The sequence below is a fragment of the Achromobacter sp. SLBN-14 genome (assembly GCF_006715415.1).
GTDB classification, from domain to species: Bacteria; Pseudomonadota; Gammaproteobacteria; order Burkholderiales; family Burkholderiaceae_B; genus Achromobacter; species Achromobacter mucicolens.
Map to the genome: position 1 here is coordinate 2113697 of NZ_VFNE01000001.1, position 115343 is coordinate 2229039.

The 115343-nt window shown below is 65.4% G+C and carries 101 protein-coding genes (2 of these 101 running past the window's edge); 48 read left to right on the forward strand and 53 right to left on the reverse strand.

The features are described from left to right. A protein-coding gene (locus FBY20_RS09625; protein ID WP_142051735.1) for an alkaline phytoceramidase crosses the window boundary here: on the forward strand, window positions 1-666 show its 3' portion. 147 nt of this gene lie to the left of the window's left edge; 666 of the gene's 813 nt are visible here — the last part of the coding sequence; its start codon lies beyond the left edge, outside the window; the stop codon is at window positions 664-666. Between the two features lie 19 nt (window positions 667-685). Here the strand turns inward: FBY20_RS09625 and FBY20_RS09630 are convergent, their stop codons facing one another. Genes FBY20_RS09630 through FBY20_RS09660 form a run of 7 tightly spaced genes read right to left on the reverse strand, consistent with a single transcriptional unit; the run spans window position 686 to window position 7628 of the window. After that, the gene (locus tag FBY20_RS09630; protein ID WP_142051737.1) at window positions 686-2245 is read right to left on the reverse strand and encodes a 3-hydroxyacyl-CoA dehydrogenase; all 1560 of its coding nucleotides are present in this window, start codon (window positions 2243-2245) and stop codon (window positions 686-688) included. Between the two features lie 10 nt (window positions 2246-2255). Beyond that, window positions 2256-3236, reverse strand: a complete 981-nt coding sequence (locus FBY20_RS09635) for a tripartite tricarboxylate transporter substrate binding protein (RefSeq protein ID WP_142051739.1) — start codon at window positions 3234-3236, stop codon at window positions 2256-2258. Window positions 3237-3275: 39 nt separating this feature from the next. Further along, window positions 3276-3947, reverse strand: coding sequence for a 3-oxoacid CoA-transferase subunit B (locus FBY20_RS09640; RefSeq protein WP_142051741.1), 672 nt, complete (start codon window positions 3945-3947; stop codon window positions 3276-3278). After that, complete coding sequence (locus tag FBY20_RS09645) at window positions 3937-4614, reverse strand: 3-oxoacid CoA-transferase subunit A (protein ID WP_142051743.1); 678 nt, start codon at window positions 4612-4614, stop codon at window positions 3937-3939. The genes FBY20_RS09640 and FBY20_RS09645 overlap by 11 nt, the downstream gene beginning before the upstream one ends. A 55-nt stretch (window positions 4615-4669) precedes the next feature. After that, window positions 4670-5839 (reverse strand): acetyl-CoA acetyltransferase, encoded by a 1170-nt coding sequence (locus tag FBY20_RS09650; protein ID WP_142051745.1) that lies wholly within the window; start codon window positions 5837-5839, stop codon window positions 4670-4672. After that, entirely contained in the window at window positions 5836-6234 is a 399-nt protein-coding gene (locus FBY20_RS09655; RefSeq protein WP_174245399.1) for a Zn-ribbon domain-containing OB-fold protein, read from the reverse strand. Before FBY20_RS09655 ends, FBY20_RS09650 begins: the two co-directional genes overlap by 4 nt. Next, the gene (locus FBY20_RS09660) at window positions 6231-7628 is read right to left on the reverse strand and encodes an adenylosuccinate lyase family protein (protein WP_142051747.1); all 1398 of its coding nucleotides are present in this window, start codon (window positions 7626-7628) and stop codon (window positions 6231-6233) included. Before FBY20_RS09660 ends, FBY20_RS09655 begins: the two co-directional genes overlap by 4 nt. 124 nt (window positions 7629-7752) lie before the next feature. Between FBY20_RS09660 and FBY20_RS09665 the strand changes: the two genes are divergently transcribed. Then, window positions 7753-8484, forward strand: a complete 732-nt coding sequence (locus FBY20_RS09665; RefSeq protein WP_142051749.1) for a GntR family transcriptional regulator — start codon at window positions 7753-7755, stop codon at window positions 8482-8484. A 127-nt stretch (window positions 8485-8611) separates the two neighbouring features. Here the strand turns inward: FBY20_RS09665 and FBY20_RS09670 are convergent, their stop codons facing one another. Next, window positions 8612-9067 (reverse strand): fasciclin domain-containing protein, encoded by a 456-nt coding sequence (locus FBY20_RS09670; RefSeq protein WP_056319456.1) that lies wholly within the window; start codon window positions 9065-9067, stop codon window positions 8612-8614. 172 nt (window positions 9068-9239) lie between these two features. On the opposite strand from FBY20_RS09670, the gene FBY20_RS09675 reads away from it, so the two are divergent. Next, window positions 9240-10220, forward strand: coding sequence for a MerR family transcriptional regulator (locus FBY20_RS09675; protein ID WP_142051751.1), 981 nt, complete (start codon window positions 9240-9242; stop codon window positions 10218-10220). A gap of 100 nt (window positions 10221-10320) precedes the next feature. Here FBY20_RS09675 and FBY20_RS09680 read toward each other — a convergent pair whose 3' ends face one another. The 5 genes from FBY20_RS09680 to FBY20_RS09700 all read right to left on the reverse strand — a co-directional run bounded on the left by FBY20_RS09680 (window position 10321) and on the right by FBY20_RS09700 (window position 18714). Beyond that, entirely contained in the window at window positions 10321-13299 is a 2979-nt protein-coding gene (locus FBY20_RS09680; RefSeq protein WP_142051755.1) for an autotransporter outer membrane beta-barrel domain-containing protein, read from the reverse strand. A gap of 394 nt (window positions 13300-13693) precedes the next feature. Beyond that, window positions 13694-15070: a sensor histidine kinase KdpD gene (locus tag FBY20_RS09685; RefSeq protein WP_142051757.1), complete on the reverse strand. Its 1377-nt coding sequence runs from the start codon at window positions 15068-15070 to the stop codon at window positions 13694-13696. Then, on the reverse strand, window positions 15070-15723 hold the full coding sequence (locus FBY20_RS09690; RefSeq protein WP_254595379.1) for a response regulator transcription factor: 654 nt from the start codon (window positions 15721-15723) through the stop codon (window positions 15070-15072). Before FBY20_RS09690 ends, FBY20_RS09685 begins: the two co-directional genes overlap by 1 nt. 103 nt (window positions 15724-15826) lie before the next feature. Beyond that, window positions 15827-17449 carry a methyl-accepting chemotaxis protein gene (locus FBY20_RS09695; protein ID WP_056319494.1) on the reverse strand — a complete coding sequence of 541 codons (1623 nt, stop codon included), beginning with the start codon at window positions 17447-17449 and terminating at the stop codon, window positions 15827-15829. Between the two features lie 155 nt (window positions 17450-17604). Then, window positions 17605-18714: a porin gene (locus FBY20_RS09700; protein ID WP_142051763.1), complete on the reverse strand. Its 1110-nt coding sequence runs from the start codon at window positions 18712-18714 to the stop codon at window positions 17605-17607. 283 nt (window positions 18715-18997) lie between these two features. Here FBY20_RS09700 and FBY20_RS09705 point away from each other — a divergent pair, with 283 nt between their 5' ends. From FBY20_RS09705 to FBY20_RS09730, 6 genes are all read left to right on the forward strand, one after another. Further along, window positions 18998-20887: an amidohydrolase gene (locus FBY20_RS09705; protein WP_056319496.1), complete on the forward strand. Its 1890-nt coding sequence runs from the start codon at window positions 18998-19000 to the stop codon at window positions 20885-20887. A gap of 12 nt (window positions 20888-20899) precedes the next feature. Next, window positions 20900-21328, forward strand: a complete 429-nt coding sequence (locus FBY20_RS09710) for a DoxX family protein (protein WP_056319472.1) — start codon at window positions 20900-20902, stop codon at window positions 21326-21328. Window positions 21329-21419: 91 nt separating this feature from the next. Beyond that, window positions 21420-22112 carry a YoaK family protein gene (locus FBY20_RS09715; RefSeq protein ID WP_142051766.1) on the forward strand — a complete coding sequence of 231 codons (693 nt, stop codon included), beginning with the start codon at window positions 21420-21422 and terminating at the stop codon, window positions 22110-22112. 100 nt (window positions 22113-22212) lie between these two features. After that, window positions 22213-22911: a hydrolase gene (locus tag FBY20_RS09720; RefSeq protein ID WP_056319499.1), complete on the forward strand. Its 699-nt coding sequence runs from the start codon at window positions 22213-22215 to the stop codon at window positions 22909-22911. Between the two features lie 72 nt (window positions 22912-22983). Continuing rightward, window positions 22984-24591 (forward strand): MFS transporter, encoded by a 1608-nt coding sequence (locus FBY20_RS09725; protein ID WP_142051769.1) that lies wholly within the window; start codon window positions 22984-22986, stop codon window positions 24589-24591. Window positions 24592-24715: 124 nt separating this feature from the next. Next, a complete protein-coding gene (locus FBY20_RS09730) occupies window positions 24716-30175 on the forward strand; it encodes an AAA family ATPase (RefSeq protein ID WP_142051772.1) in 5460 nt (1819 codons plus the stop codon). A gap of 10 nt (window positions 30176-30185) precedes the next feature. Here FBY20_RS09730 and FBY20_RS09735 read toward each other — a convergent pair whose 3' ends face one another. Together FBY20_RS09735 and FBY20_RS09740 are read right to left on the reverse strand one after the other, a co-directional pair. Beyond that, the gene (locus FBY20_RS09735; RefSeq protein ID WP_255452307.1) at window positions 30186-30866 is read right to left on the reverse strand and encodes a response regulator transcription factor; all 681 of its coding nucleotides are present in this window, start codon (window positions 30864-30866) and stop codon (window positions 30186-30188) included. Between the two features lie 114 nt (window positions 30867-30980). Next, window positions 30981-31859 (reverse strand): LysR family transcriptional regulator, encoded by an 879-nt coding sequence (locus FBY20_RS09740; RefSeq protein ID WP_056320681.1) that lies wholly within the window; start codon window positions 31857-31859, stop codon window positions 30981-30983. A gap of 173 nt (window positions 31860-32032) precedes the next feature. On the opposite strand from FBY20_RS09740, the gene msuE reads away from it, so the two are divergent. From msuE to FBY20_RS09755, 3 genes are all read left to right on the forward strand, one after another. Continuing rightward, window positions 32033-32614, forward strand: coding sequence for an FMN reductase (gene msuE / locus FBY20_RS09745; protein ID WP_142051774.1), 582 nt, complete (start codon window positions 32033-32035; stop codon window positions 32612-32614). 106 nt (window positions 32615-32720) lie between these two features. Further along, window positions 32721-33701: a DUF1852 domain-containing protein gene (locus tag FBY20_RS09750; protein WP_142051776.1), complete on the forward strand. Its 981-nt coding sequence runs from the start codon at window positions 32721-32723 to the stop codon at window positions 33699-33701. Window positions 33702-33727: 26 nt separating this feature from the next. Continuing rightward, window positions 33728-34756 carry a methionine synthase gene (locus FBY20_RS09755; protein WP_142051778.1) on the forward strand — a complete coding sequence of 343 codons (1029 nt, stop codon included), beginning with the start codon at window positions 33728-33730 and terminating at the stop codon, window positions 34754-34756. Between the two features lie 99 nt (window positions 34757-34855). Here FBY20_RS09755 and FBY20_RS09760 read toward each other — a convergent pair whose 3' ends face one another. Continuing rightward, on the reverse strand, window positions 34856-35737 hold the full coding sequence (locus tag FBY20_RS09760) for a DMT family transporter (RefSeq protein ID WP_142051780.1): 882 nt from the start codon (window positions 35735-35737) through the stop codon (window positions 34856-34858). A 21-nt stretch (window positions 35738-35758) separates the two neighbouring features. Then, window positions 35759-36715, reverse strand: a complete 957-nt coding sequence (locus FBY20_RS09765; RefSeq protein WP_142051782.1) for a helix-turn-helix domain-containing GNAT family N-acetyltransferase — start codon at window positions 36713-36715, stop codon at window positions 35759-35761. Between the two features lie 240 nt (window positions 36716-36955). On the opposite strand from FBY20_RS09765, the gene FBY20_RS09770 reads away from it, so the two are divergent. Then, window positions 36956-37954, forward strand: a complete 999-nt coding sequence (locus FBY20_RS09770; protein WP_255452309.1) for a tripartite tricarboxylate transporter substrate binding protein — start codon at window positions 36956-36958, stop codon at window positions 37952-37954. 69 nt (window positions 37955-38023) lie between these two features. Here FBY20_RS09770 and FBY20_RS09775 read toward each other — a convergent pair whose 3' ends face one another. Then, on the reverse strand, window positions 38024-38956 hold the full coding sequence (locus FBY20_RS09775) for a LysR family transcriptional regulator (protein ID WP_056320668.1): 933 nt from the start codon (window positions 38954-38956) through the stop codon (window positions 38024-38026). A gap of 116 nt (window positions 38957-39072) precedes the next feature. Between FBY20_RS09775 and FBY20_RS09780 the strand changes: the two genes are divergently transcribed. The 5 genes from FBY20_RS09780 to FBY20_RS09800 are packed head-to-tail and all read left to right on the forward strand — an operon-like array spanning window position 39073 to window position 44170. Next, a complete protein-coding gene (locus FBY20_RS09780) occupies window positions 39073-39756 on the forward strand; it encodes an RraA family protein (RefSeq protein WP_142051788.1) in 684 nt (227 codons plus the stop codon). Further along, window positions 39753-41135: an amidase gene (locus FBY20_RS09785; RefSeq protein WP_142051791.1), complete on the forward strand. Its 1383-nt coding sequence runs from the start codon at window positions 39753-39755 to the stop codon at window positions 41133-41135. The genes FBY20_RS09780 and FBY20_RS09785 overlap by 4 nt, the downstream gene beginning before the upstream one ends. Before the next feature lie 58 nt (window positions 41136-41193). Then, window positions 41194-42252, forward strand: coding sequence for a TRAP transporter substrate-binding protein (locus FBY20_RS09790; RefSeq protein WP_142051795.1), 1059 nt, complete (start codon window positions 41194-41196; stop codon window positions 42250-42252). Window positions 42253-42268: 16 nt separating this feature from the next. Beyond that, entirely contained in the window at window positions 42269-42877 is a 609-nt protein-coding gene (locus FBY20_RS09795) for a TRAP transporter small permease subunit (protein WP_142051798.1), read from the forward strand. 3 nt (window positions 42878-42880) lie between these two features. Further along, on the forward strand, window positions 42881-44170 hold the full coding sequence (locus tag FBY20_RS09800; RefSeq protein WP_142051803.1) for a TRAP transporter large permease: 1290 nt from the start codon (window positions 42881-42883) through the stop codon (window positions 44168-44170). Window positions 44171-44217: 47 nt separating this feature from the next. Here the strand turns inward: FBY20_RS09800 and FBY20_RS09805 are convergent, their stop codons facing one another. The 7 genes from FBY20_RS09805 to urtA are packed head-to-tail and all read right to left on the reverse strand — an operon-like array spanning window position 44218 to window position 50632. After that, a complete protein-coding gene (locus tag FBY20_RS09805) occupies window positions 44218-44550 on the reverse strand; it encodes a zinc ribbon domain-containing protein (protein WP_142051806.1) in 333 nt (110 codons plus the stop codon). A gap of 9 nt (window positions 44551-44559) precedes the next feature. Next, window positions 44560-45789, reverse strand: a complete 1230-nt coding sequence (gene fmdA / locus FBY20_RS09810; RefSeq protein WP_056320650.1) for a formamidase — start codon at window positions 45787-45789, stop codon at window positions 44560-44562. A gap of 29 nt (window positions 45790-45818) precedes the next feature. Then, window positions 45819-46511: an urea ABC transporter ATP-binding subunit UrtE gene (urtE, locus tag FBY20_RS09815; protein ID WP_056320648.1), complete on the reverse strand. Its 693-nt coding sequence runs from the start codon at window positions 46509-46511 to the stop codon at window positions 45819-45821. 14 nt (window positions 46512-46525) lie between these two features. After that, the gene (gene urtD, locus FBY20_RS09820; RefSeq protein ID WP_056320646.1) at window positions 46526-47269 is read right to left on the reverse strand and encodes an urea ABC transporter ATP-binding protein UrtD; all 744 of its coding nucleotides are present in this window, start codon (window positions 47267-47269) and stop codon (window positions 46526-46528) included. Continuing rightward, window positions 47266-48387, reverse strand: a complete 1122-nt coding sequence (gene urtC / locus FBY20_RS09825; RefSeq protein WP_142051809.1) for an urea ABC transporter permease subunit UrtC — start codon at window positions 48385-48387, stop codon at window positions 47266-47268. Before urtC ends, urtD begins: the two co-directional genes overlap by 4 nt. 10 nt (window positions 48388-48397) lie before the next feature. Beyond that, complete coding sequence (gene urtB / locus FBY20_RS09830) at window positions 48398-49315, reverse strand: urea ABC transporter permease subunit UrtB (protein ID WP_142051812.1); 918 nt, start codon at window positions 49313-49315, stop codon at window positions 48398-48400. Window positions 49316-49369: 54 nt separating this feature from the next. Then, window positions 49370-50632, reverse strand: coding sequence for an urea ABC transporter substrate-binding protein (gene urtA, locus FBY20_RS09835; protein WP_056320636.1), 1263 nt, complete (start codon window positions 50630-50632; stop codon window positions 49370-49372). Between the two features lie 196 nt (window positions 50633-50828). Between urtA and FBY20_RS09840 the strand changes: the two genes are divergently transcribed. After that, complete coding sequence (locus tag FBY20_RS09840) at window positions 50829-54221, forward strand: ATP-binding protein (protein WP_142051815.1); 3393 nt, start codon at window positions 50829-50831, stop codon at window positions 54219-54221. Then, window positions 54205-55098: a response regulator gene (locus FBY20_RS09845; protein ID WP_255452310.1), complete on the forward strand. Its 894-nt coding sequence runs from the start codon at window positions 54205-54207 to the stop codon at window positions 55096-55098. Before FBY20_RS09840 ends, FBY20_RS09845 begins: the two co-directional genes overlap by 17 nt. Window positions 55099-55165: 67 nt before the next feature. On the opposite strand, the gene FBY20_RS09850 is transcribed toward FBY20_RS09845, so the two are convergent. Continuing rightward, window positions 55166-56572 (reverse strand): PLP-dependent aminotransferase family protein, encoded by a 1407-nt coding sequence (locus FBY20_RS09850; protein ID WP_142051821.1) that lies wholly within the window; start codon window positions 56570-56572, stop codon window positions 55166-55168. 201 nt (window positions 56573-56773) lie between these two features. Here FBY20_RS09850 and FBY20_RS27705 point away from each other — a divergent pair, with 201 nt between their 5' ends. Continuing rightward, window positions 56774-56941 carry a hypothetical protein gene (locus FBY20_RS27705; protein ID WP_155721921.1) on the forward strand — a complete coding sequence of 56 codons (168 nt, stop codon included), beginning with the start codon at window positions 56774-56776 and terminating at the stop codon, window positions 56939-56941. A gap of 111 nt (window positions 56942-57052) precedes the next feature. Here FBY20_RS27705 and FBY20_RS09855 read toward each other — a convergent pair whose 3' ends face one another. Further along, window positions 57053-58657 (reverse strand): MFS transporter, encoded by a 1605-nt coding sequence (locus tag FBY20_RS09855; RefSeq protein ID WP_142051824.1) that lies wholly within the window; start codon window positions 58655-58657, stop codon window positions 57053-57055. 65 nt (window positions 58658-58722) lie between these two features. Continuing rightward, window positions 58723-59427: a hydrolase gene (locus tag FBY20_RS09860; RefSeq protein WP_142051827.1), complete on the reverse strand. Its 705-nt coding sequence runs from the start codon at window positions 59425-59427 to the stop codon at window positions 58723-58725. Window positions 59428-59646: 219 nt separating this feature from the next. On the opposite strand from FBY20_RS09860, the gene FBY20_RS09865 reads away from it, so the two are divergent. Then, window positions 59647-60771: an RDD family protein gene (locus FBY20_RS09865; RefSeq protein ID WP_255452311.1), complete on the forward strand. Its 1125-nt coding sequence runs from the start codon at window positions 59647-59649 to the stop codon at window positions 60769-60771. Window positions 60772-60800: 29 nt separating this feature from the next. Beyond that, entirely contained in the window at window positions 60801-62336 is a 1536-nt protein-coding gene (locus tag FBY20_RS09870; protein ID WP_142051830.1) for a tetratricopeptide repeat protein, read from the forward strand. Window positions 62337-62421: 85 nt separating this feature from the next. Here FBY20_RS09870 and FBY20_RS09875 read toward each other — a convergent pair whose 3' ends face one another. Then, on the reverse strand, window positions 62422-63315 hold the full coding sequence (locus FBY20_RS09875; protein ID WP_142051834.1) for an NAD(P)/FAD-dependent oxidoreductase: 894 nt from the start codon (window positions 63313-63315) through the stop codon (window positions 62422-62424). A gap of 185 nt (window positions 63316-63500) precedes the next feature. Between FBY20_RS09875 and FBY20_RS09880 the strand changes: the two genes are divergently transcribed. Continuing rightward, window positions 63501-64157: a TetR/AcrR family transcriptional regulator gene (locus FBY20_RS09880; protein ID WP_222119267.1), complete on the forward strand. Its 657-nt coding sequence runs from the start codon at window positions 63501-63503 to the stop codon at window positions 64155-64157. Between the two features lie 56 nt (window positions 64158-64213). On the opposite strand, the gene FBY20_RS09885 is transcribed toward FBY20_RS09880, so the two are convergent. Beyond that, window positions 64214-65113: a LysR family transcriptional regulator gene (locus FBY20_RS09885; protein WP_142051840.1), complete on the reverse strand. Its 900-nt coding sequence runs from the start codon at window positions 65111-65113 to the stop codon at window positions 64214-64216. A gap of 128 nt (window positions 65114-65241) precedes the next feature. Between FBY20_RS09885 and FBY20_RS09890 the strand changes: the two genes are divergently transcribed. The 3 genes from FBY20_RS09890 to FBY20_RS28105 all read left to right on the forward strand — a co-directional run bounded on the left by FBY20_RS09890 (window position 65242) and on the right by FBY20_RS28105 (window position 66749). After that, window positions 65242-65994, forward strand: coding sequence for an SDR family oxidoreductase (locus FBY20_RS09890; protein WP_056320273.1), 753 nt, complete (start codon window positions 65242-65244; stop codon window positions 65992-65994). 91 nt (window positions 65995-66085) lie between these two features. Then, on the forward strand, window positions 66086-66499 hold the full coding sequence (locus tag FBY20_RS28100) for a glutathione S-transferase family protein (RefSeq protein WP_370458331.1): 414 nt from the start codon (window positions 66086-66088) through the stop codon (window positions 66497-66499). After that, window positions 66432-66749: a glutathione S-transferase family protein gene (locus tag FBY20_RS28105; protein WP_370458332.1), complete on the forward strand. Its 318-nt coding sequence runs from the start codon at window positions 66432-66434 to the stop codon at window positions 66747-66749. The genes FBY20_RS28100 and FBY20_RS28105 overlap by 68 nt, the downstream gene beginning before the upstream one ends. 23 nt (window positions 66750-66772) lie before the next feature. Here FBY20_RS28105 and FBY20_RS09900 read toward each other — a convergent pair whose 3' ends face one another. Further along, complete coding sequence (locus FBY20_RS09900; RefSeq protein WP_160144400.1) at window positions 66773-67495, reverse strand: PIG-L family deacetylase; 723 nt, start codon at window positions 67493-67495, stop codon at window positions 66773-66775. A gap of 312 nt (window positions 67496-67807) precedes the next feature. Here FBY20_RS09900 and FBY20_RS09905 point away from each other — a divergent pair, with 312 nt between their 5' ends. Continuing rightward, a complete protein-coding gene (locus tag FBY20_RS09905; protein WP_255452521.1) occupies window positions 67808-69955 on the forward strand; it encodes a bifunctional diguanylate cyclase/phosphodiesterase in 2148 nt (715 codons plus the stop codon). Window positions 69956-70163: 208 nt separating this feature from the next. On the opposite strand, the gene glmS is transcribed toward FBY20_RS09905, so the two are convergent. Continuing rightward, a complete protein-coding gene (glmS, locus tag FBY20_RS09910; protein WP_056320281.1) occupies window positions 70164-71996 on the reverse strand; it encodes a glutamine--fructose-6-phosphate transaminase (isomerizing) in 1833 nt (610 codons plus the stop codon). Between the two features lie 150 nt (window positions 71997-72146). Here glmS and FBY20_RS09915 point away from each other — a divergent pair, with 150 nt between their 5' ends. The 3 genes from FBY20_RS09915 to FBY20_RS09925 are packed head-to-tail and all read left to right on the forward strand — an operon-like array spanning window position 72147 to window position 73744. Further along, window positions 72147-72635: an Lrp/AsnC family transcriptional regulator gene (locus tag FBY20_RS09915; protein WP_142051850.1), complete on the forward strand. Its 489-nt coding sequence runs from the start codon at window positions 72147-72149 to the stop codon at window positions 72633-72635. Between the two features lie 20 nt (window positions 72636-72655). Further along, the gene (locus FBY20_RS09920; RefSeq protein ID WP_230964958.1) at window positions 72656-73054 is read left to right on the forward strand and encodes a hypothetical protein; all 399 of its coding nucleotides are present in this window, start codon (window positions 72656-72658) and stop codon (window positions 73052-73054) included. Continuing rightward, window positions 73055-73744, forward strand: coding sequence for a nucleotidyl transferase AbiEii/AbiGii toxin family protein (locus tag FBY20_RS09925; protein ID WP_056320286.1), 690 nt, complete (start codon window positions 73055-73057; stop codon window positions 73742-73744). 46 nt (window positions 73745-73790) lie between these two features. On the opposite strand, the gene FBY20_RS09930 is transcribed toward FBY20_RS09925, so the two are convergent. From FBY20_RS09930 to FBY20_RS09955, 6 genes are all read right to left on the reverse strand, one after another. Further along, window positions 73791-74849, reverse strand: a complete 1059-nt coding sequence (locus FBY20_RS09930) for a glycosyltransferase family 4 protein (RefSeq protein ID WP_142051852.1) — start codon at window positions 74847-74849, stop codon at window positions 73791-73793. Next, on the reverse strand, window positions 74846-76168 hold the full coding sequence (locus tag FBY20_RS09935; RefSeq protein ID WP_056320292.1) for a UDP-glucose/GDP-mannose dehydrogenase family protein: 1323 nt from the start codon (window positions 76166-76168) through the stop codon (window positions 74846-74848). The genes FBY20_RS09930 and FBY20_RS09935 overlap by 4 nt, the downstream gene beginning before the upstream one ends. A gap of 129 nt (window positions 76169-76297) precedes the next feature. Beyond that, window positions 76298-77686 carry an MFS transporter gene (locus FBY20_RS09940; RefSeq protein WP_370458333.1) on the reverse strand — a complete coding sequence of 463 codons (1389 nt, stop codon included), beginning with the start codon at window positions 77684-77686 and terminating at the stop codon, window positions 76298-76300. Then, window positions 77683-79056, reverse strand: a complete 1374-nt coding sequence (gene glmU / locus FBY20_RS09945; protein WP_062840204.1) for a bifunctional UDP-N-acetylglucosamine diphosphorylase/glucosamine-1-phosphate N-acetyltransferase GlmU — start codon at window positions 79054-79056, stop codon at window positions 77683-77685. Before glmU ends, FBY20_RS09940 begins: the two co-directional genes overlap by 4 nt. Before the next feature lie 69 nt (window positions 79057-79125). After that, entirely contained in the window at window positions 79126-79950 is an 825-nt protein-coding gene (locus FBY20_RS09950; RefSeq protein ID WP_142051858.1) for a PhaM family polyhydroxyalkanoate granule multifunctional regulatory protein, read from the reverse strand. Between the two features lie 44 nt (window positions 79951-79994). After that, window positions 79995-80654, reverse strand: coding sequence for a glycine zipper 2TM domain-containing protein (locus FBY20_RS09955; protein WP_056320302.1), 660 nt, complete (start codon window positions 80652-80654; stop codon window positions 79995-79997). A 132-nt stretch (window positions 80655-80786) separates the two neighbouring features. Between FBY20_RS09955 and FBY20_RS09960 the strand changes: the two genes are divergently transcribed. Then, window positions 80787-81005 (forward strand): DUF3717 domain-containing protein, encoded by a 219-nt coding sequence (locus tag FBY20_RS09960; protein WP_056320305.1) that lies wholly within the window; start codon window positions 80787-80789, stop codon window positions 81003-81005. A 15-nt stretch (window positions 81006-81020) separates the two neighbouring features. Here the strand turns inward: FBY20_RS09960 and FBY20_RS09965 are convergent, their stop codons facing one another. From FBY20_RS09965 to FBY20_RS09985, 5 genes are all read right to left on the reverse strand, one after another. Next, a complete protein-coding gene (locus FBY20_RS09965) occupies window positions 81021-81626 on the reverse strand; it encodes an SCO family protein (RefSeq protein WP_056320308.1) in 606 nt (201 codons plus the stop codon). A gap of 17 nt (window positions 81627-81643) precedes the next feature. Then, entirely contained in the window at window positions 81644-82537 is an 894-nt protein-coding gene (cyoE, locus tag FBY20_RS09970) for a heme o synthase (RefSeq protein WP_142051861.1), read from the reverse strand. Between the two features lie 13 nt (window positions 82538-82550). Next, the gene (locus FBY20_RS09975; protein ID WP_128829755.1) at window positions 82551-83588 is read right to left on the reverse strand and encodes a heme A synthase; all 1038 of its coding nucleotides are present in this window, start codon (window positions 83586-83588) and stop codon (window positions 82551-82553) included. Between the two features lie 19 nt (window positions 83589-83607). Continuing rightward, window positions 83608-84189: a hypothetical protein gene (locus tag FBY20_RS09980; RefSeq protein WP_142055878.1), complete on the reverse strand. Its 582-nt coding sequence runs from the start codon at window positions 84187-84189 to the stop codon at window positions 83608-83610. Window positions 84190-84260: 71 nt separating this feature from the next. Then, window positions 84261-85073 (reverse strand): SURF1 family protein, encoded by an 813-nt coding sequence (locus FBY20_RS09985; protein ID WP_142051865.1) that lies wholly within the window; start codon window positions 85071-85073, stop codon window positions 84261-84263. Window positions 85074-85109: 36 nt separating this feature from the next. Between FBY20_RS09985 and FBY20_RS09990 the strand changes: the two genes are divergently transcribed. Then, window positions 85110-85310 (forward strand): twin transmembrane helix small protein, encoded by a 201-nt coding sequence (locus FBY20_RS09990; RefSeq protein ID WP_056320319.1) that lies wholly within the window; start codon window positions 85110-85112, stop codon window positions 85308-85310. Window positions 85311-85473: 163 nt separating this feature from the next. Here FBY20_RS09990 and FBY20_RS09995 read toward each other — a convergent pair whose 3' ends face one another. The 5 genes from FBY20_RS09995 to coxB all read right to left on the reverse strand — a co-directional run bounded on the left by FBY20_RS09995 (window position 85474) and on the right by coxB (window position 89646). Continuing rightward, the gene (locus FBY20_RS09995; protein WP_062840199.1) at window positions 85474-86349 is read right to left on the reverse strand and encodes a cytochrome c oxidase subunit 3; all 876 of its coding nucleotides are present in this window, start codon (window positions 86347-86349) and stop codon (window positions 85474-85476) included. A gap of 36 nt (window positions 86350-86385) precedes the next feature. Further along, window positions 86386-86610: a DUF2970 domain-containing protein gene (locus tag FBY20_RS10000; protein WP_056565538.1), complete on the reverse strand. Its 225-nt coding sequence runs from the start codon at window positions 86608-86610 to the stop codon at window positions 86386-86388. An 11-nt stretch (window positions 86611-86621) separates the two neighbouring features. Further along, window positions 86622-86747, reverse strand: a complete 126-nt coding sequence (locus FBY20_RS27860) for a cytochrome oxidase small assembly protein (protein ID WP_216639588.1) — start codon at window positions 86745-86747, stop codon at window positions 86622-86624. 30 nt (window positions 86748-86777) lie between these two features. Next, window positions 86778-88385 (reverse strand): cytochrome c oxidase subunit I, encoded by a 1608-nt coding sequence (ctaD, locus tag FBY20_RS10005; protein WP_056320327.1) that lies wholly within the window; start codon window positions 88383-88385, stop codon window positions 86778-86780. A 103-nt stretch (window positions 88386-88488) separates the two neighbouring features. Continuing rightward, window positions 88489-89646 (reverse strand): cytochrome c oxidase subunit II, encoded by a 1158-nt coding sequence (gene coxB / locus FBY20_RS10010; RefSeq protein ID WP_056320329.1) that lies wholly within the window; start codon window positions 89644-89646, stop codon window positions 88489-88491. A gap of 289 nt (window positions 89647-89935) precedes the next feature. Between coxB and FBY20_RS10015 the strand changes: the two genes are divergently transcribed. Next, on the forward strand, window positions 89936-90748 hold the full coding sequence (locus FBY20_RS10015) for an NUDIX hydrolase family protein (RefSeq protein WP_056320330.1): 813 nt from the start codon (window positions 89936-89938) through the stop codon (window positions 90746-90748). A gap of 110 nt (window positions 90749-90858) precedes the next feature. On the opposite strand, the gene FBY20_RS10020 is transcribed toward FBY20_RS10015, so the two are convergent. Then, complete coding sequence (locus FBY20_RS10020; RefSeq protein ID WP_142051868.1) at window positions 90859-93555, reverse strand: cation:proton antiporter; 2697 nt, start codon at window positions 93553-93555, stop codon at window positions 90859-90861. A gap of 197 nt (window positions 93556-93752) precedes the next feature. Between FBY20_RS10020 and cpdA the strand changes: the two genes are divergently transcribed. Continuing rightward, window positions 93753-94592: a 3',5'-cyclic-AMP phosphodiesterase gene (gene cpdA / locus FBY20_RS10025; protein WP_056320337.1), complete on the forward strand. Its 840-nt coding sequence runs from the start codon at window positions 93753-93755 to the stop codon at window positions 94590-94592. 316 nt (window positions 94593-94908) lie between these two features. Here cpdA and rpoH read toward each other — a convergent pair whose 3' ends face one another. The 3 genes from rpoH to fghA form a co-directional block, all read right to left on the reverse strand. Further along, window positions 94909-95793, reverse strand: coding sequence for an RNA polymerase sigma factor RpoH (gene rpoH, locus FBY20_RS10030; RefSeq protein ID WP_056320338.1), 885 nt, complete (start codon window positions 95791-95793; stop codon window positions 94909-94911). Window positions 95794-95942: 149 nt separating this feature from the next. Further along, the gene (locus tag FBY20_RS10035) at window positions 95943-96632 is read right to left on the reverse strand and encodes a hypothetical protein (protein ID WP_142051871.1); all 690 of its coding nucleotides are present in this window, start codon (window positions 96630-96632) and stop codon (window positions 95943-95945) included. Between the two features lie 96 nt (window positions 96633-96728). Beyond that, window positions 96729-97595: an S-formylglutathione hydrolase gene (fghA, locus tag FBY20_RS10040; protein WP_142051874.1), complete on the reverse strand. Its 867-nt coding sequence runs from the start codon at window positions 97593-97595 to the stop codon at window positions 96729-96731. A 235-nt stretch (window positions 97596-97830) separates the two neighbouring features. Here fghA and FBY20_RS10045 point away from each other — a divergent pair, with 235 nt between their 5' ends. From FBY20_RS10045 to FBY20_RS10060, 4 genes are all read left to right on the forward strand, one after another. Then, window positions 97831-98595, forward strand: a complete 765-nt coding sequence (locus FBY20_RS10045; protein ID WP_056320346.1) for a hypothetical protein — start codon at window positions 97831-97833, stop codon at window positions 98593-98595. A gap of 430 nt (window positions 98596-99025) precedes the next feature. Continuing rightward, the gene (locus FBY20_RS10050) at window positions 99026-103765 is read left to right on the forward strand and encodes a glutamate synthase-related protein (protein WP_142051877.1); all 4740 of its coding nucleotides are present in this window, start codon (window positions 99026-99028) and stop codon (window positions 103763-103765) included. An 8-nt stretch (window positions 103766-103773) separates the two neighbouring features. After that, on the forward strand, window positions 103774-105240 hold the full coding sequence (locus FBY20_RS10055) for a glutamate synthase subunit beta (protein ID WP_056320351.1): 1467 nt from the start codon (window positions 103774-103776) through the stop codon (window positions 105238-105240). 199 nt (window positions 105241-105439) lie between these two features. Further along, a complete protein-coding gene (locus FBY20_RS10060) occupies window positions 105440-106078 on the forward strand; it encodes an OmpW family protein (protein ID WP_056320354.1) in 639 nt (212 codons plus the stop codon). A gap of 40 nt (window positions 106079-106118) precedes the next feature. Here the strand turns inward: FBY20_RS10060 and FBY20_RS10065 are convergent, their stop codons facing one another. After that, window positions 106119-106991 (reverse strand): LysR family transcriptional regulator, encoded by an 873-nt coding sequence (locus tag FBY20_RS10065; RefSeq protein ID WP_056320355.1) that lies wholly within the window; start codon window positions 106989-106991, stop codon window positions 106119-106121. A 64-nt stretch (window positions 106992-107055) separates the two neighbouring features. Between FBY20_RS10065 and FBY20_RS10070 the strand changes: the two genes are divergently transcribed. From FBY20_RS10070 to FBY20_RS10110, 9 genes are all read left to right on the forward strand, one after another. After that, window positions 107056-108285 carry a YbfB/YjiJ family MFS transporter gene (locus tag FBY20_RS10070; RefSeq protein WP_142051880.1) on the forward strand — a complete coding sequence of 410 codons (1230 nt, stop codon included), beginning with the start codon at window positions 107056-107058 and terminating at the stop codon, window positions 108283-108285. A gap of 26 nt (window positions 108286-108311) precedes the next feature. Then, window positions 108312-109289 (forward strand): tripartite tricarboxylate transporter substrate binding protein, encoded by a 978-nt coding sequence (locus tag FBY20_RS10075; protein WP_062840186.1) that lies wholly within the window; start codon window positions 108312-108314, stop codon window positions 109287-109289. 18 nt (window positions 109290-109307) lie between these two features. After that, the gene (locus tag FBY20_RS10080; RefSeq protein WP_142051884.1) at window positions 109308-110369 is read left to right on the forward strand and encodes a nitronate monooxygenase family protein; all 1062 of its coding nucleotides are present in this window, start codon (window positions 109308-109310) and stop codon (window positions 110367-110369) included. Between the two features lie 366 nt (window positions 110370-110735). Beyond that, window positions 110736-111572, forward strand: coding sequence for an ABC transporter ATP-binding protein (locus FBY20_RS10085; RefSeq protein ID WP_142051887.1), 837 nt, complete (start codon window positions 110736-110738; stop codon window positions 111570-111572). After that, window positions 111569-112357 (forward strand): lipid asymmetry maintenance ABC transporter permease subunit MlaE, encoded by a 789-nt coding sequence (gene mlaE, locus FBY20_RS10090; protein ID WP_056320369.1) that lies wholly within the window; start codon window positions 111569-111571, stop codon window positions 112355-112357. The genes FBY20_RS10085 and mlaE overlap by 4 nt, the downstream gene beginning before the upstream one ends. Before the next feature lie 12 nt (window positions 112358-112369). Continuing rightward, the gene (mlaD, locus tag FBY20_RS10095) at window positions 112370-112870 is read left to right on the forward strand and encodes an outer membrane lipid asymmetry maintenance protein MlaD (protein WP_056320371.1); all 501 of its coding nucleotides are present in this window, start codon (window positions 112370-112372) and stop codon (window positions 112868-112870) included. A gap of 81 nt (window positions 112871-112951) precedes the next feature. Further along, window positions 112952-113758, forward strand: a complete 807-nt coding sequence (locus FBY20_RS10100; RefSeq protein WP_056320374.1) for a VacJ family lipoprotein — start codon at window positions 112952-112954, stop codon at window positions 113756-113758. Window positions 113759-113795: 37 nt separating this feature from the next. Beyond that, window positions 113796-114434 carry a phospholipid-binding protein MlaC gene (locus tag FBY20_RS10105; protein ID WP_056320376.1) on the forward strand — a complete coding sequence of 213 codons (639 nt, stop codon included), beginning with the start codon at window positions 113796-113798 and terminating at the stop codon, window positions 114432-114434. Window positions 114435-114609: 175 nt separating this feature from the next. Then, window positions 114610-115343, forward strand: partial view of an ABC transporter ATP-binding protein gene (locus FBY20_RS10110; RefSeq protein WP_056320378.1) — the 5' portion only. It continues 79 nt past the right edge of the window; only the first 734 of its 813 coding nucleotides appear in the window; it begins with the start codon at window positions 114610-114612; the stop codon falls past the right edge of the window.

The window sequence follows — 115343 nt, forward strand, 5'->3', positions numbered from 1 at the left end:
GCGTGGCTGGGCATTCCCAACGCGGGCGATGTGCTCTCCAACCTGGGCTTCGCGGTGGTCGGCTGGTATGGCTTGGCGCTGGTCATGCACTCGCGCCGCCTGCGTGCGCTGGACGCCATCCGGCCCGGCTACACGGTGTTCTTTCTTGCGCTCATGCTGACCGCATTCGGCTCCGGGTGGTACCACCTCTTGCCCGACAACGCGCGCCTGATCTGGGACCGCCTGCCCATCGCGCTGCTGTGCGCCGGCATCCTGTCGGCCGTCTGGCGCGAAACCGTCGGCGACGGCCGCTGGGTCGACGTGCTGTGGACCGCGCTTGCCGTCGGCAGCGTGGCGTGGTGGTGGTACACCGACCACACATCCACGGGCGATCTGCGTCCGTACCTCTTCGTGCAGTTCATGCCGCTGGTGCTGGTGCCGCTGCTGCAATGGAGAAACGGCACCCCGCTGCGCGAACGGCTGTACTTCGGCGCGGCCATCGGGTTCTACGTGCTGGCCAAGGCCGCCGAACTGCTGGACTATCAGATCTACCAGACGTTCGCGTTCATGAGCGGCCACACGCTCAAGCATTTGTTCTCGATGGCGGCCGGGCTGATGGTGACGCTGAATTTCGCGCATCGCAAGCGCGAGGCGGACGCAACGCCTGGCGGATGGATGCCAAGATAGATGACCGGCGCCGCCGCCTTTAGCGCGCGCTCGCCACCGTGCCCAACGGCAACCCCAACTCGGCCCGGCGCGACAGCCAGGCGCTCGCGCGATATCGCGGTTCCAGATAGCGTGCGTGCAACTGTTCCAGAATCCGCAGGACGGTGCGCGCCCCCAGCGCGTCGCCCAGCGCGAACGGGCCTCGCGGATACCCCAGCGCCAGCATCACCGTCTGATCGATGTCTTCCGGCGTGGCGATGCCCTGCTGCGCCATGGCGCACGCGTTGTTGACGATGGTCGCGGCGATGCGCTGCGCGACAAAGCCCGGACTGTCCTGGATGCACGTCACGGCCGCTCCGTCCTGTTGCAGAATCGCGCGCGCCTGGTCTCGCATGACGGCGGACGTCACTGGCGTCAGCATGATCGTGTAGCGCGTCAACGTGAAGAGCGGATCGGCGGCGACCACGCGCCGCGCGTCCAGTCCCAGCCGAGCGCACACGGCCGTGGCGTCCTCGCCCACGGGCAGCACGAAGCACAGCGCCGCGTCCGACGGCGTTTCACCGGCCTCCAGCGTTGCGCCAGCGGCCACCACGCTCGCCGCCAGCGTGGCGCGAAAAGGCAGATCGGACGGCGCGATCCACACCGGGACGCGCAGGTCCACCGCCACGGCAACGTCGCCGGCGTCCGGATCGATGCGCTTGCCATCGTCGCCATACCGGTAAAAGCCCTGGCCGGTCTTGCGTCCGAGCACGCCGCCGGCCAGCCGCTGTCGCGTGATGATGGAGGGTTGATGCCGCGCTTCGTCGAACCACTGCCGGTAGATCGACTCGCCCGCCGGGTGCGACACATCCAGCTCCGTCAGATCGAAAAGCTCGAATGGTCCCATGCGAAACCCGCACGCATCGCGCAGGATCGCATCGATGCCCGCAACGTCGCAGATCTGCTCGCCCGCAATGCGCAAGGCTTCGGGCTGATAGCCGCGGCTGGCGTGGTTGGCAATGAAACCCGGCGTATCGCGCGCCAGCACCGCCGTGTGTCCAAGCCGGCGCGTGAACGCCGCCAGCACCTGGGCCAGACCCGGCGCGCTGCGCAACCCCGGAATGACTTCGGCCAGCTTCATGCGCGGCACGGGGCTGAAAAAGTGCAGGCCGCCCACACGCTGCGGCGCCGCACACCCGCTGGCCACCTCAGTGACCAGCAGCGACGACGTATTGGTGGCCAGCACGCACTGCCGCGAGACGACGGCCTCCAGGTCGCGAAACAGAGCCTGCTTGGCGGGCAGCGACTCGACAATGGCCTCGATCACCAGTTCGCAGTCTTGCAGGTCCTGGAGGGTGGCTGCGGCAATCAAGCGCGCGTCGGCGCCTTCCGCCTGTTCGGACGGGATCTTGCCGCGGGCGGCCAGCGTCGCGAGGCGCGCCAGGATGTCCTGCCGCGCCTCGCGGGCGGCGCCCGCCCGCGTGTCATGCAGGCGCACCACATAACCCGCCTGGGCCGCCACCTGCGCGATGCCGCGTCCCATCAGGCCCGCGCCCACCACCCCCACGATCACACCGGGACGGGCCAGGTCGGGAAGACCGGTGGTCGAATCGCTGCTCATATGCCTTGCCTCAGTCCAGTTTGATGTTCGCTTCTTGGATGACCTTCTTCCATCGCGCCGACTCGTCGGCCACGAAGGCGCCGAACTCGGCCGGCGTGGACGGCGTCACGATGTAGCCCAGGGGCTCGACCGTCTTGGGGAAGTCAGGCCCCTTGAGCACCTCGTTCAGCGCGCTGTTCAGCTTGTCGATCACCGGCTGAGGCGTGCCGGTCGGCGCCACCAGGCCGTACCAGCCCGACACCTGGAATCCGGGCAGACCAGCTTCGGCGATGGTCGGCACCTCCGGCGCAAGCGCCAGGCGGTCCTTGCTGGCAAAGCCCAGCACGCGCACGCGGCCGCTTTGCACCATGCTCAGCGAATGCGGGCCATCAAACAGGCCAGAGACTTCGCCGCCCAGCGCAGCCGTCTGGGCTGGGCCGCCGCCCTTGTAGGGCACGTGCAAAATGTCGATGCCGGCGCTGGTCGCAAAAAGCTCGATGGCCAGATGCGTGGTGTTGCCATTGCCGGAAGAAGCCAGCGTCACCTTGCCCGGATTGGCCTTGGCGTACGCGATCAGCTCGCCGACCGTCTTGGCCGGAAACTGCGAATTGACATAGAGCGCCAGCGGCAGGTCGGCGATCTTGCCAACCGGCGCAAAGTCCTTCTCGGTGTTGTACGGCAGGCTCTTGTACAGGCTGGGATTGATGGCATGCGCCGCCAGCACCAGGCCGACCGTGTAACCGTCCGGATTGGCCCGCGCCACCACCTGCGTGCCGATGCTGGACCCGGCGCCGGGACGGTTCTCCACCACCACCGGCACGCCAAGCTTCTTGCCCAGCATGACCGCCAGCGGACGCGCGACGACATCGGCCGACCCGCCGGGCGGATAGCCCACGATGAGCTGGATGGGGCGTTCGGGGTAGTCGGCGTGGGCTGTGGCCGACAGCGCGGCCAGGCCCAGCGTCATGGCAGCCAGAGCGCCGCCTTTCTTGATCTTGTGCAACAGGGTCATGGTGTCTCCTTCACTCGTTTTTATTGCGCGTAGTGCGCGTCAGGGTTCGATAAACGTGACGTCGTCGGCATAGGCCAGCGGCGCGGCGGTCGCGGCCTGCAACGCCTCGCGCGTCAGGCCGCGCAACATGCGGCGCACGACAAAGCCGCGCTCCGCGTCGATGTCGATGACGGCAAGGTCCGTGTAGATCACGTCGGCCACGCCGCGTCCGGTCAGCGGCAGCGAGCAGGCACTGACCAGCTTGGAATTGCCGCCGCGGTCGCAATGCTGCATGGCGACCGCGACCCGGCGCGCACCGGCCACCAGGTCCATCGCACCGCCGATGCCGGGCACGTCGCCGGGCAGGCCGAGCGACCAGCTCGCAAGGTCGCCGTTGGGCGCCACCTGAAAGCCGCCTAGAATGGTCAGATCCAGATGACCGCCGCGCATCATCGCGAACGACGTTGCCTGATCGCAGATCGAGGAACCGGGCAGCAACTGCACCGACACCTTGCTGGCGTTGATGAGGTCCGGGTCCGGCGTCTCGCCGACGCGCAAGCCGCGCAGCCCCAGAATGCCGTTCTCGCTGTGCAGGATGATTTCCTTGTCGGGCGCGATGCAGCCCGCCACCAGCGTTGGAATGCCGATGCCGACGTTGACGTAGCTGCCGTCGGGGATGTCGTCGGCAACAAGCTGCGCCACGCGCTGGCGGGAGAGGGGTTTAACCGTCATGGCGGGCCTCCAGGCGGACGACGCTTTGAACAAAGATGCCGGGCGTGTGCACAGCGTCGGCCGCAAGCTCACCCAGCGGCACGATCTCGTTGACCTCGGCGATGGCGTGACGCGCGGCCATGGCCATCACCGGACCGAAGCCGCGCGCGGCCAGGCGGTACGTCAGGTTGCCCCAGCGGTCTGCCCGGTCGCCCTTGAGCAGCGCAAAGTCGGCGGGCAACGGGTTCTCCAGCACGTAGCCCTTGCCTTCATAGACGCGCTGCTCCTTGCCGTCGGCCACCGGCGTGCCGTAGGAAGTCGGCGTGAAAAACGGCCCCAGTCCAGCCCCCGCGGCGCGGATGCGTTCCAGCAGCGTGCCTTGCGGCACGACTTCCAGTTCGACCTTGCCCGCGCGGTACAAGGCGGTGAACACGTCGGACCCCGAGGACTTGGGATACGAGCAGATCACCTTGCGCACGAGGCCCGCGGACAGCAGCGCCGCCAGCCCGTAGTCGCCGGTGCCCGCGTTGTTGCTCACGATGGTGAGATCGCGCGGGCCCGCGTCCTTCAACGCGTGCAGCAGCGCGCAAGGCAGGCCCGAGTCGCCGAAACCGGCCACCATCACGGTGGCGCCGTCGCCGATCACGCTGACCGCGGCCTCTAGCGAGGGAGATATCTTGTCGATCATGAACACAGCCCGCGGCGCGCGACGCGCCGCAGGTCTCCAGGTTGGATGGATGAAATCAGAGCGCGACCGCAGTACCGAGGATGGCCGTGGACTGGCTGGACAGCGTGGCGCCATTGCCGTGCACCAGGGCGATGTCGGCGGACTGCTGACGCGCCCCGGCCTGTCCGCGCAACTGCGCCACGGCCTCCAGCACCAGGAACACGCCATACATGCCGGGATGGCCGAACGACAGCCCGCCCCCATTGGTGTTGACCGGCAGCGAGCCGCCGGGTCCGATGCGGCCGCCCTCCACGAACCGGCCGCCTTCGCCCTTGGGGCAGAAACCCAGGTCTTCCAGGAACAGCAGCACATTGATGGTGAACGCGTCGTACAGGCAGACGAGGTCGACATCCGCCACCCCCACCCCGGCCTGCGCCAGCGCGCGCGGCCCCGAGCGCGACGCGGCGGTGACGGTCAGGTCCTGCATTGATGAAATCTGCCGATGCCAGACCTCGGTGGCGTTGCCCAGTACATACACAGGCGGCTGCGCCAGGTCGCGCGCGCGGTCGGCGCGCACCAGCACGAACGCCCCCGCGCCGTCCGTCAGGAGGCAACAGTCCCGCACGGTCAACGGATCGCACACCGGCCGCGCCGCCAGCACCTGATCGAGGCTGAGCGGATCGCGCGAGTAGGCATCCGGATTGAGCTGCGCCCACTCCCGCGCCGACACGGCCACCTGGGCCAGCTGCTCGCGGGTGGTGCCGAACTCGTGCATGTGGCGCGCGGCGGCCAGCGCATAGGCCGTGATGGGCTGCAACGGCTCGTAGGGCGCCTCGAAGGGCTGCGGGTCCAGCGCGGCGCGCATCTTGCCGACGGCCGCGCGATTCATCGTGCCCGAGCGCTGCGTGCTGCCATAGCAGACCAGCACTGCGTTGCACTCGCCGGACATCAGCGCATGCACGGCCGGCGCCAGATGCGCGACGAAGCTGGATCCGCCCAGCATGGTGCTGTCGATGAACGTGGGTTTGATGCCCAGGTACTCGGCAACCGGCATCGCCCACATGGCCGCCGACGCGCTGCACGTGCAAAGTCCATCGATGTCGCTCATGCGCAGGCCGGCGTCCGCCACGGCGCGTGCGCTGGCCTGCGCCAGGATTTCCATTTCGGTGTAGCCGGCGGCATTGCCCAGGCCCGCGTGGCCGATGCCGGCGATCGCGGCGGCGCCGCGAAATGCGTTGTCTTTCATGCTTGCTCGTCCAGGCTGAACACGACGCGGTTGGCGTCGCCATGGGCTCGCACCTCGGCGCGCACGGCGTCACCGATGCGGGGCCGGGTGGCAGGGGCGTCTTCGACGCGGCTCATCATGCGAAAGCCTTCTTCCAGATCGACGAGGCACACGTTGTAGTCGCCGCCCGCGTCGGGCGAACGCCGCACCGTGGTGGTCGAATGGATAACGCCGCGGCCGCTGGGCTCGAACCAGTCGAATTGCGCGCCGCCACAGTGCGGGCAGATCTGGCGCGGGAAAAAGACCGCCTGGCCGCAATCGCCACAACGCGGCACGCGCCACACGCCTTTCGCCAGCGAATCGAAGTACGTCTGTTCCACGCCGCGCGGGGCGTCGGTGCTTGGCAAGGGGCTCATGTGCGCGGCTCCTGGTGCGGATAGCCCAGCGCGCGCGAGCGGGCGCAGGCCTGGTCGGCCAGCGCGGGCGCCTGGCCCAGGTAGTTGGCGGGGTCGGTGATGCGCGCCAGCGCTTCGCGGTCGAAATGCGCGGCGACCTCGGGAGAATCCAGCAACGCCTCGGCCAGGCTGCATCCCCGGCCGAGCGCGGCGCGGCAGGCGTCGTAGACGATGTGATGCGCATTGTGGCGGCCCAACGCGGGCGCCAGTTCCATCATCACGGCCTCGGCCACGATCAGCCCGTGCGTCAGGCCCAGATTGGCGCCCATGCGCTCCACGTCCACGCTCAAGCCGCCCAGCGCGAACCTGGCCTGATGCAACGCGCCCGCGGTCAGGATGAAACTCTGCGGAATGGCGATCCACTCCGCGTGCCACGGCCCGGTGGCGCGCTCGAAGTCCTGCACGGCGGCATCCAGCATCAGTCCGGCATGCTGGCGCACGGCCTTGGCCGCCGCGAGCATGAGCTCGCTGGAAATGGGATTGCACTTCTGCGGCATCGTGCTGCTGGCGCCGCGGCCCTTCACGAAGGGTTCGCGCAGCTCGCCGAATTCCGTGGACGCCATGATCATCACGTCGGTGGCCACCTTGCCCAGCGAGCTGGCAATCAACGCCAGCAGATTGACCACTTCGGCCAACGCATCGCGCGCCACGTGCCAGGTCGTGGCGGGCACGCCCAGGCCCAGCTCCCCGGCCAGCTCGCGCTGCACCGCAAGGCCGTGCTCGCCCATGGACGCCAGCGTGCCGGCCGCGCCCGCCAGCTGCACGCAAAGCACGCGTTCGCGCAGCTGCGCCAGCCGCTCCTGATGCCGGTCGAACATCGACAGCCAGACACCGGCCTTGTAGCCGAAGGTGATGGGCAACGCGTGCTGCAGGTGCGTGCGCCCGGCCATCGGCGTGGCGCGGTGACGTTCGGCCAGGCCCGCCAGCACTTCGCGCACCTCGGACAGGTCGCGCTCGATCACGTCCAGGCCGGCGCGCACCTGCAGCACAATGCCGGTATCCATGATGTCCTGCGTCGTTGCGCCCCAGTGCAGGTAGCCGCCCGCTTCGCCGCATTGCGTGGCAAGCTGCTCGACCAGCGGCAGGATGGGATAGCCCACGATGTCGGTCTGCTGACCCAATGCGGGCAGATCGAGTGCGGCAGGCTTGACGCGGGCGGCGATCTGGTCGGCCGCCTCGGCCGGAATCAGCCCCAGCCGGGCCTGAGCCCGGGCCAGCGCGACCTCGACCTCGACATAGCGCGCAAGCGTCGCCTCATCGGAGAAAATCTCGCGGGCTTCGGCGGTGCCGAAGGCGTCACGAAAGAGAACGGAGTCCAAAACCGTGCTGGCCCCGCCCAGCGGAGAAACTGGCATGCTAACCTCGCTGAAACCACGAACATATCAATATGTTCGAACATATCGGAAGTCTAGGGATGCTTTACAGACCGGGATATCGGGGTATACCCGCGGGTGCTTTGGAAACGACTAGGAGCAATCCATGACACGGATGACAGCGGCGCGCCTGACGGCGGCGCTGAGCGAGGCGATCGTCGCGGGCCATCACAAGGTGGGCGACCTCTTGCCCACCGAGCTGGAATTGGCGGCGCAGTACGACACCAGCCGGCATACCGTGCGGCTGGCGTTGCAGGAACTGCAGCAATTGGGATTGGTGTCGCGCCGCAAGAATGTCGGTACGCGCGTGGAGTCGGCGCGCCCGGCGGCCAACTACAAGCAGGCGCTGACTTCGATAGAAGGTGTGGTGCAGTTCGGCAAGGCGCACACCCGCGAAGTTCTCGACGTGGCCGACGAGGTCGCCGACCTGACGCTGGCGCAGACGCTGGGCTGTGCAGGCGGCACGCGCTGGCTGCGCATATCAAGCCTGCGCCGCAATCGCGACGACGTGGCAAATCCCATCGGCTGGACGGACGCGTACCTGGATCCGGCCTATCGCGACGTCGTGCCGCGCGTGCGCGAGAATCCGCAGGAATTGATCAGCACCCTGATCGAGGCGAATTACGGCGTGAACATTGTGCAGATCCGTCAGGACATCGAGGCGGTTGCACTGCCGGCGCGCGTGGCCGGCCCCTTGAACGCCGAAGCGGGTTCACCTGCGCTGCGCATTCTGCGCAGCTACATCGATACCACCCGGCAAACCATCGAAATCAGCGTCACGTACCACCCCGCCAGCCGGTTCCGGCTGACGATGTCGCTGGATCGGCATACGGACTGAACTGAGGCCGGGACCGGCAAGCCGGTGAGGCGGCTCGCCGGTCATGGAACAAAAAAGATAGGCCACGCACCGTCACGGTGGCCTATCAAGGCCGGACATCGGTACGGCCTGCTACCTGCACAAATCCCTACTTCGGCATCAGCACCGTGTCGATGACGTGGATGACGCCGTTGTCGGCCGCGACATCGGTCTTCACGACCTTGGCGTTGTCCACGGTGACGTTGCCGCCATCCACCGCGATGGTCAACGAGCTGCCTTCAACCGTCTTCACCTTGCCCGGCTTGACGTCCTTGGCCATGACCTTGCCCGGCACGACGTGATAGGTGAGCACCTTGGTCAGCGCGGCCTTGTCTTTGAGCAGCGCGTCCAGCTTGTCCTTCGGCACCTTGGCGAAGGCTTCATCGGTCGGCGCGAACACGGTGTACGGGCCCGGACCCTTCAGCGTGTCGACCAGACCAGCCGCTTGCACGGCGGTGACCAGCGTATTGAACGAACCGGCCGACTTGGCGGTGTCCACGATGTCGGCGGCGTGCGCGGTGCCCAGCGCCAGGGTGAGCGAAATTCCTGCCAAAAGACGTTTCATGATTGACTCCTTGTCCAGTGACCTCCCGCGAGCGCGGGTTCCGAAAGCGGCCTCGAATAGGGGGGAAGTTGAACCGCTTGAAGAAGGAATTTACGCGTCTGCCGTCTTCTCGTCCACGCTTTGAACCGCTATTATGCAAACATATCGGTTCAATACCGGGTCAAGGAAAACAATGGAATCCAAGCAATCCGACGACGGCCGCATCACGTACCGCAGCGGCGTGGCGGCGCGCCTGGCGGGGCTCTCGCCCGAGACGCTGCGCGTCTGGGAGCGCCGCTACAACCTGTCCGATGTCGAACGCTCGGCGCGCGGCCAGCGCTTGTATTCCGCCGAACAGGTGCGCCGTCTCAGCCTGCTCAAGCAACTGGTCGATCAGGGGCATGCCATCGGCGTGCTTGCGCCCATGTCCATCGAACAGCTGCATGAACTGGCTGGCGCCGCCGCGCGCCAACCCGCGGCGCAGGGGCCGCTGCGCCTGGGCGTGGCCGGCGCCAATCTGGCCCGGCGCATCGCCGGCAGCGGACGCGACGGCCTGGACGTGATCGTTCAACAGAGCTGGCCGCACCTTGAGCAGGTCGCCCTCACGCCGCAAGAGGCAGACCTCGAAGTTCTGGTGATCGAACTGTCCGAGCTGCATGAAAGCGCGCTGCCGCTGATCGTGGCGGCCGCAAAAGCGTGCGGCGACGTCGCCGTGCTGGTGCTTTACCGGTTCTGCGCCAGCGCGACCATCCGCGCCTTGCGCGCCCACGGTTTTCTGGCGGCCCGCGTTCCGGCGGACATCGGCGAATTGCTGCTGCTGTGCCGCTCTGCGCTAGCCGGCGAACGGCTGCCGACCGCGCCTGCCCAGCCCACGCTGGATCTGCGCTTTGACGAGCATGCGCTATTCACCATCATGGCGTCCGGCAGCGGCCTGGCCTGCGAATGCCCGAAGCACCTGGCTGACCTGCTACTGATGGTGGGCAGCTTCGAACGCTACAGCGTGCAGTGCGCGTCCCGCAACGATGACGACGCGCAGCTGCACAGCGACCTGGGCCGCGCCGCGGGGCAGGCGCGCGCCATTCTGGAAGTCGCGATGGAAAGACTGGCCCGGGCAGAGGGCCTGCCCCTGCCGCCTCCCATTTCCAAAGCAGACCCCGAAAATAAAACGCGCTGAGGGCCGGGCCCGTGGACCCCGCACTCAGCGCGTTGCAGGCGTGCGGGGCCGGCGCGCAATCCTGCCCTGACGGGCAGTCATGCGGCCAGGCCCATGCGCCTTAGAAGCGCGTCATCAGCTTGAACATGCCCGACTGCTGGCGGTTGCCGCTGCCGAACTGCGCGTCGTAGGCCACGCCCGCGGTCGTGCTGCGCGTGATCGCCACTTCGGCGCCCAGGCCCAGCACCGCCGCGTTCTTCGCGATGGGCACACCCGACACCGTGAAGGTGCTGCCGCCTTCAAAGGCCAGTTTCTGCGTGGGCTTCACATCGCCCATCGCGTGGCGCCAGCCCAATGTCGCCGTCAAGCGGCCAGGCGTGCTGTCCGTGCCGATCAGCATGGCGCCGCGCAGGCCCAGCGTGGTGCTCGTCACATCGTCCGTGTTGCTCTGGCCGCGCAAGGCCGCAGAGCCGCCTGTCTCCTGGAAGCCGCGCGTGCGGATCTGGTTCCAGGCCACGCCGGCGAAGGGCTCGATCGCATAGGCGTCCGAAAGCGGCAGCTTGTAGCCAAGCTCCGTGAACAGTTGCGTCGACGACGCGTTGTAGGACGATTCCAGACGCTGGTTCAGGCTGCCGGCCGCGACGTTGCGCTTGGCGTCGATCTCGTGCCAGGTGTAGGCCGCGCCCGCCATGAAGCGCACGTGTCCCGGACCGGCTTCGAAGTTCTTGCCGCCGAAGACCGTCGCCGTGTAGCTGTCCACGCTCATGCGCGAGGACACGTCGGAGATCGAGTTGTGGCTGCCGGTATAACCGACCGCGCCACCCAGACGCCAGCCGCCGCCCACGTCGCCATCGCCGCCCACGAACAGGCCGCCCGAGGACTGACGCACGGTGGATGCATTGCCGTCGCCGTTGAAGGTGCTCCAGTTGCCGAACGCCTGCGCCCAGATCGGCGATGCGCCGCTTTGCGGCAGGGCGTCGGAGGACGCCGCGCCCAACTGCGCCGTCGGCCGGCCGGCGCGCATCGGCGCGTCCAGATTGCCGCGCAGATGCGACAGCGGCAAGGTGGTGACCGCGTCGCCCTGGGTTTGCAGCACGCTGCCCGTGCTCGCGTACGCTTCGCCGGACAACTGCTTCAACGCCGCGCGCGCCTGCCCCGGCGTCATGGCCAGCACGGCATCCGTGACCTGGCTGGCGCCCGTCGCCTTGCCCGCGCCATTGGCGCTGGCAATCAGCGACGAATCGGCGCCGGGCGCAACGGGTTGAGTGACGACCGGTGCAGCGTCGCCGCCGGCCGAGGCCGTACCCGTGCCGGTGGTGGCCGAGCCGGTGCCCGTCGGCGCGGACCCGTTGCCCGTGGGCGCAGAACCATTGCCGGTCGAAGGCGCGCCATTTTCCGCCGAGGCCGAGCCGCTGCCAGCCTGGCTGGAACCGCTACCCGACGGCGCGGCGCCGTTGCCTGCCGGCGCCGAGCCATTGCCGCTCGAAGGCGGCGCCTGCTGGTCCAGCGCACCGCCCACGTTGGTTTCGTTTTCCGAACCGCCGACGCTGCCGATCGGCACGTCGTTGCGCGCGAGCGTCATGAACGCATTCTTCGCGTCATAGCTGAGCGACGGCGTAAGGAACGCGTATGCGCTAGACACGCCCGTGAAGCGGCCCTGAATGCCGCCGTCGGCCGTCAGGATGTTGTACGTCGCGCGCGGCGCGTAGTTGCCGTTCGGGCCCACATGCGCCACGGTGCCGTCCAGCGTGGCGACGCCAGTCACATGGATGCGGTCGCTCAGGGTGCTGGCCGGATCGGCATGCACGCGGTAAACCGTGTCCTGGCCGAAATTCAGGTTGCCGTTGACCGTCAGCGTGCCCATCGGCGTGCCGTCGTTGCCCGGCGAGATGACGGCCGTGGGGTACAGCGTCGTGCTGCCCACTTGGCCGACACCGGCCAGCACCACTTCGCGGCCGATGTCCATCGGGCCATTCAGCTTGCCGTTGATCTCCAGCGCGCCGTCGGCGATGAAGATCGGACCGGTCAGGTTGCTGCTGTCGCCGTTCAGGATGATCGAGCCGACGCCGGTTTTCACAAAGCCTTCGGTGCCTTGCAGCGGGTTGTCGATGATGTCCACGAACCTGCCCGCCGCATACGTGCCGTCGCCGACGACGATGACGGGCGGGTTGCCGCCGGTGCCGGCCAGCGTGATCGGCGCGCCCTGCAGGCGATACCGGTCCGTCGCGAATTGCAGTCCGGACACGCGCACCGGGCCCGCGCTGCCATCGACGGTGACCGTGCCCGCCGCGCCCGTGAAGATCGCATAGCCGCCGCTGGGCAGCGCGCCGGTGGCGTTGGTCGGGCCGTTCCAGTTCGTGCTTGCGGCGCTCCAGGTGCCGTTGCCGCCGCCGGCGTTTGCCGCGGAGGCCACGCCATTGCCGTTCCACAGGTTGGTCGTGCTGGGACCCAGAACCAGGTTGATGTGCTTGTCACCCGTCAGCGTCTGGATGGTGGCGGCCGGCACCGAGTCGCCGGAAACCGTGCCCAGCGTCAGGCCACTGCCGCTCAACGTGCCGCCGTACGACATGATGCGGTAGAAGCCCGCGTTGACGCCGTGCGTGCTGACCTTCACGTTCAACGTCGCGTTGTTCAGGGCAACGTTGCCGCCCACCGTGATGTTGTCGCCCGTGCCGGGTTGCGTGATGGGCAGCCCGGCATAGCCGGTCTCGAAATCGAAGACGCCGTTGTTGATGCCCAGGTTGCCATTCACAACGAGATTGCCGTTGGAAACGCCGGTGGGCGTGTCCACCCAGTATCCCGGCGCGACGCGGGCATTGCCCGTCACGTTCAGGTCGCCGTTGATCGCGCCAAAACCCGCCACGGTGCCCCCGGACATGGCGTTGACGTTGCCGCCGATCGCCACGCCCGCGCCGCCCCCATTGCCGCCGATTACCGCCGTCCCGCCATTGACATCGATTCCGCCGGGAAAGTTGGCCGACCCGTCAAACACCTGCGTATTGCCCGCCCCGATGGTCAGGTCCGCAGCGGTGACGCTGCCCACATAGGACGCGCTCAAGGCGAGCGTCGCCGTCAGCCACTTCTTTGTGCCGTGTGCCAAAACTTCAATCCTCCGGATTAATCGAGCTTCCTTTCACCTATTGCCGATATGTTTAAAAAGTATCGGCAAGTAATAATGCAGCCGGCGTGAATTTAGGGTCAGCTCTGGAAAAAAGGAGGCACTGTATAACGGTTTTTTTTGCGTCCCCGTTAATAATCGGGGTTATATCCCGTTAATTATCAAAATAGGTCTACGGCATACGTCTGATAATGCTAGGCATACCCGTGAAGATATTATCCAAAGTATTTATTTCCGCTAATCGGATACCATCCGACCGCGATTATCAGCCGTTTGCGGATACCATCTTTTGGTCGTATGTCCGCGCGGACAGCGCACTTGGCAACGCCGCATTCGGTCACAAAATGACACGGGACCCCGTCCTGCTTTGTCCTCGTCACGCAAGCCCGGCGGCCGCTGCGCCGGGCAGCGGGAACACCACGTTGAAGCAGACGCCGCGCCCCGCGGGCCCTTCGTCAACGGTTACGCGCGCCTCGTGCGAGCGGGCAATTCTTGCGACCAATGCCAGCCCCAGCCCGCTCCCGTGGCTTGGCGCGCCCGGCCCGCGATAGAACGGATCGAAGATCCGCTCGCGCAATGGCCGCGCGATACCCGGCCCGTTGTCCGCGACCGCCAGCGTGACGCCCTCCGGCTCCCAATGCAGCGCAACGCTGATCGCACTGTTCTCGCCGCTGTACCGGCCCGCGTTGTCCACCAGATTGCGCACCAGAATGCCCAGCGCATCCACCTGGCCCATGATCAGGACCGGCGCGGCATCCACGGTGACCTGCTGGCCGCGATGGATGAAAGAGGCCTGCATGTCCCGCAGCACGAAGGCCACCACGGACGCAAGGTTCACCGGCTCAAGGCGGATGTCGTTGCGGTCCGTGCGCGCCAGGTCCAGCAGCTGTTCGACGATGCGGGAACTGCGGCGCGTGGTCTGCGCGATCTTCTGCATCAGCATCCTGGCCTTCACGGGATCGTTGACGCGATACGCCGTGTCCGCATACACGGCCAGCACCGCCAGCGGCGTGCGAAGCTCGTGGGCGGCATCGCCGATGAACCGGCGCTCATTCTCGATCAACGCCGCCACCCGGCGCTGGCGCTCATTGATCGCGCGAATCAACGGCACCAGCTCGGCGGGGACGGCCCGCTCATCAACGGTCACGCCGTCGGTCACGCTAGCCTCGGCAATCTCCCTGGCCACGCAGCCAAGCTTGCGCACGGAACGGCAGACAACCAGCATCGTGACGCCCCCGATCCCGGCAAACATCAGCAACGTGATGATCGAGCCCAGCTCGAACCGGGCGGCAAGGCCGGCATAGAACGCTCGCGTCGGCGTGCCCGCGACGATTTCGAAGCGCGCGGACTCGTCCAGCCCCGTGTACACCCGCCACGTATCCCCATCCTGGACGACGCACGAAAATCCAACCGTGTTCCCCTGCACCATCCGCTTGCGCGGCGCGTCCTTGGACGCCAGCACCAGGCGATTCGTCACGCGGTCCCAGACCTGGATCTCGGTCTTGCCGACGGCCTGACGCACCAGGAAGGCCGGCACCGGCAGTTCCCGGGTGATGTCCTGTGTGGCCGGCACCATCGCCAGAAAGAAGGCCATGCTGTCGACCACGGCACTCAATTCATGATCGCGCAACCCGGATTCGGCCCGGGTCACGCTGTTCCAATACAAGCCAAACTGCACCAGCCACGACACGAGCAGCGCGCTGAAGATGCCCAACAGGACCTGTGCGCGCAACGAATTCGTGACCCGCCGCATCAGCCGCTATCCCGGGCCAGCCGGTAGCCTTGACCATGAACATTCTCGATGGTGTCCTTGCCCAGCTTTTTTCTCAGCGAGTGAATGAACACGGCGATCGTGTTGCTCTCGCCAGGCCGGCCCGCGCCATACAAATGCGCGCGCAGCTCTTCCGTGGACACGAGCCGGTCCGCGTGCCTGAGAAGCATCTCCAGCGTGCGGAACTCGTGCTCCGACAACCGTGTCGGCGCCTCGTCGACGAAGGCTTCGCGCCGGCCCGGATCCAGCTTCACATGACGCCAGGCCAGGATCTTGTCGCCCGGAACGCCGCTGCGTCTGAGCAGCGCGCGCATGCGGGCAAACAGCTCCGCGGGTTCGAACGGCTTGATGACGTAATCATCGGCGCCAATATCAAGCCCCCTGATGCGATCGCTCAACGCATCCCGCGCGGTAATCAGGATCACTGGCACATCATCGCCGCGCCGGCGCACAAAGCGCAGCACATCCAATCCCGAACCGCGATGCAGCCCGATATCCAGCAGCACGAGCGCGAAGGCGTGCTGCAGCAGCAGCACCTTGGCGGCTTCGACGTCCTGCACGAGCGTCACCGCGAAGTCCAATTCCTCGAGCGCCAGCGTCAACGCGTCCGCGAACATCGCGTCGTCCTCAACCAACAGAACTCGCATGTCAGTATTCCCCTTCCGTGTGCGTTGACAGCTGCTGCATGGGGCCGCGCGCTCGCCGCCCCAGGCCGCATCATACGGTCAGGTTGTGGCCTCAGGCGTGCGCAGGTGCTGCCAGCGCCAACCGCTCGTAACGCGCGCCGGGCTGCGCCGCGCCAGGCTGCCGTTCCGTCTTGAAGCGCGCCACCGCCTGCAAGAGCTCTTTCGCCTGCGTGGCCATTGCGCCGGCCGCCGCAGCGGACTCTTCGACCAACGCCGCATTCTGTTGCGTCATCGTGTCCATTTGCGACACCGCCACGTTCACCTGCTCGATGCCGGCGGTCTGCTCGGCCGAAGCCGAGGCGATCTCGACGGTCACCTCTTTGAGCCTTGCCACGGCGTCGAGCACCTTCTCCATCTGGCCGCCCGCCGTGGCCGCCATCGACTCGCCGCCCTCCACCGCACGCTGGGAGTTTTCGATCAAGCCCTTGATCTCCTTGGCGGCCGTGGCACTGCGCTGCGCCAGCGCGCGCACTTCCGTCGCCACCACGGCGAAGCCGCGGCCCTGTTCGCCGGCCCGCGCCGCTTCCACGGCCGCATTGAGCGCAAGAATGTTCGTCTGGAAGGCAATGCTGTCGATCACCGACACAATCTCGCCCATGCGCTGCGCGTCGGCCGAGATGGCCCCGATCGCATCGACCACCTGACCCACCACGCGGCCCGCTTCAACCGTGAGCTGGCTGCAATCGACGGCAAGGCTGCTGCCGCTGGCCGCATTGTCCTGGTTCATCCGCACCGTCGAGGTCATCTCTTCGATGCTCGCGGCCGTTTCCTCAAGCGATGCAGCCTGCTCCTCGGTGCGTTGCGACAGGTCGGCATTGCCTTCGGCAATCTGCGCAGACGCCGTCGAAATGGATTCCGCCGCGCTGACGATCGTGCCGACCGTCGACGCAAGCTGCCTGCGCATCGTTTCCAGCGAGTACATCAGGCTCGAATGATCCCGCTCATCGAGCTTGAGCGCCGTCGTGAGATCGCCGCTGGCAATGGCGCCGGCCAGCTTCTGCGCGTCGGCGGGTTCTCCGCCCAGCTGCCGCAGGATGCTGCGCGTGACCAGCCACGCCGACAGGACGCCCACCAGCACCGCGATCGACATGATCACAATGATCGTGCTCTGCAGACGCGCCGACGTCGCCGCCGCCTGCTTCGCAGATTCATCGTTGAGCTGGGATTCAAGGTTGGCAAGCGACAGCAACTGGTCGAGCCACGCGTCCTGCTTGGCGCGCAGTTCTTCCCGCAGAATTCGGGCGGCTTCCTGGGTGTTGTTCTGCCGCCCGGCTTCCAGCGCACGCAGGTAGATGGGCGTCGCGTCCTGTTCCGCGCGGCGGGCGGCGGCCAGCAGATCCCTTTCCGCGTCAAGGGTATTGGCATCGCTCGCAAACATCTGCGCAAGACGTTCATTGGCTTGGCGATAGCGCGCCGCCATGTCTTCGGCCCGGGTGATCTCATTAGCCACGGCTTGCGGGTCCGTGTAGAGCACGATGTTGCGCACCACGATGGCCCGGCCCTGCACCAGCTCGCGCATCTGCAGCGCCAGCTTCAACTGCTGGTTGTTCACGTTCACGATGTCGTACATCGACTTGTCCAGCGTCCTCACGGCGTACAGGGACAGGCCCCCGAGCACCACCAACGCAAGAACAAGCAAGAGAAAACCGATCGCAAGACGCGAACTCACTTTCATGGCTGCCAGATTCATCATTCGCCTTTGTTGTTGTTGGCAACCGGCTCATGACAATTCGCGCTGGACAAGCGCCAGGGCCCTGAACGGGCCCGCGCCGGCTGACGAGCGCGACTATAGAGGGCGAAGAATTAATGAATCGTTAATTCTCACCAATTCTAAAAGCTGTGCCGCAGCCCCAACGCGATGGTTTGCGGGCTGGCGCCAGCGGTCACGCCCAGTTCATTGATGGCGAAGTCGTACGCAGCATTCGAGCGGTTCTTGATCTTCGAGTAGTACGCATACACAGACGTGCGCCTGGACAAGGGCTGCTCATACCCCAGCGTGTACTGGACCGCGCCGGTGTTCTGGCCGCTACGGACGTAGCCCACCCGTTGCGTGGATGGCCCGGTGCCGTTGGCGGCGTACCCGACGGACGCGTTCAGGCTGCCGGTGCCCAGCTTCTGCACCACGGACACGTAGTAACCCTTGCGGCGCAGATCGCCGGATGCGGTCTGGTAGCGCAGCTGCTCGACGACGAAGTTGATCGTGGTGGACGGAAACGAATACGTGGCGCCCAGCTTGATGGCATCGTCATGCGAGTCGGCCATCTGATAGTTCTTGTGCAGCTCATAGGCCGCCACCAGCGCCAGCGGTCCGTCCTTGTAGGCGGCGGACCAGGAGAACAGCTGGGGATTGCGCGGCGTCGTCATGCGTTCCTGCGGCAGGCCCCACGTGAATCCAGCGCTCAAGCCATGCCAGTCCGCGGACCGGAAATGCAGCGAATTTTTCTGGCGTCGATCAAACGAACTCGTGTTCTCGACGTTGCCCGAGCTGGACGCCGAGCCGTTGCCCATCAACGCCATGTATCCCGCCGTCATCGGATAGTAGGGATCCATTTTCATGGTCGACTCGGTGTAGGCCGTGTGCCAATTGCCCAGAAAGAACGTGCCGTAGGGCGATGCCAGCCCAAGGCGCGTGTTCCGGCTGGCGATCTCGCCTTGCCCGGTGTTGGGCGCAATGCCGCTCTCGATCTGAAAGATCGCCGACAAGCCATCGCCCAGGTCCTCTTCGCCGCGAAAGCCGAACACCGACCGGTTGTTCGTCATACGTGAGCCGGAGCCGGCATTGTCGGCGCCGCTGATCCAGGCGTATTCCAGCGCCGTGTTGAGCCGGCCGTATAGCGTGACGGACGATTGCGCCGACGCGCTGCCCACCGCGCCGCACAGCGCGGCCACCGCGCATCCACCCACCAGAACCCGTCTGCGCGCGCCGCGGCCAACTTTCATCTCATGCTCCTGTGCCTTGCGCAGCACGCAAACCGCAAGACGATACGCGTGCGCGCCGTGCAGACGCCATTCGTCGAAGGTATAGGGTGACGAACCTAATGTCGGATTGCGCCCCGGCGGACGCCATGAAAACCTACCCACCGCGAAATTAATCGAGGAGAGTGGCATGGCTTCGCGTCGACAAGTCCTGGGAGCGGCGTCTTCGCTGGCTTCAGCGTTTGCGCTCAACAGCATGTGGGCCGGCCGGGCAAACGCCGGGTCGCAGTCTCAGACCGGCACGCCGCTGGCAGACGGTCCCCCGGAGGTGATTTTCTACAACGGCCGCTTCACCACGTTGGACCGTGCCAATCCGGAAGCGGGCGCCGTCGCCGTGAAGGGCGGCAAGTTCGTCGCGGTGGGCAGCGACCGGGAAGTCCTGCGCCTGGCGGGATCGAACACCCGGCTGGTTGACCTGAAAAAGAAAAGCGTCCTGCCCGGGCTTTACGACAACCACACACACGTCGTGCGCGGCGGCCTGAACTACAACATGGAGCTGCGCTGGGACGGCGTGCGGTCGCTGGCGGATGCCATGGAGATGCTGCGCCGGCAGGTCGCCAACACGCCCGCGCCCCAATGGGTGCGTGTGGTGGGCGGATTCACCGAGCACCAGTTCATTGAAAAGCGTCTGCCGACCATCGAGGAAATCAACGCGGTCGCACCGGACACGCCGGTGTTCCTGCTGCATCTGTACGATCGCGCGCTGCTGAACGCTGCGGCGCTGCGCGTGGTGGGCTATACCCGCGACACGCCGGACCCCGAAGGTGGACAGATCATCCGGGACTCGAATGGCAATCCGACCGGCCTGCTGCTTGCCAAACCCAACGCCACCATCCTGTATTCAACCCTTGCCAAGGGACCGAAGCTGCCGTTCGACTACCAGCTGAACTCCACACGCCATTTCATGCGCGAGCTGAACCGGCTGGGCGTCACGGGCGTCATCGACGCCGGCGGCGGCTATCAGAACTATCCGGACGACTATGCCGTCATCCAGAAGCTGGCCGACGACAACCAGCTGACGGTGCGACTTGCGTACAACCTCTTCACGCAAAAGCCCAAGCACGAGAAAGAGGACTTCCTGAACTGGACGTCTTCGGTCAAGTACAAGCAGGGCGACGATTACTTCCGGCATAACGGGGCCGGAGAGATGCTGGTGTTCTCGGCGGCCGACTTCGAGGACTTCCGGGTCGAACGTCCGGACATGCCGCCGGAGATGGAAGGCGAACTGGAAGAGGTCGTTCGCGTCCTGGTCCAGAACAAATGGCCGTGGCGCCTGCACGCGACCTACGACGAAACGATCACGCGCGCGCTGGACGTATTCGAGAAAGTGCATCGCGACACGCCGCTCACCGGCATCAACTGGTTCTTCGATCATGCCGAGACGATCTCGGACAAGTCCATCGACCGGATCGCCGCACTGGGCGGCGGCATTGCCGTCCAGCACCGCATGGCATACCAGGGCGAGTACTTTGTCGAGCGCTACGGCGCGAAGGCCGCGCAAGCCACGCCCCCGGTCAAGCGCATTCTGGAAAAGGGAGTGAAAACGTCCGCCGGCACCGACGCCACGCGCGTCGCGTCCTACAACCCGTGGATTTCGCTGTCGTGGATGACCACGGGCAAAACCGTCGGCGGCATGCCGCTGTATCCGCATGAAAACCTGCTGGACCGCGAAACGGCCCTGCGCATGTGGACCGAGAACGTCGCGTGGTTCTCCAACGACGAAGGCAAGCGCGGCCGCATCCAGGTGGGCCAGTTCGCCGATCTGATGGTCCCGTCCCAGGATTACTTCACGGTGGCGGATGAAGAGATCTCGTTCCTGACGTCCGACCTGACCGTGGTGGGCGGGCGCGTGGTCTACGGCGCTGGCGACTTCGCCAAGCTCGACGAAAACGCGCCGCCGCCCGCCATGCCCGACTGGTCGCCCACGCGCCTGTTCGGCGGCTATGCCGCCTGGGGCGACCCGGAAGGCGCGGGACGCAATTCGCTCGACTACAAGCGCTTTGCCGCGGCCTGCGGTTGCGCCAGCGCGTGCGGCCTGCATGGGCACAGCCATGCCAATGCGTGGGCCTCCAGCGTGCCGGCCTCGGACCAGAAGTCGTTCTTCGGCGCGCTGGGTTGCTCGTGCTGGGCCGTGTAAGGAACCGAACCCATGTCGAGCATTTCAACCTCGCTGGCCGGCATCGCGCGCCCCATTCTCGGGGGCCGCGTTGCCCGCTTTGCCGCCTACCTGGGCTTGTGCGCGGCGTATCTTCAGGGCGGGCTGGTCAAGCTGACCGACTTTCCCGGCGCCATTGCGGAAATGACCCATTTCGGGCTTACGCCCGCGCCGTTCTTCGCCGTGGTCGTGATCGCGCTGGAGCTCATCGCCTCGCTCATGATCCTGATCGGATGGCATCGCTGGCTCGGCGCGCTGGGGCTGGCGATCTTCACGCTGCTCGCCACCTTCGTCGCCCTGCAGTTCTGGGAGATGCCGCCCGGCCAGGCGCGCTTTTTCGCCGCCAACTCGTTCTTCGAGCACCTTGGGCTGGTGGGCGGGTTCCTGCTGGTGATCTGGCAGGACCTGAACGAACGGCGGTAGTCGCCTTCGTATCGGCCTACGCAGTGTCCGTCGCGCCGGCCGCACCGCCGGTCCAGCGGGCACCGCGCCATCAACACTTACCTTGCACACCATGGAACAGACCCCCGTATCTCCCCGATTCACCGGCCTCTTGGGCTTTAACGCGGGATACGTCGATACGGCGGGGTTCCTGGCGCTGAACGGCCTGTTCACGGCGCACGTGACGGGGAACTTCGTCACGCTGGGCGCAGCCTTCGTCCACGGCACGACCGGCGCCTTCGCCAAGCTCCTGGCCTTGCCGCTCTTTTGTGCCGTCGTCGTGCTGACGCGCCTGTTTGCGTCCGGCTTCGCGGCCGCGGACACGGCGATGTCCAAGCTCATGCGCGCGAAGGTGCTGCTGCTGGCCGCCGCCGCTGCCGTCCTCGTCGCCTACGGACCGTTTCCCGACAGCGACGCGCCGGTTGCCGTAATTGGCGGGATGCTGCTGGTCGCGGCCATGGGTATCCAGAATGCGATCCAGCGCATGCATCTGGGCAGCGCGCCGCCGTCCACGCTCATGACCGGCACCACCACGCAGGTGATGATCGACCTTGCCGACCTCTGCAAAGGCGTCTCCGGCGAGGCGCGCACGGCCGCCGTCGCCCGCCTGCGCAAGATGCTGCCCGCCCTGGCGGCGTTTGCGTCCGGCTGCGCCATTGCCGCGCTGCTGTACTGGGCGTCCCTCATGTGGTGTTTCATCCTGCCGCCCATCGTCGCCGCACTGGCCACCCTGAGCATCAAACGCGCCCCGGCTGACCCTACTTGAGGGGGACGCGCCATACCTTCGAACAATGTCGAGACGCGAACGTTTCCCCTATCCTGACATTCTCGTTAAGGCCCCTCCATTTCAACCCAAGGTGATTTTCATGTCCCAAGCAAAGCTCGAAGTCCTGACCCCGCAGAACAGCCAGATCATCTTCATCGATCACCAGCCGCAAATGGCCTTTGGCGTGCAGTCGATCGACCGCCAGACGCTGAAGAACAATGCCGTGGGTCTGGCCAAGGCCGCCAAGGTGTTTGGCATTCCCACCACCATCACCACCGTCGAGACCGAGTCGTTCTCGGGTTACACCTACCCCGAACTGCTCGACGTGTTTCCGAACCAGAAGGTCCTGGAACGCACCTCGATGAACTCGTGGGACGACCAGAAGGTGCGCGACGCGCTGGCCGCCAATGGCCGCAAGAAGGTCGTCGTGGCCGGTCTCTGGACCGAAGTCTGCAACACCACGTTTGCGCTGTGCGCCATGCTGGAAGGCGAATACGAGATCTACATGGTCTCCGACGCGTCCGGCGGCACGTCCAAGGAAGCACACGACATGGCCATGCAGCGCATGATCCAGGCCGGCGTCGTGCCGGTGACCTGGCAGCAGGTGCTGCTGGAATGGCAGCGCGACTGGGCCCGCCGCGACTCGTACGATGCCGTGATGGAAATCGTCAAGGAACACTCGGGCGCGTACGGCATGGGCGTGGACTACGCCTACACGATGGTGCACAAGGCCGGTCAGCGCACGCAGACCGCACACGACGCCATCGCGCCGGTGGCCGCACCCGTCATCGCCCGCTGATGCCCCTGGGGTCCGCAGCCGCTCTTGCAGCGGCTGCGGACCTTTTTGCTTTCTCCCGCAGCCTGCCACGCCATGACGACCGCCGACGCCCAGCCCGCCAACCCCGCTCCGCCTTCCTCACCGTTCGCCTACTCCGCCTTCTCGGTGATCTGGGTCGCCACCGTGCTGTCCAACATCGGCACCTGGATGCACGACGTGGGCGCGGGCTGGCTCATGACGTCGTTGTCGCCGTCGCCGATGTTCGTGGCGCTGGTGCAGACCGCGGGCGCCTTGCCCGTCTTCCTGCTGTCGCTCCTGGCCGGTGCGCTGGCCGACACGATGGACCGCCGCAAGCTGCTGCTGATGGTGCAGATCGCGATGGGCGTCATTGCGCTGGCGCTGGGGCTGGTGGTGTGGTTTGGCCTGACGACGCCGTGGGTGCTGCTGGGCTTCACGTTGCTGATGGGCATTGGCACGGCGCTGTCGGCGCCGGCCTGGCAGGCCATCGTCCCCAGCCTGGTGCCGCGCCCTTCGCTGCAGCAGGCCGTCGCCACCAACAGCGTGGGTATCAACGTCAGCCGCGCCATTGGTCCGGCGCTGGCCGGCGTGCTGATTACCAGCATCGGCGTGGCGATTCCGTTTTTTGTGAACGCCGTCAGTTTCATCGTGGTCGTGGCCGCGCTGATCTGGTGGAAGCCGCCCGCCGCCGCTGAAAAGCGCCTGCCGCGCGAGCAGCTGTTTCATGCCATGCGTGCCGGCCTGCGCTTTGCGCTGCACAGCAAGCCGCTCAAGTCCACGCTGGTCCGCGCCGTTGCGTTCTTCCTGTTTGCCAGCGCCTACTGGGCCTTGCTGCCGGTGATCGTGCGTCAGGTGCTGCAGGGCGGCGCCTTGCTCTACGGCATCATCCTGGGCTGCGTCGGGGCGGGCGCGGTGATCGGCGCGATGGTGCTGCCGCCGCTGCGCAAGAAGCTGGGGCCTGACCGCAGCGTCATGGCCGGCACTCTGGGCACGGCGTTCACGCTGGTGGTGTTTGCGGTGGTGCCGCATCCCGTGGTGGCTGGTGCGTTCAGTTTCCTGGCGGGCGCCTCGTGGATCATGGTGCTGACCTCGCTCAACGTCTCGGCGCAGGTGGCGCTGCCGGACTGGGTGCGTGCCCGTGGCCTGGCGATCTTCGTGACGGTGTTCTTCGGCTCGATGACCGCGGGCAGCATGATCTGGGGTCAGACGGCGGTGCGTGCCGGCGTGCCCGCCGCGCTGCTGATAGCCGCCGCCGGTTCGGTGGTTGCGATGCTGCTGACCCGCAAGGCCAAGCTGCAGCTGGGCGCGGACCTGGACCTTGCGCCGTCGATGCACTGGCCCGAGCCGCTGATCGATCAAGAGGTGTCGCATGATCGTGGCCCGGTCATGATCACGGTCGAATACCTGATCGACCCGGCGCAAGGCGCGGCCTTCGTGCGCGCCATGCAGCACGCAGGCGCCGAGCGCCGCCGCGATGGCGCATACGCCTGGGGCATCTTCGAAGACGCCGCCCAACCCGGCCGCTACCTGGAATACTTCCTCGTGACCTCCTGGCTGGAGCATCTGCGCCAGCACGAACGCGTTACCCACGCAGACGCGGACCAGCAAGCCGAAGTGCGCGCCTTCCACATCGGCGGCACGCCCCCGCGGGTCTCGCACTTCGTGGCGCCGATCGTGCAATAGGCGGAATCAACACGACACCCGGCGCCGCCGCACACACCGTTACATGAGACGCATAATTCCTGATTAGAATTGCGCCGACAGGGATTATTGCCGCGCGCCGACAGGCCTCGGCTGGGTGTGCGACATGGAAAGTACTCCTCGTTTCGAGGCAGTCAACGGGGCCCGTTTCGAGGTTCTGTGGGTGGACGGCGACCGGGTCTTCGGACGCGGCGACGCCACCCTTGCCGTCTGGCTGCGGCCGAACGACAGCTCGGAATGCGCGCGCCACCTGCTGGACCAGGAATACGGCCTGCGCGACTACCTGCATCCCGGCTGGGCCGCCGTGCCGACTGCGCTGGCGCGCGTCGGCGGCTCCACCGTCCTGTATCTGCAGGATCCCGGCGGACAGCCGTTGGCGTCGCATCGTCCGCGGCCCATGCCCGCCAAGGCATTTCTGCGCTTGGCCATCGCGGCGGCGAACGCCCTTGGGCAAATGCACAACGCCGGCTTGATCCATCGGAATCTCAAGCCCGCGCACATCCTGTTCAACGCCCATGACGAAGCCGCCCACCTGACCGGCTTTTCTTTTTCCACGCCGCTCGGCGCCTATCAGGCGGCGCCGGGCTCGCAGCCAGCAGACATCGTCGGCACCCTCGCCTACATGGCGCCCGAACAATCCGGCCGCGCCGGGCATCGCGCCGACGCGCGCTCGGACCTGTATTCGCTGGGCGTCGTGTTCTACGAGGCCCTGACCGGCGAGCTGCCTTTTCAAGGCGAGTCGGCGCTGACGTGGCTGCACAGCCATTCCGCGCGCGTGCCGGTAACGCCTGCCGAACGACGCAGCGCAATACCCGCGACACTGTCGGCCATCGTCATGAAGCTGCTGGAAAAGTCGCCGGACGACCGGTATCAGACGGCGGAGGGGCTGGCGGCCGACCTGCAGTGCTGTCTGGCCGCGCTGATGATGGACCCCGATGCCGCGCCGGACTTCGCACTGGGCCGCTACGACCATCCAGGCCGCGTGCGCGTGCCTGCAACCCTGTACGGCAGAGGCGCAGAGCTTGACGTCCTGCTGGGCGCCATGGGCCGGGTGGCGGGGTCCGGACGCGCCGAGGTCGTGCTCATCTCGGGCGAGGCCGGCGTCGGCAAGTCGATCCTCATCGAAGAGCTGCATCGCGTTGTCGGCAGCGAATACACCTTGCTTGCCAAGGGCAAGGGCGATTCTCACAGCCACGCCGGTCCCTACGCCGCGCTGGTCGAGGCGGCAAGAGGCCTGCTTCAGTCGGTGCTTGCCAAGAACGAAAGCGACCTGGACGAGTGGCGGGAGAAACTGCGCGTGGTGGTCTCGGCCGGCGGCGGCAGCCTGCTCACGCTGATTCCCGAACTGGCGCTGATCGTGCCGGACGCCAAGGGCCTGCTGGCCGAGGCGGACGCCAAGGCACGGCTGCTCCTGGCCTTTCAGCATCTGTTCTGCGCGTTCTCGTCGCCGGGCCATCCGCTGATCCTGTTCCTGGACGACCTGCAGTCGACCGACGCCGCGACCCTGCGCGTGATCGAACAGCTTGCGCAGACCGGTCTGCAGAACATCCTGGTCGTGGGCGTGTATCGGGCCGAGGACATGACGGCGCGCCACGCGCTGGCGGCGTTCATCGCTGGCCTGCGCGCCAGCGCGATCCCCCTCACCGAACTCGCGCTCCACAATCTGCAGGCGCGCGACTGCGCCCACCTGATCGCCGATGCGCTGCAAAGCAGGTCGCCGTGGATCGATCCGCTCGTCGCCCTGGTGCAGGCCAAGACGGCCGGCAACCCCTGCTTCGTGCTCCGGTTCCTGTCCACGCTCGCGGCCGAAGGGTTGCTGCGCTACGACGTGGGGCGCCAGCGCTGGCTTTGGGATGCGGATGCCATCCGCGAACAGGCCTACACCGACAACGTGGTCGGCATCATCCTCCAGCAGGTCGAGCGCTTGCCGCGCGACAGCCGCGAGGCGATTCAACACATGGCCTGCCTTGGGCACGACGCCTCGCTGGACAAGCTGGCGGCGGCGCTGGGCTGGCCGCGGCTCGACGTCGCCACGGCAATGCGCGAGTGCGAGCGCCAGAGCCTCGTCTTTCGTAGCGGCGACGTGTACCGCTTTCCGCACGACCGGGTGCAGGCGGCCAGCTATGGGCTGATTCCCGAACGGCAGCGCGCGGCCACCCATCTGTCGATCGGCCGCCGTCTTGCCCAGGACCTGGAACCGGAACAATTGAAGGCGCGCGCCTTTGAACTGGTCGACCAGTTCAACCGTGCATGGCAACTTGTCCACAGCCCCGACGAACGCGTCCGGCTTGCCCATCTGAATGCCCTGGCAGGCACGTTGGCCAAGGACACCGCCGACTATTCGGCCGCCATCCGCTATCTGGAAGCGGCCTCGGCATTCCTGTCCGACGACGGCCGCCAGCGCGAGCCCGCGCTTGCCTTCACGATCGAGATCACCCGCGCCGAGTGCGAGTTGCGCAGCGGCGCGGTGGGCAGCGCCAGGCATCGGCTGGCCCGCCTGGGCGAGCGCGACGCGCCCTTGACGGAACTGGCCCGCGTGACCCAGCTGCGCGTGGAGGTCTTCATGGCGCTGGGCGAGCGGCACGAGGCCATTCAGGCCGCGCTGCATTATCTTCGCCGCGCCGGCATCGACTGGACCGACAACCCTTCCGATGAGACCGTCTCGGACGAGTACGCCCAGTTCAATGCGCTGCGTGCCGGCCGGCCCGCGGCTACGCTGCTGGACCTGCCCGCGATGGAAAACCCGGAAGCGGAAGCGACGATGGGCGTGCTGACCGCACTGCTGCCGCCGGCCTGGACGCTCTTTGCGAATCTGCGCGAGCGCGTCATCCTGCGCATGGCCAACCTGAGCCTGCGCCACGGCAACACGGATGCGTCCAGCCTGGGATACGCGTGGCTGGGCATGATCCTGGCCGCGCGCACCGGCGACTACGCAGACGGCTACGCCTTCGGCAAGCTGGGCGTCGACCTGATCCAGCAGCGCGCGCAGGTCCGCTTCGCCGCGCGCGTCTATCAGGTGTTCGGCGGCCAGATCGTTCCCTGGTCGCAGCCGATCAGCGAGGCGCGCAACCTGCTGCAGACCGCCTTCGAACTGGCCAGCCAGCAGGGCGACTGGACCTACGCATCCTTCGCGCTGAACAGCCTGGTCACGCATATGCTGGCCACCGGCGGCGCGCTGGACACCATCCGCGCCGACGCCAGCCGCGGCCTGGCATTCGCGCGCAAGGCCGGGCTTGAAGTCCTGGACCGGTACACGTCGCAACTGCAACTGGCCAAGATGCTGCAAGGCATGACGCCGCATTTCGGCACGCTGGACGACGCTGGATTCACCGAGGCCGATTTCGAACGCAAGCTCCAGGCAGAGGCCGGCTGGAATGTCACGGCGTGCTGGCATTACCTGCGCAAGCTGCAAGCCAGGGTGTTCGGCGGCGATTTCCCGGACGCCGTGCGGGCAAGCGAGGTTGCGTCACGGTTCGTATGGACGTCTCTGGCGTTCGTCGAGGAAATGGAGTTCCACTTCTACTCCGCGCTGGCGCACGCCTGGTGCCCCACGCCCGCAAGTCCGGCGGGACAAGCCGCCACGCTTGCGGCGATAGAGGTCCATCTGGCGAAGCTGCGTCCGTGGGCGGCGTCCTGCCCGTCCAACTTCCAAAGCCAGCGGATGCTGATAGACGCCGAAGTCGCGCGGGTAAAGGGCGACATCCTGGACGCCATGCAGCGCTACGACGATGCCATCCATTGCGCCAGCGATCACGGCCTTGTCCACGTCGAAGGGCTGGCCAACGAATGCGCCGCACGGTTTTTCCAAAGCCGTGGACAGCAACGCATCGCGCATACGTACCTGCAACACGCGCGCGCCTGCTATCAGCATTGGGGCGCGTCCGGCAAGGTCAGGCAGATCGATGCGCTGCACCCCACGCTGTTCGTGGATCGCGGCAGCGCCGCGCACGATTCCACGATCGAAACGCCGGTTGAAAGCCTGGATCTGGCCACCGTCATCGACATCTCCCGCGCGCTCGCCAGTGCGCTGGACTTGCAGACGCTGCTCGACAAGCTGATGAAGATCGCGCTGGAGCAGGCCGGCGCCACGCGCGGCGTGCTCGTCCTGCATGCCGATGGTGACCTGTATGTGCGCGCCCTTGCCACCACGTCCGGCGATTCCGTCGCGATCAGCCAGCGCGCGCAGTCGCTGGACGAGGCCGGCCTGCCGCAGCAGATCGTGAACTACGGCTGGCGCACGGGTGAAACCATCGTGCTGGACGATGCGTGGAGCGCCGGCGCCTTCACCGGCGACCCCTACGTGCGCGCCGCGCGGCTGCCGTCGGTGTTGTGCCTGGCGCTGACCACGCAGTCCAAATCCATCGGCGTGCTGTACCTGGAAAACACCCTGGCGCGCGGCGTCTTTGCGCCGCACCGCACCGCCGTTCTGCGTCTGCTGGCCTCGCAGGCCGCCATCGCGATCGAACGCGCGCGGCTATACCGTGACCTGGCGCAGCGCGAGGCCCGGATTCAACGCCTGGTCGAAGCCAACATCATCGGGATCTGGTTCTGGAGCATCGAGGGGCAAGTGCTGGAAGCCAACGACCTCTTCCTGTCCATGACCGGTTACGACCGCGACGATGTAAGCGCGGGCCGCTTGAAGTGGACCGCGCTTGTGTCGCGCGGCGGCCCGGTGACGCTGGACGAGCTGCTTTTGCGCGAGACCGCCGAACCGGTGGAAACCGAACTGATCCGCAAGGATGGCCGGCGCGTGCCGGTACTGCTCGGCGCGGCCCGGTTTGCCGCCGGCGACAATCAGGGCGTCTCGTTTGTGCTCGACCTGTCCGAACGCAAGGCCGCAGAGACCAAGATGCAGCAGATCCAGTCGGATCTGGCTCACGTCACCCGCATGACCACTGTCAGCTCGATGACCGCCTCCATCGCCCACGATGTCAGCCAGCCGGTCTCGGCGGTCCTGACGGAAGCGCAGGCGGCGCTGAACTGGATTGCGCGCACCCCGCCCAACACCGAAGAGGTCGCGGAATCATTGCGGCGCATCGTGCAAAGCGGCCAACGCGCCGGCTCGATCATTTCCGGCGTGAGGGCGCTCATCAAGAAGGCGCCGGCAGCCTTCGCCCCCGTCGAACTGAATGGACTCGTGAAGGAAACGCTGGCGCTGCTGAGATCCGAGCTCGATTTCAGCGACGTCGACGTCATGCTGGATCTGGCCGATGCGCCCCTGCACACGAGCGGCGACCGCGTCCAGCTTCAGCAGGTCCTGCTCAACCTGTATGTCAACGCGGTCGATGCCATGAAGCAGGCGCCAGGCGCGCGGCAGTTGCGCGTCGTCACCCGGCCGTCTTCGGCGGACGAACTGCTGGTGGAGGTGTTCGATACCGGCAGCGGCATAGATGCAGCGTCGGTGAAAAAACTGTTCGATCCCTTCTTCACCACCAAGACCAAAGGCTTGGGGATGGGCCTGGCCATCTGCCGCGAAATCATCCAGCTGCATCACGGCCAGATGTGGGCGCGGCCCAACAGCCCGGTGGGCGCGGTGTTCTACTTTTCGTTGCCCGCGCAGGCCTGATTCATCCGGCCTATTCGCCCTCGCCGTCGCCGTCGCCGCGCAATGGCACGGCGTGCGCGGCAACCCTCGGATTGACCTTGATGATCATCTGCACCAGTTGCGCAAAGCTGCGCGCCTGCATCTTGCGGTAGGCGCTTGCCCGATGCGCCTTGACGGTCACTTCGCTGATGCCCAACTGCTGCGCGACTTCCTTGTTCAGGCAGCCCGACGCAATCATCTCGATCACCTGCTGTTCGCGCGCCGTCAATGACCGGTACAGCGCCAGGATCTTCTCGAATTCCTGCTCCTTGGCGCGCCGCGCGCCGTCCGATTCCAGCGCGCGATGCACGGAGTCCAGCAGCCGCTGCTCGGAGATGGGCTTTTCCAGAAAATCGATCGCACCGGCTTTCATCGCCTTGACCGTCTGCCGGATATCTCCAAAGCCCGTCACCACCACGATCGGAATGTGATCGCCCAGCTCGCGCAGGCGCGCCTGCAGCGTCAGCCCATCGCCGTCGGACAGTTGAAGATCCAGGATCAGGCAGGAAGGCACCGGGGGACGCGCCGCCGCCTGAAAGGCGCTGATCGAGTCGAAGGTCTCGGCATGGATGCCGATCGACGACAGCAGGCGGAATAGCGACTGGCTGACCTCGGGGTGGTCGTCGACGATATAGACGATCGCCGAGGGCGCGCCCAGTTTGTGTATGTTCAACGCTATGACTCCTTGCGAGGCGGACAGGCTCCGATGATGTCGTGCCTCGCATGTCGCGTGGGGCAGCCATCCCACTGCAAATGCGGCGATTTTAAGGGTTTCTAACCGTCCCTCTTATTGCCGCGCCATCTCGATGAACGCTCGCTGGTAATCCAGGGCGTCATCGGCCTCGCGCGATCCCAGAAAGATCTGCTTGGCGATGCCCCGCGGGCCCAAGCGAACCGGCGCCAGATCCATCTTGACCGCGTACTCTTCGACCAGCCAGCGCGGCAGCGCCGCCACGCCGCGGCCGCTGGCCACCATCTGCAGCATGATGTCGGTGGTCTCGATCGCCTTGTGCCGCTTGGGCGTGACACCCGCCTTCAAGAGAAACTGGTTGTAGATATCCAGCCGCTCGATATCGACGGGATAGCTGATGAGCACTTCCTGCGTCAGTTGCTCGGGCTTCACGTAAGCGACGGATGCCAAGGGATGGCCCTTGGCCACCACCAGCACCTGCTCATAATCGAACACCGGTTCAAACTTCAACCCCGGCTTGAACAGCGGGTCGGGCGTGACCAGCAGGTCGATCTCGTAGCCGAACAGGGCGCCGATGCCGCCAAACTGAAACTTCTGCTTCACGTCCACATCCACGTCCGGCCACGCCGCCAGATACGGCGCCACCACCTTGAGCAGCCACTGATAGCACGGGTGGCATTCCATGCCGATGCGCAGCGCGCCGCGTTCGCCCTGGGCAAACTGGCCCAGCCGCTCTTCGGCCAGGTCCAGCTGCGGCAACACCCGGTTCGCCACCGCCAGCAGGTACTGGCCGGCCTGCGTCAGGCGAAGCCGTCTTCCTTCGCGCAGCCAGATATCGGTGCCCAGCTGCTGCTCCAGCTTTTTCATGCTGTGGCTCAGCGCCGATTGGGTCAGGTTCAGCACGCCCGCGGCGGCGGTCAAGGAGCCCTGTTTCTCGACCTGCTGCACGATGCTCAGATGGATGCGCTCAAGCATTTATATGATCCAGATTCATGGATTTGTGAAATAAAACCATTTTACGTCATGGATATTGATCTTTAGCATTGCATTCTTTGTTTGCCGCTGTGTTCCGCAAGTTGACCTGATCAACGCGCACGTTCCATGGCAAGTCGACCCCTTTCGTGCCGATTGGCTCCATGGAAGCAAAGATGACACACCCCCTGCGACTGGTCGCCGTTTCCGGCGGCATGCAACGTCCCTCCAAGACCACCGCCCTGGCAGAACAGCTGCTGGCGCTGATCGCCAACGAAATCCCCTGCGAACCCCGGCTGGTCGAAATGGGCCGGCTGGCGCCGCAGCTTGCCGGCGCGGTGTGGCGCTCGCAGTTGCCCGACACGGTCGAGCGCGAGCTGGTTGCGGTCGAGCAAGCCGATGTCCTGGTGGTGGCAACGCCCGTCTACCGGGGCTCGTACACCGGCCTGTTCAAGCACTTCTTCGATTTCATTCATCAGGACGCCCTGATCGACAAACCCGTCCTCTTGGCCGCGACCGGCGGCAGCCAGCGCCATGCGCTGGTGATCGACCACCAGTTGCGGCCGTTGTTCAGCTTCTTTCAGGCGCGCACCTTGCCGCTTGGCATCTACGCGACCGACGAGGATTTTGCCGACTACCGGCTTCAGAACGACGCGTTGATCCAGCGGGCCGGCCTGGCGGTCCAGCGCGCCCTGCCGCTGGTCGAACTGACTCGGCATGCCCGCGCCGCCGCGGCCGAAGAAGCCCTGGCGGCCTGACGCCAGGCCACCCTTACCGATCGCCGAACAGGCAGCGTGACAGCACACGCTGATCGCGCCGGCAACGCATTCACGTTTATCGCAGCATTTTTGGCATCCGACACCCATGAGCAACGACTTCACCTTCAGCATCAAGAGCATCCGCTTCGATGAGAACTATCAGCCGTCGGACAGCACGCGCATCACGACCAACTTCGCGAACCTGGCCCGAGGCGCCAGCCGCCAGGAAAACCTGCGCAATACGCTGAAGATGATCGACAGCCGTTTCAATGACCTGGCGCATTGGGACAACCCCACAGGCGACCGCTACGCCGTTGAACTGGACATCATCACCGCCGAGATGACGCTGGGCGAAGGCGGAAGCAAGTTTCCGCTGATCGAGATGCTCAAGACCAACATCGTCGACAGGCAGACGGACAAGCGCATCGACGGCATCGTGGGGAACAATTTTTCTTCCTACGTGCGCGACTACGACTTCAGCGTGCTGCTGCCCGAATTCAACGACAACAAAGCCACGTTCAGCACGCCGGAAGGTTTTGGCGACCTGCACGGCAAGCTCTTCAAGCACTTCGTGCAATCGCAGGCCTACCAGGCGCACTTTGCGAAGCCGCCGGTCATCTGCATCAGTGTCTCCAGCAGCAAGACCTACCAACGCACCGACAACCACCACCCGATCCTGGGCGTGGAATATCAACAAAGCGAATTCTCCTCGACCGATCATTACTTCGAGAAGATGGGCCTGCAGGTCCGCTACTTCATGCCGCCCAACAGCGTGGCGCCGCTGGCGTTCTACTTCCAGGAAGACCTCTTGGGCGCCTACACCAATCTTGAACTCATTGGCACGATCAGCACGATGGAAGCGTTCCAGCGCATCTACCGGCCCGAAATCTACAACGCCAATTCCGCGGCTGGAAAGCGCTATCAACCCAGCCTGAAGAACCAGGACTACTCGCTGACGCAGATCGTGTACGACCGCGTCGAACGCAGCCAGCTCGCCATCAAGCAGGGCAAGTTTGCCGAGGCGCACTTCATCAAGCCGTACAAGCACGTGCTTGATCAATGGGCTGCCAGCTACTCCCATCAATAAACCGAAAACAGACGGACACTTTCGCCATGAAAAAAATCTTGCCCACCTCGACTGCCGGCAGCCTGCCCAAACCGTCCTGGCTTGCCCAGCCTGAAAAGCTCTGGTCGCCCTGGAGCCTGCAAGACGAGCAACTGGCCGAAGGCAAACGGGATGCGCTGCTTCTGGCCCTGAAGGAACAGGAACTGGCCGGCATCGATATCGTCAGCGACGGCGAGCAGACGCGCCAGCACTTCGTCACCACGTTCATCGAACATCTGGACGGCGTCGACTTCGAAAAGCGCGAGACCGTCCGGATCCGCGACCGCTACGACGCCAGCGTGCCCACCGTCGTCGGCGCCGTCAGCCGCCAGAAGCCCGTGTTCGTCGAAGACGCAAAATTCCTGCGCCAGCAGACGAAGCAGCCCATCAAATGGGCGCTGCCCGGTCCCATGACCATGATCGACACGCTGTACGACGCCCACTACAAGAGCCGTGAAAAGCTGGCCTGGGAATTCGCCAAGATCCTCAACCAGGAAGCGCGCGAACTGGAAGCCGCCGGCGTCGACATCATCCAGTTCGACGAGCCCGCCTTCAACGTCTTCTTCGACGAAGTGAACGACTGGGGCGTCGCCACGCTGGAGCGCGCGATCGAAGGCCTGAAGTGCGAAACCGCCGTGCACATCTGCTACGGCTACGGCATCAAGGCCAACACCGACTGGAAGAAGACGCTGGGATCCGAATGGCGCCAGTACGAGGAGTCGTTCCCCAAGCTGCAGAAATCCAGCATCGACATCGTGTCGCTGGAATGCCAGAACTCGCATGTGCCCATCGACCTGATCGAACTCATCCGCGGCAAGAAGGTGATGGTCGGCGCGATCGACGTGGCCAACCACGCCATCGAAACCCCCGAGCAGGTTGCCGCCACGCTGCGCCAGGCGCTCAAGTTCGTGGATGCCGACAAGCTGTACCCGTGCACCAACTGCGGCATGGCGCCGCTGCCGCGCGCCGTGGCCAACGGCAAGTTGAAGGCGTTGAGCGCGGGCGCGGCGTTGGTTCGTAACGAACTTTCGGCTTGATCCAGCCGGTCGCAGACGGTGCGCGGCAATGAAGCGCACCCTGCGAGTCCCACGGTGACGGCGCCCCGGCCGCCGTCACCGTCAGATAGAACAGGTCGTTCAGTTCGCCTCAAGCCTTCGTGTCGCAATCACCAGTCCCGCGCAAACCATCGCCAGCGCAACGAGCACCGTCATCGGCGCAAGCCGCTGCAACAGCAGCGACTCGATGAGCGCGGCGGTCACCGGACCCAGGGCTTGAAAGGCCGTGACCTTGCTGGCAGCCAGCCTGCCCAACGCCCACAACCAGCAAAAATAGCCCACCCCGCTCGATAGGCCAATGAACACGACGTTGGCCCATTGAAGCCGATTCAGCGAGGGAAGCAGCGGCTGCGAGGTGAGGACGCAGAAACCCAGCAGGAACACCACCGCGGAAACCATCGCGAGCCGGCAGGTCGCAAGCGCCGGATAGCGGCGCAGATAGGGGCCGTACAGGATGCTCGTCACGGCCCCGACGATCGTGGCGGACACCAGCGCCACCATCCCCCAGCCGTTGTGCGCCACGCCCGCCGCAGGCGCGGAAGGCGACAGCAGCAGATACGCAACGCCGGCCACCGCGGTGCACACGCCAACCAGACCTCGGCCACTGTATGGCTCCTTGCCGGTTATCACCGCAAGGCACATCGTCACGAGCGGCATCGTGGCAAACACCAGCGCGCACACGGTTGCCGACACCGTCAACAGCGCATGGTTGAGCAACAGCACCAGCACGGCGAACTGGAAAACGCCCAGCGTGGCGATGGCAACCGCATCCTTGGCCGAGAAGGTCGTGCGTACGGCCGGGCCCAACGGCAACAGCAGGACCGCCGCACCGATCAGATAGCGCAGGAATGCAAGTGTTGCGGGCGAGACGGCGCTGGACACCACGCTTGTGGAAACCATCGCCGCGCCCACGAGCATCCCCACCGTCGCGGCGGCGGCGATTGCGGTGCGCCCGGTGCGCATGACAGGTCGGCCGCGCGGGTATCAGGCCGTGGGTTTGACGCGGGTGAACTGCTGCTCGGTGACGATGCTGCCCCACTGATGGCCATCTTCCTCATGCACGAGCTTGAATCCCACGGACTCATAGAGCTTGCGCGCCGCGTCCAGGCCCTTGAAGGTCCAGAGCTGGCACGCGGAGAAACCGAACCGGTCACAGAAGTCCAGCGCCGCCTCGATCAGCTTTCGGCCGGTTCCGCTGCCTCGGCATCCATCATCCAGGATGAACCAGCGCAGGTGCGCCTGGCGATTGCCCAAATCCTGGCCGTCTATGGCGATGGAACCGACAATCCGGTCGTTCTGAATCGCCGTCCACACCCCATTGCATGGCTCGCCGAGCCGCCCCGCAAACTCGGCCATCCCCGTGGCCACCTGGCTTTCGAAGAACTGGCCAAAGCCCGAGTGCCGCGAATAAAAGGCGGCATGCATCTCGGCCACGCGTCCCACCAGACCGGGCCGATAGCCGGGCACGATCTGCACGGTATCGCGGGCCGCGGCGGATTGCGCGCCGCGGCTGGCCTTGAGCGCCCTGGCGTATTCCGACAACCCTTGCGCGACTGCCTGCTGTTGCGAGGGATTCAAGTGCGCCATTGCCGAGGTGACCTGATTGCGGCCGTATGCATGGATTCTCTTGACCAACGCCTTGCCTTGGCCGGTCAGCGTCAACTGCTTCAGACGCGCATCCTCTGCGCTTGCCGACTCGGCAATGTCCCCGGCCGCGATCAGTTTGGAAAGCATGCGGCTCACGCTGGATTTCTCCAGGCCAAGCGCAGTGACCAGGTGGGCCGCCGACACCCCGCCTTGGGCGTCGATTTCCAGCAACGCGTGCACGGCCGAGGCGGAATAGGCAGTGCCCGCCAGCGTCGGCCGCATGAAGCCCAGTTCGCGCACGATGGTGCGCGATGCGGACCGGATTTCGTCGATTGATTTGGCGGGCATTTGCATGGCGCATCCGTTAAGTTGTACTGCACAACCATAATGTTGCTCACTACAACTAACCTGTCAAGCCGCGAGCCACGCCGGGATTACCCGTAATAACAAAAATCTCTCAATTCGGCGGGCATTTGTGATTACTGACGGCCCAACCCTGCGTGCTAATTTTCCCTTCGGTCGAGAGACCGTTTCATAACACCCAAGGGGAATCACACCATGCAAGCCGTGGGAAAAGCATGCCGCAAGGCAGGGATGGTTTCGTCCATTCGCCGCACGTTTCTGAAGTCGATGGCGCCGGCGCTGATCGCCGGCGTGGCCCTCGCCGTGTCCGCCGCGCCGGTGCAGGCCGCGGACTTTCCGGGCGACAAGCCCATCAGCCTGGTCGTGCCGTTTCCGGCTGGCGGCGGCACCGACTTCATCGGCCGCCTGCTCGCCGCGGAGATGAGCAAGGCACTCAAGAGCACCATCGTGGTCGAGAACAAGGGCGGCGCCAACAGCAACATCGGCACCGCCTATGTGACGCAGGCGCGGCCCGACGGCCACACGCTGCTGGTATCGGGCGTGGGCATCGCCACCAACCAGGGGCTCTACAGCAAGCTGCCTTATAAGCTCGATCAGCTCGACCAGATTGCGATCCTTGCCTTTGGCTCTGACGTGCTCGTGACCGCGCCGGGTTTTCCGGCCAAGACGCTGGCCGAGTTCGTCGATCTGGTGCACAAGGCGCCTGGCAAGTACTCCTACGCGTCGTCGGGCAACGGGACCACCGGTCATCTGGGCATGGAAATGCTCAAACAGCGCGCCAAGCTGGACATCATGCACGTGCCATACAACGGCGGCTCGGCCGCGATCAACGATGTGCTGGCGGGCCGCGTCGACGTGCTGTTCGTCAATCAGGACACCGCGCTGCCGCACGTACGCGCCGGCAAGCTGCGCGCGCTGGCCATTGGCAGCCCGCAACGCAATCCCACTTATCCCGACACGCCCACCGTGGCCGAGAGCGGCTACCCGGGCTTTTCTTCCGAGTACTGGTTTGGCCTGTCCGCCCCGGCCGGCCTGCCCGCGCCGGTATTCCAGAAACTGTTCGACGCCACGCGCACCGCCATGCAGTCGCCCGCCATCCAGGAGAAGCTGGGCGCGGTCGGCCTGGTGATTCCGCAGCTCACCGACCCCAAGCAGTTCGTGACGCTGGTGGATGCCGAAGTCCAGAAGTGGGGCGAGGTCGTGCGGGTGTCGGGCGCGCGGATCGACTGAATCCGACGCCGCGCCGTACGCGATGGCATCAAGCCGTCCGGGGCCGCGCAAGCGGCCCCTTTGTCATTCCTATGCCTTGCGGACAGGCGTGGGGTCGGCCTCGATGGGCGCCAGGAAGTTCAGGCGCGTGAGCGTGTCGCGCGTGATGTCCACGATGGAATCGATGTGCGCGCCGTGCGAGGCCGTCAGATACGAGATGTAGAAGCGCGCCGGCGGGATCGGCGGATCGGCGGGCAGGGCGCGCAACACGCCCATGGTCAGCATGTCCTGCAGCAGCGGCACGGGCAGAATGCCGATGGCGTGGCCGGCCGCGATCAGGCGCGAGATCAGCGCCAGCGAGTTGGTGGTGCTGGGGCCCGACATGTCTACCCCGCCCGAGGCCAGCCAATTCTCGACCACGGTGTACAGCGTCGAGGGCGGCGAGTGCGTGGCGATGTGATGGCCGCGCGCGTGTTCCGCGCGAAAGGGATCGGCCGTGATGTGCAGCGTGGGCGAAGCGACCCAGTGAAACGTCATCCAGCCGATGAACACGTCGGTGATGGTGTCGCCCGTGGCCGGGTTGGTCAGTAGCGCCATGTCCAGCTCGCCCGCGTTGAGCTTGCTGTTCAGCACCGAACCCACGTCCACCGTCATCTCCAACGCCAGCGTGGGATAGTGCTCCTTGAGCTGCGCGATCACGGCAGTCAGGCCCACGTTGGCCGAGCACTCGTCCGCACCCAGGCGCAGTTTGCCGCCCAGGCTGCGATCCTTGCCAAAGTGTTCCAGCTGCCGCGTGCTGTGCAGCGCGCTTTCGGCATGTCGCAGCGCCGACTGGCCCACGTCGGTCAGGGTCACGCGCTGGCGCGAGCGGTCAAAGAGCTGCACCTCCAGCGCGCCTTCAAGTTCGCGCAGGCGGGCCGACACCGCCGGCTGCGTCACGTGCAGATGGCGCGCGGCCGCGTGGATACTGCCCAGCTTGGCGGTCCAGTAGAAGGCCTCAAGCTGGCTTAGGGTTATCCGCATGATAAGAACTCTTTTTCAAACTGCGCCGAAACTTTGATTATTGGCCCGGAAAGCCCGCGTGATACCTTTTTTTCACCGGCTTTCAGAGCCTTTTTCATTGTAGTGAAGACGACGCGATGTATTTGATTCATCCCCTGCCCGAGGCCTTGCCCCCCGAGGATCTGGCGCTGTTGCTCAAGGCCGAGCCGGCCACCATCGGCCATTTCCAGACCACCGGTTTCATGCGCGGCGACATCCGCGCGCACCAGCCGGATGTGCGCATTGCCGGGACTGCCGTGACGGTGCGCATGCCCGGCAACGACGGCGGCATCCTGCATCACGCGATGGGCTGCGTGCGGCCCGGCGACGTGCTGGTGATCGACCGGGCCGGCGAAGCGGTGACGGCGGCCTTCGGCGGCGCGATGGCCTACGCCGCCAAAGAGGCCGGCGTGGCGGGCATCATCGTGGACGGCCTGGTGACCGACCTGGGCGAACTGCGCCAGCACGGCATGCCGGTGTGGTCGCGCGGGCCGTCGCCCATTACCACGCGCCTGCTGGGCATCGAGGGCGAGTTCTGCGGCACGATCCACTGCGGCGGCATAGCCGTGCAGCCCGGCGCGGCCGTGCTGGCCGACGAGAACGGCGTGCTGGTGCTGGACCGCCGCGCCGTGCGCGCCGCCGCACAGCAGGCCATCGACTTTCAGACGCAGGAACAGACCACGCTGGCGCGCCTGCGCGCCGGTGAGAAATTCCCCGACATCGTGGGCTCGCGGGCGCTGATCGAACGCGCCATCGCAGCGGGCCAAGGAGCGCACGCATGAGCATCGACCTCACCATCACCGACCTCGCGCCGCGCCTGCGCCGCCGCGAGCTTCGCGCCGAAACGCTGGTAAACGACTACCTGGCCCGCATCGCGGCGCTGGACGGCTGGCTGCATGCCTATGTCGCCGTGTACGCCGACGAGGCCCTGGCGGCCGCACGCGCGGCCGACCTGCAGCTTGACCAGGGCATCTGGCTGGGCCCGCTGCACGGCGTGCCGATCGCGTTGAAAGACCTGATCGACATCGCCGGCCGGCCCACCACCATCGGCTCGCCGATCCACGCCGACACCATTGCCGCAAGCACGGCCCAGCTGGTGCAGCAGTTGCAGCGCGCCGGCGCCATCATCCTGGGCAAGACCCACATGGTGCAATTCGCCATGGGCGCCTGGGGCCCGAATCAGCACATGGGCACGCCGCGCAATCCTTGGGATGACCGCGTGCACCGCATCCCCGGCGGATCGAGCAGCGGCTCGGCGGTCGCGGTGGCCGGGCGTCTGGCGCCGGCCGCCATCGGCACCGACACCGGCGGGTCGGTGCGCGTGCCCGCCAGCTACTGCGGCATCACCGGCCTGAAGCCGACCGTTGGCCGCATCTCGTCGCAGGGCGTGGTCACGCTTAGCCAGACTCTGGACAGCGTCGGCGTGTTTGCGCACAGCGCGGCCGACGCGCGCCTGTTGTTCGACGTGCTGGCGCCCGCCACGCCCGGCGAGTGGCGCGAGCCGCTCGACGCCTCCCGCTTCGGCATCGCCGGCGCGACACTTGGCCGTCTGCCCGACGCGTTCCTGGCCGACGTGACGCCGGCGGTTCGCCAAGCCTACGAGGCGTCCATCGCGCTCTTTCACAGCCTGGGCGCGCAGATCGTCGAGATCACGCCGCCCGCCACGCTGGCCGAATTCAAGGCCGTGACCGGCGACATCATGATGACGGAAGGCGTGGCCTCGTTCGAGCGCGAGATGACCGACCTGGATCTGCCCGTCGACGACTCGGTGCGTCCGCGCATGCTGGTCGGGCTGGAAGTCTCTGCGGTGCGCTACCTGGCCGCGCTGCGCGAACGCGACCGCCTGCAGGCCGCAATGCAAGCGCGGCTAGCGGGCGTGGCCGGACTGCTTACGCCCACCACGCTCACGACCGCGCTGCCGCTTGACGAGGTGGATCACGGCAACGCGCCGGTGCAATACACGCGTATCGGCAACCTGCTGCAGATGTGCGGCGTCTCGGTGCCTAACGGCCGCGACGACGCGGGCCTGCCCACCGGCCTGCAGATTCTTTGCCCGGGCGGCGAAGACCGGCTGGCGTTGTACCTGGCCGAAGTCTTCCAGCGTCATTCCGATTGGCATCGCGTGCGCGCCAACCCGTGCACGCCAACGACCGCGGCATAACCCGATGCCGCGGCGGGGCGCGCGCGGCGCGTGTGCCCATACACAACAGGGGGGAAACATGAAACGAAGCATCCTGGCGGCGCTACTGGCGTCTGCCGTGACCGCGCTCGCAGTTGCCGGACCCGCACGCGCGCAGACCGCCGCGTTGCCCGAAACCCACTTCGCGGTGGTCGGCGGCGGCAGTCACAACTACACCTTCGGCGCGGTCGAAAAGCCGTTCTGGGAAAAGACCCTGCCCGAGGCCTCCGGCGGCCGGGTCACGGCCGAGCTGATCGGCCTGTCCGAGAGCGGCCTGAAAGGACCCGAGATCGTGCGCCTGATGCGCGCCGGCGCGCTGGACGTGGGCATGGGCGTGTTCGCCTTCGTGAGCGGCGACGACCCGACCTTCGAAGGCGTGGACCTGCCGGGCATGGCCACCGACTTTGCCACCGCGCGCAAGATGGTCGCCGCCTACCGGCCGGTGCTGGAGCAGCGCATGCTCAAGCGCCACGGCGTGCGGCTGCTGGCCACCGTGCCGTACACGGCCCAGGTGTTCTTCTGCCGCACGCCGGTCAATAGCCTGGCCGACCTGAAGGGCCGCAAGGTGCGCACGCGCGGCAGCAACATGGCCGAATACGTGCGCGCGCTGGGCGCCTCGCCGGTAACCATTGCGTTTGCCGAGGTGATTCCCGCCCTGCAAACCGGCGTGGTCGATTGCGCGGTGACCGGCATCGGCTCGGGCAACGCGGCCAAGTGGTACGACGTGGCCAAGAACCTCTACCTGCTGCCGATCGACTGGTCCATCGGCTTTTACGCCATTGCCGAACGCCGCTGGCAGAAGCTCGATCCCGCCGTGCAGCAGTTCATGCTCAAGGAAGCGCAGGTGCTCGAAGAACGCCTGTGGGACGAGACCGGCCGCGAGGGCGACTACGCGCTGGCCTGCAACACCGGACAGGGCGAATGCCGCATCCACAGCCAGGCCGACATGCAGGCCACCGCGCCCACCGAGGCCGAGCGCGCCACCCTGCGCGACGTGGCCACCGACATGGCAAGCCGCTGGGCCAAGCGTTGCGGCGACGAATGCGCCGCCAACTGGAGCGCCTCCGTCGGCCAGGCGCTGGGCGTCACGCTGCGCTGAACATCAAGGAACTCTCATGACGACAGAAACGCATGGTTCGCTACGCCTGCTTGATCACGTGGCCCGCATCGGCGCCTGGATAGGCGGTCTGGGGCTGCTGCTCGTGTCCTGGCTCATCGTGGCCGACCTCGCCGCGCGCAAGTTCGCCGGCATCTCGCTCGGCGGCGCCGACGAGCTGGCCGGGTACACCCTCGCCGTGGCGAGCGCCTGGGCCTTTCCCATCACCTTGCTGCGCCGCTCGCACATCCGGGTCGACGTGGTGTACACCCACCTGCCCGCCAAGACGCGCGTCGTGCTGGACCTGTTCGCGCTGGCATGCCTGGGCGTATTCGTGGGCACGCTGACCTGGCACGCGTGGTTCGTGCTGGCCGACTCCATCGCCTTCCAGTCGGTGTCCAACACGCCGCTGCAGGTGCCCCAATGGATCCCGCAGTCGCTCTGGTTTGCCGGCTATGCCTTCTTCCTCTTCACCATCGTGGTCCTGGGCGCCTGCGCGCTGGGCCGTGTGATGCGCGGCCGCTGGCAGGCGGTCAATGCGCTGATCGGCATCCACTCGGTGGAAGAGGGCATCGAAGAAGAAACCGCCGACGCGCCCGTGCCGGCGCGCACGCAACCCCAGGAGTGAGCCATGTTGATAATGACGATTTCCATGCTGCTCGGCCTCTTGGCGCTGAGCGTGACCGCCGCCGCAACGGTAGGCCTTCTGGGCATGAGCCTGGCCGGCGTCTATTCGCCGCTGAAACTGACCAACGCCATCGGCGAACTGGCCTGGGGCACCAGCGCCGAATTCCTGCTGGTCGCCATTCCGCTCTACGTCCTGATGGGCGAGCTGCTGGTGCATTCGGGCGTGGCCGGGCGCATGTATGGCGCCGTGTCCAAGTGGGTGTCGTGGCTGCCGGGCGGGCTGATGAACGCCAACATCGGCGCCTCCGCCATGTTCTCGGCCACCAGCGGCTCAAGCGTGGCCACCGCCGCCACCATCGCCACGCTGGCCCTGCCCGAGCAGCGCAAGTCGGGCTACAACGCGCCGCTGTTCCTGGGCTCGATTGCCGCGGGCGGCACGCTCGGCATCCTGATCCCGCCGTCGATCAACATGATCGTGTACGCGTTGATCGCCAACGTGTCGGTGCCCAAGCTCTACCTGGCTGCCACCTTGCCCAGCATTCTGCTCACCACGCTTTTCATCGCACTGATCGTCGGCCTGTGCCTGTGGCGGCCAAGCCTGGCCGGCAAGCGCCCGACGGTAAGCTGGGCTGAACGCATCGCGGCGCTGCCGCATCTGGTCCCGCCCCTCGCCATCTTCGCGCTCGTCATCGGCGTGATCTATGGCGGCATCGCCACCGCCAGCGAATCAGCCGCACTCGGCGTGGTGGCCGCCACCCTGCTGTGCGCCTACAAGCGCGTGCTGACGTGGGAGATGCTGGGCCGCGCCTTCGAGGCCACGCTGCGCACCACCGGCATGATCATCCTGATCACGCTGGCCGCGTTCTTCCTGAACTTCGTGCTGTCCTCCATCGGCCTGACCACCTTGCTGGTCAATGCCGTGACCAGCCTGGACCTGCCGCCGCTGGGCATGATGCTGGCCATCATCCTCTTTTACCTGCTGCTCGGCTGCTTCATGGACACGCTCGCCATGCTGGTCACCACCGCGCCGCTCACCGTGCCCATCGTCATGGCGCTGGGCTACGACCCGGTGTGGTTCGGCGTGATGCTGATCGTGCTGTGCGAAATGGGCCAGCTCACGCCGCCCTTCGGCATGAATCTGTTCGTGGTGCACAGCGTGCGCGGCCAGGGCAAGTTCATGGACGTGGTGGTGGGCGTGCTGCCGTTCCTTGCCATGCTGCTGCTGATGATCGTGCTGCTGCTGGCCGTGCCGCAACTGGCGCTGTGGTTGCCGGGGCAGATGTCGACGCTGTGAGGGCGGGGCGTGGCAAGGCCAGCCCCGGCTCGCCTTGCCGTCCGTCTTCAGTGACTGATCATCCAAGGCCGGGCGCCAGCGAACGTTTTGCCGCCGTCCGCGGTCTGGCGCGTCCGGCCCGCGGCTTTCGCGCCTGAGCAACAACCGCACCCCATGCCGTGGCCCCCCCGCGTGCTGCGGGGTTCATGGGCGGCGCGTTCGTTGACGGCGCGGGCGCGGTTCATTGCCGAGGACAGCGCCGAGACCGCGGGTGCGCCGCTGACGAAGCGCTCGCAGGAGACGCCGCAATCGGGGCAGGACGCAAGGTCACGCCATTGCGATAACGGCCTCAGAACCGAGAACTCGCCGCAGTCCTGGCAACGATAGTCATAGAGCGGCATGCGAACTCCTTAAAGGTCTTCGGCGATGGGCATGTCCATGCCGCGCTTGATCTGCGGCACGTCGCCCAGCGCGTTGGGCTGGATGTCGATATCGAAGATCTCGGTCGGCAGCCACAACGTCGCGCACGCATTGGGAATGTCCACCACGCCGCTGATGTGGCCCTGCACCGGCGCCGTGCCCAATATCGAATACGCCTGCGCGCCCGAATAGCCAAACTTCTTCAGATATTCAATGGCGTTCAGGCAGGCCTGGCGATAGGCGATGTGCACGTCCAGATAGTGCTGCTTGCCGCCTTCGTCGACCGAAATGCCTTCGAAGATCAGGTAGTCCTTGTAGTTGGGCGTGATGGGGCTGGGTTTGAAGATGGGGTTGCGAATGCCGTACTTGGCCATGCCGCCCTTGATGAGCGACACCCGCATGTGCACCCAACCCGCCATTTCGATGGCGCCGCAGAAGGTGATCTCGCCATCGCCCTGCGAGAAGTGCAGATCGCCCACCGACAGGCCGCCACCTTTGACGTAGACCGGAAAGAACACCCGGGATCCGCGCGACAGGTCCTTGATATCGCAATTGCCGCCGTGCTCGCGCGGCGGCACGGTGCGCGCACCGGTGGCGGCGGCACGATCCCGCTCGGCGCCCTTGAGCTTGCCCATGTGCGCCGTCTTGGGCGCGGGGGGATTGGCCAGCGGCGGCACGCGATCGGGATCGCTGTCTATCAGCTTCTGTTCGCGCTCATTCCACTTGTCCAGCAGCGCCTGATCCGGCAGGCAGCCGATCAGGCCCGGATGGATGAGGCCAGCGAAACGCACGCCGGGGATATGGCGCGAGGTCGTGAACATGCCTTCAAAATCCCAGATCGACTTTTGCGCCGACGGGAAGTGCTCGGTTAGAAAGCCGCCGCCATTGTTCTTGCTGAAAAAGCCATTGAAGCCCCACAGGCTTTCCTCTTTGGCGCCGATATCCAGCAAGTCCACCACCAGCAAGTCACCGGGCTCGGCGCCTTCGACGCCGACCGGGCCCGACAGAAAGTGCACCGTGGACAGGTCCACGTCGCGCACATCGGAGGCATCGTCATCGTTCTTGATCGCGCCGCCGGTCCAGTCGTAGGTTTCGAGCACGAAATCGTCGCCCGGCCGGACCCACGTCGCCATGGGGATATCGGGATGCCAGCGATTGTGCACGCCTTCGTTTTCGTAGGGGGATTGGGCCAGGTCGACCTTGATCAGGGTTTCAGGCATGTCATGCTCCTTTTGGATGGACAACGGCTTCAGACAGACAGGTATTTGCTGATCGTCTTTTCGTCCACGCGCCCGCGCGGGTCTTCGTGCACGAAGCGGCCCTTGTCGATCACGATGAGCCGGTCGGCGATCTGCATGGTGAAACTCAAGACTTGTTCGGACACCACAATGGCCAGGCTGCGCAGTTTGCGGATCTCCAGCAGGCTGCGGGCGATGTCCTTGATGATGGACGGCTGTATGCCCTCGGTGGGCTCGTCCAGCAGCAGCACGCGGGGGTTGGTGACCAGGGCGCGCGCGATGGCAAGCTGCTGCTGCTGCCCGCCCGAAAGATCGCCGCCCCGCCGGCCGCGCATTTCGTGCAACACCGGAAACAGCGCGTAGATGTCCTCCGGAATGGTGTTGCGCAATGCCCGCCCGCGCATGCCGGTACGGATGTTTTCCTCGACAGTGAGCGTCGGGAAGATCATGCGGCCTTGCGGCACATAGGCCACGCCGCTGCGCACGCGCTGATGGCTTTCCAGGCGTTCGAGCGCCTTGCCGTCGAGCGAGATCGAGCCCTGCATGGTGGGCAACATCCCCATCATGGTCTTGAATAGCGTGGTCTTGCCCATGCCGTTTCGCCCCATCACGGCGACGATTTCACCGGGGGCCACGGCCAGGTCGACACCGTGGATGACTTTGCTTTGCCCATAGCCCGACACCAGGCCAGCGATATTGAACATATTGCCTCCTGGCCTTAGTGGCCGAGATAGACTTCAACCACGCGCGGATCGGATTGCACCTTGTCCATGCTGCCCTCGGCCAGCACACGGCCCTGGTGCAGCACCGTGACCTTGTGCGCGATGTTCTTGACGAACTCCATGTCATGCTCGATCACGATGAGCGATCGATTCCGGCTGATTCGATTGAGCAATTCGGCCGTGCGTTCGCGCTCGGACACGCTCATGCCGGCCACGGGTTCGTCCAGCATCATTAGCTCGGGCTCCTGCATCAGCAGCATGCCGATCTCCAGCCATTGCTTCTGGCCGTGCGACAGCAGCTCCGCCGATCGGTCGAGCTGGTCGGCAAGAAATATCTCTTCGGCCACCTGTTCCACGCGCTCGATCACGGCCGCGGTGCGCCTGAAGGTCAGCGCACCCAGCACGCTGCGTCCGGCCGGAAACGAGACTTCCAGGTTTTCCCGGACGGACAGGGTTTCATAGATGGAGGGCGTCTGGAATTTGCGGCCCACGCCGGCGCGCACGATCTCATACTCCGCCAGACCGGTCAGCTCGGTATCCTTGAATCGGATCGAGCCCGCGGTCGCCTTGGTGCGGCCGCAGATCAGATCCAGCAGCGTGGTCTTGCCGGCGCCATTGGGACCAATGACGACGCGCAGCTCTCCTTGATCGACATACAGGTTCAGGTCGTTGACGGCGACAAAGCCGTTGAACGACACGGTCAAGCCTTCGATATACAACGCGAATTCTGACGGGTTCATGCTGCCTCCGCGGCGCCATCCGCCTGCTGGCGCGATGCTTTACGCGCCAGGCGCTTCTGGGTGTATTGGTGATACAGACCGGCCAGTCCGTTGGGAAACGCCATCACGACCGCAATGAACAGCCCGCCCATCAGGAACAGCCAGAGCTGCGGAAAACTCTCGGAGAAATAGCTCTTGCCGAAGTTGACCAGCAGCGTGCCGTACACCGCGCCCAACAACGAAAGCCGGCCGCCGACCGCGGCAAAGATGACCATTTCAATGGAAGGCACGATCCCCACGAAGGAAGGCGACATGAAGCCGACCTGCAAGGTGAACATGGCCCCGCCGATCGCCGAGAACACGGCGGCCACGCAGAACACGAAGACCTTGAAGCTGGCGACGTCATAGCCCGAGAAGCGCACGCGTTCCTCTTTGTCGCGCATGGCCATCAGAAGCTTGCCCAGTTTGGACGACAGCAGGTATCGGCCGAACAGGATGCACGCGAACAGCAGCACGCCGTTGATGAAGTACAGCACCAGCCGGGCGCTGTCCGTGCGGATATCCCAGCCCAGCAACGTCTTCAGGTCGGTGATGCCATTGACGCCGCCCGTCCAGCCTTGCTGGCCGATGATGAGCACCGACAGGATCAGCGCCACGGCCTGCGTCACGATGGCGAAATAGGTGTCGCCCACGCGGCGCTTGAACATGGCCGCGCCCAGAATCAACGCCAGCAGGCAGGGCAGCACCGGCACCGCCATCAAGGTGAACCAGAAGCTCTTGAAGGGCACCCAGAACCAGGGCAGCGACGTCAGCTGGTTCCAATCCATGAAGTCCGGGATACCGGGCGTGGACTGGATCTTGGTGGCCTCCGGTGTCGAGGCTTCCAGCTTCAGAAACATCGCCATGCAATACCCGCCCAGCCCGAAGAACACCCCCTGGCCCAGGCTCAGGATGCCGCCATAGCCCCAGCACAGCACCAGGCCCAGCGCGACAAAGGCATAGGACAGGTATTTGCCGATCAGGTTGAGCCGGAAGACGTCCAGCGCCAACGGAAACACCACGAACAGCAGCAGCGCCAGAATGGCCAGCCCTGCCAGCCCTTCGCGCCCGCCGATCACGTTGTGAAAGAATTTCTGCATGATGCGCCCCCTACCTGCGTACCTTGATGCTGAACAGGCCTTGCGGGCGCAGCATCAGAATGATCACGATGGCCGACAGCGTCAGCACTTTGGCCATCGAACCGGTCATGAAGAACTCCGAGATCGATTGCGTCTGCGCGATGACGAAGGCCGACGCGATGGTGCCGAACAAGCTGGCCGCGCCGCCAAACACCACCGTCAGGAACGTATCGACGATATAGAGCGAGCCGCTGGTCGGGCCGGTAGAACCGATGGTCGTGAAAGCGGCGCCGGCAATCCCGGCAATCCCGCAACCCAGCGAGAACGTCACGCGGTCCACGCGCTTCGTATCGATGCCCACCGCGCCGCTCATGGCGCGGTTCTGCACCGTGGCGCGCACGTGCAGGCCCCAGGTCGATCGGAACAACGCCAGAAGCAGCGCGCCAGTCAGCACGATGCTGATCGACATGACGAACAGGCCGTTGATCGGGATGTCCACCCCTTCCAGCGGCTGCCAGGAGCCCATCAGCCAATCGGGCAGCGTGGGGCTGACTTCACGCGGACCGAACAGCGAACGCAGGGTCTGCTGCAGCACCAGCGACAAGCCCCAGGTCGCCAGCAGCGTGTCCAGCGGCCTGCGGTACAGATGACGGATCATCAGCCACTCGGTCAGCCAGCCCAGGCTGAAGGTCACCGCAAAGGCCAGCAGAATGGCGACAAAGAAGTAGGCCGGCATCAGGCCCGGCGCGTACTGCTGGACCAGTTCGGAACAGAGATAGGTGCAATAGGCGCCCACCGCCAGGAACTCGCCATGGGCCATGTTGATGACGCCCATCTGGCCAAAGATGATCGCCAGGCCCAAGGCCATCAGCAACAGCACGCTGAAGACCGATAAACCATTAAAGCCCTGCATCAGCAGGATGGCCCCAAGATCGGAGAAGGATTCCATGGATGGCTCCCGGCAGTGGAAAGGGCGTCGCGCGCGGCGCCCGGATCGACGTGATTACTGATAACCCTTGGGGAAGGGATCGGGCTTGATGAGCTCCGGGGTCTCGAAGATCACGTCGAACTGGCCGTCCTTGCGAATCTGGCCAATGCGGGTCTTGCTCCACAGATGGTGGTTGGGGTCGATCTTGACGTAGCCTTCGGGCGCTTCCTTGAATTCCAGTCCGGCCGACGCGGCGACCACTTTGTCGACATCGAAGCTGCCCGCCTTCTCCACCGCCATCTTCCACAGCCAGGGCCCCAGATAGGCCGCCTGGGTCACATCGCCGATCACGGCGTCGGCGCCATACCTGGCCTTGAAGGCTTCGACGAACTTCTTGTTGTTGGCGTTGTCCAGGCTCTGGAAGTACTTCATGCAGGACCAGAAGCCCTCGGCGTTTTCACCGCCAATACCCAGCAGTTCATCCTCGGTCACCGAGATGGTCAGGAGCTTTTGCTTGCCGCTCGTGACGCCCGCCGCCTTGAGCTGTTTGTAGAACGACACATTGCTGCCGCCCACCACCACGGCGAACACCACGTCAGGCTTTTTCAGCTTGATCTTGTTGATCAGCGAGCCGAACTGCGTGTGGCCCAGCGGGTAGTATTCCTCGCCGACCACCTCGCCCTTGAGCACGTTCTCGATGTGCTTGCGGGCGATCTTGTTGGACGTCCGGGGCCAGATGTAGTCGGAGCCGATCAGGTAGAAGGAACGCGCCTTCTTCTCGCGCGCCAGCCAGTCCAGGCTGGACAGGATCTGCTGCGTGGCCTCCTGCCCGGTGTAGAAGACGTTCTTGGACTGCTCCAGGCCTTCATAAAACGTCGGGTAGTAGAGCAGGCCGTTTTCTTTCTCGAACACCGGCAGGACCGCCTTGCGCGATGCCGAGGTCCAGCAGCCGAACACCGTGGCGACCTTGTCGCTGACCAGCAGTTTGCGGGCCTTTTCGGCAAACGTCGGCCAGTCCGAGGCGCCGTCTTCCTGGATGATCTTGATCTTGCGGCCCAGGATGCCGCCCATGGCGTTGATCTGCTCGATGGCCAGGCGCTCGGATTGAATCGACCCCGTCTCGCTGATGGCCATGGTGCCGGTCGCCGAGTGCAATTGGCCTACCGTGACTTCGGTGTCGGTAATGGCCAGGCCGGTGGTGTTGATGGCCGAGGTGGCCGGCGCAGCGGCCCGCGACAGCGCCGGTATGCCCAGCAGCGGCAGGGAGGCAAAAGCCAGGGCCAGGCGCCGGCGCGAGGGCAGCTCCGGGGCATTATCAAAAGGGGTTTTGCCAGACATCGATGACTCCTCAATGGATCACGACCAGGGAAACCGAGCATGCGCGGCACATGCCGCAGCCCGGAGGGTGAAGGCATACTAGGAGCCTATGACGCACTGCAACATACGTTGATTGACGTAGAGCCACCGCCGCCCCCCGGGCGTTACAACGGCACCTACGTTCAATGACGTATCCCCACCTTCCGCGGAGCCCGATTTGTCTGCCAGCGCGCCCCAACGCATCGTCAAGATCCGTCGCGACTACAACACCTGGGTCGCCAATGAGACGCTGGAAGACTATGCGCTGCGTTTCACCCCCGTGTCGTTTCGCAAGTGGTCCGAATTACGGGTCGCCAATACCGCGCTGGGCGCCGTGTCGTTCCTGGCGCTGGAAGCCATCGGCGGTGCGCTCGCGCTGAACTATGGCTTCGTCAATGCGTTCTGGGCCATCATCGCCGTGGCGATCGTCACCTTCCTGACCGGGTTGCCGATCGCCTATTACGCGGCGCGCCATGGTCTGGACATGGATCTGCTGACACGAGGGGCCGGCTTCGGCTACATCGGCTCGACCATTACCTCACTGATCTACGCCTCATTCACCTTCATCTTTTTCGCACTGGAGGCGGCCATCATGGCGCTGGCCATCGAGCTGGCGACCGGCCTGCCGCTGTCCATCGGCTACCTCTTGTGCGCCGTCGTCATCCTGCCCATGGTGGCTTATGGCATTACCTTCATCAGCCGGCTGCAATCCTGGACGCAGCCGATATGGCTGGTGCTGCTGCTCTTGCCCTATGCGTTTATCGCCTGGCGCGATCCCGGAACATTGCAGGAGTTCCTGCGGTTTCCGGGCTACGACGGCCGGGGCGGCAATTTCAATCTGCTGATGTTTGGTTCGGCCGTTGCGGTGGCCGCCTCGCTGGTCACGCAGATCGGCGAGCAAGTCGACTTTCTGCGCTTTCTGCCCGAACGCACGGCCGCCAACCGCACGCGGTGGTGGCTCGCCCTGGTCTGCGCGGGTCCGGGCTGGATCGTGCCCGGCGCGGCCAAGATCCTGGGCGGCGCCTTTCTGGCCTGGCTGGCCCTGTCCCTGGGCACGCCGGTCGACAAGGCGGGCGACCCCACGCATATGTATCTGGCGGCCTATACCTATGTCGTCAGCCATCCCGGCCTGGCGCTGGCCCTGGTAACGGCCTTCGTGGTGATCTCGCAGGTCAAGATCAATGTGACCAATGCGTATGCCGGCTCGCTGGCCTGGTCCAATTTCTTCGCCCGCATCACGCATAGCCATCCAGGGCGGGTGGTGTGGCTGGTGTTCAACGTGCTGATCTCGGTGGTCCTGATGGAGATGGGCGTGTTCGGCGCGCTGGAGCATGTGCTGGCGGTGTTCTCGCACGTCGCGCTGGCCTGGATAGGGGCGCTGGTGGCCGATCTGGTGATCAACAAGCCGCTGGGGCTGTCGCCGGCCCGGATCGAATTCCGCCGCGCCTATCTGTATGACATCAATCCGGTAGGCGTGGGCAGCATGCTGATCGCCATGACACTGGGCCTGCTGGCCTTTGCCGGCGTGTTCCCGGGCACGGCGGGCGCGCTGGCGCAGGCCTTGTCGCCGTTCGTCGCCTTGCTGGCCGCCTTTGTCTGCGCACCGGTCATCGCCTGGCGCACGCGGGGCCGCTATAACCTCGCGCGCACGCCGGTCGATGTCGCGGGTTCCGATCATGTCTGCGTGATCTGCGCCAACCGTTTCGAACAGCCGGACATGGCGCATTGCCCGGCCTACAACGGGTCCATCTGTTCCTTGTGCTGCACGCTGGACGCCCGCTGCCAGGATCGCTGCAAACAGCAGGGACGCTTGAAGGATCAGGTGCAGGCGGTCCTCACCCGGCTCTTGCCAGCACGGGTCACGCCGCTGCTGCATAGCCGCCTGGGCCACTACCTCCTGATCGTAGCGGGAATGGGCACGCTGCTGGCCGGCATTCTGGGCTTGATCTACTACCAGGAGGTCGCCAGTCACCTGCGAGGCGGGCTGGATCCCTCGGGGTTGCGGCCAACCTTCCTGAAGTTGTATGCCGCCTTGCTGCTGATCGGCGGCGTCGCCGCCTGGTGGCTGGTGCTGGCCCATGAAAGCCGGCGCGTGGCGCAAGAGGAATCGGATCGCCAGACCCATCTGCTGCTGCGCGAGATCCAGGCGCACAAGCAGACCGACGCCCAGTTGCAACAGGCCAAGGAGGCGGCTGAAAGCGCCAATCTGGCTAAAAGCCGTTTCATGGGCGGGATGAGCCACGAGCTGCGCGCGCCATTGAACAGCATTCTGGGTTACGCACAGATTCTGCAGCGCGACCCGGGCTTGCCACCGGCGCGCCGCGAGGCGATCGACGTGATTCATCGCAGCGGCAAGCATTTGATCGGTCTCATCGACGGTCTGCTGGACATCGCACGCATCGAGGCGGGCCGGCTAAGGCTCGAGAACAGCGAGCTGCGCCTGCCCGAGTTTCTGGAGCAGATCGTGCAGATGTTCAGGCCGCAAAGCACGCTCAAGGGACTGGCCTTCTGCTATGAAGCGGCCGAACTTCCCGCCATCGTGCATATCGACGAAAAGCGGCTGCGGCAGATTCTGATCAACCTGTTGAGCAACGCGCTGAAGTTCACCTCGGCGGGTCAGGTGTCGATGCGCGTCAAGTCGGCCGCGGATATGGTGTTGTTCGAAGTGGAGGACACCGGCCGAGGCATACCGGCCGAGGATCTCGAACGGATCTTTCTGCCCTTCGAGCGCAGCTGGGCGGGGGTCGAACAGGCCGATTCCGGCACGGGCCTGGGGCTGACCATCTGCCGCATGCTGACCGGCATCATGGGCGGCGAGCTGACAGTGCGCAGCGTCGTCGGCCGCGGCAGTGTGTTCACGCTCAAACTGTTCCTGCCGGAAGTGCGCTCGCCGCGCAGCGACGCCCGGCCGTCCGGGCTGGTGGTGGGCTACCGCGGCGAGCGCCTGCGGATCCTGACGGTGGATGACCAGCCCTCGCAGCGGCGCCTGGTTCGCGACCTGCTCGAGCCGCTGGGCTTTGAGGTTCACGAAGCGCCGCATGGCGCCGCGTGCCTTGCCTGCGTGCACACGTTGCGGCCTGCGCTGATCCTGATGGACGTCTCGATGCCAGACATGACCGGATGGGACGTTGTGCGGCGCCTGCGCGATGAAGGCGTGGCCGTCCCTATCGTGATGCTGTCGGCCAATATCCTGGGGCTGGACCCGAAAGACCCGGCGCAGAGCGGGCACAACGCCTTCATTGCCAAGCCGGTGATGGTCGAGGACTTGCTGAACCATCTGGGCCGTTTGCTCAAGCTGGACTGGCAAGTGGCGCCGGTCGAGGCGGCGCTGCCGGCGGGTGACCTGCATCGGGTGGCGCTGGAACGCGAGGATGCGGAGGCGCTGCTGGAACTGGGGGCCATGGGCTACATCAAGGGTATCCAGGCCAAGCTGGAAGAAATACGGGGCCGCCGCGCCGAAACGCGCGAGTTGACGGCGCATCTGCGGGCGCTGGCAGGCGAGTTTCAACTGAGTGAATTCAATCAGGTGCTTAAACACCATGTGCAGCGTCACCATGCCCACGCCCGATAAGAACCTCGTCATGCTGGTCGATGACGCGCCGGACAATCTGAAAATGCTGTCCACCGCACTGGATGCGGCGGGCTATCAGGTGCTGGTGGCAATCGATGGCCAGTCGGCGATCGAGCGGGTGGATTTCGTGGTGCCGGATATCGTGCTGCTCGATGCGGTGATGCCGGGCATGGACGGCTTCGAGACCTGCGCCCGCTTGAAAGCGCACCCCGCGGCGGGAGACGTGCCCGTGGTGTTCATGACGGGCCTGACCGAGCCCGAGCACGTGTTGAAGGCGTTTCGCGTCGGCGGCGTCGACTATGTGACCAAGCCGCTGGACCCGGACGTGGTGGTGGCCCGGCTGCGAACGCATCTGCGCAATGCGCGCAGCCTGTCGGCTGCCTTTGACGCGATCGATGCGGCCGCTCGCGCCGTGGTGGCGCTGGATGCGAGCGGGCAGCCGATCTGGAAGACGGGCAAGGCGCGGATCTGGTTGACGGCCTACTTTGGCTGCGCCGAGGATGCGTCAGAGCTGCCCGCGCCCCTGGCGGACTGGGTGGCGCGCAACCTGACGGCCGGCCCGGCGGCCGAGCCCTTGGTGCTGGCCAGCGCGCGAGGGCGACTGACCTTGAGCCTGTCGGCATCACGGCGCAGCGGCGAAACGTTGCTGCTGTTGCAGGAGACGGCGCCATTGGCCACGGCCTACGGCCTGACGCCGCGAGAGGCCGATGTGCTGCGCTGGCTGGCCAAGGGAAAAACGAATCGGGACATCGCCGAGATACTGGGCATGTCGCCACGAACGGTGAATAAACACCTGGAACACATCTACGTCAAACTGGGCGTGGAAACGCGCGCGGCGGCGGCTGCGCTGGCGGTGCGCCAAGGAGAAGCGTTCTGATGCGCTCGGCGTCGCCGTGTCGGCCGGCACTTCGACGGCGACGCGCAAGACCCGGCACCCAGGCAAATCAAACCTGGGAAACCGGCCCCGCAATATCGCCCTTGAGCAGCTCCGCCAACCGGGTCAGACCGTGCGTCAAACGCGTCCGGTCAATCGCCCCGCCCAACGACACACGCAGCGCCAAGGGGCTGGACGCCCCCGTGGAAAATGACGCCGAGTCAGTCACACTCACCCCCTGCGCCAGCGCCGTCTGCTTGAGCCGGTAGCAGTCGATATGAGGCGGCAACTCAAGCCAGAGGTGCAGCCCATTCGGGTCGGCATCAATCTTGCCCGGCAGGATCGACGCCGCGACGGCTTGGCGATGCTGCAGCTCGCTCCTGACCTGCGCCAGCCAGCGAACGGCAGCGCCCGACTCGATCAACGTCGTCGCCATCTCCGTCATCCAGGGCGTGGGCATCAGCGCCAGCGCACGCAGGGCATCCAGCACCGGACTCAACGGCTCGCCGGCAGGCACGACAAGATAGGCGGTTCGAAGGCCGGGCGCGATGCATTTGGACAGCGTCGACACGTAATACACCGGCGCCGAAGACGTGTTGGCCGCCAGAGAAAACATCGTGCTGGGCGCATGCTTGGCCAACAGCCAGTACGGATCATCTTCAATGACCGGCAGCGCATGTTTGGCCGCGACGCGCAGCAATGCCGTTCGACGTTCCGTGGACAGCGTGATCGCCGTCGGGTTCTGGATCGTCGGATTCAAATACAGCATGGCGGGACGATGTCGTTCGCACACGCGTTCGAGGTCGGCGGGGTCCATGCCGAATTCATCTGACTTCACGCCAACGGCCGAGCGCTGGAGCAGGCGGGCCGCGGCCAGAAAGCCCGGGTAGGTCAATGCATCGCACGCAATGGCGTCGCCCGATTGGCTCTTGGACAGCAGCAGCGCCGCGATCGCGGTTTGCGCGCCCGGGCAGACCACGATCCGCTCGCTATCCGTGTCGCCCGTCATTGGCTGCAGCCACGTCGCGGCTACCGCGCGATGCCGGTTGGCGCCGGCGCCCACGTGGTAGCTCATCAGATCCATCGCGCTTGCGGCCGCCTGGGTGGCGCTGCTGCCTTGCGCAAGCAGGTCTGCAAACGCCGCACTGCCAAGCAATGGCGGGATGTTCATGCCCAGATCGATCGTCCCGCCCGCCTCCAATCCCGAATAGGACACGTACGTCCCGCCCGCTCCCTGCGCTTCCAGGATCCCCTTCTGGCGCACTTCCGTGTACGCGCGTGTGACGGTCGTCAGGTCGACGCCCAAGGTCTGCGCCAGTTCGCGCTGCGGGGGCAGCCGGTCGCCGGGCCGAAGGACACCGTCCTCCACCGCTGTCTCGATTTGCGTGGCGATCTGCTGGTACCGGGAACCCGAGCCCGCGGTCAGGGGCCGCACCCACGACGTGTTGGCTTTTTTCAGGCGACGCGAGAGAGCCATGGTTTTTCTTTATGTATGGGTTTTCTGCCGCTTCCGGCGAGAGGGAATGCAGTCGGGGCCGGACGTTTCAACTTCTTGTATGGATTTTGGCGGTAGAATTTGCGAACTTGTATGGATTATAGCGCTCGCGCTGCGCGCTCCTGGCCTTGTTGGGCATCGCCGGGGAGTCCACGAAGCTGCCGAAGGCAGCATTTTGAGGCAATGATGAATTTCTGGATCCCCGTCGTCTTCGGTACGTTCAAGCTCGCCATTTTGGGCGTGTGCATGTTCCTCGCGATCAAGTCTCATCGCGAAGGCGCCCGAAAGGAGCGGGAGAAAAAGGAGCTGGAACGCCTTGAAAGTCTCAAGGCGCTGGCTCCGGAACGTTGAGCGGATCAGCGCGGGACCGCCTGTCCGTCCCGCTCAAAAACGGATGAAGCCCAGGGCTGCATCCAAACGAAAGAATGCGGCTCGCGTGAGCCGCATCCGATAACAAGACAATTACGACAGCTGCGGCGCCACGAAGTGGGACACCTTCGGCGGCGCGTCGCCGATGTGGAAACTGCGCGCTTCGGCTTGCTGGTCCGCGTCGGCGTGGGTCACACGCTCATGCTGGCGCAGGTGTTCCAGCCACGAGGTCACCAGGAAGTATTCCTGGTAGCGGCCCGGCTGCGCCGCATCCTCGAAGATCCCCCAGGCGTAGGCCCCATCGCGGCGGCGCTCCGCGCCGACGTGCTGCATGGCGTGCACGAAGTCGGCGCTGCGCGCCGGGTCGATCAGGTATTCGACCGTGATCATGACCGGGCCACGATCATGCGACACCTCTTGATCGATCAGCGGCTCGGGCCAGTGCATCGACGGCGCAAGGTCCAGGTCCGCGCCCAGCTGCAGCTTGGCCTTGCGGGTCAGCAGCATCGCAACCACGGAGCCGGCGGCGGCGATCAGCAGCGCGGCGGGCACGCCGGCACGCACCGCCGTCTGACCCCAGATCATGCTGCCCGCGGTCATCGACCCAAAGAACACCGTCACGAAGATCGCCAGGCCACGGGCACGCACCCAGTCCGGCAGGGCAACCTGGGCCGAGACGTTGAGCGAGGTCAGCACCATGATCCACGAGGCGCCCGCCAGGAAGCTGAACGCACCGGCCACCACGGGATGCGGCACCACCGCAAACACCACCAGCGTGAATGCCGTGCCCAGCGTGCCGGCCATGACGCTGCGGTCCGGACCCAACTTCTTGCGCAGCGGCGGCAGCACCATCGCGCCGATCACCGCGCCCGCCCCGACGCAGCCCAGAATGATGCCGTAGAGCAAGGCGCCGCCCTGCAGCACCTGACGCACGATCACCGGCAGCAAGGCCCAGTAGGCGCTGGCAAACAGGAAGAACGCAACGGCGCGGACCAGCGTGGACTTGAGCGGCTTGCTGTGCAGCGCAAAGCGCACACCGGCACGCATGGCATGAAACAGCTGCTCGCGCGGCAGGCGCTTTTCAGCGGCGGCGGGCGGCTTCCACCAGATCAGCGCGGCCACGACCACGATGAAGCTGACCGCATTGACGAAAAACGGAATGGCCACGCCGATGCTGGTGATCAGCACGCCGGCCAGCGCCGGACCAATGGCGCGGCTGACGTTGATACCCACGCTGTTGGTCGCGATGGCCTGCTGCAGCGACGGACGCGGCACCAGGCTGGGCACGATGGCCTGCCAGGCCGGCGCCGACAGCGCCGTGCCGATACCCATCAGCAACGTGAAGCCCAGCAGCACCCACGGCGTCGTCAGGCCAAACCACACCACCAGCCCCAGCGCCAGCGCAATGACGCCCATCGCAATCTGCACCATCAGCAGCAGCTTGCGGCGGTCCATCGTGTCGGCCAGCGCACCGGCCAGGAGCGACAGCAGGAAGACGGGCAAGGCGCCCGCGGTCTGCACCAGCGCCACGAACATCGGCGACGGCGACAACGACGTCATGAGCCAGCCGGCACCCACGTCATGCATCCAGGTGCCAATGTTGGACAGCACGGTGGCAATCCAGATCACTGAAAAGGCGGAGTACGCGAAAGGCGAGGACGGCGGGGCGTCGGCGGGGCGGGTGTCGGCGGTCGTCATGGGAGGCTCCGGGCGGCCAGGCGGTATGGAAAAAAAGCCCGCAGCATTGGCCGCGGGCCTGGGATTCAACGAGCGGTAACCGCCGCCGCGACGGGCGCGATCGCCTCGTGTGCGGTCTGCGTGCGCTGACCGGCCTTGTGCACCATCGTGTAGGCGTAATCCACACCCATGCCGTAAGCGCCCGAGTGTTCCTTGACGATTTCCATCACGGCATCATACGAGTCGCGGCGGGCCCAGTCACGCTGCCATTCCAGCAGCACCTGCTGCCAGGTGACCGGCACGACGCCGGCCTGGATCATGCGCTGCATGGCCATGTCGTGCGCTTCCTTGGACGTACCGCCGGACGCGTCGGACACCATGTAGATCTCGTACTCGCCTTCCAGCATCGCGCTAAGGGCGAAGGTGGTATTGCACACTTCCGTCCAGAGACCGGCCACGATCACCTTCTTGCGGCCATTGGCGGCCAGCTGATCGCGCACCTTCTGGTCATCCCACGAATTCATCGAGGTGCGTTCCAGCACTTTCTTTTCCGGGAAGACATCGAGCAATTCCGGATAGGTGTAGCCGGAGAACGATTCGGTCTCGACGGTGGTGATGATGGCCGGAATGTCGAACGCCTTGGCCCCCTTGGCCAGCCCCACGACGTTGTTCTTCAGCGTTTGGCGGTCGATCGACTGCACGCCGAAGGCCATTTGCGGCTGGTGATCGATGAAGATGATCTGGCTGTTTTCGGGGGTCAGCACTTCGAGCTTGGCGGTGGTGTGGGTCATGTCAGTGTCCTTGGAGAGGTAGGTTTTGGGGTGTTGCTTGCAGCGCGTCGCTGCCATGACCAGAACTATATTCGGCGGGACAATCTAGCGGTAGACCGCAATTTTTGGCCTCAGCGTTCTTTTTTTGGAACGATGGTTGATCACCGGAAAGTCATCCCGAAGGGGCGCGCCCGCCAAATCACGGTGTAAGGTCAATCACGCCACCAGAATCGGGGCCACATGGGTATCATCCGCAGTCCTGCCGCTCAGACCGGCTTCAGCACACCAGCCTCCGATCCCATGCAATGCCCTCGCTGCAACTGGCAGAATCCGGCCGCCAACAAGCTGTGCTTCAGCTGCAAAGCCCCCCTGCCGGTCACTTCCCAAGCGGCGCCCGCCCAGCGCTCCAGCCCACGCGGCGACGTCCCCGTCTTTCCCAGCATCTGGGCCCGGCTGGCCGCCACGGCGTTCGACGTCGTCGTCATGGCCGCAGGGACGGTCGGTTTGTCCATGGCCGCTTCTTACACCTACCAAGGCCTGACGGGCGCAGACGCACCCGTGCTGCTGGCAATGGCTGGCGGGCTACTGGGCTTGTTGCTGCCCGCCTTCATGGACGCGTGGGGCAGTGGATCGCCCGGCAAGCGTCTCTTGAAGCAGCGGGTTGTGACGCGCAAGGGCAGCTCACCTGGACTGCTGCGCTCGATCTGGCGGCACACCCTGAAGTACTCGATGAACGTGGTATTACCTGGCATCTACCACCATATACAGCAGTCTATTTTTGGCGAGCGCGCCATGCACAACGCCCTCGCCGGCACTCACGTGGTGTCTACCCAGGCCAATCCGCGGGCCGTGCTGCCCGCGCTGTCTCGGGTTCGGGCTGTCACGGGCGCGGGCCGCATGCTGTTCATCGTGTTCGGCATGGGGGGGCTGGTCCTGGTCGGCATGGTGATCGCGGTAGTCGCCCTGGACAAGGATGACGGAGACAATCCGCTGCGCGCCAACGTCATACACCTGGATCTCGTGTCGGATCCCGTGCGCCTGCTTGCGGAAAGCCACTACCAGCGCACCAAAACGTTTGCGCCCGACATGGCCGCGCTCGGCGTGACGCTTGAATCGCTGCGAACCAGCGGCTTCAGCAACCTTGAGATGAATCCCGTCAACGGGGTGCTGCGCTTTACCATCGCGGGCGATCCGGGCACGGCGGACTCACCGTCGCTGGGCGGCAAGCACCTGGTCTATCTGCCCGAGCTGAGATCCGAAAAGAAAGGCGGCGGCGTGCGCCGTTGGCAATGCGGCAGCGACGACATCCCGCGCGAAGACCGCCCCTACCGTTGCCGTCACGACGCCGGCGTCCTGGCGCGCTAATCCAACCTTCCGAGTAGAGCACCCTGCGCATGTCCAGCCTGATCGAATCCATCCACCGCGCCGATGACGGCGGCGACCTTGCCCAAATGCTTGCCTTGTGCGAGCAAGGACTGCGCGAACAGCCAGATCTCGCCATCATGTGGGCATTGCGCGCCCGCTACCACGACCAGCGCGGCGCGAACGCGCAGCGTGACTCAGACCTGGACCGCGCGTTGGCGCTGGATCCGCAATGCAGCGACGCCATTCGCTTGCGAGTCACCGCGCTCTACGACGCGGGCCAACAGCAGCAAGCTTGGCGAATGCTGCGCGAGGCCAAGACACGTGCGCCGTCGCACTTCGGATTGCTGATGGCCGAGGGCTATCTGTTGATCAATGACGGGCGACTGGACGACGCCATTGCAAGCTGGACCCGCGCCTCGCAACTGCGCCCATTTGCCGCGGCGCCGCATTGCTATATCGGATCCAACCTGCACAACGCAGGCCGCTACCAGGACGCGCTGCCCTACCATCAGCGCGCCGTCGCGCTGGCGCCCAACAACGGTGGCTTTCTTTACGACGCCGGCAACAACTACCGCCGTCTGGGTGACCTGGACAATGCCATCGCGATGTTCGACCGCGCCCGCGCCATTCTGGGCGAGAAGAACGCTATCCAGCACAATCGCGCCTCGTGCCTCCAGGCGCTCGGACGCCATGAAGACGCGGTGGAGGAATGGACCAGCCTGCTGCGCCGCGAACCCGACTGGGACTGGCCCCTCGAGGGCAAGGCGCGCTCCCTGCACCGCCTGGGCCGACCGGACGAGGCGGCGCCGCTATGGCGGCGCCTGGACGCACTCTCGGACAGCGGCTGGGAAGGCCGCAAGGAGCAAGCCCGCGAGTATGTGCGCAGCGGCGACCCGGAGTTGGCTGAAGCGGCGTTGCTGGGCCTGGATCCGCTGTCCAGCGGCGACGCCCAGTTGCTGTTCATCGCCGGCAATGCGCAGCGCGACCAGCGCCGCTGGGAAGCGGCGCTGACCTATTACCTTCGCGGCTACGAACTCGCGCCAGACAACGACTTCCTGCCCGGCAACGCCGCCGACATGCTGAACAGGCTGGAACGCCACGAAGAGGCCTTGCCCTTGTCCGAGGTCGCGATCTCGCTGGATCCCGACTGGCTGAAGTGGCGCCGCGCACGCATCGAGGCCCTGACCCACCTGGGGTGCGCATCCGAGGCCGTGGCCGACGCGGACCAGGCGATGGCGCACTGGCCCGACAGCGGCCCCCTGCACGCCGAACGCGTCAATGCCCTGATCGCCGCCAACCGATACGAGGAAGCGCTTGCCGCCTGCGACCAGCTTATTGCGCTGGATCCCGACTACCGAAGCTGGGCGCTGTTCTCACGCGGGGAAACCTACGGCCACATGAAGCGCCATGCTGAATCGGCGCTGGCATTCCGCCAAGCGGCCGCCTCGTACCAACAGAACGGCAAGCCTCAGTTCCAGGAGCTGTCGATGCAGAATGCGCTGGCTGCCGAACAGGCCGCGGCCGCGCCGCGTGGCATCCTCGGCCGCCTGTTTGGCCGCAAATAGGTGTCGAAGTTCATTGCTTCCCAAGTTGAATCTACGCCAACCTTTCTAAGGCGACGGCGCAACGGAAAGAATGGAATCCGTGCTCTCAAACAACCATCGACTGCTGCGCGAAGATTCCCGCCATCGCGCCTTGCCATGATGCCGTGGTGACTGAATGCATGGCGGGGTTGGCAAGGTCGCCCGCGGCGTAGATGCCAGGCGTGCTGGTCTGACGGCGCTCGTCGACCTTGAGGGCGATGCCTTGCGGCGTATCGACCGTGGCGAGGCCCAGCGTTTCATGCAAGCGTGCAGAGGGCTTGTTGCGCGGATGGGCAAACAGGATGTCGACTGCGACAGCCGGGCCGGTATCGAGCTTGACGGTGACGTTATGGCTTTCGTGATGGTTCAGTTCGGTGATCAGGCCATCAACAACGTGGACGCGGCGGCGTGCGAGATCATCGCGAACATCGGGCGGGATGTCGTGACCATGCGCGAAAACCGTCAGCGTGTCGGTCCAGTCGTGGTACAGCCTGACATAGTTGTGCGACGGCGGGCCGGACCAGATGAGGCCCCAATGCCGCCCTGCGACTTCGAAACCGTCGCAATAGGGGCAGGGAACGATGGACGTGCCCCAACCCTCGGCAAACCCCGGAACACCAAGCATCTGGTCCGCCACGCCATAGCTCAGGATCAAGCGGCGCGCACCAAGGCTTTCGCCATCGCCAGTCAGGACAGAGAAATTGTCCAAGGTGCCGGAAGTGCTTTCAGCCCTTGCGTTGATGAGCCTGACTGAGGGATAGCGCGCGAGCTGCTGCCGCGCCTCGGTCAGGATGTCCAGCGGTGACTTGTGATCGTGACCGAGCAGTCCATGTGAATGGTCGGCAAAGCGATTGCGCGGCACGCCGGTATCGAGAACGATGACCTTTCGGCGGGCGCGGCCGAGTTGAAGTGCCGCGGCAAGGCCGGCAAAGCTGCCGCCGATGATGATGACGTCATTCATGGTGGGGGAGTCCGTGTTCTCTATGCAAGGGATTGAAGCTGCGCTTGGCGGTGCGCCGTGAGTGCATGTGGAGGTGCCGAAAAGCGCCGCTACCGTTCAGAAGCCCATTCACCGGCGTGCACATTTCAGATACCATGAGGTATCCTAAAATGCCATTTACGATACTGTCAAGTACTGGAATACACGTGACGGAAAAAAAAGTTCAGGGCCGGCGCGGTCGGCCCGTCAACGAGGCGCTCGGCCAGACGATCGTGGACGCGGCCAGCCAATTGTTCGTGGAACTGGGTTTTCAAGCGACAACCATGGACAAGGTCGCTCAACGCGCAAAGATATCCAAGCTCAGCATCTATCGCCATTTCGAGAACAAGGAAGCGCTATTCAGCGCAGCCATCGCGGCGCACTGCCACCAGTTTGCACCTCAGGCGCTTATTGATGGCGTCGAGGGCTCTGCCGAAGATCAGCTCATGGCGGTGGGATCATTCCTGCTTCGCACGCTGTTGAGCCCGGAGGTTCGCAGTGTCGAAGCCATGATCATGGCTGACAAGACGAATCAGAAGTCGTTAAGCAAGCTTCATTACGAAGCCGGCGCAGCCTATGTCATCGCCCAGATCGAAGCCCTGTTACGTCAGTTGCACGCGAAGGCGGCGCTGAACGTGCCCGATCCTGGCCGCTCCGCCCGTTTGTTTGCCGCGCTTATCAAGGGTTGCGACCTCCTGGCAATCGCTCGCTTCGATGAGGCAAAAGCCGCGGACGACAACGAAATCGACTCCTATTGCCGGTCGGCTGCCGCCATGTTCATCGCTGCGCACGGCGGCGGGCGCAAAGCGACTCCACAGAAATAACGTCGAGAGACAGGCGCCAAAAGCTCATGTCTGCGCTGATGACCCGAGCATCTCATCTAGGGTGAAGCCGGGGTGTTCAATGCGGGAATTTTTGAAAACACTTCCGCAATGAAATCCATGAACACGATCGCACGAGTCGGCAGCAACCTGCTCGCCACATAGACGATCTGTACAGGAACAGAGGGTGGAACGTGCGCGGTAAGAATGCGTCGCAGGCGACCGTTCTTCAGCCCCTCCTCGAACAGCCAAGCCGGACCGTGCGCAATTCCAAGCCCTCCAACGGCCGCCGCGCTGGCCGCGGACGGCGAATTCACTTTTATCCTGCCAGATACGGGAATGTCCACGTCGCGCAGTCGCCACATCGCGCCGGACGATAGCAGCGTGTAAATCACGCAGTCGTGATTGCGTAGGTCGTCTGGCGTTTCCGGAACGCCGCGTCTGGCCAGATAGTCCTCGCTGGCCACGAAGACGCGTTCGTACGAGCCTATGGGTCTGGCGCGCAACGTACTGTCTTGCAGGTGTCCGATCCGGATAGCCAGTTCGCTCCCTTCATCGACAAGGTCTACATAACGATCGTTGAGTTGCAGATCCAACGTGAGCCCCGGATACCGCTGAAGGAATGCCGGCACGTGGGGCATGACGAAAGCATGGCCCAACGCGGTCGGGCACGCGACGCGTAAAAGTCCTGAAGGTTCCGTGCCACTCCGGAACGAGGATTCGGATTCGTCCACCGCATCCAGAATTCGCCGAATATCGGCGTAGTAGCGTTCTCCTTCCGGCGTAAGAGACAGCTTGCGTGTGGAGCGGTGAAGCAGCCGTGCCTGCAGGTGATCTTCCAACGCCGCCACATATCGGCTCACATTGGGTTGGCCCAGACCGAGATCGCGTCCGGCAGCAGAGAAGCTTCCCGTCTCCACTGCGCGTGCAAAGCAGGTCATCAATAGAAAGCGATCCATACGTCCATCCTGCGATTCATGCTTTTATTGCATGAAACGTATTCCAAACAGCCATCTTATCGAAAATTCTGCATGAACCTACATTTCTTCTTGTGGACCGATTCCGGTCAATGTTCAAGGAGAAAGGTATGTCGCGCTTGCAAGGTAAACGTACGCTCATCACGGGCGGCACCAGTGGTATCGGCCTGGAAACGGCCAAGCAGTTCCTGGCCGAAGGCGCTCGCGTCATCGTCACAGGCGTCAACCCCGATTCGATCGCCAGGGCGCAGGCCGAACTCGGTTCGGACGTGCCGGTGCTGCGCGCGGACTCGGCCAGCGTCGCCGCCCAGAAGGAACTGGCACAGGCCGTCAAGGACCGCTATGGCCAACTCGACGTGGCTTTTCTGAACGCCGGAGTTTCAGTCTGGTTGCCGATCGAGGAATGGACGGAAGAGATGTTTGATCGTTCGTTCGACATCAACGTCAAGGGGCCGTACTTTCTGATGCAGGCCCTGCTACCGGTGTTCGCCAACCCTGCCTCCGTCGTGCTCACCACGTCGGTAAGCGCGCATGCCGGGGCGGACCGCTCGTCCGTGTACGCCGCCACAAAAGCCGCGTTCCTGAACATGTCGAAAACCCTTTCCACCGAACTGCTGGCACGCGGCATCCGGGTCAACGCGGTGAGCCCAGGACCGGTCCAGACGCCCCTCTACGACAAGCTCGGCATTCCCGCCGCCTACCGCGAGCAGGTCAACAAAGAGATTGCCGCGACCATTCCGCTCGGGCGGTTTGGCACGGCCGAGGAGGTCGCCAAGGCCGTCCTTTATCTCGCTTCCGACGAGTCGCAGTGGACCGTCGGGTCGGAAATTGTTCTGGACGGTGGACGCTTGCTTAACCGCTGAACCCGCCGCGGACGGTTCCCCTTTTGAGATAAGACATTGCGGAGCGGGACGCGAGTCCTGCGACCGCCCCGCAATGCAGACAAAGAACGTGATGAACTCGCTCACCTTAATCAGTCACCCTCTTTGCCCATTTGTTCAGCGTGCCGCCATTGTGCTGCTGGAAAAACAGGTGCCATTCGAACGTATCAACGTGAATCTCCGTGACAAGCCCGCGTGGTTCCTCGCTCTTTCCCCTAATGGCAAGGTGCCGCTCCTCCAAGTGGGTCGCCCGGACGGAACGACGGCCGTACTGTTCGAGAGCATGGCGATCTGCGAGTACCTACTCGAGACGCAGCCAGGTCCGAGCCTCTATCCGGATGATCCGATATTGCGCGCCATGAATCGCGCATGGATCGAGCTGAGCACCACCACTCTCGGAGATGCTTGGGCGTTCTTTAATGCAAAGGACGCTCCGACCGCCAACGCTTGGGCCGTCTCCTTCGAAAAAAAGGCTGGCTCAGTTTGAACTGGCGCTAGAAGGCGGCCCTTACTTTAACGGGGAGCGGTTTGGCATGGTGGACGTGGCAATGGCCCCGGTGTTCCGCTACTTTGACGTTTTGCAGCCAGCCAGCTGGGCACCACTATTGACCCGATACCATCGCGTCGACGCTTGGCGCCGCGCCATCCTGAGCCGGCCCAGTGTCGCCGCCGCGGTCACGCCGGATTATTCGGAGCTCCTGCGCACTCACTTTGGAAAGGAAATTCAAAGCGCCTGACGCTGACAGCCGCACGCGCCATCTCAGACCGCATCGCTGGCGCTGCCCGTAAGCCGCCAGTACGTTTCATGCACGGCCAGTTTCAGTGCCGTGCTGTCAAGCCCCATCAGTTGCGACGCGTAGACGCCGATGGCGCGCGCCTTGCCCGCCGCATCGACCGCCAGGTGCGCCGGCGTGGCCGTCACGCCGCGCTCCTGCAACTGCGACAGCCGTGCCTGCACGACACCTTGCTGCTGGCGATATGGCACATCCTCGTAACCGAACCAGGCCACGCCCGGCAACGCATCGCGGATCATCAGGGCGGCGTCGCTGACCCGCACGTGATCGCTGTGGAACAGGCCCAGCGGCATGACCACGGTCGCGGGCGCAAGCCTCATCAGCAGGTAGAACAGACGCTCGGTGATCAGCGGCGCATCCTCGTCCGCCGTCGATGTGTATTGGCTGTCCAGAAAATCCAGCCCCTTTCCGGTCGCGCCCACGCGGCGCAGCGCTTCCCGGTCTTCCGCCAGCCGGCATTCCATCGCGGCGGCGGCATTGGCGAAACCGCAGCGGCGGTCCCAGTCCGTAAGCAGGTTCGGCGTGGGCGCCCGTGCCGTGTACACCGTCACGACCGTACTGCCGGGGCGCGCGGCGAGCAAGCCGGCGCAACTCAGGATGGCGTCATCCAAATGAGGCGATATCACGGCCAGGGGAGATTGGGGCAACGACGGATCGTCGGCCCAGCTGTGCGCTTGCGCGGAAACCATCGGAATCTTTGATCCGCAGAGGATCGCAGTTGTAGGAGCATTACTTGCAGCAAATACCATGCCGCAAAGCCCCAGGTATGCGCTGAGCGGATTGCCGGCACGCAAGGTGGACGGCGCGAATGTGCGGGCACGTAATTTGCGTTGCCGCCCTCAACAAAACGGAACTGTACCGGCATGACACAATCAAGAGGATCGCTTCCCCGTTCCGCCGGCGGCCTGCTTGTCCTCCTGTTGATCGCCTTTGGCGTATTTCTGGCGGCGATGCTGTTTTCCCTGCACTTGTCCGTCGAAAAAAGCGACGACATGTCAGCGATGCGCCAGAGCAAGGAATTGCAGCTGGCGATCAGCAACGTCCTGGACGACGTGGCGCAGGCCCAGGAAACGGTGGCCGTCTGGGACATGCTCTTTGACGAGCTGGACAAGCCCGCGCCCGACCAGGCCTGGCTTGATGACAACGTGGGCGCATGGCTGCACCGGCTGTTCAAGCACGATCTGGTGTTTGTGCTGGGACCGGACAACGAGATGCGCTATGGAAACGTCTACGGCGAACGCGTTCCGCCGAAACGCTACGCGGCATTCGAGCCCGACATCCGCCCGTTCATCGCATTGACGCGGGGCGAGGCTACACGGTCCAACAACGACCACGAACGCCTGCCCGGCCAGCCGCCCGCGCCCGACGCATCCACACGCACCACTGCGGCTGCGGTGCACGCCACCGACCTTGCCATGATCGGCCAACGGCCAGCCGTCGTGAGCGTCATGCGCGTCGCACGGTTTCCGCCCAACCTGGACACGCCGGCAATCGCGTCCCGGAATCTGCTCGTCAGCGTCCGGTTCATCGATGGCGATTTTTTGCGCGCGTTCTCACGGGACAACCTGATCGACGCGCTCCATTACCATCCCGTGCGCGCCCGCCATGTACAAGCCGATGAGCGCGAGGAGCGCCTCCGGTCCTCAGACGGCACCTTGCTCGGCTACCTGATGTGGCGGCCGGATCTGCCCGGTTCCGAACTCTGGCGCGCCATGCTGCCCGCGGTTGCCGCCATGCTCGCCGGCACGCTCATTCTGGTGGCGTTGCTGGCACTGCGCACCTACCGGCTTCTGCGCCAACAGCAGGCGCACCTCTCCGCCCTGCGCAAGGCCCATGTGGAACTGAAGGCGAGCGAAGCGCACGCCCAGCATCTTGCCTTTCACGACGTGCTGACCGGCCTGCCAAACCGCGCGTATTTCGGCACCTGTGTCGATCAGGCTTTGGTCCGCCGGCGGCCCAATGCAAGCTGCGCGATGCTGCTGCTGGATCTGGACCATTTCAAGCAGGTCAACGACACATGGGGCCACGCGGCGGGCGATGCGCTCATCCAGGAGTTCACCCGACGCGTCAAGCTTGCCGTCGGCCCGGAAGACTCGGTCGCGCGCCTGGGCGGCGACGAGTTCGCCGTCCTGATGCAGAACGCCACCGAAGCGGGTGCCACCGATCTGACACGCCGCATCCTGGCCGATGTGCGCGCGCCTTTCGACCTGCTGGGCGGCCGCGCCTTCGTGGGCGCGAGCATCGGTGTATCGATGGCCCCGCGCGACGGCACCACGCGCAGCGAGCTGCTGCGCAAGGCCGACATCGCGCTCTACCGCGCCAAGGATCTAGGCAGGAACCAGTACAGCTTCTTCGCCCCCGAGATGGACGAAACGCTCAAGGCGAAGGCCGTGATCGAAGAGGATTTGCGCGCCGCGCTGGCGGACAGCGACCAGCTCCAGGTCCATTTCCAGCCGCAGATCGACAGCGGCACGCAGCAGCTCGTGGGCGTTGAAGCGCTGGTGCGATGGAACCACCCTGCCAAGGGCCCCGTGTCACCGCAGATCTTTGTGCCGGTGGCTGAATCCACGGGCCTCATCGTGCCGCTCGGGGAATGGGTATTGAAACAAGCCTGCCGCGCGGCGCGTCAGTGGCCAAGCCTGTCCATTGCGGTAAACCTCTCCCCCAAGCAGTTTCGCGGCGCCGACTTTGCCGAACGCGTTATCGATCTGGTGCGGCGCGCTGAAGTCGATCCGGCGCAGATCGAGCTGGAGGTCACTGAAGGCGTGCTCATCGAAGACGACGGCCGGGTGCAGAAGGCTATCGGCAAGCTGCGCGCCGCCGGCTTCCGGATCGCGCTGGACGATTTTGGAACGGGTTACTCCAGCTTGAGCTACCTGCAACGGTTCGCCGTCGACAAGATCAAGATTGACCGGAGTTTCGTCGCAAATATCGGAGAGGGAAGCGATTCCACCGCCATCGTGAACGCGGTGGTAACGCTAGGGCGCTCGATGGGCCTGACAGTCAACGCCGAAGGGGTGGAGACGGCAGCGCAACGCGACTTCCTGCGTGCTGCCGGATGCGACGAAATGCAGGGGTTCCTGTTTTCCAAAGCCGTGCCGGAAGCAGAAATTACAAAACGCCTCCAAAAGGCGCCCGTCGCAACCTAGCTGCCCGCACGTCGCCCATCCAGACCTTGCACGTCACGCGGCGCACGGTAAATGTGAACAAGGGCCGCTTACGCGGCCCTTGCACTCGAACAAAGCTGATATTGCGGGCAGATGGAAGGAATCGACAGAAGTTGTCGCTGCGACCGGGTTTAGTCTGCGCGACCGACTTTATTTATCGTTTTCATCAACCGATGCAGCCGCTACCGCATCACTCCACCGTCACGCTCTTCGCCAGATTCCGCGGCTTATCCACATCCGTACCGCGTGCGCATGCCGTGTGATACGACAACAGTTGCAGCGGCACCGTATGCAGGATCGGCGACAGCTTGCCGTAGTGTTCCGGCATGCGGATCACGTGCATGCCTTCGGCGCTTTGGATCTTGCTGTCGGCGTCGGCAAACACATACAACTCGCCGCCGCGCGCGCGCACTTCCTGCATGTTGGACTTCAGCTTTTCCAGCAGCTCGTCCTTGGGCGCGATGGTGACGACCGGCATGTGCTCGGTGACCAGCGCCAGCGGGCCGTGCTTCAGTTCACCCGCCGGATAGGCTTCGGCGTGGATGTAGCTGATTTCCTTGAGCTTGAGCGCGCCTTCCAGCGCGATCGGGTAGTGCATGCCGCGGCCCAGGAACAGGGCGTTTTCCTTCGAGGCGAAGCGATCGGCCCACGCCATGATCTGCGGTTCCAGCGCCAGCACCGAGCCGATGGCGGACGGCAGGTGGCGCAGCGCCTTCAGGTGCTCGGCTTCCTGCTCTTCCGTGAGCTTGCCGCGCGTTTGCGCCAGCGCCAGCGTCAGGAGGAACAGCGCGGTGAGCTGGGTGGTGAAGGCTTTGGTCGAAGCCACGCCGATTTCAACGCCGGCGCGCGTGATGTACGACAGCTTGCACTCGCGCACCATCGCGCTGGTGGACACGTTGCAGATGGTCAGCGTGTTTTCCATGCCCAGCGAGCGCGCGTGCTTCAGGGCGGCCAGCGTGTCGGCGGTTTCGCCGGACTGCGAGATCGTCACGACCAGCGAGCGCGGGTTCGGCACGCTGTCGCGGTAGCGGTATTCGCTGGCGATTTCGACGGCTACCGGGATCTTGGCGATCGATTCGATCCAGTACTTGGCGGTCAGGCCCGCGTAGTAGCTGGTGCCGCAGGCCAGGATCAACAGGGAATCGACTTCCTTGAAGATCTTGTAGGCGTCGTCGCCGAAGAGTTCGGGCGTGATGGATTCGATATCTTGCAGGGTGTCGCCGACCGCGCGCGGCTGCTCGAAGATTTCCTTCTGCATGTAGTGGCGGTAGGGGCCCAGTTCGGCAGCGCCCGTGTGCACGTGCACGGTATGCACTTCGCGGTCGACGTTCTTGCCGGCAGCATCCACGATCCAGACGCGCGACAGTTGCAGGTCGACGACGTCGCCGTCTTCCAGGTAGATGATCTGGTCGGTCGTGCCGGCCAGCGCCAGCGCGTCGGACGCCAGGAAGTTCTCGTTCTGGCCCACGCCCACCACCAGCGGCGAGCCTTGACGCGCACCGACCACACGGTGCGGTTCGTCGCGGCAGAACACGGCGATGGCGTATGCGCCATGCAAACGGCGCACGGCGTTCTGCACGGCTTCAAAGAGGTCGCCCGCGTACAGGTGGTTCACCAGGTGCGCGATGACTTCGGTGTCGGTCTGGCTTTCGAAGACGTAGCCGACGGCCTGCAGCTCGGCGCGCAGCTCGTCGTGGTTTTCGATGATGCCGTTGTGCACGAGCGCGATGCGCGGCTCGTCGTTGCCCAGGTGCGAGAAGTGCGGGTGGGCGTTGTGCGTGGCGGGAACGCCGTGCGTGGCCCAGCGGGTGTGGGCGATGCCGGTGAAGCCTTGGACCTTGTCCTGCGCAACCTGATCGGCCAGTTCGGCCACGCGCTGCGTGCTGCGCGTGCGGCGCAGATGGCCGTCGGCGTAGACGGCGACACCGCAGGAGTCGTAGCCGCGGTATTCCAGGCGCTTCAGGCCTTCAACGAGGATCGGGGTGATGTCGCGCTGGGCGACGGCGCCAACAATGCCGCACATAGGAGTGACTCCGGGTAAGTTCAGTACCGACGCATTGTGCGCGAGCCATAAAGAAATTTGATTTCTTTATGTTCACTTATTTGGCAGTTAATTCCCTTACACAAATGTGATTAAATTATCTTTCGTCGAATCGACAGATTTGAATTAATCATGCAAAACACCCCCATTTCCCTGCCCGAACTCGATGATCTGGACCGGCGCATTCTTAACCAGTTACAAGAAGACAGCTCGCTGACCAACCAGGATTTGGCCGCGCGGGTGCACGCGTCGCCGCCGACCTGCCTGAGGCGGGTGCGGCGATTGGTGGAAGAAGGGGTGATCGACCGCCAGGTGGCGATCCTGTCGGCCGAAAAGCTGGGCAGCACGCTGACGGCGATCGTGGAGATCACGCTGGACGTGCAGGCCGCCGAAAGCCTGGACGCCTTCGAGCAAAGCATGGTGACCGAACCCGCGGTGCTGCAATGCTATCGGGTGTCGCCCGGCCCGGATTTCGTGGTGATCGCGCAGGTAAAAGACATGCCGGCCTACCACGCGCTGGTGCATCGCGCCTTCACCGCGCAGGCCAACGTGCGCAATGTGCGCACTTTTTTTTCGGTGCATCGGGCCAAGTTCGAGACGCGGATCGATGTGCGGGGGTAAGGCAGTCGCGCAATTTCATCATGAACGAAGCGCGCCGCCCCCGACGGGTGGATAATGCGGCGAAGATGCACGAAAGGCCGTCGCCGATCTTTCAGGAGTTGACCTTGCCAACGCAATTCACCCCGTACCTCGAGATGATAGCCACCCACCTCAACGCCCCCTATGGCAAGGTGGTAAGCCCGACTGATGTCGCCGCCGCACTGCGCCACGGCGATTTGGCCTCGGTTGCGCACGACGCACTTGCGCAAGAATTACTCGCGCATATGTTCTTTGAGCTGGAACCGGAGTTCATTGGTCGAGCCAGCTTTGAAGCGGGTGTGCGCCTCGAAGAAGCTGACGCGCTGTACCAGAACGCCCGCCAGCATTTCGACCTTCCCCGGGCTGTGCGGTGGGAGGAAGCGCTCGAGGGGGTGCTGTGAATGGGGACTTCAAGGAAAGATATCCTGCTTCATCGCGCATCCGGCCCGTGGACGCGTTTGGAATCGCGCGCGCAGGCTCTGGTTGAGGATGCCCGCCGTCATGGCGGCGACTCATTCCGGCCTGTACTGGGCGGCGGAACACGCTTGATGCTCGCCCTCAATCATCGGATCAGCGACGATGTTGACCTATTCGTTGATTCGCCAGGATGGCTTCCGTATGTTTCGCCGCGGCTTAACGACCTCTTCGAAAACGAACTGTCGGGCTACAACGAGGACAACGCCCATGTGAAGCTGCGCTTTGCCGAGGGCGAAATCGATTTCGTCGTTGCCGCACCTCTACTGCCGGACACGCCTGATATCTGGAACCCTTCTGCACCGGAAACCCGCTTTCCTTTGGAGCCGCCGGCCGAGGTGTTGGCGAAAAAACTGTTCTTCCGCGGTTGGGCGCTAACCGCCCGGGATTTGTTTGACTGGGCTGTGCTGCAGACCGAAGCGCCTGCAGGCGCAATACCCGAGCAGGCGCTGGCATCGCTTCTAAAAGCCAAGCTTGATGGCTTGGACGCCGCCCTGACGCATATGTTGCAAAGGCCATCTCAACGGGTCGCCTGGGATAGGATCAGAACCGACCGCTTGCCCGATCTGGATAAGACCGCTGCGTGGGCGAAGGAGAAGGTTGCGCAATGGCGCTGACGCCTCAACATCTGGACCCGTTGCCCATCGCTAGAGGCGTTCAACCCTACCTGCGCCCCACCAGCCGCTCGAACTGCGCCAGATACCGATTCCCCATCTTCTGCACGTCGTGTTCATTGCGCACGTACTCATAAGCACGTTCGGTGACCTCGTGCCGAAACGCCGCATCATCCAGGCAACGCGCCATGCCCGCCGCCATCGCCTGATGATCCCCCACGGCGCATAGGACGCCGCGGCCGTCGGCCAGGCTTTCCTTCAGGCCGCCGGCGTCGGTGGACACCACCGGCACGCGCTGCAGGAAGGCGTCCAGCACGCTGCTGCCCAGCGCTTCTTCCTCGGAGCTCATGACGAACACGTCGAGGATGCTGTAGAAGTCTTCCACGCCCTTGCGAAAGCCGGCAAAGCGGTAGACGTCTTCGATGCCGAGCTTGCGCGCCTCGTCCTTGGCCTGCTGTTCGCGGTCGCCGCCGGCGCCGAAATGCAGGAAGACAAAATCACGGCGCGTCTTGGCCAGTTCGCCGACAGCGCGCACCAGCGTGACCGGGTCCTTGTCCCGAATGAGCGCGGCGGAGGTCGCCATGACCTTCTTGCCTTCCAGATCGAACTCGCGAACCAGGTTGGCGACGTTCTCGGCGTTGATCTGGTGAGGCTCGACCGCGCTGCGGATAATGACGGGTTCGATGCCCAGGCGGCGCGGCTCGCTGGCGGCCATCTCGCTGATGGCCACGAAGAGATCGGCGTGGCGCCACTTGTAGCCGGTCTTCCATTCGTCGCCCGGCTTGACCACGAACGACGTACGGCGCGAGAACGCCACGGGCCGGCGGTGCAGCCATTTGGTCAGCACGGCCCAGGTGATGGTGTTGGCGGTCTGTGCGTGGATGATGTCGTAGCGGCCGGCGCCGGCCAGAAAGGCCAGCTGTCCGGGCACGTTGCGCACGGTGTGGGCGACGAATTCTTCCTGCCGGGCGCGCTCGGCCAGCGGCGCGCCTTCGCGGCACATCACTTCGACGTCATGGCCCGCCTTGCGAAAGGCGCGCATGCAATAAAGCGTCTGGCGCTCACCGCCGCGCCAGCCCTTTTCGAAGTTCAGTTGCAGGATCTTCATGCGCGGCCGATGCCCGAGTACTCGAAGCCCAGGCTACGCACGTCGGCCGGCGTGTAGAGATTGCGGCCGTCGATGATGAGCGGCGTCTTGAGCAGCGCCTTGACGCGATCGAAGTCGGGCGCGCGAAAGACCTTCCACTCGGTGGCGATAAGCAGCGCGTCCGCGCCGTCCAGCGCGTCGTACATGTCGGCGGCGAAGCTGATGCCTTGATGGCCGGCCAGCACGCGGCCGGCCTCGTGCATGGCCACCGGGTCATAGGCGCGCACCTCGGCGCCGCGGCGCGTGAGTTCGGCGATGGCCGTCAGGCTGGGCGCTTCGCGCATGTCGTCGGTGTTGGGCTTGAAGGACAAGCCCCACAACGCGATCTTGCGCCCGCGCAGGTCTTCGCCAAAGCGCGCCACCAGCTTTTCAGCCAGGCGGAACTTCTGCGCGTGGTTCGCGGCCTCGGCGGCCTCGATGACGCGCATCGGCAGGCCGTGCTCGGACGCGGTGTTGACCAGCGCCTGCACGTCCTTCGGAAAGCACGAGCCGCCATAGCCCGCGCCCGGGTACAGGAAGTGATAGCCGATGCGCGGGTCCGCGCCAATGCCGCGGCGCACCTGTTCAACGTCGGCGCCCAGCACTTCGGCCAGGTTCGCCATTTCGTTCATGAACGAAATGCGCGTGGCCAGCATGGCATTGGCGGCGTACTTGGTCAGTTCGGCCGAGCGCACGTCCATCACCATCAGGCGGTCGTGGGTGCGCTGGAAGGGTTCATAGATGCGGCGCATGACGCCGATCGTGTAGTCGTCGTCCGCGCCGACGATCACGCGGTCCGGACTCATGAAGTCGTTGATGGCCGCGCCTTCCTTCAGGAATTCCGGATTGGACGCCACCGTGAAGGGGATGTCCACGCCGCGCTCGGCCAGTTCCTTGGCGACCACGGCGCGCACCTTGTCGGCCGTGCCGACGGGCACCGTGGACTTGTCCACGATCAGCTTGCGCGAGGTCATGTGGCGCGCGATGTTCTGCGCGGCGGCCAGCACGTACTTGAGATCGGCGGAACCGTCTTCGCCGGGCGGGGTGCCCACGGCGATGAACTGGACGTCGCCGAACGCCACGCTTTGCGCGACGTCATCGGTGAAATGCAGGCGCCCGGCCTGCACGTTGCGGCGCACCAGGTCTTCAAGGCCCGGCTCGTAAATGGGAATGCCGCCCTGGCGCAGCAGCGCGATCTTGGCCGCATCCACGTCCAGGCACATGACATCGTTGCCCATGTCCGCCAGGCACGCTCCCGACACCAATCCTACGTAACCGGTACCCACGACCGTGATTTTCATGCCTGTGCGCCTTCAAAATAGGTAATCTTCGCGCCCGGAACGTGAAACCGGGCGCCGGCCGCCATTATAGAAGCGGCCAGCGCCCGAGGGTCCGGGCGGGGTTCGAGGGGTATTGAACCGCTGCCGCCGCTAGGCCCGCAGCTTGTTGAAGCGGACGGTGTTGACTACCACGGCCAGCGCCGCGCACACCGTGCCCAGCACCAGGGCCAGTCCCGGCCCGTGGGCCGCGCTGACGCTGAAGGCGATGGCCACCAGCGCGGTGCCAAAGCTCTGGCCAAACACCCGGGTCGTGGCCTGCAGGCCGCCCGCCGCGCCGCTGCGCAGCCGGGGCGCGGCAGACAGCAGTGCGCGGTTGTTGGGCGTCTGGAAAAAACCGAAGCCCACGCCCGCCACGAACATGCCGGCAACGATGGGCCAGTTCGACACGGCGGACGGCAGCAGCGTCAGCCACAGCATGCCGGCAACCATCGTGGCCGCCCCCACGCCGCTCAACGTGGCGGCGGAATAGCGGTCGGACAACCGCCCGGCCAGCGGCGCGATGATCGCCGTACCCACCGGCCAGGCGCCCATCAGCATGCCCACCTCAAGGTAAGGCCGGCCCAGCACCTGCTGGAAGTAGAACGGCAGCGACACGTAGGACGCCATCTGGGCGGCGAAGGTGCAGGCCGAGGCGCCCACGGCAAATGCCACCGGGCGGATCCGCAGCAGATCCACCGGCACCAGCGGCGCGGTCTGCTGGCTGGCGCGGCGCACCAGCACCAGTCCGGCCACCGCCGAGATCGCTACCAGGCCGATGCCCCGCAGCAGGTCCTCGCCCATCATGTCCACGCCGGAGATGAAGACGCCCAGCGTCGCCATGCAGAGCAGCGCGCTGATCCAGTCCAGCTTCACATCGTTGCGCGGCACTTCCGGCAGATGGCGCAGGCCAAACATGGCAAGCGCGCAGATCGGCAGGTTGACGGCGAAGATCCACGGCCACGGCGCCACGGACAGGATGGCCGAACCAATGGTGGGCCCGAGCACCGACATGACCGCCACCGTGGTGGCATTGATGCTGATGCCCCGGCCCAGCATCTTGAGCGGATAGATGTTGCGCACCAGGCCGCCGAACATGCACATGAGCGTGGCCGCCCCCAGCCCCTGGAACACGCGCGCGGCGGTCAATTGCCACAACGTGCCGGCCAGCGCGCAGCCCAGCGAGGCCAGCGTGAACAGCACCAGCCCGAACGTGAACATGCGGCGAAAGCCGATGCGCTCGGCCAGCGCGGACAGCGGCAAGAGCGCCATCACGACGGCAAGGTTGTAGGCGTTGACGATCCAGACTGCCTGCGCGGGCAGGGCGTTCAGATCCTTGGCGATCGTGGGCAGCGCCACGTTGGCGATGGTGGTGTCCAGCACCGACAGGCTGATGCCCGTCATCACGGTGGCCGCCGCCCAGTACCGCCGCGGCGCCGGCAGGCCGTCGGGGTGCGCGGGCCTGGCCCCGCCCCCCGGGGCCGCTTCCTGATCCTGCGTCACGACTTCTTTACCGGGCGCTGCCATCCGTCAACGGTGACCTGCTTGGGACGCGACACGGTCAGCTTGTCGGCCGGCGCGTCACGCGTGAGGGTGGTGCCGGCGCCCAGCGTCGCGCCACGGCCCACGCGCACCGGCGCGACGAGCTGCGTGTCCGAGCCGATGAAGGCGTCGTCTTCGATGACGGTGCGGTGCTTGTTCACGCCGTCGTAGTTGCAGGTGATGGTGCCCGCGCCCACGTTCACGCGCGCGCCGATGTCCGCGTCGCCGATATACGCAAGGTGGTTGGCCTTGCTGTCCGCACCCAGCACGCTCTTCTTGATCTCGACGAAGTTGCCGACATGGCTGCGGTCGCCCAGTTCGGCGCCGGGACGCAGGCGGGCGTAGGGGCCCACGCGCGCATCGCGGCCGACTTCGGCCTGCTGCAGATGGCTGAAGGCCTCGATGTGCGTGCCCGCGCCGACGCTGACGTCACGCAGCACGCAATGCGGGCCCACGCGCACGCCGTCGGCCAGGGACACCTGGCCTTCGAAGACGCAGCCCACGTCGATGAAGACATCGCGGCCGCAAGTGAGCGTGCCGCGCACGTCAAAGCGCGCCGGGTCGGCCAGCGTGACACCGGCTTCAAGCTGGCGGCGGGCCTGCTCGGCTTGCCAGCGGCGCTCCAGTTCGGCCTGCTGCACGCGGCTGTTCACGCCCAGCGTTTCCCAGCCGGCGCCCGGCTGGGCCGCGCCCACGGGAATCTCGTCAACCACGGCCAGCCCGACCACGTCGGTCAGGTAGTACTCGCCCTGGGCGTTGTTGTTGTCGATGCGGGTGAGCCAGTTCTTCAGCTTCGCGGTGGGCGCGGTGAGGATGCCGGTGTTCACTTCCTTGATCTCGCGCTCGGCTTCCGAGGCATCCTTGTGTTCGACGATGCGGCACACGCTGCCCTTGGCGTCGCGCACGATGCGGCCATAACCGGTGGAATCGGCCAGCACTTCGGTCAGCACGGCGGCGCCCTGGCCGCGCGCGTCCAGAAGGCGCTTGAGCGTTTCCGGCTGCACCAGCGGCACGTCGCCGTACAGCACCAGCGTCACATCGTCCTTGCCGTCGCCTTCCAGCAGTTGCGGCACGGCCTGCTGCACGGCGTGACCCGTGCCCTGCTGCGGCTGCTGCAGCACGAAGTGCAGATCCGGCTGGCCTTCGAATGCCTGCTTGACGCGATCGGCTCCATGGCCGACCACCACGACGATGCGCGCGGGATTCAGTTGGCGTGCGCTGTCCAGCACATGCGCCAGCATGGGTTTGCCGGCCAGCGTGTGCAGCACTTTGGGAAGGTCGGACTGCATGCGTTTACCCAGTCCGGCCGCAAGAATCACTACATTAAGCATAAGTTCCAGTAGGTTGAGAGACGGGCGGGCGGCCTGGCGGCGGCTCCGCGTGTCGATTGAAGAATGGGGTCAGGGCTTGCCGTCGGCAGGCCCGTTTTTCTTGGCTGTCTTGGCCGCTGGCTTGGCTGCTTTCTTGGCGGCAGCCGGCTTGCGTGCGGTGGCGGCGGGCTTGGCCGCGGGTTTGCCGGGTTTGGCCTGCGCCTCGGCCGACGCCTTGGGATGCGAGGGTTCGGACTTGGCGCTGGCCGTGCCCGGTGCGCCGGCGGGCATGGAGGCCGCGGTGGCGGCCGCGATCTGATTGAACTGCTGCTGCAGCAGCTCCCACCAGGCCTTGGATGCCGACTGCGCCGCGGCGCCCATCTGCTCGCTCATGGCGGCTGCCGCATCCGGCCCGGCGGAGGCGTCTTCGCCTTGCGCCTTGCCGCCGGATTGTGCGCCGGTGCTTTCCTTTTCATCTGCCGCCGCGGCATGGCCGGACGGCGCGGACGCCGCGGCCTTGGGCGCGGGCTTCAAGCCCAGCGCGACTTCCAGCGGCGACGGCGCCCCGGCTTCCGGGGTTGCGCCCATGTCCATGCGCGAGGCGCTGTCCACGAAGGCGCGCAGGGTGCTGATGGTGGAGCGTTGCACCTCCATGCCCTGGATGGTGCTGGAGAGCATGCTCAGATTCATGCGCAGCCAGTTTTCCACCGAGCGCAGTTCGGCGATGCGGCGGTCCAGGTCTTCGAGATTCATGGGCGGCGCCATGGGCAGGCTGCTGGCAAGGCCGCCGGGGCCAGTCAGGCCCGCCCACGCCTGGCGCATCATCTCCATGCTGGCCAGAAGCGGATTGCCCGAGAGATCGGAGTTCTGGCCCATGCCGGGCAGGACGAACGGATTGTTGAATTGGTCGCTCATTCCAGATCTCTCCATAGTGGGATGCTTGCCGCCGTCGGCCGGGATCAGCCGGGCAGCAATTGATTGTTCTCCACGCGCACGTGGTCGCCGGAGGCAAACGAGAACGGCTGCGCGCTGCGGAACTGGCGCTTGCTGCCGTCATTCATGCGGACCGTGAGCTCATAGTGCGTCACTGTTTGTTGCTGTCTGATATTACGCTCAACTTCACGGCCTGCCAAAGCGCCGCCGACCGCGCCCAGCACCGTCAGCGCGGTCTTGCCGTTGCCTCCACCAAACTGATTCCCCACAACGCCGCCGGCCACGCCGCCCGCGATGGTGCCGACCAGATGGTTGCTGTCATCCTTGGCGGGTACCTGCACCTGGCGGATGGTCTCGACCACGCCGCAGCTGGCGCACGCCTGCTGTGCGGGCGCGGCGGCCGGACGCGGGGCCGGGGCGGCCTGCGCTTGCTGCGCCTCGCGCATCTGGCCGGCGGGCCTGCCCGCTCCGGGCGGCTCGGCAGCCGGCGCAGGCGCCAGGTTGGCATCCTCGGGGCCGGCCTCGGCCACGGCTTGGTCCGCGTGCGGGTTAGCCGACGGCGACGGCAGCCAGCCCAGCACGGCGGCCACGCCCACCGAGCACATGACGATGACGGCGATCGCGGCGGCGGCAAGCAACGGATGCAGGCCGCGGCGCGGCGACGCGGTAGAGGTCGAAGTATTCATGACGATGCTCCATCGTAACTAACCGGCAGTGGTATAGCACCCGCGCGCGGTTTCGGCATGTTGCGATGGTGACCCTTCATTGCAGGGCGGATGGAGGGTGGACAGGGTGGGGCATTCGTGGACAATAGGCGCATGGATTTGATCACGCTGCCCCAACTCGAACAGGCCATCAACTACTGGCGCAACACGTCGCCCTCGGTGGGAGAAGAGGCGCGCCTGTGTCCCGAAGCGGCCGCGCTTGCCACGCCCTACGCCTTGATGATCATCGCGCACCGGCGCGATATTTCCACCGCCGAACTCAGCGAGAAGGCCCGCGCCGCATTGGCCGCGTGGGCGGCGGCAAAGGCCTGAACCCGACCGGGGGAATCAACCCTTCAGCAGCGCCTGGATGTCCTGCGTCAGCGCGTCCACGCCGACGTTGTTGTTGACCAGCACGCGCGATTCGCCCTTGCCGTCCAGCAGGTAGAACGCGGCCGTGTGGTCCATCGTGTAGTTGCCGTCCTTGGTGGGGGCCTTGGCGTAATAGGCCTTGAACGAGGCCGCCGCCTTCTTGACCTGGTCGGGCGTGCCCGTCAGGCCCAGGAACCGCGGATCGAACGCCGTGACGTACTGCTTGAGCACCTCAGGCGTGTCGCGTTCGGGGTCCACCGAGATCAGCAGCACCTGGACGCGATCGGCATCCGGACCCAGCTTCTTCATGACTTCGGTCAGTTCAGCCAGCGCCGTGGGGCACACGTCTGGACACTGCGTGAAACCGAAGAACACGACCACGACCTTGCCGGAAAAGTCCGATAGCTGACGCAGCTTGCCGTTGTGGTCGGACAGTTCCATGCCGCGGCCCAATTGCGTGCCGGTGATATCGCTACCCTTGAAGACGGGCTTGCTGTCGCCGCAGGCAGCCAGGGCGGCGGCGACGGCGGCAGCTGCGCCCAGTCGCAGGGCCAGCCGGCGGCTGGCGGAAAACACGGACATCGACAACCTCCAGGGGGTCAGCGCAACAGGGCGACCCAGTGGTCCACCAGCAGGGCGCCAAACAGCAGCGCCAGGTAGAGAATGGAAAAACGGAACATGCTGCGGGCCAGCTCGTCGCTGTATGCGCGGTACAGGCGCCACGCATACGACACGAACATGCCGCCCAGCACCAGCGCCGACAGCAGATAGAGTTCGCCGCTCATGCGGATGGCGTAGGGCAACAGCGTGGTCGCCATCAACGCCAGGCTGTACAGCAGGATGTGCAGACGCGTGAACTGGTTGCCGTGGGTGACCGGCAGCATGGGCAGGCCGGCCTTGGCGTAATCGTGGTTGCGGTAAAGCGCCAGCGCCCAGAAGTGCGGCGGCGTCCAGATGAAGATGATGAGGACCAGCACCCAGGCCTCGGCCGGCACAGAATCGGCGACGGCCGCCCAGCCCAGCGCCGGCGGCATCGCGCCCGACAGGCCGCCGATCACGATGTTCTGCGGCGTGCGCGGCTTGAGGATGATGGTGTAGATGACGGCGTAGCCCACAAACGTGGCGAACGTCAGCCACATGGTGAGCGGGTTGACCATGTGGTAGAGCACGAACATGCCCGCGCCGCCCAGCAGACCCGACAGGCTCAGCACCTGGAATGCCGAAATGGTGCCGCGCGCCGTGGCCCGGCGCGCGGTGCGCAGCATGCGGGCGTCGACTTCCTGTTCGATCAGGCAGTTGATGGCGAAGGCGGCGGCGGCAAGCAGCCAGATACCGATCGTGCCAAACAGCACCCGGCGCATGTCCGGGATGCCGGGCGCCGCGAGGAACATGCCGATCACGGCGCAAAACACAGCCAGCTGCGTGACGCGCGGCTTGGTGAGAACGAGGTACTGGCGGAGCAATCCGGATTGAGGAGCGGCAAGACTGGTCATAGTGGACCTCATTTTAAACGCGCACCAAATTGGGGTCGTACCGCCCCGCCGGCTCGCGGCCGGCAGACGCCAGCCGCACCATCAACACCACGGCCGACAATGTCAGGCCCGCCGCGCCCCCATTGTGCAGGACGGCGATCAGAAGCGGCCACTGAAAGAAGATGGTGGTCAGCCCCGTGAACAGCTGCGCGGCCAGGAGGGCCAGCATCAGCGTGGCCGGGCCGCGCAGGCCGGGCTCGGCGGCGCGCAGCCGCCAGGCCAGGATGCCCAGGTAGACGAACACCACGAAGGCGAAATTGCGATGCACCCAGTGGATCGCGGTCAGCGCGGGCTGCGAGATCATTTCGCCGGACGGCAGTTCGCCCAGCCCCCGGATGACCGAGTAGCCGCCGTGGAAGTCCATTTCCGGCACCCATTGCCCGTGGCACGTGGGAAAGTCCATGCAGGCCAGCGCCGCATAGTTGGTGCTGACCCAGCCGCCCAACGTGACCTGCACCAGCAGCAGCCCGAATCCGACCGCCACCCACGGCTTCCAGCGCACGGCCTCTGCGCTAACGGGCAGGTGCGGGCGCTCGCGCGAGGACAGCCAGGTCATCAACGCCAGCACCGACAGGCCAAACACCAGGTGCGCCGTCACGACGGCGGGCATGAGCTTGTGGGTCACGGTCCACGCGCCGAACGCGCCCTGCACGCACACGGCAACCAGCGTGGTGATGGCCAGCGCGGGCGAACGGCCCAGTTCGCGGCGATAGCGCCAGGCCATGTAGACGATGCCGATAATGAGCATGCCCAGGATGGCGCCGACGTAGCGGTGGATCATTTCGATCCAGGCCTTGGACAGCGTCACCGGGCCGAAGGGCATGGCCTGCGAGGCTTCGTGGATGTCGCCCATCGCGCCGATCGGCGTGACGCTGCCGTAGCAGCCAGGCCAGTCCGGACAGCCCAGCCCGGAATCGGTCAGGCGCACGAAGGCGCCGAACATGATGAGGTCCAGCGTCAGGAACCAGGTGAAGAAAACGAGCTTGCGATAACGCGCTTTGATGCGTTCCATATCAAAACCAAAAAACCATTCAACCAATGCGCGAGTTATAGACCAGCTTGCTGATGTCCTTGCGCACCCGCACACCATCCGCCTCGGCGGGATACTGCATCATCAGATTGCCCAGCGGATCGATCACCCAGATCGGATCCTGCAGTCCGGGCTGCCCCGCGGCCGTGTCGCGCGCCAGCAGGAATCGGGCCAGCTGGTCCGGATCCACCCGCACCATGACCGTGCCCTTGTACGCCTCCAGCACCTTGTCCGGCACCACCGCATCATCGGTGATGAACCACACGCGCGCCAGGCGATCCACGTTCTTGCCCTGGCTGGCGTGGCTGTTGCGGGTGATGAAGAGCTTGCGCGCGCAGCTTTCGGGGCAGGCCGCGCCATCGGCGGCCACCAGCAGCCACTTGCCCTTCAGGCTCTGCAGATCGAACGGCTTGCCGTCCAGCGTGGTCAGGCGCAGTTCCGACGCTTCGGGCATCGGGCGTTGCGGCGACAGGAGCGTGCCGTAATTGCTGGAATCGCTGGGCCACCATTGCGGGTTCATGTAGACCACGAACGCGGCGACGATGGGCGCCAGCGAGCACAGGAACACCAGCACCATCGGCATCAGCGAACGCTTGCGTGCGGGCTTGTTGGATGAAATGTCGCGAGCCACTTTGTATCCTGGAATAGCGTTGGTCATCTGCGTGCCCGCATGCGAGCCTGCGCCTGCTGGTCCACGCGCTGGCGCCTGCGGCGGATGGCGCCCCCCAGCACCAACAGCCAGGCAATCGCCGCAATCGCGCCGAAAGCGAACCACTGTACCGCGTACGACGTGTTCTGCTGAAAATCCACCGACGGCTGGGGCCAGTCGCGCACCAGGCCGTCGTCCACCTGCCCGCCCTGGCTCAGCACCGTGGGCAGCAGATTCAATCCGGTCGCGCGCGCATAGTCGTCCAGCGGCAGGTTCTGCACTTGCGGCACCGCGCCGCCCGCCACCGGCAGCGCCGCGGGCAGCGCGGAGGCGTCGGCGCCTCCCAGCGACCACAGTTCAAACAGGCGCGGCACGCGCACGGACAGCTCGCCTTGCACGGTCTGCATGCCCTCGGGCGTGGCCGGCAGCTGCGGCTCGCCCTGGCCCTGGATCACGCGCGGCAGCCAGCCCCGCAGCACCAGCACCGCGCGATTCGTGGCCGCATCCAGCAACAGCGGCGTGGCCAGCCAGTAGCCCGGCCTGCCGTCGTGGTTGCGATTGTCCAGCAGTACACTGAATTGCGGCAGCCATGTCCCGCTGGCCTGCGCCACGCGCCACGGCGTCATGTCCGCGGGCGGCGTCGCCGGCGTCAGAAGCAGGGGCGCTTGCTTGCGGCCGGCTTCGATCGCGGCCAGAATGGCGCGTCGCTCATCGCTGCGGCGCATCTGCCATTGTCCCAGCGACACCAGGACCACCACGGCGAGGCCAAGCAACAATAAGGCGGCTACCGTGTAGCGGGTGGAATGCGGTCGGGACATCTGTCGTTGCTAAATCTGAATTGTCGGGAGACCACAATGCGCGTTTTCGTCGTTCTGGCCTTCATCGGGATACTGGCCAGTCTGGCATCCGCCCTGGTCTACCTGATGCGGGACAAAGGTACCACCAACCGCACGGTCAACGCGCTGACGGTCCGAATCGGCCTGTCGGTCGCCCTGTTCCTGTTCGTGCTGTTCGCCCATTACATGGGCTGGATCGAGAGCACCGGATTTAGATAGGCTGCCCGCCGCCCGGTTCCCCGGGCCTCGCGTGATGCCTGCCGCCGCGCCGCGCCAGATGGGCTGAAAGCGCGACGGAGGCCGGCTTGCCGCCCGGCTCCCTTCGCGCTTTCCCTGCCGCAACGGCCGCCGGCGCTGCCGGCCGCCGTCAGGACCAATGCGGTCAGAACCAATACACGAACAGGTACAGGCCCAGCCACACCACGTCGACAAAGTGCCAGTACCAGGCCGCGCCTTCGAACCCGAAGTGATGATCCGGCGTGAAATGGCCGCGGATCAGGCGGATCAGGATGACCGTGAGCATCGTGGCGCCCAGGATCACGTGGAACCCGTGAAAGCCGGTCAGCATGTAGAACAGCGACCCGTACGCGCCCGAATTGAACTTCAGGTTCAGGTCGCGGTAGGCGTGGATGTATTCGAACGCCTGGCAGCCCACGAAGACAAAGCCCAGGATGACGGTGGCCGCCAGCCAGAACTTGGCCTTGCCGCGGTGGTTTTCACGCAGTGCATGGTGGGCAATGGTGAGCGTGACGCCGGAGCTCAGCAGCAGCGCCGTGTTGATCGTGGGCAGCCAGAACGGACCCACGGTCTGGAAGGGCTCGACCACGCCCGCCGGGCCGAAGTTGGGCCAGGCCGCCTGGAAATCCGGCCACAGCATCAGGCGGTGGTCGATGTCGCCCAGCCACGGCGTCGTGATGGTGCGCGTGTACCAGAGCGCGCCAAAGAACGCGGCAAAGAACATGACCTCGGAGAAGATGAACCAGCTCATGCTCCAACGGTACGAGCCGTCGATGCGCTTGCTGTTCAGGCCGATCTCGGATTCGTGGATGGCGTCGCCAAACCAGTAATACATCACGATGATCACGCCGATGAATCCGACCAGCACGGACCATTTGCCCCAATCGGCGCCGTTGACCCAGGCCGCGGCCCCCAGGCCCATGAAGAGCAGTGCCACGGCCATGCGCACGGGATGGCCCGAGTCGGCGGGGACAAAGTAGTACGGTGCCTCTTTACCTTGAACCGAGTGACTTGCACTCATGGCTTTCTCCCTGGTACAGATTTAGATTTAGGTAATTCAAGTCAGGCTGGAAACAGCCCAACGAACAATTAAAACCAGCACAGTCACAAAGATTGCCGCTGCCAGCAGCCCGGCCACGATGACGTGGACGGGATTGAGCTTGGCGCTGTCCTCACGGTAGCCCGCGCCCTTGCGCACGCCGAAGAACCCCCACGCCACCGCCTTCATCGTCTGAAGGAAGCTCAGCTTGCGCTGAGACGTTTCGCGAAGGTCGTCGCTCATGGCCGAGGCCTCTAGCCCACCGCCTTGCCGGTCAGCAAGGCCGAACCGCGGATCACCGTCCAGGCAAACACGGCAATGACGAAAACCAGAAGAACCAGTCCTGCGATCTTGTTACGACGGCGCTGCTCGGGTGTCATTGCTGTGCGACCTGAAACATGGATAAGGGATTACTTCACTTCGGGCGGCGTTTCGAAGGTGTGGAACGGGGCGGGCGACGGCACCGTCCATTCCAGTCCTTCGGCGCCTTCCCACGGCTTGGCCGGGGCCGGTTCGCCCTTGCCCATGTAGCAGCGCAGGATCGCAACCAGGAAAATCAGCTGCGACAGGCCGAACCAGAACGCGCCGATGGTGGCGATCTGATGGAACGTCGTGAACTGCGCGGCGTAGTCGGCGTAGCGGCGCGGCATGCCCGCCAGGCCCAGGAAGTGCATCGGGAAGAAGGTCACGTTGAACGAGATCAGCGTCGACCAGAAGTGCAGCTTGCCCAGCTTTTCGCTGTACATGCGGCCCGTCCACTTGGGCACCCAGTAGTAGGCGCCGGCAAACAGCGCGAACAGGGAACCGGCCACCAGCACGTAGTGGAAGTGAGCCACCACGTAGTAGGTGTCGTGGACCTGGATGTCGATCGGCGCCACCGACAGGATCAGGCCCGTGAAGCCGCCCATCGTGAACACGAAGATGAAGCCGATGGAAAACAGCATCGGCGTCTCGAACGTCATGGAACCGCGCCACATCGTCGCGACCCAGTTGAACACCTTCACCCCGGTCGGGATCGAGATGAGCATGGTGGCGTACATGAAGTAGAGCTGGCCGGTCACCGGCATGCCCGTCGTGAACATGTGGTGCGCCCACACGATGAACGACAGCACGGCGATGGAAGCGGTGGCGTACACCATCGAGGCGTAGCCGAAGAGCTTCTTGCGGGCGAACGCGGGCACGATGGCCGACACGATGCCGAACGCCGGCAAGATCATGATGTAGACCTCGGGGTGCCCGAAGAACCAGAACACGTGCTGGTACAGGACTGGGTCACCGCCGGCGGCGGCGTTGAAGAAGCCCGTGCCGAAGTGGCGGTCGGTCAGCACCATGGTGATGGCGGCGGCCAGCACCGGCATCACGGCCAAGAGCAGGAACGCGGTGATCAGCCAGGTCCAGCAGAACAGCGGCATCTTCATCAGCGTCAGGCCGGGCGCGCGCATGTTCAGCACGGTCACGATGATGTTGATGGCGCCCATGATGGACGAGGCGCCCATGATGTGGATGGCGAAGATGGCCAGGTCCATGCCCGGGCCCATCTGCAGCGACAAGGGCGCGTACAGCGTCCAGCCCGCAGCGGTGGCGCCGCCCGGCACAAAGAACGAGGCGGTCAGCATGATCGCGGCAACCGGCAACAGCCAGAAGCTGAAGTTGTTCATGCGCGCGAACGCCATGTCGGACGCGCCGATCTGCATCGGGATCATCCAGTTCGCAAAGCCCACGAAGGCCGGCATGATGGCGCCGAACACCATGATCAGGCCGTGCATCGTGGTGAATTGGTTGAACAATTCGGGGCGGAAGAACTGCAGGCCGGGCTCGAAGAGTTCGGTACGCAGCAGAAGGGCCAGCGTGCCGCCCTCCAGTAGCATGACGAACGAGAAGATGAGATACATCGTCCCGATGTCTTTGTGGTTCGTTGCAAAAAGCCACCGGCGCCAGCCCGTGGGCACGCCGTGATGGTGGTCATCGTGACCGTGGCCGTGGCCCGGCGACACGTGGTCTACAGTGACGCTGCTCATGATGGACTCCTTCCTGCTGAGTGCCAGCCCCGTCCAACGGGGCGGCAGGGTATCTCTGACTAAACGGAACCGGTTCTACGGTGAAGGAACGGCGCGCGCGCAATCAGCGCGCGGGCGTGATGTCCTTCGGTAGAACCGTCGGGTCCTGCCCCTTGCCGGCATTGCTCCAGGCATGGCGCGTATAGCTGATGACCGCTGCGATCTCGACATCGTTGAGCTGCCCGCCGAACGCCGCCATGGCGGTGCCGGGCTTGCCCTTCAGCACGGTGTTGATCTGCTCCCCCTTGGGGCCCAGAACAACCTTGTCTCCGTCGAGCGGCGGGAAGGAACCGGGAATGCCCTTGCCGTTGGCCTGGTGGCAGGCCACGCAATTCGCCGCGAAAACCTTTTCGCCGCGGGCAACCAGTTCGGCTTCCGTCCACTCTTTATTGGGATCGTCGGCGTTTGCCGCCATCTTCTTCTTTTGGTCTTCAACCCACTTATCGTAGTCGGCTTGCGCCAGGACTTCCACGACGATGGGCATGAAGGCGTGGTCCTTGCCGCACAATTCCGCGCACTGGCCGCGATAGATGCCAGGCTTTTCGGCGTTGAACCAGGTGTCGCGAAGGAACCCGGGGATCGCGTCCTGCTTCACGCCGAAGTCCGGAATCATCCACGAGTGGATGACGTCGGCCGCCGTGAGGACGATGCGGATCTTCTTGTTGGCGGGAACGACCAGATGGTTGTCCACTTCCATCAGATAGAACTCGCCCTTGGGCTCGCGGTTCTCGATCTGGGCGCGCGGCGTGGAAAGCGTGGAGAGGAACTTGATGCCGGCGGCAGAGCCGTCGAGGTATTCGTAGCCCCACTTCCATTGATAGCCGGTGACCTTGACGGTCAGGTCGGCGCTGGAAGTGTCTTTCATGGCGACGACCGTCTTGGTGGCCGGCAGCGCCATGGCGATGACGATGATGAAGGGAATGACAGTCCAGGCGACTTCGACACCCAGATGTTCGTGGAAGGTCGCCGCCTTGTGGCCGCGGGACTTCCGGTGCGCCCAGATGGAGTAGAACATCACTCCGAAGACGCCGATGAAAATCACAATACAGATCGTGAGCAGCAACCAATGCAGCCACATGATGTCGCGCGAAATCGCGGTGACGCCTTCATGCAGGTTCAGCTGATTGACCTTCGGACCGCCGGGCATGTTTTGCACCTGGGCACCGGCCACGCCGCCAATCAGCATCGCACAAGCCCCCAGTATCCCTCTCCACTTCTTCATGCTTACCTCGAAATACGGCGCGAAGGCCCATTTGCTGGTGGCGGAAGTCACCGGAATACGGGCAACACGCAATTATTAGATGGCAGGGCGATGCAGGGAGATAGAGCGGCCCTGTCGTTCCCTCTCGAAATCACAAAGAAACTGGCGGATTATAGCGGACGCGCAAACAGATGTAATTTAGTGCTCTTGAATTCATGCGGCCCGCCCCCATTTGGGCGCGCCCCCTTGACCGCGAGCCGTAAACAGGGTGGCTTAAAATCGCCCGCAACCTCATCACCATGGCGCCACGATGCAAAAGCCGCTGTCCGATCTGTATGCCGCCCTGTGCGCCCGCGCGCAGGAGCCCGCCCCCGAAGGCGCGCGCGCTTTATATATAGCGGGGCGACGCTGCGGCTGGGCCACGCACGCGGCCTGCGACGCGCTGCGCGACGCGCCCGAAACACAGTCCGACGGCACGGCGTTGCGCATCGGCGAGGGCCTGGCGCCGGGCAATGCGCTGGACGCGGCGCTGGAACAGGCCGCGGAACTGTTGCGCCAAGCCAACTGCCTGCGCGGCTGGCGCGACGAACTGCTGGACGTATTGGATGGCGACGAGACGCTCGGCGTGATCGAACGCGCCGCCGTGCGGCCGTTGGGCCTGTTGACCAAGGCCGTGCACCTGAACGCCTGGACGCCCGACGGCAAGCTGTGGGTCGCGCGGCGTTCTCTCAGCAAATCCACCGATCCCGGTATGTGGGACACGCTGGTCGGCGGACTGGCCGGCAGGGGCGAAGACCTGGAACTGGCGCTGGTGCGCGAATGCGGCGAAGAGGCCGGCCTGGACGAACCCGATCTCGTGCGCCGCACGCCGCTGCGCACGATCTTGCGCATCCATCGCCGGCTGCCCGAGGGCTATCAGGTCGAAGACGTGCTGACCAGCACGTGCATCCTGGCGCCGGACGCCCGTCCCGCCAACCGCGACGGCGAGGTCATGGAAATCGCCACCATCGACGTCGCCACGGCCCTGCACCATGTCGCCGAGGGCGAGTTCACGCTGGAAGCGGCATTGGTGCTGGTCGAGGACATCATGCGACGCCAGGCCGCGGGCGAGATCACGCTCTGATCAGGCGCCCGCCCGGGGCTGGGCTGGGCCAAGCTGGGCTGGGCTGTGCGGGCCTGATACGGCGCAGAAGCTAGGACACGGGATTGGGCGGGGCGCCTAGCGGGGCGCGCCTAGCGGGGCGCGGGTTCTGGCGTTCCCAGCACGGGCCCCGCCGCGGCGCCATCGTCACCCGATGATTCACCGCGCAGTTCGCGGGCCGCTTGCAGATCTTCGGCCTCGTCCGGACTGCCCGCGCCAGCCGCTTCCGCGGCCTCGGCCGCCTGTGCCGAGCTGGGAGGCGGCACGGGCGCCGGCGCGGCGGCCGCGGCCGCAGACTGCTGCGAAAACTGCTTCCACACTTCAATCGCGCGCAGGCGCTGCTTGGCCACGACCTGAATGCGTTCACGCAGGTTCTCGTCGCGGTCGAGCAGGGCGTGGAAGTCGCGCGACGACAGCATCAGCAGCTTGCTGTAGCCCAGCGAGGTCACGTCCGGCGTAAGCTGCACTTCGCCCAAAAGACCCAGTTCACCGAAGAATTCGCCGCTGCCCAGTTCGATCATGGTGTTGTCGGGCAGATGGACCGCCACGGCGCCCGACGCCACGAAGCACATTTCCTCGCCGTGCCGCCCCTTCGTCAGGACCCGCTGATCGGGCAATGCCAGGCGGGGCTTGAGCAGCTTGCTGATGGCGCGCAGCGAATCGGGCGACAGGCCCTCGAACAGCGGCACGCGCTTGATGAGTTCGGCCGCGCTCATTTCGATGTCCAGCGGCGGGTGCTTGTCGATGTGCGCCCAGCGGCTTTTCAATTGCTCGGTCAAGTCCGCATAGACTTCGCCGCTGATCAGAAATTGCTCAAGCATGTCGCGATAGCGGATGCGTTCGAGCTCGCGGGCCACGCGGCCCAGGTAACTTTCCTGCAGCCATTGGGCGTACGACGGATATTGCAGGTTCAGCGCCTGCAAGGCGTTTTCGATCAGATCCAGACGACGCTGGTGCAGCGACACGATGCGCTGCGTGGCCTCTTCGCCAAGCAGCGGCGTAATCTGCTCGCGCGCAAAGGCGATCAGGCGCTGCGCGACCGAGCGCTTGCTCATCAGGTTGGCAAAGCGCTGGCCAAGCTCGCGCGCCAGCCAGCCCTGAAAGCCGAACAGGTAATGCAGCCGCAATGCCAGCCGGAAACCCGTCGAATAGCGGACATCGGCGGCAATGGCGCGCTCGAAGCCTTCAACGCCGCCCAGCCGGATCGCGTCTTCCAGCCGTTCGGCCCGCGCCAGCAGGGTTTCGGCCATGCGCCAGTCCACGATCTGCGCCTTCAGGATGTCGAAGAACATTTCCTCTTCGCGCTGGGCAACCATGGCCAGTCCCACGGACACGCGCTGCTCGTCGGTCATCTGGCTGACCCGGCCGTCGTGCACGCTGGCCAGGCTGGCGTCGAACACCGCGCGGATACGGTCGCGGACTTCGTTGCCGATGTGCTCGGCCTTGGCCACTTCCTCGGTCTTGCCCTGCAGATCTTCCAGCGCCACGGCCAGCACCTGATTGCGGATGGTGCGCTCGACCGGCGACAGCTGATTCAGCCCCAACATGCGAATCAGCGGCCGCAGGCTGATGCCGTTGACGAACAGGGTCATCAGCACAAAGCCCGTGGTGGCCACGGCGATGAATTGACGCGCCTCTTCGGGCACGCCCATCTGCTCGGTCACGGCCAGCGCCAGCGCCAGCGACACGGCGCCGCGCAATCCGCCCCACAGCATCACCACCTTGTAGGGATTGCTGACCTTGGTGCCCAGCCGGGTCAGGCCAAGCAGTGGCAGCAGCCCGAACACCACGATTGCCCGCGCGACCAGCGTCACCACGAACACCACACCCACCAGCACCAGTTCCTGCCAATCGGCCGCCGCCATCAGCTTCGGGATCAGCATGGCCGCGAACAGGAAGATGAGGGAATTGGCCCAGAAACCAAACTGCTCCCAGGCGCTGGCCAGGTGTTCGAAGGTGGTCGGCGACATGCGCGTGCGGCCGGTGGACCCGACGACCAGGCCCGCGATCACGGTGGCGACCACGCCCGACACGTTCAGGTAATGCTCGGAGATGAAGAAGGACAGATAGGCCAGCGTCAGCGTCAGGGTGATCTCGGCCGTGGGAAAGCCGCGCAGCCAGGCGAACAGAAAGCAGGCCAGGCGCCCCATCGCAAACCCGGCCACGCCGCCGCCGATGAAGTGCACGATGAAGTCGTTGAAGATGCCGCTGACGGACAATTCGCCCTTGCCGCTAAGTACGGCCAGCAGCACCGAGTACAACGCGATCGACGCCGCATCGTTGAAGAGGCTTTCGCCCTCGACCAGCGTCGTCAGGCGCTTGGGCGCGCCCACCTCGCGGAAGATCCCGACCACTGCCACCGGATCCGTCGTCGCCACGATGGCGCCCAGCAGCAGGCAAACGACTAGCCCATAGGGTGAGATGGCGTCCAGCGTCACACCCACCACGACCGTGCAGACAACCACGGCCACAATGGCCATCATCAGGATCGGCCCGATGTCGTCCATCAGCCGCCGCACGTTCATCGACAGCGCCGTCTCAAACAACAGCACCGGCAGGAACACCATCAGGAAGGTCTCTGACGAGATCTCGAAGCGCTCCAGCGAATCGAGAAAGTCGCCGATCCAGGCGGGCGCCCACCCGTGCACGTGAATGACGATCCCGAGCAGACAGCCGACGATGGCGAGCAGCACCGAATAGGGCAGCTTGACGCGGCCGGCCAGGGGCGGCATGAAGCAGACCAGCGTGAGCAGGCCCGCAAGACCAAATACGAGAAAACCAACATCCATGGGTAGCGCCGCGTCCCGATCGTAGTGCTTGTGGAAAGTTTCACAAGAATAGCGGCTTTTTTCCGGCGCTCGCGGCCGGGGCGTGACGGGAATCGGGGAGAATGCACGTTTCGTTACCCCAATGGACGCTTGCGAAACGTGCCGCGCCATGTTTTTTGGGTAATGTGGCATCACGCGAACTTTTGCAGGAGCGGCACGTGGCACGCATCCACACCTTGACCCGGCGCCACGACGCGCCCGCGATGCTCGTCCAGTTGACCGATAGCCATCTTTTCGGCGAGCCCGAAACGTCGATGCTGGGCGTCAATACCGACGCAAGCCTGCGCGCCGTGCTGCGCCAGATAGAGGCCGACGGCAAGCACCCGGACCTGCTGCTCGCCACGGGCGACCTGTCGCAGGACGGCGAGGCCGCGGGCTACCGGCGTTTCGCGCGCATCCTGTCCGAATCGGCCGCGCTGGAACGCGCGACCATCCGCTGCCTGCCCGGCAATCACGATCAACCGTCCGTCCTGCGCCAGGAACTCTCCGACTGGTCCATGCCCGTGACCGACGTGGGCGCATGGCGCATCGTTGCGCTGGACACCACGGTGCCCGGCTCGAACGCGGGCCATCTATGCAACAGCGAACTGGACATGCTGGAAGCGGCGCTGGCGCAGGCGCCCGATCGCCACACGCTGGTGGCGATGCACCATAACCCGATGCAGATCGACAGCCACTGGCATGACTCGATGATGATCGACAACCCCCAGGCGCTCTTCAAGCTGCTGGCGCGATTTGCCCAGGTGCGCGTGCTGCTCTGGGGCCATGTGCACCACGAGTTCGACCGCCGCCGGCACAACCTGCGCATGCTGGCCACGCCCTCAACGTGTTTTCAATTCAGCATCCGAGACGGCAAGCACATCGTCGACAACATGGCGCCGGGCTACCGGTGGATCAAGCTTTACCAGGACGGGTCGATGGCGACTGGCGTGCGCCGCGTCCAGGACGCGCTATGGCACACGGCGCTGGCGGCGCCGGACAGCGCACGGGCCGCATGATTTCTTGCAGCGCTTGCGTTCCGAGCGCGCATAAAAAACGGGGCACCGATATGCTAGGTGCCCCGCAAGCATCCGTCTCATAGGGGAGGGGAAAGAGGAGAAGCCGAGACGGATGACAAGACTGCTAACCGAAGTTCGCGGTCTACATGAAGTTAGGCGGCGCCTTCCCCATTAAGTTTCTGCGAACCCAGAAAATTTAACCCCGAATTTGTATCAATTTATTGGCCACCCACCGCGCGCGGCCAAAGAAAAAGGCCGCAACTTGCGGCCTTTAACTTGGGTGCAGCGACGGGCGCGGCGACGGGGTCTGGCAACCTCACGCGGCGAGGTTGCCGCGCATCTTCTTCAGCGCCGCCGCTTCGATCTGGCGGATGCGTTCGGCCGACACGCCGAACTCTTGCGCAAGCTCGTGCAGCGTGGCGCCGCCGTCGTCCTGCAGCCAGCGGGCTTCGACGATGCGGCGCGAGCGCGGATCCAGCGCATCGAGCGCGCCGGTCAGCCCGGCGCTTTGCAGCTGATCGCGCGCGGCGCGCTCCAGCACGCGCGTGGGCTCCTGGCGGCCTTCGTCGGACAGGTAGGCGATCGGCGCGTAGCTGTCGTCGTCGTCGTCCTGGTTTTCCAGCGACATGTCGCGGCCGGACATCCGGACTTCCATTTCGCTCACGTCTTCGTGGCGAACGTTCAGCTCGCGAGCAATGTGGTCGACCTGTTCCGGATCCAGGGTCTGGCCGTCGGGACGCATGCTGCGCAGGTTGAAGAACAGCTTGCGCTGCGCCTTGGTCGTGGCCACCTTGACCAACCGCCAGTTGCGGATGATGTATTCGTGGATTTCGGCCTTGATCCAGTGAACGGCGAAGGACACCAAGCGCACGCCGCGCTCGGGGTCAAAACGCTTGACGGCCTTCATCAGGCCGACGTTGCCTTCCTGGATGAGGTCGGCGTGGGGCAGGCCATAACCCAGGTATTGACGGGCCACGGACACCACAAGGCGCAGGTGCGACAGAATCAGCTCGCGAGCGGCGCCCAGATCTTCCTGGTCACGCAGGCGGCGGCCGAGTTCCGTTTCGCGATCCGCGGACAGCACCGGCAGGCGGTTGACCGCGGAGATATAGGCGTCGATCGTGCCGAGAGCGCCCGGATTGGCAATGGCCAACGCCAGAGCGTTGCCGGAAGCGGTCAACGAGGTACTGGGTTGTTTCATAGCGGGGGTCTCCGGATGGCGAAGAGATAACGACATGAATTCGATGTTAGCACTCAAGTAATAGGAGTGCTAATTCGACTGTTGCGACGCGTCAAAGTTTCATTCTGATGGCGCGTCCCCATTTATTCGGGCCGCCCAGTGTAATGGCTTTACCAGCCCAGGCGCTTCAGCCCTTCGGCGGTGGCCTGACCGTCCGGACGGATGAAGAGCGCGCCGCGCGGATCCATGAAGACCTGGTAGCGGGCCCCGTCAAACAGCGGCATGTACGCGCCGCTGCCAAATTGGACATCGACAAAGGGGAACCAGTTCGGAAAACTTTTCTTCAGGGACCCGAGGTCGGGTGCCGGCCAATCGTCCAGCGAATGCACGGAACGCGGGGCGGTGGCCTCGCGGGCGGCATCGCTGTAGCGTCCGGACAGGCGCTCAAGCCGGTACAGCGGCGGCACGCCGGCCATCAGCGCAGGCAGTCTCCAGCGGACGACCCGGGCGTCGATCTGCCACTGGTCGCCATATAGAACATATTGCTTTGAACCGATGGCGGGCGCGCTGGCATTGACCTGGAACTGGCCCTCGGCCTGTTGGCGGACCTCGATGCTGGCCACCGGCTCGTCGGTGGTCAGGCGCACGAACTGCACCAGCGACAGGGCCAGCAGACCGGTCACGCATCCCAGGCACACCAGCAGCAGGCCGCACGTGCGGCGCACCGGCCGGAACTGGAACATGCGGCGACCGCGTTCGTCTCGCGGCCCGCCGCGGCCCAGCAACATGACCAAGCCCGGCAAGAGGACGATGACGGCGCCCAGCAGGATCCAGGCGAAGGGAGCGATTCCGTTGATCAAATCAGACGTTCCTATTCAAGCCGCCGCAGGCTGCAGCGCGGCGGGCGCAGGAAGCCGCCACCCGCCGCGGCAGGTCCGCCAGTATAGAAGCGGGCGTCAGGCGCCCGGTTTTCCAAGCCGCTCGACGTGAAACCGGATGTGATCCTCGATGAACGTCGAGATGAAGTAGTAGCCGTGGTCGTAGCCGGGCTGGCGGCGCAGGGTCAGCGGCTGCCCTGCGGCCGCGCATGCCGCCTCGAACACGTCGGGATACAACTGCTCAGCCAGGAATTGGTCCGCGTCGCCTTGGTCGATGAGGATGCCGCCGGGGAAAGGCTGCTGCAGGCCGCGCATCAGCACGGAGGCGTCATAGGCCGCCCAGTCCGCCTCGTTGGCGCCCAGATAGGCGCCGAACGCCTTCTTGCCCCACGGGCACTGACTGGGCGCGGCGATCGGCGCGAATGCCGAGACCGAACGGAACTTGCCGGGGTTGCGCAGCGCCAGCACCAGCGCGCCGTGACCGCCCATGGAATGGCCGAAGATGCCGGCGCGCGACGCGTCGCCCGGCAATTCGCCGCCGGTGACGATGCCGTGCAGCTCCTGGGTGACATAGCTGTACATGCGGTAGTGGTCGCGCCACGCGGGCGTGGTGGCATCCACATAAAAGCCGGCGCCGGTGCCCAGGTCCCAGCTTTCGTCTTCGCCGGGCACACCTGCGCCGCGCGGGCTCGTGTCGGGCGCAACCAGCATGACGCCCAGTTCGGCGGCCAGCCGCTGCGCGCCCGCCTTGATCATGAAGGTCTCTTCGGTGCAGGTCAGGCCCGCCAGGTAGAACAGCACCGGCACCGGACCCTGCTCGGCCTGCGGCGGCACGTAGACGGAAAACCGCATGGGCAGCCCGATTTCCGTGGAGGCGTGGCGGTAATAGCGCTGCGTGCCGCCGAAGCACCGATGCTGCGAGATGAGTTCGAGGGACGCGGCCATGGCTTGCTCCGGGAAAAGAGGTTGGAGATCGGAAAAATCGTCGGCGTTAGGGGAATCCACGGTGCGACGTTCCGTCGCCCAATGTTAACCTGCCCCTCAATGAGCGCCCGCCACAAAAAAATACGATTCCGCGCTCAGATTGTGGTCACGGGACTTGACCAGCGCCCACCGTGGCACTATTTATATACCGTGAGTGAAGACAACCCGTTCTTCCTGATACGCAAGCCCTGACACTATGGCCCGACTGCCCCGTCTGTACGCCCCTGGGCTGCCCCAACTGGTGCAGGCCAACTTTATTCAGCCGTTGGCGGCGCCATCGCAACCTGCGCCCGCCGACATCCTGAATCAGCTCGCCACCTGGCTGGGCGAGTCGGCCCAGCGACACCGGGTGTCGGTGCACGGCTGGCTGCTGGCCAATGACCGCATCCTGCTCCTGGCCACGCCCGCCGACGAAGAAGGCCTGCCCCGCTTGATGCAGACGCTCGGCCGCAATCTGGCGGCGCGGCTGCGCGGCGGCCGGGTGTTCGCGGGCCGTTACCGATCTGCCTTGCTGGAACCCGGCGCGTGGGTGCTGCCTTCGCTGGTCTGGCTGGAGACGTATCCGGTTCGCAGCGGGGCCTCGCAGGATCCCGATTCGTGGCCGTGGTCGTCCGCGTCCAGCCATACCGGCAACACCAGCGCCGCCCCCGCGCAATGGCAATCCGATCACGCCGATTACTGGGCCTGCGGCAACACGCCGTTCGACCGTCAGGCCAACTATCGCAAGCGGCTTCAGGATGGCCTGTCGCGCGAGGAGACCCAGCGCATCGACCAAGCCGTTTCCGGTCAATGGGCGTTGGGCGGCGCGAGCTTCATCGCCAGCCTGGCCCACACCGCGAGCCGGCGCGTGGCGCCCGGCCAGCGCGGCCGGCCCCGCAAGAAGCCTGCGGCCGCAGCCGCGGACAACGAATCCAGCCCGCCAGCGCCGTCGACATCCACACCGCCGGCCACCAATTCCTGATCCTTCGACCCGCCTACATGGCGGGTTTTGTTTGCCTGGGCGTCCTGCGCTGGAACCTGGCGGCTTCCCCCGCGGCATGAGCGCCTACCGCAGCATCGCGTCCGCATGACTGCGCGTGGCGGGCGGGATCGGTGCAGTTTCGCCACACCTCACGTCGATCCGGACCAGGAAAATCTTCCTTTTAAACGGGGACACATAACTGCAAATTGGCCCGCTTCGCTGGTCTCTGTCGTTCCTCCTGCAGAGACCCCTCCGGCAAGCCCAATAATGGCGCGGCCGTTGTTGTGTCCCTATATTAATGCACTATGATGGAGCGCCTATTTAAATAGGGTCACACCCCGTTTGTTCTTATTGCACCCTACTCCTGTCGGGGGTATTGTCCGTCTCCTGCACTGCAACATTACGACGCAGGCCCACTGCGGAGCGCGCCATGCCCCAAATTACCCCGACCGAATCCTGTCCCACCTCCAAGGCGATCCCCATCGATGCCAGCCGCATCGGTCTGCCTTCGGCCCAGGGCCTGTACAACCCGAAGAACGAACATGACGCCTGCGGCGTCGGCTTCGTGGCCCATATCAAGGGCAAGAAAAGCCACGCGATCATCCAGCAGGGTCTGAAGATCCTGGAAAACCTGGATCACCGCGGCGCGGTCGGGGCCGACAAGCTCATGGGCGACGGCGCGGGCATCCTTATTCAGATCCCCGATACGCTGTACCGCGACGAGCTCAGCCAGCAAGGCATCATTCTGCCCCCGCCCGGCGAGTACGGTGTGGCGATGGTGTTCCTGCCCAAGGAAACGGCTTCGCGCCTGGCCTGCGAACAGGAACTGGAGCGCTCGGTCCGCGCCGAGGGCCAGGTCGTGCTGGGTTGGCGCGACGTGCCGGTGGACGTCGACATGCCCATGTCGCCCACCGTGCGTGACTGCGAACCCGTGATCCGCCAGCTCTTCATCGGCCGCGGCGCCGACGTGATGGTGCCCGACGCGCTGGAACGCAAGCTGTACGTGATCCGCAAGACCGCCAGCCACGCCATCCAGAACATGCACCTGGCGCACGGCAAGGAATACTTCGTGCCCTCGGCCTCGGTGCGCACCGTGGTCTACAAGGGCCTGCTGCTGGCCGATCAGGTTGGCCGCTACTACCGCGATCTGGCCGACACCCGCACGGTGTCCGCGCTGGCGCTGGTTCACCAGCGTTTCTCGACCAACACGTTCCCTGCCTGGCCCCTGGCCCACCCGTACCGCATGATTGCCCACAACGGCGAAATCAACACGGTCAAGGGCAACTTCAACTGGCTGCGCGCCCGCGAAGGCATGATGCAGTCGGCCGTGCTGGGCGACGACCTGAAGAAGCTTTACCCCATCGTCTACGAAGGCCAGTCGGACACCGCGACGTTCGACAACTGCCTGGAACTGCTGGTCAATTCGGGTTATTCGCTGGCCCACGCCATGATGATGATGATCCCGGAAGCCTGGGAACAGCACACGCAGATGGACGAAAGCCGCCGCGCTTTCTACGAATACCACGCCGCCATGATGGAGCCGTGGGACGGCCCCGCCGCGGTCGCGTTCACCGATGGCCGCCAGATCGGCGCCACGCTGGATCGCAACGGCCTGCGTCCCGCCCGCTATCTGGTCACCGATGACGACATGGTCATCCTGGCCTCGGAAGCCGGCACGTTGTCGATCCCCGAAAACCGCATCGTCAAGAAGTGGCGCCTGCAGCCGGGCAAGATGTTCCTGATCGACCTGGAACAGGGCCGCATCATCGACGACGCCGAGATCAAGCTGCAGCTGGCCAACAGCCGTCCGTACCGCCAGTGGATCGAACGCCTGCAGATCAAGCTGGAATCGCTGCCCGCGCCGCGCCAGGTGGCCGTGGCCACGCAATCGGCCGTGTCGCTGCTGGACCGCCAGCAGGCCTTTGGCTGGACCCAGGAAGACTACAAGTTCATTCTGGAACCCATGGCCTCGACCGGCGAGGAAGTCATCGGCTCGATGGGCAACGATGCCCCGCTGGCCGTGCTGTCGGACCGCGCCAAGCCGTTCTACAACTACTTCCGCCAGTTGTTTGCGCAAGTCACGAACCCGCCGATCGACCCCATCCGCGAACAGCTGGTGATGTCGCTGGTGTCCTTCATCGGTCCGAAGCCGAACCTGCTGGACATCAACAACGTCAATCCGCCGCTGCGCCTGGAAGTGTCGCAACCGGTGCTGGACTTTGCCGCCATGGCGCAGATCCGCGACATCGACCAGGTCACGGGCAAGAAATTCCGCAGCTTCGAACTGGACATCACCTACCCCGCCGCCTGGGGCCCCGAAGGCATCGAAGCCCGCGTGGCAGCCCTGTGTGCGCGCGCCGTCGATGCGGTGCGCAGCGGCTACAACATCCTGATCGTGTCGGACCGCCTGGTCGACAGCGAGCGCGTGGCCATCCCCGCGCTGCTGGCGACCTCGGCCGTGCACCAGCACCTGATCCGCGCCGGCCTGCGCACCAACACGGGTCTGGTCGTCGAGACCGGCTCGGCCCGCGAAGTGCACCACTTCGCGCTGCTGGGCGGCTACGGCGCCGAAGCCATTCACCCCTACCTGGCGCTCGAATCGCTGGGCAAGATGAATGACCCCGAAAAGGCTGTGAAGAACTACATCAAGGCGCTGGGCAAGGGCCTGAACAAGGTCATGTCCAAGATGGGCATTTCCACGTACATGTCCTACACCGGCGCACAGATCTTCGAAGCCGTGGGCCTGCAAAGCGCCCTGGTGAACAAGTACTTCACCGGCACCGCCTCCAACATCGAAGGCATCGGCATCTTCCAGGTTGCCGAGGAAGCGCTGCGCCAGCACCGCGCCGCCTTCAGCGCCGACCCCGTGCTCGCCAACGACCTGGACGCCGGCGGCGAATACGCCTATCGCGTCCGCGGCGAAGAGCACATGTGGACGCCGGATTCGATCGCCAAGTTGCAGCACGCCTCGCGCGCCAACAACTACCGCACGTACAAGGAGTACGCGCAGATCATCAACGACCAGAGCCGCCGTCACATGACGCTGCGCGGCCTGTTCGAATTCCGCTTTGACCCGTCGCGCGCCATTCCGCTGGACGACGTCGAGCCGGCCAAGGAAATCGTCAAGCGCTTTGCCACCGGCGCCATGTCGCTGGGGTCGATCTCGACCGAAGCGCACTCGGTGCTGGCCGTGGCCATGAACCGCATCGGCGGCAAGTCCAACACCGGCGAAGGCGGCGAGGACGAACTGCGCTACCGCGCCGAAATGCGCGAAGGCAAGAGCACCATCAAGGACGGCGACACGCTGGCCTCGGTGCTGGGCACGGACCGCATCGAAGCCGACGTCGCACTGAAGAAGGGCGACTCGCTGCGTTCGAAGATCAAGCAGGTGGCCTCGGGCCGTTTCGGCGTGACCGCCGAGTACCTGTCGTCCGCCGACCAGATCCAGATCAAGATGGCGCAGGGCGCCAAGCCCGGCGAAGGCGGCCAGCTGCCTGGCCACAAGGTGTCGGAGTACATCGCCAAGCTGCGCTATTCGGTGCCGGGCGTGGGCCTGATCTCGCCCCCGCCGCACCATGACATCTACTCGATCGAAGATCTGGCGCAGCTGATCCACGACCTGAAGAACGTCAATTCCAAGTCCTCGATCTCGGTCAAGCTGGTGTCCGAAGTCGGCGTGGGCACGGTGGCCGCGGGCGTGGCCAAGGCCAAGGCCGACCACGTCGTGATCGCCGGCCATGACGGCGGCACGGGCGCCTCGCCGGTGTCGTCCATCAAGCACGTGGGCACGCCCTGGGAACTGGGCCTGGCCGAAACGCAGCAGACGCTGGTGCTGAACCGCCTGCGCAGCCGTATCCGCGTGCAGGCCGACGGCCAGATGAAGACCGGCCGCGACGTCGTCATCGGCGCGCTGCTGGGCGCCGACGAATTCGGCTTCGCGACCGCGCCGCTGGTCGTCGAAGGCTGCATCATGATGCGCAAGTGCCACCTGAACACCTGCCCGGTGGGCGTTGCCACGCAGGATCCGGCGCTGCGCAAGAAATTCCAGGGCAAGCCCGAGCACGTCGTGAACTTCTTCTTCTTCATCGCCGAGGAAGTGCGCGAAATCATGGCCCAGCTGGGCATCCGCAAGTTCGACGACCTGATCGGCCGCGCCGATCTGCTGGACATGCGTTCGGGCGTGGAGCACTGGAAGGCGCAAGGGCTGGACTTCACTCGCGTGTTCCACCAGACCCAGTCCGACGCCGAAGTGCACCAGACCGAAGAGCAGGATCACGGCCTGGCGGGCGCGCTGGATCACCTGCTGATCGAGCGCAGCAAGCCGGCGCTGGAGCGGGGCGAGAAGGTCTCGTTCATCGTGCCGGTGCGCAACCGCAACCGCACGATCGGCGCCATGCTGTCGGGCGCCGTGGCCTCGCGCTACGGCCATGAGGGCCTGCCCGACGACACCATCCACATCCAGTGCAACGGCACCGCCGGCCAGAGCTTCGGCGCGTTCCTGGCGCACGGCATCACGATGGACCTGGTGGGCGAAGGCAACGACTACGTGGGCAAGGGTTTGTCCGGCGGCCGCATCATCGTGCGCTCGCCCAACGACTTCCGCGGCTTCGGTCCCGACCACATCATCGCTGGCAATACCGTGCTGTACGGCGCGCTGGCCGGTGAAGCGTTCTTCAACGGCGTGGCGGGCGAACGCTTTGCCGTGCGCAACTCCGGCGCTGCCACCGTGGTGGAAGGCACCGGCGACCACGGCTGCGAATACATGACCGGCGGCACCGTCGTGGTGCTGGGTTCCACCGGCCGCAACTTCGCGGCGGGCATGTCCGGTGGCGTGGCGTACGTCTGGGATCCGGACCGCACGCTCAAGCACCGCGTGAACCTGTCGATGGTGGAACTGGAATCGGTCGTGCCGCACGCCGAGCAGCAGTCGCTGAACAACATCGACATCTGGCACAGCGCGCAGCGTGGTGGCGAACGCGAGACGGACGAGACCATCCTGCGCCGCCTGGTGGAAGACCACTTCCGCTACACCGGCAGCTACCGTGCTCGCGAGATCCTGGGCGACTGGGAAGCCTCGCGCGGCAAATTCGTGAAGATCATGCCGACGGACTACCGCCGCGCATTGGGTGAAATGTGGCGTGCAGCCAACCCGCAACAAATGGCTGCGTGAGGGATACCATGGGAAAGATCACTGGCTTTATGGAATACCAGCGCCTGCAGGAGGCCTCCGAGGCCCCGCAGAAGCGGCTGAAGAACTGGCGCGAATTCGTGCTGCACCTGACCGACGACCAGGCCAAGCAGCAGGCGGCGCGCTGCATGGACTGCGGCATCCCGTTCTGCAACAACGGCTGCCCGGTCAACAACATCATCCCGGACTGGAATGACCTGGTGTACAAGCAGGACTGGCGCCGCGCGCTGGACGTCCTGCACTCCACCAACAACTTCCCGGAGTTCACGGGCCGCATCTGCCCGGCGCCCTGCGAAGCCGCCTGTACCTTGAACATCAACAGCGACGCGGTGGGCATCAAGTCCATCGAGCACGCGATCATCGACAAGGGCTGGGCCGAAGGCTGGGTGGCGCCGCAAGTGCCGGCGCGCAAGACGGGCAAGAAGGTCGCCGTCGTGGGCTCGGGCCCTGCCGGCATGGCGTGCGCGCAGCAACTGGCGCGCGCGGGCCACTCGGTGACGCTGTTCGAAAAGAGCGACCGCATTGGCGGCCTGCTGCGCTACGGCATCCCCGACTTCAAGCTGGAAAAGCACCAGATCGACCGCCGCATCTCGCAGATGGAAGCCGAGGGCGTGGAATTCGCGCCGTCGACCTACGTCGGCAACCCGAAGGATCCGGTGGCCGATGGCCTGACCGTGCGCACGCCGCAATCGCTGATGGCCGAATTCGACGCCGTGGTGATGAGCGGCGGCTCCGAGACGCCGCGTGACCTGCCGGTGCCTGGCCGTGAGCTGGAAGGCGTGTACTTCGCCATGGATTTCCTGCGCCAGCAGAACAAGGCCGTGGCGGGCGACCGCCTCACCAACCAGACGCTGGCCAAGGGCAAGCATGTGGTGGTGATCGGCGGCGGCGACACGGGTTCCGACTGCGTCGGCACCAGCAATCGCCACGGCGCGGCGTCGGTCACGCAGTTCGAACTGATGCCCCAGCCGCCAGAGTCCGAGAACAAGGCCATGACGTGGCCGTATTGGCCGCTGAAGATGCGCACGTCGTCCTCGCACGAGGAAGGCTGCGAGCGCGACTGGTCGGTGACCACCAAGCTGCTCAAGGGCGCCAACGGCAAGGTCGAAAAACTGGTCGGCGCGCGCGTCGAATGGTTCAAGGACGACGCCACCGGCCAGATGAAGATGCGCGAGGTCGAAGGTTCGGAATTCGAGATCAAGGCCGACCTGGTGCTTCTGGCCATGGGCTTCGTGTCGCCGGTGCAGAACGTGCTGGACGCGTTCGGCGTGGATCGCGACGGCCGCGGCAATGTGCGCGCCAACACCGACGACTACCGCACCAGCGTCGAAAAGGTCTTCACCGCCGGCGACATGCGCCGCGGACAGTCGCTCGTCGTCTGGGCCATCCGCGAAGGCCGCCAATGCGCGCGTTCGGTCGACGCCTACCTCATGGGAAGCAGCGATCTGCCGCGTTGATCGCAACACGACCTATCAACGCCGCCGGACGCCTTGCGCGCCGGCGGCGTTTGTTTTGGGCGGCGAAATCACGCATTCCTGTTGCGGCATAACCACTTTCTAAAAACGGTCTTTTCACGATTTGACACACATCAAGTTGGGGGACGGGGCGGTCTGAGAACCTGTCGGCTCACCCCACACGGAAAGATCGGAGAAGAAAATGTTTTCGCTGAACGGGCGTATCCGCGCCACCGCCATTGCCGGTTTGATCGCTGCCGGCGCATTTGCCGCACCCGCCCATGCCCACGAAGCGGGCGATGTGCTGTTCCGCGTGGGCGTGACGCAAGTCCGCCCCTCGCAAAACAATGGCTCGGTGCTCGACGGCAGCGTCAAGCTGGATGTGAGCAACAACGTGCGCCCCAGCTTCACCCTGGCCTACATGGCCACCCGCAACATCGGCATCGAACTGCTGGGCGCCTGGCCCTTCCAGCATGACGTCAACGGCAGCAACCTGGGCAAGATCGGCTCCACCAAGCAGCTGCCCCCCACCCTCAGCCTGCAATGGCACATCCTGCCCGACAGCATGATCCAGCCGTACATCGGCGTGGGCATCAACTACACGCACTTCTTCGACACCAAGGGCGAAGGCGCGCTGAAGGGCTCGAACCTGAAGCTGGGCGATTCCTGGGGCGTGGCCGCGCAATTGGGCGCGGACATCAAGATCAACGACCGCTGGTTCATGAACGCGGACATCCGCTACATCGACATCAAGTCCAAGGTGACGCTGGACGGCGAACGCGTCGGCACCGCCCGGATCGATCCGTGGGTGGCCACGCTGGGCGTCGGTTACCGCTTCTGATCGCGGCCCCTGACGATGCGCGCGGCCTCGCGCGCATCGGTCAATCCTGCGGCGCCTGCAGCCGGCTTCGCAGGGCCTGCAACGCCGGCGTGTCGTCATCGGCACGCCAGACAAGCTGGGTCAGCGCCTGCCCGTGGGAACCAGACAGCGCCCCCACGCGCACCGACTGCTCCGCGCCCAGCACCGCCAGCACCGACCGCGGCACGATCGCCACGCCGGTCCCCGCGGCCACACACGCCACGATGGCGTGATACGACGCAAACTCCATCACCTTGTCCGGCGCAATGCCTTCCTGGTTCAACCACGACTCCAGGATCCGCCGGTACGAGCAGCCCGCCGCAAACGCGATGACGCTGCGGTTGACCAGATCTTTCGCGCTGCCGATAGGCGCCCAGGCCAGCGGTGAGATCAGCGCCAATTCTTCCTTGAACGCATCCATCGCCGCCAGGCCGTCCGCGGGAAAGGGCTGCGCCACGAACGCAGCCTCGATCTCGTAATTGCGCACCTTTGCGGCCAGCGCGCCCGACGTGCCGGTGACCAGTTCGATGCGCACCTTGGGCCAAGCCTCGTGATAGGCCGCCAGGATGGGCGGCAGGCGGGCCGCCGCCGTGCTTTCCATGGTGCCGATGCGCAGCACGCCTTGCAGGGCGCCTTCCCGCACGGCCGATTGCGCCTCGTCGGACAGGCGCAGCAGCCGGTCCGCATAAGACAGCAGCACCCGGCCCTGATCCGACAGCACCAGGCGGCGGTTCTGCCGCCGAAAAAGCGGCGTTCCCAGCGACGTCTCCAACTGCTTCAGGCGCGTCGAGACGTTGGACTGGACACGGTTCAGGTGCGCGGCGGCGCGTGCCACGCCGCCTTGGTCGGCGACCGTCTTGAAGATCTGCAACGCGTCGAGATCCAAGTTTCTCATTTTGGGAACTCACGTTCTTAATAATTCACTATTCAAGATATTAGTACAGCCGTAGAGTGAGGCCATGTCAACGCCTGCTTACCCTTCCCTCAACCCCTCGGCTAGCGCCACCCGTCTGGCGTGGCCCGCGGCCCTTGCGCTGGCGGCCGCCATGGGCATCGGACGCTTTGCCTTCACGCCGGTCTGGCCGTTGATGGCGCAGGAGTCTGGTCTGTCGCTCGCGCAGGGCGGCTGGATGGCGTCGGCCAATTACGCGGGCTACCTGCTGGGCGCGCTGGCGGCGATCGTCTGGCCCGTGCGCCGTCTGCGCGCCGCGCTGGCGGCCAGCCTGGCCGCCGTGGCCGCCCTGACGCTTGCCATGCCGCTTGTGAACAACGTGGCCGGCTGGTCGGCGCTGCGGCTGGCCGCGGGCTATGCCAGCGCCAGCGCCTTCATCTGCGTGGTGGCGTGGCGGCCGGTTCCCGCCGGGGACGCGCGCGAGGCGTCGGTATCCGCAGTGACGTATGCCGGCGTGGGCGCGGGCATCGCGCTCACGGGGCTGGCGTGCCTGGCCCTGATGGGCTGGGGCGCGGGCGCCAACCTGACCTGGTCCGCGCTGGGCGCCCTGGCGCTGGCGCTGTCCGCGGCGGCGTGGGCTGGCCTCACCCGGCAATCGCCCCCGGTCCGCCAGACGGGCGCCGGCGCGCCACCGGCGCGGCTGCCGCAGGGCATTGCCGCGCTCTCGCTGCACTACGGCGTGTTCGGGGTGGGTTACATCATCCCCGCCACCTTCCTGCCCGCCATGGCCAAGGAGATCTTTCCCAATCCGGCGATCTTCGGGTGGGCGTGGCCGATTTTTGGGATGGCTGCGACGCTGTCCTGCCTGCTGGTGCCCCGGCTGGCGCGGGCCCGTGACGACCGGCAGGTGTGGCGCGGCGCGCAGGCGCTGATGGCGGCCGGCATGCTGGCCGTGGCGCTGTGGCACCACATCGCCGCCGTGATTCTGGCGGCGCTGCTGGTGGGCGGCACCTTCATGGTGATCACGCAGGCGGGCATGCTGACCGCGCGCCGCTTGTCGGGCGCGGCGGCGCCGCGGGCGGCGGCCATCATGACGGCGGCGTTCGCTGCCGGGCAGATCCTGGGTCCGCTGCTGGCCTCGTGGGCGGCGCGCTGGGGCGCCGGCTTGCCGCAGGTGTTGGCTGCCAGCGCGGCGCTGCTGGCGCTGTCGGCCTGGGGGCTGGGAAAAGTCACGACAGAGGGCAAGGGCGCTGGGCATAATGCCATCGGCCCCTCGGGCCAATCACACAGCAATTAAAAAGCAGGAAAAGAGGAGTCCCCAGCATGAAAGCACTACGCCCCCTGATTGCCGCCCTGGCCGCCACCGCCGCCTTTGGCGGCGCCGCCCAGGCCCAGACCGCCGAATGGCCCGCCAAGCCGGTGACCATGATCGTCCCGTATGCCCCCGGCGGGTTTGCCGACACGCGCGTGCGCCTCCTGGCGCGCAAGCTGGGCGAGTCGCTGGGCCAGCCTGTCGTGGTCGAGAACAAGGCAGGCGCCGGTGGCGTGGTCGGCACCAACCTCATCGCCAAGGCGGCGCCGGACGGCTACACGATCGGCACGGGCAACCTGGCCCCGATGGCGGTCAACCCGTCCCTGATGAAGGAAATGCCCTACAACCCGCAAAAGGACCTGGCGCCGATCATCCTGATCGAAAACAGCCCCCTGGTCCTGAGCGTGAACAACGAACTGCCGGTCAAGACGCTGGCCGACCTGATCGCGCTGGCCAAGAAGCAGCCGGGCAAGCTGACTTTCGGTTCTTCCGGCGTGGGTGGCGCGCACCACCTGTCGGGCGAGATGTTCCGCGAGCAAGCCAAGATCGACATCATCCACGTGCCCTACAAGGGCGGCAGCCTGGCCGCGACCGACCTGATGGGCGGCCACATCTCGATGATGTTCGAAATGGGCTACTCCGCGCTGCCCGCCATCCAGGGCAACAAGATCCACCCGATCGCCGTCACGTCCGCCAAGCGCCTGGCCGTGCTCCCCGACGTGCCCACCATGGCCGAATCGGGCCTGCCGGGCTTCGAGTCCTACAACTGGCAGGGCATCGTCGCGCCGGCCGGCACGCCCGCGCCGATCATCGCCAAGCTGAACGCCGAGTTCAACCGCATCCTGAAGGAACCGGATGTGCAAAAGGCCATCGCCGACACCGGCAGCCAGGCCGGCGGCGGCACGCCCGAGGAATTCGCCGCGTTCATCAAGAGCGAAAGCGAAAAGTGGGCGCACGTCATCAAGGCTGGAAACATCCAGCTTCAATAACCTCCCAGGAGTTTTCCCATGGCTTCCCCTCTGATTGAACTGCTCAAGCTGGACCATCCCATCATCCAGGCGCCCATGGCGGGCGGCGCCACCACGGTGGAACTGGTGGCCGAGGCATCGAAGGCGGGCGCCCTGGGATCGCTTGGGGCGGCTTACATGACGCCCGAACAGATCGAAGCGGCGGCCGCGGCGATCCGTGCGCGCACGGACCGCCCGTTCGCCATCAATCTGTTCGCGTCCGTGCCGCAGCAACCCATGGCGGGCAATGCGGACGCGATGCTGGCCCTGATGGCCCGCTACCACGAGCAACTGGGCCTGCCCGCCCCCGAGGCGCCCGGTCCGCAGACCGACCCGCTGGCGGGCCAGCTCGAGGCCATCCTGCGGATCCGTCCCCCCGTGCTGAGCTTCACCTTCGGCCGCCTGCCGTCCGAGGCCATGGCCCGCTGCCGCGAGCTGGGCATCCTGACCGTGGGGACGGCCACCACGGTGCGCGAGGCCCAGACGCTGGAGCAGGACGGCGTGGACGCCATCGTGGCGCAAGGCGCCGAGGCGGGCGGCCACCGCGGCACCTTCCTGGATGCCTTCGAGGCGTCCCTGATCGGCACGATGGCCCTGGTGCCTCAGGTGGCCGACGCCGTCTCGGTGCCAGTCATTGCGTCGGGCGGCATCATGGACGGGCGCGGCATCGCGGCCGCCCTTGCGCTGGGCGCCGACCTGGTTCAAATGGGGACGGCCTTTCTCACGACGGACGAATCCGGCATCAGCGAGGCCTACAAGGCCGTCCTGCCCGCCTCCCGCGCTGAACAGTCCCGGGTCACCCGCGCCTTTTCCGGCCGCCCCGCGCGCGGCATCGCCAACGCCTTCATGCGGGACGCGGACGCCATTGGCGGCGACATCCTGCCGTATCCGCTGCAGAACGCGCTGACGCGCCCGATGCGCACGGCGGGCGGCAAGAGCGGCAACATCAACGTCCTGTCCCTGTGGGCCGGCCAGGGTGCGCCGCTGGCGCGGCGGGAATCGACGGCGGATTTGATCCAGCGGCTGGCCCGGGAAACCGCGGCGGCACGTGCACGTCGCTGAAGGAACAAGGCGGGGCCGTTAAAAAAGGGTGTCTGACACCCGGGTCGGAGGCGTGTGCGCGGGGCTGGCGTTTCAGGGGTGTCAGACACCCGTGACGCCCAGCAAGATGGCAACAAGCCGCCCGCCGGATTGTCCGTGGAATTGAAAACACTGTTCCACGTGCGGCCGGTCCGATTGTGATTGCACAGCGTCGGGCTACAATGGCGCCTCGCCGCCGGGAGCCGACGCTTGAGCTCGTCCCCGGCATCTGAGTAACAGGGCGCTTCCCGACGCAGCCTGTCTTGCCCGCGCCGGCCAGGTTCTCCGGCCCGCTTGCCGGCAGGACAGCACGGCAAGCTCCGCCGCCGAAACTCCCTTTCGTTGCCCATGCCCGCTCAAACCAGCAGCACCCCGGAATTCGCCCTGCGCCTGGAAGGTGTGGCGCTTGGCTACGGTGATTTCACCGTCTTGCGCGATATTTCCATGGACGTCCGGGCGGGCCAGGTGGTGGCAGTCATGGGAGGGTCGGGCTCCGGCAAGACCACGCTGCTGCGCGCGGCCACCGGCCAGATCACCGCCCAGCAGGGCCGCGTCCTGGCGTTCGGCCAGGATATCGGCGCCGCCTCCCGCTCGGAAGTGCAAGCCCTGCGCAAGCGCATGGGCGTGCTGTTCCAGCAGGGCGCGCTGTTCACCGACCTGAACGTGTTCGAGAACGTGGCCTTTCCCCTGCGCGAGCACACGCGCCTGCCCGAGGCCGAACTCACCGACCGCGTGCTCGACAAGCTGGATGCCGTGGGCCTGCGCGCCGCCGCCCACCTGAAGGTCTCGGAAATCTCCGGCGGCATGGCCCGGCGCGTGGCGCTGGCCCGCGCCGTGGTCCTGGAACCCGAACTGATCCTGTACGACGAACCCTTCGCGGGGCTGGACCCGATCTCGCTGGGCATCACCGCCCGCCTGATCCGCAGCCTTGCCGACCGTCTGGGTTGCGCCTCGGTGCTGATCACCCACGACGTGCAGGAATCCTTTGCCATTGCCGACCAGGTCTACCTGGTGGGCCGCGGCCAACTCGCCGCCGCCGGCACGCCGCAGATGCTCGCGGCCTCGCCGGACCTCTACGTCCAGCAATTCCTGAAAGGCCAGCCGGACGGCCCGGTTGCATTCCAATATCCCGAAACTCCCGCCTTCCAGAAGTGGCTGTCGCAACAGAAAGGGCGCAAAGCATGAGCGGATCCAACAACGCCATCGCCGTGCTGGGCCAATGGGTGCGTTCCCACGTCGCCGGCATCGGCTATTTCACCCGGTTCTTCGGCGCCATGCTGGCGCGCAGCGGCATCGCGCTGTCCCGCCCGCGACTGGTGTCGCAGCAGGTCCACTTCATCGGCAATTATTCGCTCCTGATCATTGCCGTCTCCGGCATGTTCGTGGGCTTCGTGCTGGGCCTGCAGGGCTACTACACGCTGAACCGCTACGGCTCCGAGGAGGCCCTGGGCCTGCTGGTGGCCCTGTCTCTGGTGCGCGAGCTGGGGCCGGTGGTCACCGCGCTGCTCTTTGCGGGCCGCGCCGGCACCTCGCTCACCGCCGAGATCGGCCTGATGAAAGCGGGCGAACAATTGTCGGCCATGGAAGTCATGGCCGTGGACCCGATACGCCGGGTGCTCGTGCCGCGCCTGTGGGGCGGCATCATCGCCATGCCCATCCTGGCCGCGGTGTTCTCCATGGTGGGCATCCTGGGCGGCTGGGTCGTGGGCGTGCTGCTCATCGGCGTGGACGCCGGCGCCTTCTGGTCGCAGATGCAGAACGGCGTCGATGTCTGGAAAGACGTCGCCAACGGCGTCATCAAGAGCGTCGTCTTCGGCGTCACGGTGACGCTGGTGGCGCTCTACGAAGGCTGGCAGGCCAAGCCCACCCCCGAAGGCGTTGCCCGCGCCACCACGCGCACCGTGGTCGTGGGCTCGCTGGCGGTGCTGGGGCTGGACTTCCTGCTCACCGCCTTGATGTTTGGAAATTGATACGGATCGATCATGTCACGCGAAAAAACCGACTTCTGGGTAGGCCTGTTTGTATTGCTCGGCGCGATCGCGCTTGGATTCCTGGCGTTGCGCGCCGGCAACTTGAGCACTTTTTCCTTTGCCCCGACCTATACCGTGACCGCCAACTTCGATAACGTAGGCGGCCTCAAGGTGCGCGCGCCGGTCAAGAGCGCCGGCGTGGTGGTGGGCCGGGTCACGAACATTTCCTTCGACGACAAGACCTTCCAGGCCATCGTTTCGGTCGATCTGGAAACGGCATACCAGTTCCCCAAGGACTCGTCGGCCGCCATCCTGACCTCGGGCCTCCTGGGCGAGCAATACCTGGGCCTGACCGCCGGAAGCGAGGAAGATAACTTTACCGACGGCGGAAAAATCCGCTATACACAAAGCGCCGTGGTCCTGGAGCAGCTGATCAGCCAATTCCTGTACGGGTCGGCGGAAAAGCAGGGCACGACCGCCGCGCCGGAAGGCGCTCCCAAGGCGCAGGATTAAAGGCCCGGCACAAACAAGCCGTTACTACGCTGCGTCTCGCGGTCGCGATAACAAAAGAATGTTGATAGGGATACCCGGATCATGAATAAGAAAGCTATTTCCCGAATTGCCACCGTCGCAGCGGCGGGCGCGCTGATGGCCGGCTGCGCCGCACCCAAGAATCCGGATCCGCGCGACCCCTGGGAAGGCTTCAACCGTGGCGTCTACCAGTTCAACGACACGGTCGACCGCGCGGTGTTCAAGCCGGTCGCGCAGGCCTACACGTTCGTGACGCCGCAGCCCGTGCGCAGCTGCATCCACAACATCTTCAGCAACGTCGGCGACCTGTGGTCCGGCACCAACAGCTTCCTGCAGGGCCGCGGCCACGACTTCGTGAACACGCTGGGCCGCTTCCTGTTCAACACGACCATGGGCGTGGGCGGCTGCTTCGACGTCGCCTCGGCCAATGGCGCGCGCAAGATCCCCAACGATTTCGGCACGACGCTCGGCGTCTGGGGCTTCAGCCAGGGTCCGTACCTGGTGCTGCCGTTCTTCGGCGCCTCCAGCGTGCGTGACGGCGTCGGCCTGGTCGGCGACCTGTACGGCACCACCTACGGCTACATGGGCGTGGACTCGATCGACAACGTCCGCCTGCGCAATTCGCTGTGGGGCCTGCGCATCGTCGACACGCGCGCCAACCTGCTCGACACGACCGACACCATCGACCGCGTGGCGCTGGACCCGTACAGCTTCGTGCGCGACGCCTTCCTGCAACGCCGCGCCGCCATGGTCCTGGGCCATCGCGTGGATGACGAAGGCTCGCTGCCCAACTACGAAGACGACGGCGACGACGCCCCCGCCGCCCCCGCGCCGGCCCCCGTGCCTGCACCGCAACCCGCGAACAAGTAAGCTGTCGGATTGCGCTTTCGGTACTGAAGGAGATTTGATGCGATTTTCCGTTCCCTCCCTGTTGCAGCGACTGATGTTCGCGGGCCTGCTCGGCCTGTCCGCCGCCACGGCCGCGTCAGCCGCACAAGCCAAGCCGGATCCCAACGGCCCGCCCGAACAATTCGTGCTGGCTGCCGCCAACGAGGCCCTGGATGTCCTGAAGGCTGACGGCGCGGTCCGGGCCGGCAACACCGCCCGCATCAACCAGGTCGTCGACCAGCACATCCTGCCGTACGTCAACTTCCAGAAGACGACGCGCCTGGCCGCCGGCCGCTACTGGCGCCAGGCCTCCGACCAGCAGAAAACGGCGCTGGCCGAGGCTTTTCGCGGCACGCTGATCCGCACGTACAGCGGCGCGCTGACCCGCGTCACGTCCAGCACCACCATCACCGGCCTGCCGTTCCGCGGCGATCCCAAGGCCGACGACGTGGTCGTGCGCACGCTGATCAGCCAGTCCAACAGCCAGCCGGTGGGCGTGGATTACCGCCTGGAAAAGACCCCGCAGGGCTGGAAGATCTACGACATGAACGTCGAAGGCATCTGGCTGATCGAGAACTACCGCAACCAGTTCGCCCAGCAGATCAACCAGAACGGCATCGACGGCCTGATCCAGGCGCTGAACCAGCGCAACAAGTAAAGACCCGTTCAGGCTCAGCCCGGCCCGGCGCGTCCCCTCGGGGGTCCGCCGGGCCGATTGTTTTTGGGGACGCAACGAGCGGGGCATCCCCTTTGCCACCGGGGCCATCAGGGCTCCTGCCGCACCGCGCTTATATAATGGTCAATTCGCTCTTTCCGGGCCATCTCCCCCCGTCATGTCCGCCGTCAGCCTAGAAAACGTCTCCAAGATCTACTCGCCGCGCCAGCGCGGCTGGCAGAAACTGCTCGGGCGCGCGCCCCGGCCCGGCTTTCAGGCGCTGGACAACGTCAGCCTGAACATCGAGCACGGCGAGTTCTTCGGCCTGCTCGGTCCCAACGGCGCGGGCAAGACCACGCTCATCTCCATCCTGGCGGGCCTGGCGCACGCCACCTCGGGCCGCGCCACCGTCTGTGGTTACGACGTCGTGGCCGACTACAAGTCGGCGCGGCGGGCGCTGGGCGTCGTGCCGCAGGAATTGGTCTATGACCCGTTCTTTACCGTGCGCGAGACGCTGCGCATCCAGTCCGGGTACTTCGGCCTGCGCAAGAACGACGACTGGATCGACGAGATCCTGTTCAACCTGGGCCTGGCCGACAAGGCCAATTCCAACATGCGCGCGCTGTCCGGCGGCATGAAGCGCCGGGTGCTGGTGGCGCAGGCGCTGGTGCACCGCCCGCCCGTCATCGTGCTGGACGAGCCGACCGCGGGCGTGGACGTGGACCTGCGCCGCACGCTGTGGGAGTTCATTTCGCGGCTGAACAAGGCCGGCCACACCATCATGCTCACCACGCACTACCTGGAAGAGGCCGAGGCGCTCTGTAATCGCATCGCCATGCTCAAGGGCGGGCGTGTCGTGGCGCTGGACACCACCCAGGCGCTGCTTGCCCGCGTGGGCGGCGTGGACCTGGA

Bases quoted from the DNA above. Each gene is read 5' to 3' on its own strand.
- FBY20_RS09630 (WP_142051737.1), bottom strand. From the start codon at position 2,245: ATGAGCAGCGATTCGACCACCGGTCTTCCCGACCTGGCCCGTCCCGGT.
- FBY20_RS09635 (WP_142051739.1), bottom strand. From the start codon at position 3,236: ATGACCCTGTTGCACAAGATCAAGAAAGGCGGCGCTCTGGCTGCCATG.
- FBY20_RS09640 (WP_142051741.1), bottom strand. From the start codon at position 3,947: ATGACGGTTAAACCCCTCTCCCGCCAGCGCGTGGCGCAGCTTGTTGCC.
- FBY20_RS09645 (WP_142051743.1), bottom strand. From the start codon at position 4,614: ATGATCGACAAGATATCTCCCTCGCTAGAGGCCGCGGTCAGCGTGATC.
- FBY20_RS09650 (WP_142051745.1), bottom strand. From the start codon at position 5,839: ATGAAAGACAACGCATTTCGCGGCGCCGCCGCGATCGCCGGCATCGGC.
- FBY20_RS09655 (WP_174245399.1), bottom strand. From the start codon at position 6,234: ATGAGCCCCTTGCCAAGCACCGACGCCCCGCGCGGCGTGGAACAGACG.
- FBY20_RS09660 (WP_142051747.1), bottom strand. From the start codon at position 7,628: ATGCCAGTTTCTCCGCTGGGCGGGGCCAGCACGGTTTTGGACTCCGTT.
- FBY20_RS09665 (WP_142051749.1), top strand. From the start codon at position 7,753: ATGACACGGATGACAGCGGCGCGCCTGACGGCGGCGCTGAGCGAGGCG.
- FBY20_RS09670 (WP_056319456.1), bottom strand. From the start codon at position 9,067: ATGAAACGTCTTTTGGCAGGAATTTCGCTCACCCTGGCGCTGGGCACC.
- FBY20_RS09675 (WP_142051751.1), top strand. From the start codon at position 9,240: ATGGAATCCAAGCAATCCGACGACGGCCGCATCACGTACCGCAGCGGC.
- FBY20_RS09685 (WP_142051757.1), bottom strand. From the start codon at position 15,070: ATGCGGCGGGTCACGAATTCGTTGCGCGCACAGGTCCTGTTGGGCATC.
- FBY20_RS09695 (WP_056319494.1), bottom strand. From the start codon at position 17,449: ATGAAAGTGAGTTCGCGTCTTGCGATCGGTTTTCTCTTGCTTGTTCTT.
- FBY20_RS09700 (WP_142051763.1), bottom strand. From the start codon at position 18,714: ATGAAAGTTGGCCGCGGCGCGCGCAGACGGGTTCTGGTGGGTGGATGC.
- FBY20_RS09710 (WP_056319472.1), top strand. From the start codon at position 20,900: ATGTCGAGCATTTCAACCTCGCTGGCCGGCATCGCGCGCCCCATTCTC.
- FBY20_RS09715 (WP_142051766.1), top strand. From the start codon at position 21,420: ATGGAACAGACCCCCGTATCTCCCCGATTCACCGGCCTCTTGGGCTTT.
- FBY20_RS09720 (WP_056319499.1), top strand. From the start codon at position 22,213: ATGTCCCAAGCAAAGCTCGAAGTCCTGACCCCGCAGAACAGCCAGATC.
- FBY20_RS09725 (WP_142051769.1), top strand. From the start codon at position 22,984: ATGACGACCGCCGACGCCCAGCCCGCCAACCCCGCTCCGCCTTCCTCA.
- FBY20_RS09730 (WP_142051772.1), top strand. From the start codon at position 24,716: ATGGAAAGTACTCCTCGTTTCGAGGCAGTCAACGGGGCCCGTTTCGAG.
- FBY20_RS09740 (WP_056320681.1), bottom strand. From the start codon at position 31,859: ATGCTTGAGCGCATCCATCTGAGCATCGTGCAGCAGGTCGAGAAACAG.
- msuE (WP_142051774.1), top strand. From the start codon at position 32,033: ATGACACACCCCCTGCGACTGGTCGCCGTTTCCGGCGGCATGCAACGT.
- FBY20_RS09750 (WP_142051776.1), top strand. From the start codon at position 32,721: ATGAGCAACGACTTCACCTTCAGCATCAAGAGCATCCGCTTCGATGAG.
- FBY20_RS09755 (WP_142051778.1), top strand. From the start codon at position 33,728: ATGAAAAAAATCTTGCCCACCTCGACTGCCGGCAGCCTGCCCAAACCG.
- FBY20_RS09760 (WP_142051780.1), bottom strand. From the start codon at position 35,737: ATGCGCACCGGGCGCACCGCAATCGCCGCCGCCGCGACGGTGGGGATG.
- FBY20_RS09765 (WP_142051782.1), bottom strand. From the start codon at position 36,715: ATGCAAATGCCCGCCAAATCAATCGACGAAATCCGGTCCGCATCGCGC.
- FBY20_RS09770 (WP_255452309.1), top strand. From the start codon at position 36,956: ATGGTTTCGTCCATTCGCCGCACGTTTCTGAAGTCGATGGCGCCGGCG.
- FBY20_RS09775 (WP_056320668.1), bottom strand. From the start codon at position 38,956: ATGCGGATAACCCTAAGCCAGCTTGAGGCCTTCTACTGGACCGCCAAG.
- FBY20_RS09780 (WP_142051788.1), top strand. From the start codon at position 39,073: ATGTATTTGATTCATCCCCTGCCCGAGGCCTTGCCCCCCGAGGATCTG.
- FBY20_RS09785 (WP_142051791.1), top strand. From the start codon at position 39,753: ATGAGCATCGACCTCACCATCACCGACCTCGCGCCGCGCCTGCGCCGC.
- FBY20_RS09790 (WP_142051795.1), top strand. From the start codon at position 41,194: ATGAAACGAAGCATCCTGGCGGCGCTACTGGCGTCTGCCGTGACCGCG.
- FBY20_RS09795 (WP_142051798.1), top strand. From the start codon at position 42,269: ATGACGACAGAAACGCATGGTTCGCTACGCCTGCTTGATCACGTGGCC.
- FBY20_RS09800 (WP_142051803.1), top strand. From the start codon at position 42,881: ATGTTGATAATGACGATTTCCATGCTGCTCGGCCTCTTGGCGCTGAGC.
- FBY20_RS09805 (WP_142051806.1), bottom strand. From the start codon at position 44,550: ATGCCGCTCTATGACTATCGTTGCCAGGACTGCGGCGAGTTCTCGGTT.
- fmdA (WP_056320650.1), bottom strand. From the start codon at position 45,789: ATGCCTGAAACCCTGATCAAGGTCGACCTGGCCCAATCCCCCTACGAA.
- urtE (WP_056320648.1), bottom strand. From the start codon at position 46,511: ATGTTCAATATCGCTGGCCTGGTGTCGGGCTATGGGCAAAGCAAAGTC.
- urtD (WP_056320646.1), bottom strand. From the start codon at position 47,269: ATGAACCCGTCAGAATTCGCGTTGTATATCGAAGGCTTGACCGTGTCG.
- urtC (WP_142051809.1), bottom strand. From the start codon at position 48,387: ATGCAGAAATTCTTTCACAACGTGATCGGCGGGCGCGAAGGGCTGGCA.
- urtB (WP_142051812.1), bottom strand. From the start codon at position 49,315: ATGGAATCCTTCTCCGATCTTGGGGCCATCCTGCTGATGCAGGGCTTT.
- urtA (WP_056320636.1), bottom strand. From the start codon at position 50,632: ATGTCTGGCAAAACCCCTTTTGATAATGCCCCGGAGCTGCCCTCGCGC.
- FBY20_RS09845 (WP_255452310.1), top strand. From the start codon at position 54,205: ATGCCCACGCCCGATAAGAACCTCGTCATGCTGGTCGATGACGCGCCG.
- FBY20_RS09850 (WP_142051821.1), bottom strand. From the start codon at position 56,572: ATGGCTCTCTCGCGTCGCCTGAAAAAAGCCAACACGTCGTGGGTGCGG.
- FBY20_RS27705 (WP_155721921.1), top strand. From the start codon at position 56,774: ATGATGAATTTCTGGATCCCCGTCGTCTTCGGTACGTTCAAGCTCGCC.
- FBY20_RS09855 (WP_142051824.1), bottom strand. From the start codon at position 58,657: ATGACGACCGCCGACACCCGCCCCGCCGACGCCCCGCCGTCCTCGCCT.
- FBY20_RS09860 (WP_142051827.1), bottom strand. From the start codon at position 59,427: ATGACCCACACCACCGCCAAGCTCGAAGTGCTGACCCCCGAAAACAGC.
- FBY20_RS09865 (WP_255452311.1), top strand. From the start codon at position 59,647: ATGGGTATCATCCGCAGTCCTGCCGCTCAGACCGGCTTCAGCACACCA.
- FBY20_RS09870 (WP_142051830.1), top strand. From the start codon at position 60,801: ATGTCCAGCCTGATCGAATCCATCCACCGCGCCGATGACGGCGGCGAC.
- FBY20_RS09875 (WP_142051834.1), bottom strand. From the start codon at position 63,315: ATGAATGACGTCATCATCATCGGCGGCAGCTTTGCCGGCCTTGCCGCG.
- FBY20_RS09885 (WP_142051840.1), bottom strand. From the start codon at position 65,113: ATGGATCGCTTTCTATTGATGACCTGCTTTGCACGCGCAGTGGAGACG.
- FBY20_RS09890 (WP_056320273.1), top strand. From the start codon at position 65,242: ATGTCGCGCTTGCAAGGTAAACGTACGCTCATCACGGGCGGCACCAGT.
- FBY20_RS28100 (WP_370458331.1), top strand. From the start codon at position 66,086: ATGAACTCGCTCACCTTAATCAGTCACCCTCTTTGCCCATTTGTTCAG.
- FBY20_RS28105 (WP_370458332.1), top strand. From the start codon at position 66,432: ATGCAAAGGACGCTCCGACCGCCAACGCTTGGGCCGTCTCCTTCGAAA.
- FBY20_RS09900 (WP_160144400.1), bottom strand. From the start codon at position 67,495: ATGGTTTCCGCGCAAGCGCACAGCTGGGCCGACGATCCGTCGTTGCCC.
- FBY20_RS09905 (WP_255452521.1), top strand. From the start codon at position 67,808: ATGCGCCAGAGCAAGGAATTGCAGCTGGCGATCAGCAACGTCCTGGAC.
- glmS (WP_056320281.1), bottom strand. From the start codon at position 71,996: ATGTGCGGCATTGTTGGCGCCGTCGCCCAGCGCGACATCACCCCGATC.
- FBY20_RS09915 (WP_142051850.1), top strand. From the start codon at position 72,147: ATGCAAAACACCCCCATTTCCCTGCCCGAACTCGATGATCTGGACCGG.
- FBY20_RS09920 (WP_230964958.1), top strand. From the start codon at position 72,656: ATGAACGAAGCGCGCCGCCCCCGACGGGTGGATAATGCGGCGAAGATG.
- FBY20_RS09925 (WP_056320286.1), top strand. From the start codon at position 73,055: ATGGGGACTTCAAGGAAAGATATCCTGCTTCATCGCGCATCCGGCCCG.
- FBY20_RS09930 (WP_142051852.1), bottom strand. From the start codon at position 74,849: ATGAAGATCCTGCAACTGAACTTCGAAAAGGGCTGGCGCGGCGGTGAG.
- FBY20_RS09935 (WP_056320292.1), bottom strand. From the start codon at position 76,168: ATGAAAATCACGGTCGTGGGTACCGGTTACGTAGGATTGGTGTCGGGA.
- glmU (WP_062840204.1), bottom strand. From the start codon at position 79,056: ATGCTTAATGTAGTGATTCTTGCGGCCGGACTGGGTAAACGCATGCAG.
- FBY20_RS09950 (WP_142051858.1), bottom strand. From the start codon at position 79,950: ATGAGCGACCAATTCAACAATCCGTTCGTCCTGCCCGGCATGGGCCAG.
- FBY20_RS09955 (WP_056320302.1), bottom strand. From the start codon at position 80,654: ATGAATACTTCGACCTCTACCGCGTCGCCGCGCCGCGGCCTGCATCCG.
- FBY20_RS09960 (WP_056320305.1), top strand. From the start codon at position 80,787: ATGGATTTGATCACGCTGCCCCAACTCGAACAGGCCATCAACTACTGG.
- FBY20_RS09965 (WP_056320308.1), bottom strand. From the start codon at position 81,626: ATGTCCGTGTTTTCCGCCAGCCGCCGGCTGGCCCTGCGACTGGGCGCA.
- cyoE (WP_142051861.1), bottom strand. From the start codon at position 82,537: ATGACCAGTCTTGCCGCTCCTCAATCCGGATTGCTCCGCCAGTACCTC.
- FBY20_RS09975 (WP_128829755.1), bottom strand. From the start codon at position 83,588: ATGGAACGCATCAAAGCGCGTTATCGCAAGCTCGTTTTCTTCACCTGG.
- FBY20_RS09980 (WP_142055878.1), bottom strand. From the start codon at position 84,189: ATGCCGATGGTGCTGGTGTTCCTGTGCTCGCTGGCGCCCATCGTCGCC.
- FBY20_RS09985 (WP_142051865.1), bottom strand. From the start codon at position 85,073: ATGTCCCGACCGCATTCCACCCGCTACACGGTAGCCGCCTTATTGTTG.
- FBY20_RS09990 (WP_056320319.1), top strand. From the start codon at position 85,110: ATGCGCGTTTTCGTCGTTCTGGCCTTCATCGGGATACTGGCCAGTCTG.
- FBY20_RS09995 (WP_062840199.1), bottom strand. From the start codon at position 86,349: ATGAGTGCAAGTCACTCGGTTCAAGGTAAAGAGGCACCGTACTACTTT.
- FBY20_RS10000 (WP_056565538.1), bottom strand. From the start codon at position 86,610: ATGAGCGACGACCTTCGCGAAACGTCTCAGCGCAAGCTGAGCTTCCTT.
- FBY20_RS27860 (WP_216639588.1), bottom strand. From the start codon at position 86,747: ATGACACCCGAGCAGCGCCGTCGTAACAAGATCGCAGGACTGGTTCTT.
- ctaD (WP_056320327.1), bottom strand. From the start codon at position 88,385: ATGAGCAGCGTCACTGTAGACCACGTGTCGCCGGGCCACGGCCACGGT.
- coxB (WP_056320329.1), bottom strand. From the start codon at position 89,646: ATGAAGAAGTGGAGAGGGATACTGGGGGCTTGTGCGATGCTGATTGGC.
- FBY20_RS10015 (WP_056320330.1), top strand. From the start codon at position 89,936: ATGCAAAAGCCGCTGTCCGATCTGTATGCCGCCCTGTGCGCCCGCGCG.
- FBY20_RS10020 (WP_142051868.1), bottom strand. From the start codon at position 93,555: ATGGATGTTGGTTTTCTCGTATTTGGTCTTGCGGGCCTGCTCACGCTG.
- rpoH (WP_056320338.1), bottom strand. From the start codon at position 95,793: ATGAAACAACCCAGTACCTCGTTGACCGCTTCCGGCAACGCTCTGGCG.
- fghA (WP_142051874.1), bottom strand. From the start codon at position 97,595: ATGGCCGCGTCCCTCGAACTCATCTCGCAGCATCGGTGCTTCGGCGGC.
- FBY20_RS10045 (WP_056320346.1), top strand. From the start codon at position 97,831: ATGGCCCGACTGCCCCGTCTGTACGCCCCTGGGCTGCCCCAACTGGTG.
- FBY20_RS10050 (WP_142051877.1), top strand. From the start codon at position 99,026: ATGCCCCAAATTACCCCGACCGAATCCTGTCCCACCTCCAAGGCGATC.
- FBY20_RS10055 (WP_056320351.1), top strand. From the start codon at position 103,774: ATGGGAAAGATCACTGGCTTTATGGAATACCAGCGCCTGCAGGAGGCC.
- FBY20_RS10060 (WP_056320354.1), top strand. From the start codon at position 105,440: ATGTTTTCGCTGAACGGGCGTATCCGCGCCACCGCCATTGCCGGTTTG.
- FBY20_RS10065 (WP_056320355.1), bottom strand. From the start codon at position 106,991: ATGAGAAACTTGGATCTCGACGCGTTGCAGATCTTCAAGACGGTCGCC.
- FBY20_RS10070 (WP_142051880.1), top strand. From the start codon at position 107,056: ATGTCAACGCCTGCTTACCCTTCCCTCAACCCCTCGGCTAGCGCCACC.
- FBY20_RS10075 (WP_062840186.1), top strand. From the start codon at position 108,312: ATGAAAGCACTACGCCCCCTGATTGCCGCCCTGGCCGCCACCGCCGCC.
- FBY20_RS10080 (WP_142051884.1), top strand. From the start codon at position 109,308: ATGGCTTCCCCTCTGATTGAACTGCTCAAGCTGGACCATCCCATCATC.
- FBY20_RS10085 (WP_142051887.1), top strand. From the start codon at position 110,736: ATGCCCGCTCAAACCAGCAGCACCCCGGAATTCGCCCTGCGCCTGGAA.
- mlaE (WP_056320369.1), top strand. From the start codon at position 111,569: ATGAGCGGATCCAACAACGCCATCGCCGTGCTGGGCCAATGGGTGCGT.
- mlaD (WP_056320371.1), top strand. From the start codon at position 112,370: ATGTCACGCGAAAAAACCGACTTCTGGGTAGGCCTGTTTGTATTGCTC.
- FBY20_RS10100 (WP_056320374.1), top strand. From the start codon at position 112,952: ATGAATAAGAAAGCTATTTCCCGAATTGCCACCGTCGCAGCGGCGGGC.
- FBY20_RS10105 (WP_056320376.1), top strand. From the start codon at position 113,796: ATGCGATTTTCCGTTCCCTCCCTGTTGCAGCGACTGATGTTCGCGGGC.